Source organism: Streptacidiphilus sp. PB12-B1b, assembly GCF_014084125.1.
Lineage (GTDB): Bacteria > Actinomycetota > Actinomycetes > Streptomycetales > Streptomycetaceae > Streptacidiphilus.
Genome location: NZ_CP048405.1, coordinates 1,821,586 through 1,934,810, shown reverse-complemented (window position 1 = coordinate 1,934,810; position 113,225 = coordinate 1,821,586). Strand labels below are relative to the sequence as shown.

Annotated in this window: 98 protein-coding genes and 3 pseudogenes (2 of these 101 only partly in view); 45 read left to right on the top strand and 56 right to left on the bottom strand. The window is 71.3% G+C overall.

The features are described 5' to 3' along the window. The 3 genes from GXW83_RS08770 to GXW83_RS08760 form a co-directional block, all read right to left on the bottom strand. Positions 1–403: the 5' portion of an NADPH:quinone reductase gene (locus GXW83_RS08770; protein WP_182442516.1), read on the bottom strand. The gene continues 605 nt to the left of window position 1, outside the view; 403 of the gene's 1,008 nt are visible here — the first part of the coding sequence; the start codon lies at positions 401–403; its stop codon lies beyond the left edge, outside the window. Positions 404–475: 72 nt separating this feature from the next. Then, on the bottom strand, positions 476–1,516 hold the full coding sequence (locus GXW83_RS08765; protein ID WP_182442515.1) for a cytochrome P450: 1,041 nt from the start codon (positions 1,514–1,516) through the stop codon (positions 476–478). Beyond that, the gene (locus GXW83_RS08760) at positions 1,486–1,692 is read right to left on the bottom strand and encodes a hypothetical protein (protein ID WP_182442514.1); all 207 of its coding nucleotides are present in this window, start codon (positions 1,690–1,692) and stop codon (positions 1,486–1,488) included. Before GXW83_RS08760 ends, GXW83_RS08765 begins: the two co-directional genes overlap by 31 nt. A 245-nt stretch (positions 1,693–1,937) precedes the next feature. Between GXW83_RS08760 and GXW83_RS08755 the strand changes: the two genes are divergently transcribed. Together GXW83_RS08755 and GXW83_RS08750 are read left to right on the top strand one after the other, a co-directional pair. After that, entirely contained in the window at positions 1,938–2,564 is a 627-nt protein-coding gene (locus GXW83_RS08755; protein WP_182442513.1) for an acetate uptake transporter, read from the top strand. 425 nt (positions 2,565–2,989) lie between these two features. Beyond that, entirely contained in the window at positions 2,990–4,078 is a 1,089-nt protein-coding gene (locus GXW83_RS08750) for a phosphatase PAP2 family protein (protein WP_370466605.1), read from the top strand. Here GXW83_RS08750 and GXW83_RS08745 read toward each other — a convergent pair. Next, positions 4,069–7,104 (bottom strand): bifunctional [glutamine synthetase] adenylyltransferase/[glutamine synthetase]-adenylyl-L-tyrosine phosphorylase, encoded by a 3,036-nt coding sequence (locus tag GXW83_RS08745; protein ID WP_225447454.1) that lies wholly within the window; start codon positions 7,102–7,104, stop codon positions 4,069–4,071. The two genes, GXW83_RS08750 and GXW83_RS08745, sit on opposite strands and share 10 nt — an antisense overlap. A gap of 356 nt (positions 7,105–7,460) precedes the next feature. On the opposite strand from GXW83_RS08745, the gene GXW83_RS08740 reads away from it, so the two are divergent. Together GXW83_RS08740 and GXW83_RS33900 are read left to right on the top strand one after the other, a co-directional pair. Continuing rightward, positions 7,461–8,306 (top strand): hypothetical protein, encoded by an 846-nt coding sequence (locus tag GXW83_RS08740; protein WP_182442510.1) that lies wholly within the window; start codon positions 7,461–7,463, stop codon positions 8,304–8,306. A 130-nt stretch (positions 8,307–8,436) separates the two neighbouring features. Further along, positions 8,437–9,777, top strand: coding sequence for a DUF4157 domain-containing protein (locus tag GXW83_RS33900; protein ID WP_225446851.1), 1,341 nt, complete (start codon positions 8,437–8,439; stop codon positions 9,775–9,777). 85 nt (positions 9,778–9,862) lie between these two features. On the opposite strand, the gene GXW83_RS08730 is transcribed toward GXW83_RS33900, so the two are convergent. Then, a complete protein-coding gene (locus GXW83_RS08730; RefSeq protein ID WP_182442509.1) occupies positions 9,863–11,224 on the bottom strand; it encodes a glutamine synthetase family protein in 1,362 nt (453 codons plus the stop codon). 179 nt (positions 11,225–11,403) lie between these two features. Here GXW83_RS08730 and GXW83_RS08725 point away from each other — a divergent pair, with 179 nt between their 5' ends. Then, the gene (locus GXW83_RS08725) at positions 11,404–13,173 is read left to right on the top strand and encodes an NAD+ synthase (RefSeq protein WP_182442508.1); all 1,770 of its coding nucleotides are present in this window, start codon (positions 11,404–11,406) and stop codon (positions 13,171–13,173) included. A 112-nt stretch (positions 13,174–13,285) separates the two neighbouring features. On the opposite strand, the gene GXW83_RS08720 is transcribed toward GXW83_RS08725, so the two are convergent. Beyond that, entirely contained in the window at positions 13,286–14,302 is a 1,017-nt protein-coding gene (locus GXW83_RS08720; protein WP_182442507.1) for an endonuclease/exonuclease/phosphatase family protein, read from the bottom strand. Between the two features lie 303 nt (positions 14,303–14,605). On the opposite strand from GXW83_RS08720, the gene panB reads away from it, so the two are divergent. From panB to GXW83_RS08700, 4 genes are all read left to right on the top strand, one after another. Continuing rightward, positions 14,606–15,517, top strand: a complete 912-nt coding sequence (gene panB / locus GXW83_RS08715; RefSeq protein WP_182442506.1) for a 3-methyl-2-oxobutanoate hydroxymethyltransferase — start codon at positions 14,606–14,608, stop codon at positions 15,515–15,517. A gap of 164 nt (positions 15,518–15,681) precedes the next feature. Further along, positions 15,682–17,874, top strand: coding sequence for a transglycosylase domain-containing protein (locus GXW83_RS08710; RefSeq protein WP_225446850.1), 2,193 nt, complete (start codon positions 15,682–15,684; stop codon positions 17,872–17,874). Between the two features lie 88 nt (positions 17,875–17,962). Continuing rightward, complete coding sequence (locus tag GXW83_RS08705; protein WP_182442504.1) at positions 17,963–18,997, top strand: ATP-binding cassette domain-containing protein; 1,035 nt, start codon at positions 17,963–17,965, stop codon at positions 18,995–18,997. Further along, entirely contained in the window at positions 18,994–19,821 is an 828-nt protein-coding gene (locus GXW83_RS08700; RefSeq protein WP_370466604.1) for an ABC transporter permease, read from the top strand. Before GXW83_RS08705 ends, GXW83_RS08700 begins: the two co-directional genes overlap by 4 nt. Here GXW83_RS08700 and GXW83_RS08695 read toward each other — a convergent pair. Next, positions 19,805–23,179 carry a BTAD domain-containing putative transcriptional regulator gene (locus GXW83_RS08695; protein ID WP_225446849.1) on the bottom strand — a complete coding sequence of 1,125 codons (3,375 nt, stop codon included), beginning with the start codon at positions 23,177–23,179 and terminating at the stop codon, positions 19,805–19,807. The genes GXW83_RS08700 and GXW83_RS08695 overlap by 17 nt on opposite strands. 195 nt (positions 23,180–23,374) lie before the next feature. Here GXW83_RS08695 and GXW83_RS08690 point away from each other — a divergent pair, with 195 nt between their 5' ends. After that, positions 23,375–23,920: a histidine phosphatase family protein gene (locus GXW83_RS08690; protein ID WP_182442502.1), complete on the top strand. Its 546-nt coding sequence runs from the start codon at positions 23,375–23,377 to the stop codon at positions 23,918–23,920. Positions 23,921–23,955: 35 nt separating this feature from the next. Here the strand turns inward: GXW83_RS08690 and GXW83_RS08685 are convergent, their stop codons facing one another. From GXW83_RS08685 to GXW83_RS08675, 3 genes are all read right to left on the bottom strand, one after another. After that, positions 23,956–24,285, bottom strand: a complete 330-nt coding sequence (locus GXW83_RS08685) for a hypothetical protein (RefSeq protein ID WP_370466602.1) — start codon at positions 24,283–24,285, stop codon at positions 23,956–23,958. Between the two features lie 58 nt (positions 24,286–24,343). Further along, entirely contained in the window at positions 24,344–24,877 is a 534-nt protein-coding gene (locus GXW83_RS08680; protein WP_182442500.1) for a hypothetical protein, read from the bottom strand. A 228-nt stretch (positions 24,878–25,105) separates the two neighbouring features. After that, positions 25,106–26,722: a DUF4157 domain-containing protein gene (locus tag GXW83_RS08675; RefSeq protein ID WP_182442499.1), complete on the bottom strand. Its 1,617-nt coding sequence runs from the start codon at positions 26,720–26,722 to the stop codon at positions 25,106–25,108. Positions 26,723–27,081: 359 nt separating this feature from the next. On the opposite strand from GXW83_RS08675, the gene GXW83_RS08670 reads away from it, so the two are divergent. Together GXW83_RS08670 and GXW83_RS08665 are read left to right on the top strand one after the other, a co-directional pair. Next, on the top strand, positions 27,082–27,276 hold the full coding sequence (locus GXW83_RS08670; protein WP_182442498.1) for a DUF1059 domain-containing protein: 195 nt from the start codon (positions 27,082–27,084) through the stop codon (positions 27,274–27,276). Between the two features lie 46 nt (positions 27,277–27,322). Continuing rightward, positions 27,323–28,375 (top strand): methyltransferase domain-containing protein, encoded by a 1,053-nt coding sequence (locus tag GXW83_RS08665; RefSeq protein ID WP_225446848.1) that lies wholly within the window; start codon positions 27,323–27,325, stop codon positions 28,373–28,375. Between the two features lie 47 nt (positions 28,376–28,422). On the opposite strand, the gene GXW83_RS08660 is transcribed toward GXW83_RS08665, so the two are convergent. The 4 genes from GXW83_RS08660 to GXW83_RS08645 are packed head-to-tail and all read right to left on the bottom strand — an operon-like array spanning position 28,423 to position 29,920. Continuing rightward, positions 28,423–28,635, bottom strand: a complete 213-nt coding sequence (locus GXW83_RS08660; protein ID WP_182442496.1) for a DUF397 domain-containing protein — start codon at positions 28,633–28,635, stop codon at positions 28,423–28,425. A gap of 22 nt (positions 28,636–28,657) precedes the next feature. After that, positions 28,658–28,870 carry a DUF397 domain-containing protein gene (locus GXW83_RS08655; protein WP_182442495.1) on the bottom strand — a complete coding sequence of 71 codons (213 nt, stop codon included), beginning with the start codon at positions 28,868–28,870 and terminating at the stop codon, positions 28,658–28,660. A gap of 22 nt (positions 28,871–28,892) precedes the next feature. After that, positions 28,893–29,105 carry a DUF397 domain-containing protein gene (locus GXW83_RS08650; protein ID WP_182442494.1) on the bottom strand — a complete coding sequence of 71 codons (213 nt, stop codon included), beginning with the start codon at positions 29,103–29,105 and terminating at the stop codon, positions 28,893–28,895. Continuing rightward, the gene (locus GXW83_RS08645) at positions 29,105–29,920 is read right to left on the bottom strand and encodes a helix-turn-helix transcriptional regulator (protein WP_182442493.1); all 816 of its coding nucleotides are present in this window, start codon (positions 29,918–29,920) and stop codon (positions 29,105–29,107) included. Before GXW83_RS08645 ends, GXW83_RS08650 begins: the two co-directional genes overlap by 1 nt. A gap of 278 nt (positions 29,921–30,198) precedes the next feature. Between GXW83_RS08645 and GXW83_RS08640 the strand changes: the two genes are divergently transcribed. From GXW83_RS08640 to GXW83_RS08630, 3 genes are read left to right on the top strand one after another with little or no spacing between them, the layout of a single operon-like run. Continuing rightward, positions 30,199–30,429 carry a hypothetical protein gene (locus tag GXW83_RS08640; RefSeq protein ID WP_182442492.1) on the top strand — a complete coding sequence of 77 codons (231 nt, stop codon included), beginning with the start codon at positions 30,199–30,201 and terminating at the stop codon, positions 30,427–30,429. A 35-nt stretch (positions 30,430–30,464) separates the two neighbouring features. Further along, positions 30,465–30,656: a hypothetical protein gene (locus tag GXW83_RS08635; RefSeq protein WP_182442491.1), complete on the top strand. Its 192-nt coding sequence runs from the start codon at positions 30,465–30,467 to the stop codon at positions 30,654–30,656. After that, entirely contained in the window at positions 30,653–30,853 is a 201-nt protein-coding gene (locus GXW83_RS08630) for a hypothetical protein (protein WP_225446847.1), read from the top strand. Before GXW83_RS08635 ends, GXW83_RS08630 begins: the two co-directional genes overlap by 4 nt. A 120-nt stretch (positions 30,854–30,973) precedes the next feature. On the opposite strand, the gene GXW83_RS08625 is transcribed toward GXW83_RS08630, so the two are convergent. Then, positions 30,974–31,366, bottom strand: a complete 393-nt coding sequence (locus GXW83_RS08625) for a hypothetical protein (protein WP_182442490.1) — start codon at positions 31,364–31,366, stop codon at positions 30,974–30,976. A gap of 223 nt (positions 31,367–31,589) precedes the next feature. Between GXW83_RS08625 and GXW83_RS08620 the strand changes: the two genes are divergently transcribed. Next, positions 31,590–32,396 carry a site-2 protease family protein gene (locus tag GXW83_RS08620; RefSeq protein ID WP_182442489.1) on the top strand — a complete coding sequence of 269 codons (807 nt, stop codon included), beginning with the start codon at positions 31,590–31,592 and terminating at the stop codon, positions 32,394–32,396. Positions 32,397–32,453: 57 nt separating this feature from the next. On the opposite strand, the gene GXW83_RS08615 is transcribed toward GXW83_RS08620, so the two are convergent. From GXW83_RS08615 to GXW83_RS08575, 9 genes are all read right to left on the bottom strand, one after another. Then, positions 32,454–33,002 carry a hypothetical protein gene (locus tag GXW83_RS08615; RefSeq protein ID WP_182442488.1) on the bottom strand — a complete coding sequence of 183 codons (549 nt, stop codon included), beginning with the start codon at positions 33,000–33,002 and terminating at the stop codon, positions 32,454–32,456. 135 nt (positions 33,003–33,137) lie between these two features. Beyond that, positions 33,138–33,311 (bottom strand): hypothetical protein, encoded by a 174-nt coding sequence (locus tag GXW83_RS08610; protein WP_182442487.1) that lies wholly within the window; start codon positions 33,309–33,311, stop codon positions 33,138–33,140. A 96-nt stretch (positions 33,312–33,407) separates the two neighbouring features. Continuing rightward, positions 33,408–34,124 (bottom strand): NADPH-dependent F420 reductase, encoded by a 717-nt coding sequence (gene npdG, locus GXW83_RS08605; protein ID WP_182442486.1) that lies wholly within the window; start codon positions 34,122–34,124, stop codon positions 33,408–33,410. Positions 34,125–34,224: 100 nt separating this feature from the next. Beyond that, positions 34,225–34,932: a hypothetical protein gene (locus tag GXW83_RS08600; protein WP_182442485.1), complete on the bottom strand. Its 708-nt coding sequence runs from the start codon at positions 34,930–34,932 to the stop codon at positions 34,225–34,227. Further along, positions 34,929–36,281 carry a DUF58 domain-containing protein gene (locus GXW83_RS08595; protein WP_182442484.1) on the bottom strand — a complete coding sequence of 451 codons (1,353 nt, stop codon included), beginning with the start codon at positions 36,279–36,281 and terminating at the stop codon, positions 34,929–34,931. The genes GXW83_RS08600 and GXW83_RS08595 overlap by 4 nt, the downstream gene beginning before the upstream one ends. Beyond that, the gene (locus GXW83_RS08590) at positions 36,278–37,276 is read right to left on the bottom strand and encodes a MoxR family ATPase (RefSeq protein WP_182442483.1); all 999 of its coding nucleotides are present in this window, start codon (positions 37,274–37,276) and stop codon (positions 36,278–36,280) included. Before GXW83_RS08590 ends, GXW83_RS08595 begins: the two co-directional genes overlap by 4 nt. Positions 37,277–37,345: 69 nt before the next feature. Beyond that, positions 37,346–37,894 carry a hypothetical protein gene (locus GXW83_RS08585; RefSeq protein WP_182442482.1) on the bottom strand — a complete coding sequence of 183 codons (549 nt, stop codon included), beginning with the start codon at positions 37,892–37,894 and terminating at the stop codon, positions 37,346–37,348. Then, the gene (locus tag GXW83_RS08580) at positions 37,891–38,907 is read right to left on the bottom strand and encodes a DUF4129 domain-containing protein (RefSeq protein ID WP_225446846.1); all 1,017 of its coding nucleotides are present in this window, start codon (positions 38,905–38,907) and stop codon (positions 37,891–37,893) included. The genes GXW83_RS08585 and GXW83_RS08580 overlap by 4 nt, the downstream gene beginning before the upstream one ends. 175 nt (positions 38,908–39,082) lie before the next feature. Further along, positions 39,083–39,277 (bottom strand): hypothetical protein, encoded by a 195-nt coding sequence (locus GXW83_RS08575; protein ID WP_182442481.1) that lies wholly within the window; start codon positions 39,275–39,277, stop codon positions 39,083–39,085. 129 nt (positions 39,278–39,406) lie between these two features. On the opposite strand from GXW83_RS08575, the gene map reads away from it, so the two are divergent. Continuing rightward, positions 39,407–40,255 (top strand): type I methionyl aminopeptidase, encoded by an 849-nt coding sequence (gene map, locus GXW83_RS08570; RefSeq protein ID WP_182442480.1) that lies wholly within the window; start codon positions 39,407–39,409, stop codon positions 40,253–40,255. Positions 40,256–40,285: 30 nt separating this feature from the next. Here the strand turns inward: map and GXW83_RS08565 are convergent, their stop codons facing one another. Continuing rightward, a complete protein-coding gene (locus GXW83_RS08565) occupies positions 40,286–40,999 on the bottom strand; it encodes a bifunctional DNA primase/polymerase (protein ID WP_182442479.1) in 714 nt (237 codons plus the stop codon). Positions 41,000–41,113: 114 nt separating this feature from the next. Between GXW83_RS08565 and GXW83_RS08560 the strand changes: the two genes are divergently transcribed. Continuing rightward, positions 41,114–41,326, top strand: coding sequence for a hypothetical protein (locus GXW83_RS08560; RefSeq protein WP_182442478.1), 213 nt, complete (start codon positions 41,114–41,116; stop codon positions 41,324–41,326). Between the two features lie 36 nt (positions 41,327–41,362). Here GXW83_RS08560 and GXW83_RS08555 read toward each other — a convergent pair whose 3' ends face one another. Beyond that, on the bottom strand, positions 41,363–41,950 hold the full coding sequence (locus GXW83_RS08555; protein WP_225446845.1) for a hypothetical protein: 588 nt from the start codon (positions 41,948–41,950) through the stop codon (positions 41,363–41,365). 100 nt (positions 41,951–42,050) lie between these two features. Further along, positions 42,051–42,821, bottom strand: a complete 771-nt coding sequence (locus tag GXW83_RS08550) for a TetR/AcrR family transcriptional regulator (RefSeq protein ID WP_225446844.1) — start codon at positions 42,819–42,821, stop codon at positions 42,051–42,053. Between the two features lie 110 nt (positions 42,822–42,931). Here GXW83_RS08550 and GXW83_RS08545 point away from each other — a divergent pair. The 4 genes and pseudogenes from GXW83_RS08545 to GXW83_RS08530 all read left to right on the top strand — a co-directional run bounded on the left by GXW83_RS08545 (position 42,932) and on the right by GXW83_RS08530 (position 47,903). Then, a pseudogene (locus tag GXW83_RS08545) lies at positions 42,932–44,376 on the top strand (aldehyde dehydrogenase family protein). A 99-nt stretch (positions 44,377–44,475) separates the two neighbouring features. Then, on the top strand, positions 44,476–45,555 hold the full coding sequence (locus tag GXW83_RS08540) for a Zn-dependent alcohol dehydrogenase (protein WP_182447169.1): 1,080 nt from the start codon (positions 44,476–44,478) through the stop codon (positions 45,553–45,555). A gap of 119 nt (positions 45,556–45,674) precedes the next feature. Next, entirely contained in the window at positions 45,675–47,288 is a 1,614-nt protein-coding gene (locus tag GXW83_RS08535) for a peptide chain release factor 3 (protein ID WP_182442477.1), read from the top strand. 120 nt (positions 47,289–47,408) lie between these two features. Beyond that, positions 47,409–47,903, top strand: coding sequence for a lipopolysaccharide assembly LapA domain-containing protein (locus tag GXW83_RS08530; protein ID WP_182442476.1), 495 nt, complete (start codon positions 47,409–47,411; stop codon positions 47,901–47,903). A gap of 105 nt (positions 47,904–48,008) precedes the next feature. Here the strand turns inward: GXW83_RS08530 and GXW83_RS08525 are convergent, their stop codons facing one another. From GXW83_RS08525 to GXW83_RS08515, 3 genes are all read right to left on the bottom strand, one after another. Beyond that, entirely contained in the window at positions 48,009–50,696 is a 2,688-nt protein-coding gene (locus tag GXW83_RS08525) for a right-handed parallel beta-helix repeat-containing protein (protein ID WP_182442475.1), read from the bottom strand. Between the two features lie 189 nt (positions 50,697–50,885). Beyond that, positions 50,886–51,443: a DUF3291 domain-containing protein gene (locus GXW83_RS08520; protein ID WP_182442474.1), complete on the bottom strand. Its 558-nt coding sequence runs from the start codon at positions 51,441–51,443 to the stop codon at positions 50,886–50,888. Positions 51,444–51,586: 143 nt separating this feature from the next. After that, on the bottom strand, positions 51,587–52,636 hold the full coding sequence (locus GXW83_RS08515; RefSeq protein ID WP_182442473.1) for a LacI family DNA-binding transcriptional regulator: 1,050 nt from the start codon (positions 52,634–52,636) through the stop codon (positions 51,587–51,589). Between the two features lie 254 nt (positions 52,637–52,890). On the opposite strand from GXW83_RS08515, the gene GXW83_RS08510 reads away from it, so the two are divergent. Together GXW83_RS08510 and GXW83_RS08505 are read left to right on the top strand one after the other, a co-directional pair. Continuing rightward, entirely contained in the window at positions 52,891–54,246 is a 1,356-nt protein-coding gene (locus GXW83_RS08510) for a ricin-type beta-trefoil lectin domain protein (RefSeq protein WP_182442472.1), read from the top strand. A 31-nt stretch (positions 54,247–54,277) separates the two neighbouring features. After that, positions 54,278–56,536 carry a ricin-type beta-trefoil lectin domain protein gene (locus tag GXW83_RS08505; RefSeq protein ID WP_182442471.1) on the top strand — a complete coding sequence of 753 codons (2,259 nt, stop codon included), beginning with the start codon at positions 54,278–54,280 and terminating at the stop codon, positions 56,534–56,536. Positions 56,537–56,614: 78 nt separating this feature from the next. On the opposite strand, the gene GXW83_RS08500 is transcribed toward GXW83_RS08505, so the two are convergent. Together GXW83_RS08500 and GXW83_RS08495 are read right to left on the bottom strand one after the other, a co-directional pair. After that, on the bottom strand, positions 56,615–57,154 hold the full coding sequence (locus GXW83_RS08500) for a YceI family protein (RefSeq protein WP_182442470.1): 540 nt from the start codon (positions 57,152–57,154) through the stop codon (positions 56,615–56,617). 32 nt (positions 57,155–57,186) lie between these two features. Continuing rightward, entirely contained in the window at positions 57,187–57,834 is a 648-nt protein-coding gene (locus GXW83_RS08495; protein ID WP_182442469.1) for an FMN-dependent NADH-azoreductase, read from the bottom strand. 101 nt (positions 57,835–57,935) lie between these two features. Here GXW83_RS08495 and GXW83_RS08490 point away from each other — a divergent pair, with 101 nt between their 5' ends. Beyond that, positions 57,936–58,325: a helix-turn-helix domain-containing protein gene (locus GXW83_RS08490; RefSeq protein WP_182442468.1), complete on the top strand. Its 390-nt coding sequence runs from the start codon at positions 57,936–57,938 to the stop codon at positions 58,323–58,325. Positions 58,326–58,486: 161 nt separating this feature from the next. On the opposite strand, the gene GXW83_RS08485 is transcribed toward GXW83_RS08490, so the two are convergent. The 9 genes from GXW83_RS08485 to GXW83_RS08445 all read right to left on the bottom strand — a co-directional run bounded on the left by GXW83_RS08485 (position 58,487) and on the right by GXW83_RS08445 (position 69,824). Beyond that, a complete protein-coding gene (locus tag GXW83_RS08485) occupies positions 58,487–59,899 on the bottom strand; it encodes a DHA2 family efflux MFS transporter permease subunit (RefSeq protein WP_182442467.1) in 1,413 nt (470 codons plus the stop codon). A gap of 95 nt (positions 59,900–59,994) precedes the next feature. Next, positions 59,995–61,416, bottom strand: coding sequence for a 3-carboxy-cis,cis-muconate cycloisomerase (gene pcaB, locus GXW83_RS08480; RefSeq protein WP_182442466.1), 1,422 nt, complete (start codon positions 61,414–61,416; stop codon positions 59,995–59,997). After that, the gene (locus tag GXW83_RS08475; RefSeq protein ID WP_182447168.1) at positions 61,413–63,404 is read right to left on the bottom strand and encodes an FAD/NAD(P)-binding domain-containing protein; all 1,992 of its coding nucleotides are present in this window, start codon (positions 63,402–63,404) and stop codon (positions 61,413–61,415) included. Before GXW83_RS08475 ends, pcaB begins: the two co-directional genes overlap by 4 nt. 58 nt (positions 63,405–63,462) lie before the next feature. Next, positions 63,463–64,440, bottom strand: a complete 978-nt coding sequence (locus GXW83_RS08470) for a prephenate dehydrogenase (RefSeq protein WP_225446843.1) — start codon at positions 64,438–64,440, stop codon at positions 63,463–63,465. Continuing rightward, positions 64,425–65,342 (bottom strand): phytanoyl-CoA dioxygenase family protein, encoded by a 918-nt coding sequence (locus tag GXW83_RS08465; protein ID WP_225446842.1) that lies wholly within the window; start codon positions 65,340–65,342, stop codon positions 64,425–64,427. Before GXW83_RS08465 ends, GXW83_RS08470 begins: the two co-directional genes overlap by 16 nt. Positions 65,343–65,377: 35 nt before the next feature. Beyond that, on the bottom strand, positions 65,378–66,442 hold the full coding sequence (hppD, locus tag GXW83_RS08460) for a 4-hydroxyphenylpyruvate dioxygenase (protein WP_182442465.1): 1,065 nt from the start codon (positions 66,440–66,442) through the stop codon (positions 65,378–65,380). Continuing rightward, positions 66,439–67,737 carry a beta-ketoacyl synthase gene (locus GXW83_RS08455; protein ID WP_182442464.1) on the bottom strand — a complete coding sequence of 433 codons (1,299 nt, stop codon included), beginning with the start codon at positions 67,735–67,737 and terminating at the stop codon, positions 66,439–66,441. Before GXW83_RS08455 ends, hppD begins: the two co-directional genes overlap by 4 nt. After that, the gene (locus GXW83_RS08450) at positions 67,734–69,383 is read right to left on the bottom strand and encodes a class I adenylate-forming enzyme family protein (protein ID WP_182442463.1); all 1,650 of its coding nucleotides are present in this window, start codon (positions 69,381–69,383) and stop codon (positions 67,734–67,736) included. The genes GXW83_RS08455 and GXW83_RS08450 overlap by 4 nt, the downstream gene beginning before the upstream one ends. A 177-nt stretch (positions 69,384–69,560) precedes the next feature. Then, on the bottom strand, positions 69,561–69,824 hold the full coding sequence (locus GXW83_RS08445) for an acyl carrier protein (RefSeq protein WP_182442462.1): 264 nt from the start codon (positions 69,822–69,824) through the stop codon (positions 69,561–69,563). Positions 69,825–69,841: 17 nt separating this feature from the next. Here GXW83_RS08445 and GXW83_RS08440 point away from each other — a divergent pair, with 17 nt between their 5' ends. Continuing rightward, complete coding sequence (locus GXW83_RS08440; RefSeq protein ID WP_182442461.1) at positions 69,842–70,582, top strand: 4'-phosphopantetheinyl transferase superfamily protein; 741 nt, start codon at positions 69,842–69,844, stop codon at positions 70,580–70,582. 10 nt (positions 70,583–70,592) lie between these two features. On the opposite strand, the gene GXW83_RS08435 is transcribed toward GXW83_RS08440, so the two are convergent. Then, positions 70,593–71,996: a class I adenylate-forming enzyme family protein gene (locus GXW83_RS08435; protein ID WP_182442460.1), complete on the bottom strand. Its 1,404-nt coding sequence runs from the start codon at positions 71,994–71,996 to the stop codon at positions 70,593–70,595. Positions 71,997–72,257: 261 nt separating this feature from the next. Further along, on the bottom strand, positions 72,258–73,337 hold the full coding sequence (locus GXW83_RS08430; RefSeq protein WP_182442459.1) for an alpha-hydroxy acid oxidase: 1,080 nt from the start codon (positions 73,335–73,337) through the stop codon (positions 72,258–72,260). Positions 73,338–73,516: 179 nt separating this feature from the next. On the opposite strand from GXW83_RS08430, the gene GXW83_RS08425 reads away from it, so the two are divergent. From GXW83_RS08425 to GXW83_RS08415, 3 genes are read left to right on the top strand one after another with little or no spacing between them, the layout of a single operon-like run. Continuing rightward, positions 73,517–74,161: a TetR/AcrR family transcriptional regulator gene (locus GXW83_RS08425; protein ID WP_182442458.1), complete on the top strand. Its 645-nt coding sequence runs from the start codon at positions 73,517–73,519 to the stop codon at positions 74,159–74,161. A 46-nt stretch (positions 74,162–74,207) separates the two neighbouring features. Next, positions 74,208–75,248, top strand: a complete 1,041-nt coding sequence (locus GXW83_RS08420; protein WP_182442457.1) for an alpha/beta hydrolase — start codon at positions 74,208–74,210, stop codon at positions 75,246–75,248. 5 nt (positions 75,249–75,253) lie between these two features. Then, positions 75,254–76,582 carry a PLP-dependent aminotransferase family protein gene (locus tag GXW83_RS08415; RefSeq protein WP_225446841.1) on the top strand — a complete coding sequence of 443 codons (1,329 nt, stop codon included), beginning with the start codon at positions 75,254–75,256 and terminating at the stop codon, positions 76,580–76,582. Positions 76,583–76,649: 67 nt separating this feature from the next. On the opposite strand, the gene fabI is transcribed toward GXW83_RS08415, so the two are convergent. Further along, complete coding sequence (gene fabI, locus GXW83_RS08410) at positions 76,650–77,432, bottom strand: enoyl-ACP reductase FabI (RefSeq protein WP_182442456.1); 783 nt, start codon at positions 77,430–77,432, stop codon at positions 76,650–76,652. Then, the gene (locus GXW83_RS08405) at positions 77,429–78,346 is read right to left on the bottom strand and encodes an alpha/beta fold hydrolase (RefSeq protein ID WP_182442455.1); all 918 of its coding nucleotides are present in this window, start codon (positions 78,344–78,346) and stop codon (positions 77,429–77,431) included. The genes fabI and GXW83_RS08405 overlap by 4 nt, the downstream gene beginning before the upstream one ends. A 118-nt stretch (positions 78,347–78,464) precedes the next feature. On the opposite strand from GXW83_RS08405, the gene GXW83_RS08400 reads away from it, so the two are divergent. The 11 genes from GXW83_RS08400 (at position 78,465) to aspS (ending at position 87,012) form a co-directional block, all read left to right on the top strand. Next, positions 78,465–78,947, top strand: a complete 483-nt coding sequence (locus tag GXW83_RS08400; RefSeq protein ID WP_182442454.1) for a hypothetical protein — start codon at positions 78,465–78,467, stop codon at positions 78,945–78,947. Between the two features lie 114 nt (positions 78,948–79,061). After that, positions 79,062–79,223: a hypothetical protein gene (locus GXW83_RS08395; protein WP_182442453.1), complete on the top strand. Its 162-nt coding sequence runs from the start codon at positions 79,062–79,064 to the stop codon at positions 79,221–79,223. Between the two features lie 3 nt (positions 79,224–79,226). Continuing rightward, entirely contained in the window at positions 79,227–79,862 is a 636-nt protein-coding gene (locus GXW83_RS08390) for a TIGR03086 family metal-binding protein (RefSeq protein ID WP_182442452.1), read from the top strand. After that, entirely contained in the window at positions 79,852–80,109 is a 258-nt protein-coding gene (locus GXW83_RS08385; RefSeq protein WP_182442451.1) for a hypothetical protein, read from the top strand. Before GXW83_RS08390 ends, GXW83_RS08385 begins: the two co-directional genes overlap by 11 nt. A gap of 76 nt (positions 80,110–80,185) precedes the next feature. Beyond that, positions 80,186–81,169, top strand: a complete 984-nt coding sequence (locus GXW83_RS08380; protein ID WP_182442450.1) for a ferritin-like domain-containing protein — start codon at positions 80,186–80,188, stop codon at positions 81,167–81,169. Then, entirely contained in the window at positions 81,159–81,965 is an 807-nt protein-coding gene (locus tag GXW83_RS08375; RefSeq protein WP_182442449.1) for a thioesterase family protein, read from the top strand. The genes GXW83_RS08380 and GXW83_RS08375 overlap by 11 nt, the downstream gene beginning before the upstream one ends. After that, complete coding sequence (locus tag GXW83_RS08370; protein WP_182442448.1) at positions 81,962–83,533, top strand: AMP-binding protein; 1,572 nt, start codon at positions 81,962–81,964, stop codon at positions 83,531–83,533. The genes GXW83_RS08375 and GXW83_RS08370 overlap by 4 nt, the downstream gene beginning before the upstream one ends. Next, positions 83,530–84,462 carry a hypothetical protein gene (locus tag GXW83_RS08365; protein WP_182442447.1) on the top strand — a complete coding sequence of 311 codons (933 nt, stop codon included), beginning with the start codon at positions 83,530–83,532 and terminating at the stop codon, positions 84,460–84,462. The genes GXW83_RS08370 and GXW83_RS08365 overlap by 4 nt, the downstream gene beginning before the upstream one ends. After that, positions 84,459–84,812 carry a 4Fe-4S dicluster domain-containing protein gene (locus GXW83_RS08360; RefSeq protein ID WP_182442446.1) on the top strand — a complete coding sequence of 118 codons (354 nt, stop codon included), beginning with the start codon at positions 84,459–84,461 and terminating at the stop codon, positions 84,810–84,812. Before GXW83_RS08365 ends, GXW83_RS08360 begins: the two co-directional genes overlap by 4 nt. Positions 84,813–84,993: 181 nt before the next feature. Continuing rightward, positions 84,994–85,362, top strand: a complete 369-nt coding sequence (locus GXW83_RS08355; protein WP_182442445.1) for a VOC family protein — start codon at positions 84,994–84,996, stop codon at positions 85,360–85,362. Positions 85,363–85,692: 330 nt separating this feature from the next. Beyond that, positions 85,693–87,012: an aspartate--tRNA(Asn) ligase gene (gene aspS, locus GXW83_RS08350; RefSeq protein ID WP_182442444.1), complete on the top strand. Its 1,320-nt coding sequence runs from the start codon at positions 85,693–85,695 to the stop codon at positions 87,010–87,012. 240 nt (positions 87,013–87,252) lie between these two features. Here aspS and GXW83_RS08345 read toward each other — a convergent pair whose 3' ends face one another. The 7 genes and pseudogenes from GXW83_RS08345 to GXW83_RS08315 all read right to left on the bottom strand — a co-directional run bounded on the left by GXW83_RS08345 (position 87,253) and on the right by GXW83_RS08315 (position 91,610). Beyond that, on the bottom strand, positions 87,253–87,846 hold the full coding sequence (locus GXW83_RS08345; RefSeq protein ID WP_182442443.1) for an MFS transporter: 594 nt from the start codon (positions 87,844–87,846) through the stop codon (positions 87,253–87,255). Between the two features lie 199 nt (positions 87,847–88,045). Continuing rightward, a pseudogene (locus GXW83_RS08340) lies at positions 88,046–88,333 on the bottom strand (DUF4343 domain-containing protein); the annotation flags it as partial. A gap of 128 nt (positions 88,334–88,461) precedes the next feature. After that, positions 88,462–88,821, bottom strand: a complete 360-nt coding sequence (locus GXW83_RS08335; protein ID WP_182442442.1) for a hypothetical protein — start codon at positions 88,819–88,821, stop codon at positions 88,462–88,464. Between the two features lie 109 nt (positions 88,822–88,930). Next, positions 88,931–89,563 (bottom strand): hypothetical protein, encoded by a 633-nt coding sequence (locus tag GXW83_RS08330; RefSeq protein WP_182442441.1) that lies wholly within the window; start codon positions 89,561–89,563, stop codon positions 88,931–88,933. A gap of 35 nt (positions 89,564–89,598) precedes the next feature. After that, entirely contained in the window at positions 89,599–90,822 is a 1,224-nt protein-coding gene (locus GXW83_RS08325; protein WP_182442440.1) for a hypothetical protein, read from the bottom strand. Between the two features lie 11 nt (positions 90,823–90,833). Continuing rightward, the gene (locus GXW83_RS08320; protein WP_182442438.1) at positions 90,834–91,136 is read right to left on the bottom strand and encodes a DUF6317 family protein; all 303 of its coding nucleotides are present in this window, start codon (positions 91,134–91,136) and stop codon (positions 90,834–90,836) included. Continuing rightward, a complete protein-coding gene (locus GXW83_RS08315) occupies positions 91,137–91,610 on the bottom strand; it encodes an SAV_915 family protein (protein ID WP_182442436.1) in 474 nt (157 codons plus the stop codon). It abuts the gene before it with no gap. Between the two features lie 401 nt (positions 91,611–92,011). Here GXW83_RS08315 and GXW83_RS08310 point away from each other — a divergent pair. Beyond that, positions 92,012–92,757, top strand: a pseudogene (locus GXW83_RS08310) (site-specific integrase); the annotation flags it as partial. A gap of 139 nt (positions 92,758–92,896) precedes the next feature. On the opposite strand, the gene GXW83_RS08305 reads toward GXW83_RS08310, so the two are convergent. Next, positions 92,897–93,175, bottom strand: a complete 279-nt coding sequence (locus GXW83_RS08305) for a S1 RNA-binding domain-containing protein (RefSeq protein WP_182442434.1) — start codon at positions 93,173–93,175, stop codon at positions 92,897–92,899. Then, entirely contained in the window at positions 93,172–101,133 is a 7,962-nt protein-coding gene (locus GXW83_RS08300; RefSeq protein ID WP_182442432.1) for a polymorphic toxin-type HINT domain-containing protein, read from the bottom strand. Before GXW83_RS08300 ends, GXW83_RS08305 begins: the two co-directional genes overlap by 4 nt. Before the next feature lie 567 nt (positions 101,134–101,700). Between GXW83_RS08300 and GXW83_RS08295 the strand changes: the two genes are divergently transcribed. Beyond that, entirely contained in the window at positions 101,701–106,254 is a 4,554-nt protein-coding gene (locus GXW83_RS08295; RefSeq protein ID WP_182442430.1) for a LamG domain-containing protein, read from the top strand. A 90-nt stretch (positions 106,255–106,344) separates the two neighbouring features. After that, positions 106,345–106,875: a hypothetical protein gene (locus GXW83_RS08290; protein WP_182442428.1), complete on the top strand. Its 531-nt coding sequence runs from the start codon at positions 106,345–106,347 to the stop codon at positions 106,873–106,875. A gap of 717 nt (positions 106,876–107,592) precedes the next feature. On the opposite strand, the gene GXW83_RS08285 is transcribed toward GXW83_RS08290, so the two are convergent. Beyond that, positions 107,593–108,846: a site-specific integrase gene (locus GXW83_RS08285; RefSeq protein ID WP_182442426.1), complete on the bottom strand. Its 1,254-nt coding sequence runs from the start codon at positions 108,844–108,846 to the stop codon at positions 107,593–107,595. Between the two features lie 160 nt (positions 108,847–109,006). Further along, complete coding sequence (locus GXW83_RS08280) at positions 109,007–109,291, bottom strand: helix-turn-helix domain-containing protein (protein WP_182442424.1); 285 nt, start codon at positions 109,289–109,291, stop codon at positions 109,007–109,009. 543 nt (positions 109,292–109,834) lie between these two features. Here GXW83_RS08280 and GXW83_RS08275 point away from each other — a divergent pair. Beyond that, positions 109,835–111,943, top strand: coding sequence for an AIPR family protein (locus GXW83_RS08275; protein ID WP_182442422.1), 2,109 nt, complete (start codon positions 109,835–109,837; stop codon positions 111,941–111,943). Positions 111,944–112,064: 121 nt separating this feature from the next. Further along, a protein-coding gene (locus GXW83_RS08270) for an N-6 DNA methylase (RefSeq protein ID WP_182442420.1) crosses the window boundary here: on the top strand, positions 112,065–113,225 show its 5' portion. It continues 1,017 nt past the right edge of the window; the window shows 1,161 of its 2,178 coding nt (coding positions 1–1,161); the start codon lies at positions 112,065–112,067; the stop codon falls past the right edge of the window.

The following is a 113,225-nucleotide window of genomic DNA, read 5'->3' as shown; positions in this document are numbered from 1 at the left end:
GGGTCAGCGCCCGGTGGGCGGTCATGGCGGGGATGCCGAGGCCGGCGCCCAGCTCGAAGGAGGCGTGCTCGGGCAGCGGCACGGCCTGCTGCTCCGGCAGGGTCAGGTACTCCTGCGCGGTGCCGTCCGCGCGCTGGTAGGCGGCCTCCCACAGCCACACCCGCTGGCCGACGCGGGCCGGGTCCACGCCCGCGCCGACGGCGTCGACCACGCCGGAGCCGTCCTGGTTGGGGACCTGCTCCGGCTCGGCCCGGCCGGCGCTGCGGCTCTTCCAGTCGGTCGGGTTGACGCCGGACAGGCGGACCGCGACCCGCACCTCGCCGGGGCCGGGCTCGGGTACGGGGCGCTCCCGGAGCTCCAGGACGTCGGACCCGCCGCTCTGCGTGTACACAATTGCCTTCATGCCAGGAGCAAGCCGGGTGCTGCGGCATTTGTTCCCTCCCGGGGTGACGCCCGGCGGCCCGGCACCCGCCGGTCAGCAGGTGCGGACGGGCAGCTCGGCGTAGCCGCGCAGCAGCAGCCGGTCGTGCCGGCGTGGCGACAGCTCCGCCGCCGGTGCCAGCGCCGGGAAGCGGGCGAGCAGGGCCGGGAAGGCGACGGCCGCCTCCAGCCGGGCCAGCATGGCGCCCAGGCAGTAGTGGATGCCGGCGCCGAAGCTCAGCGGGGCGTTGTCGGCGCGCCAGGGGTCGAACCGCTCCGGTTGGTGGAAGCGCGCCGGATCGCGGTTGGCCGCGCCGAGCAGCAGCAGGACCTCCCCGTACAGCGGCACCGCTATGCCCTCCACGCTCGCCCCCTCGCGCAGCGCCATCCGCGAGGTCAGCTGCACCGGGGAGTCGTAGCGCAGCACCTCGTCCACGAAGGCGGACGCCTCCAGCCCGCCGGAGGCCAGGGCCCGGCGTACGCCGGGGTGCTGGAAGAGCAGTGCCAGGCCGTTGCCCAGCAGGTTGGTGGTGGTCTCGAAGCCGGCGACCAGCAGCAGCACCAGGTTGCTGATCAGCTCGGCGTCGTCCATCCGGGCGGCGGCCTCCCCCGCCTCCCCCGCCTGGGCGTCGACCAGCTGGACCAGGGCGCTGACCAGGTCGTCGCGCGGGCGGGCGCGGCGCTCGGCGGCCAGTGCGCGGAAGTACGCCTCCAGCTCGCGGGCGGCGCGGTCGGCCGGACTGAGGTCGCTGATAGTGGAGGCGAACTCGAAGGCGATGGTCAGGTCGTGGGACAGGCTGCGGAAGCGGTGGCGGTCGCCCTCCGGCACCCCGAGGAGCTCGCTGATCACCCCGACCGGCAGCCCGTAGGCGAACTGCTCCATGAAGTCCACCGGACGGCCGGACTCCCCCGCGTGCTCCAGGGCGTCCAGGAGCCGGTGCACGCTGCGTTCCACGGCGGGGCGGAGCGCGGCGACCCGGCGCGGGGTGAACACCGCCGCGATCGGCGCCCGCATCACGGCGTGCCGGGGCGGGTTGACCTGGAGTATCGACCGCCCCAGCAGGGTCAGCGAGTCGGCTTCGGGCTGCTCGCCCAAGACCGAGGCCCGGATCTCGTTGCCGAGGACCCGAAGTCGGGGCTGCGGAGCACCCGGTTGACCGCGCTGTGGCCGGTGACCAGGACCATCGAGTCGGTCACCGGGGTGGCCGCGCCGAGGCCGTGCGCGCGGGCGTAGAGCGGGTACGGGTCCGCCCGGCCCGCCGGAGTGTTCATGTGTTCGATAATTGCTAATGCATCCATGTGTACCTCCTCCAGGACAACCCCGGGAGGCGGGGGCTCAGTTCCCGCAGTTTCACCCGATTGCCCTCATCCGAACGGTGCCCGATCCGTGGAACGGACACATACTTGTCGTGTCAGCTTCTTGTGCCTGCCTTCGGGTCTGCTCGTCCGGCGGAGCGCACCACGCCCCTCGGCGAGCGCTGCCTGTCGGCGCGCACTCATCGGAAGGGGCACGTTCGATGTCCACCGTTCAGCAGCAGTCGCCACGCACTCCCGCACCGGCTCCGGCCGCCTCGACGATCGCCGACCCCGCCCCGCTCGGGCTGGCCGGTTTCGCCATGACCACCCTGGTCCTCAGCACCTTCAACGCGGGCTTCCTCGACAAGTCCGCCAGCGCCGTGGTGCTGCCGCTCGCCTTGTTCTACGGCGGCCTGGTGCAGCTCCTCGCCGGGATGTGGGAGTTCCGCAGGGGCAACACCTTCGGGGCCACCGCTTTCGCCTCCTTCGGGGCGTTCTGGCTGGCCTACTACGCACTGGTCAAGGACGCCCTGCCGAGCATGGCCGCCTCCAGCGCGGCCAACACCGGCAATGCGGTCGGCCTGTTCCTGCTCGTCTGGGCCGTCTTCACGCTGTACATGACGGTCGCGGCGCTGCGGGTGAGCCTGGCGGTGCTCGGCGTCTTCGTCACCCTGACCATCACCTTCGTGGTGCTGGCCATCGGGTCGTTCGCGGCCAACGAGAACATCACCAAGGCCGGCGGCTGGCTCGGCCTGCTGACCGGTCTGATCGCCTGGTACACCTCCTTCGCCGGTGTGACGGCGTCCACCTTCGGCAGGCCCATCCTGCCCACCTGGCCCGCCGAGTAGCCGACAGACGCCGCGAAAGCCGCGCAAGGCCCCGAAGCCCCGCTTCGGGGCCTTTTCCCTGCCCCCGCAGCGCCCCTGTCATCCGTACTGACGGGCCGGAGGGCCGCCGTGCTGCACCGGGCCGCGAAGGTCACCCGAACGGAGCACAGGGCGCCTCCCCCGGAGCGCCCGGCGCCGGGCCGTCCGGGGGCTGCCCGGGGCCGCTCCGGGGCCGTCCCGGGAGCCCCAGCGGTACCGGCGTACCCGCAGACACCTGGCAGTAGGATCGACAGAACGTTAGGAAAAGCTGTCCGTCCGGACAGTGGCTCCACGGGTTCGGCCCTGCGGCGACATACGCCCGTAGGACTTCAGAGGGATATCAGGCGGCGAATCCCCAACCAGAGGGTGATCAGGTCGCGGGAGGCTGCATGGCAGACTACTGCCCCATGGGGGAACCTGAGCGGGACCACAGCGGCAGTACGGCTGTCGCGGCGGTGCGCCCTGGTTCCGTCGCCCCCGACGGAGCCACACGTGCCGCTGTCAGCCGTCCGCTCCGGGTCCGCGTCCTGCGCGGTTGCCTGCGCCCGCTGATCGGGCACTTCCGCGATCCCGGGCGGCCCCGGGTCTGGTTCGAGCTGCTGCTGATCGGCATCAGCTACTGGATCTACTCGCTGGTCCGCAACGCCGTCCCGGAGATGGAGGCCCGCGCCCAGCGCAACGCGCACTCCGTCTGGAGCCTGGAACAGCACCTGGGCATCGCCTACGAGGACCGGATCAACCACGCCTTCAACTCGGTGACCTGGCTGATCACCGGCATCAACTACGACTACGCGACGCTGCACTTCATCATGACCATCGGCGTGCTGGTGTGGCTGTTCCGCAGCCATCCCGGCCGCTACGCCGCCGCCCGGCTGGCGCTGTTCGTGACCACGGCGATCGCACTGTTCGGCTACTACTTCTACCCGCTGGCGCCGCCCCGGCTGATGACCGGCGGGAACTTCATCGACACCGTCGAGCTGCACCACACCTGGGGGTCCATGGCCTCCGGCGACATGTCGCAGGTGTCCAACCAGTTCGCGGCGATGCCGTCGATGCACATCGGCTGGTCGCTGTGGTGCGGGCTGACCATCGCCTTCCTGGCCCGCAGGCGCTGGGTGAAGCTGCTCGGCCTGCTGTACCCGCTCAGCACGCTGATGGTGATCATCGCCAGCGCCAACCACTTCTTCATGGACGCGCTCGCCGGGGCCATGTGCACCCTCGTCGGCCTGGCCGTCTCCCGGCTGGCGTACGGCCGCTGGGCGTACGCCTTCCCGCAGCGCCGCGAGACCGCCGAGGCCGCGGAGGCAGCCGCCGCAGGCCCGGCCGACGGCCCGAACCCGGCCGAGGCTCCGCAGACCGCGGGGGCCTCGCAGGCCCCGGACGCCCCGACCGGGGAGCCGGTCGGGGACGCCGGGGCGCAGCCGAAGGCCGCCGGGGCGCCGCCGTCAGCCGGTACCGCGACCGACGACCGCCCCAAGGTGTCGGTTCACCCGTAGAACACCTCTTCCACCACCACCCGGGCGCGGCGCGCGCAGCGGCGGTAGTCGTCGACCATCTGCCCCGCGTGGCCGGTGCCGTAGCCGAGGTAGCGGGCCACGCCCGCCAGCTCCCGGGAGTCGCCGGGGAAGCTGTCGCCCGCGCGTCCCCGGACCAGCATCACCGCGTTGCGCACCCGCCCGGCCTGGAGCCAGGAGGCGTCCAGGTCGGCGGCGGCGTCCGGGTCGATCAGCCCGTGGGCGACGGCTGCCGCCAGCGCCGCCCTGGTCCGGGTGGTGCGCAGCCCCTCGATCCGGTGGCCGTGCCGGAGCTGGAGCAGCTGGACGGTCCACTCCACGTCGGCGAGGCCGCCCGGGCCGAGCTTGGTGTGGGTGGTGGGGTCGGCGCCGCGCGGCATCCGCTCGGTCTCGACCCTGGCCTTGAGCCGCCGTATCTCGCGCAGCTCGGCCTCGTCCAGGCCGTCGGCGGGGTAGCGCAGCGGGTCGATCAGGTCCACGAACGCCTGCCCGAGCGCGGCGTCCCCGGCGACCGGCCGGGCGCGCAGCAGCGCCTGGCTCTCCCAGGGCTTGGACCAGCGCCGGTAGTACGCGGCGTAGGACGCCAGGCTGCGCACCAGCGGGCCCTGCCGCCCCTCCGGGCGCAGGTCGGCGTCGATCAGCAGCGGGGGCTCGGTGGAGGGCAGCTGGAGCAGCCTGCGGACCTCCTCGAAGACGTGCCGGGCGGCGTTGCCGGCCTTGGTCTCGTCGGCGCCGGGCAGCGGGTCGTGGACGAACATGACGTCGGCGTCGCTGCCGTAGCCCAGTTCGCCGCCGCCGAAACGGCCCATGCCGATGACGGCCAGGCGGGTCGGCAGGGGCTCGCCCGCGGCCCGCTCGGTGGCGGCGGTGCAGGCGCTCAGCGCCCCGGCGAGAGTGGCGGTGTTGAGGCCGGTGAGGGCGTCGGCGGCGGCCTCGGGGCCGTCCTGGAGGCGTCCGAGGACGTCGGCGGCGGCGGTGCGGAACAGCTCCCGGCGGCGGACCGAGCGGGCCACGGCCACCGCCGACGGGGCCCCGGCCGCGCGGCCCACGGCGGACTGTATCTCCCGGTCGAGGGCGGCGTGGGTGCGCGGCTGGAGGCCGTCGCTGTCGCCGAGCAGGGCCACCGCCTCGGGGGCGCGCAGCAGCAGGTCGGGGGCGAGCCGGCCGGAGGAGAGGATCCGGGCGAGGTTCTCGGCGGTGGCGCCCTCGTCCCGGAGCAGCCGCAGGTACCAGGGGGTGGAGCCGAGGCTGTCGGAGACCTTGCGGAAGTTCAGCAGCCCGGCGTCGGGGTCGGCGGAGTCGGCGAACCAGCCGAGCATCACCGGCAGCAGGGTGCGCTGCAGGGCGGCGCGACGGCTGACGCCGGAGGCGAGGGCGGCCAGGTGGCGCAGGGCGTCGGCGGGGTCGCGGTAGCCGAGGGCGGCCAGCCGGGTGCGGGCGGCCTCGGCGCTGAGGCCGCTGCGCCGGTCGCCGTCCTCGCCGCCCGTGGTCAGGCCGCCGGTGAGCGCAGCCTCCTCGCCGCCGAGTCGGGCGACGGCCTCCAGCAGCGGGCGGTAGAACAGCTTCTCGTGCAGTCGGCGCACCTCGCGGGCGTGCCGCCGCCACTCCTTGACCAGCTCGTTCACCGGATCGGCGCGCATGCCCAGCGAGCGGCCGAGGCGGCGCAGGTCCTCCTGCGCGGTGGGGACGAGGTGGGTGCGGCGCAGCTGGAACAGCTGGATGCGGTGCTCCATGGAGCGCAGGAACCGGTACGCCTCGTCCAGGGAGGCGGCGTCGGCGCGGCCGACGTAGCCCCCGGCGGAGAGGTCGGCCAGGGCGGTCAGCGTGGTGGAGCTGCGCAGGCCCTGGTCGGCGCGGCCGTGGACGAGCTGCAGCAGCTGCACCGAGAACTCGACGTCGCGCAGCCCGCCCGGGCCGAGCTTCAGCTCCCGGTCGACCTCGGCGGCGGGGATGGCGTCCACCACCCGGCGGCGCATCTGCTGGACGTCCTGGACGAAGTTGTCGCGGTCGGCGGCGCTCCACACCAGCGGGGTGACCGCGTCCAGGTACGCCTGGCCGAGGTCGGCGTCGCCGGCCACCGGGCGGGCCTTGAGCAGGGCCTGGAACTCCCAGGTCTTGGCCCAGCGCTGGTAGTAGGCGAGGTGGCTGGCGAGGGTGCGCACCAGCGGGCCGTTCTTGCCCTCGGGGCGCAGGTTGGCGTCGACCGGCCAGATGGTGCCCTCGCGGGTGCTGTCGGAGCACAGCCGCATCAGTCGGGCGGCGAGCCGGGTGGCGGCCTGGACGGCGGTGGCGTCGTCGGCGGCGTGCTCGGGGGTCTCGTCGCCGTGGCGCGGCTCGGCGACGAAGACGACGTCCACGTCGGAGACGTAGTTGAGCTCCCGGCCGCCGCACTTGCCCATGGCGATGACGGCCAGCCGGCAGGCCGAGGCGGCGGCCGGGTCCTCCTCGCAGGCGATGGCGAGGGCCGCCTGCAGGGTGGCTCCGGCGAGGTCGGCCAGCTCGGCGGCGGTCTGGCCGAGCCGGGTGGTGCCGGAGAGGTCGCGGGCGGCGATGCCCAGCAGGCAGCGGCGGTAGCCGGTGCGCAGGGCGTCGGCGCGCTCTCCCGAGGACGGGTCGTCCCAGATGTGGGCGCGCAGGGTGCGCAGGAACTCGTCCGGGCCGGGGTGGATGTCGCGGACCTCGAAGGTGACCAGGGCGTGCCAGTCGTGCGGGTGCCGGGCGAGGTGGTCGCCGAGGGCGGCGCTGGCGCCGAGGACGCTGAGCAGCCGGTCGCGCAGCGGCTTGCTGGTGGTGAGCGTGTCCAGCAGGGTGTGCCGGTCGGCGGGGGCGCAGGCCTCGGCCAGCCGGGCGAGGCCGAGCAGGGCCAGGTCGGGGTCGGCGGTGGCGCCGAGGGCGTCGATCAGCACGGTGTCGGCGGCGTGCGTGGCCAGGGCGGGCTCGGCCAGGCGCCGGACGGCGGCCTCGGGGTCGGTGAAGCCGCGCCGGGCCAGCCGGGTGGCGGGGTTGATCCGCCGGGCGCCGCTGCCGGGCGCGGAGACCGGGCCGGGAGCCGGGCCGGGAGCCGGGCCGGAGGCCGCGGCGCGGGCTGCGGCGGGGCTGGTGGCGGCGGCCGTCGGCGCGGCCGGATCCGGTGCAGCTGTCACTCGGTCACTCCCTGCTGCGTCCAAGGCCATACCCCTCCGATGCGGGTTCGACTGTCGAACAAGATCCGAGACTACGTGCCCAGGACCGTTCTTCCCTCGTGGGCTGTGCTGACCCCTCCGCAGGCCGAACCGTTGCACCGGACCCGCCGGGCAAGGGGATCGCCCGGCAGCCCGCCCGGCCCGGAGTGCGCGGCGCCGGGGCGTGTGCCACCGTGGGCTGCATGCGTCCCGCGCTGCTGTCCCTGGCCCTGGCGGTGACCGCCCTGGTCTGGGGCACGGGCGCCGACCCGGCCGTCCACCACCGGGGCCGGTCACCGGCCGCCGCGGCGCCCACGACCGCGCAACCGCTGCCCGCCGTGCTGGCCGGGCGTCCGGTGGTCTTCCGCGAGGAGTTCGACACGCTGCGGCTGGGCCCGGTCTGGGGCTGGCAGACCGCCGCCTACGCGCGCTGCACCAGCAACCCGGGCCAGCACAAGCTGGACCTGCTGACCCGTTCGGCCCTCAGCGTCGCCCAGGGCGTGCTGACCATCACCGCCCGGCCCGGGCCGCGCGGGCAGTGGACGACCGGGCTGCTCTCCACCGGCGACACCTGCTCCTCCGGCGGCGACGGCGTCCGGGAGCGCACCGGGGACGTGGTGCTGGCCCACGTCCGGCTGCCGTCGCTGCCGACGCCGGGCGCGTGGCCGGCCATCTGGTCCTGGCGCTCGGGCGGGCGCGAGGTGGACCTCTTCGAGTGGCACGCCGACCGTCCGCACACCCTGGAGCTGGTCAACCACGTGCGCACGGCCTACACCTACTGGGACTCCCCGCAGGTCGCCGCCGGCGCCTGGCTGTACGTGGCAGTCCAGCTCGGCGCGACCGACACCACCTGGTACGTCGGGACGAGCCTGGCGGAGCTGCGGACGGCCTGGTCCGACCACCGGGGCGTGGGCACGGGCTTCTCCGCCTACCCGGTGGTCAGCCTCTCGGTGGACGACGGCAGCAACCACGCGGTGCCCGCCGACGGCACCCCGATCACCTTCGAGGTCGGCTCCTTCGCCGTCTACGGCCCCGCCGCCGGTCGCTGACTCCGGCACACCCGTCCCCGGGCGGCTGCGTCTATGCTGACGCGCAAGGAAGGTGCCGGGAATGCGTTGACGCACCGTGTCACTGCCGCACCGGCGCCTCTCAGTCCGCCGCCCCCCAGAAAGGGACCTCGTGCGCGCGCAAGACTCCGAGAAGTCCACCGCCCTACCAGCACAGCGCTTATCCCCCACCCGCCCCGACACCGCCGCCGCGCCTGCCGCAGGCGGCCTGTCGCCCCAGGCGGTGCTCGCCCTCCAGCGCAGCATCGGCAACGCCGCCGCCTCCCGCCTGATCGAGCAGTCCCGCCACCAGCACGGCGCGGGCTGCGGCCACCCGCAGGACTCCGCCCCGGTGCAGCGCGCCACGGCCCACGACGTCCTGCGCGGCGGCGGGCAGCCGCTCGACCCGGCCACCCGCACCGACATGGAGGCCCGGCTCGGCGCGGACTTCTCCGACGTCCGGCTGCACACCGGCACCACCGCGCAGCGCTCCGCCGCCGAGGTCGGCGCCCGCGCGTACACCTCCGGCAACCACGTCGTCATCGGCGACGGCGGAGCCGACAAGCACACCCTCGCCCACGAACTCACCCACGTCATCCAGCAGCGCCAGGGCCCGGTGGCGGGCACCGACAACGGCAACGGCCTGCGCGTGTCGGACCCCTCGGACCGGTTCGAGCGGGCAGCGGAGGCCAACGCGGCCAAGGTCATGGCGGCGCCGGCGCCCGGGCGCGCGGCCGAGGCGCTGTCCGGGCCGGTGGGCGCCCAGGCCCACGGCCACGGCCACGCCGACGCGGCACCGGTGCAGCGGATGCCGCAGGGCGACCAGGGCGGGGGGCGGTTCGCGCTGCAGGACCACTCCGAGCTCAGCGCCGAGGCCCACATCGCGTCCCTGCCCGAGGACAGCGAACAGGAGGTCATCCTGAAGCGCGGGGTGACGCCCACGCAGAAGAAGTACCTCCAGAAGGAGGTCATCCGCGGTTCCTTCGTCAGCCTCCCGAAGATCCTCCAGGCGCCCGACGAGAACGCCACCAAGCCCGAGGCCGATCACGTCCACGGATATCTGAGCCAGCACCGCAACGACGAGACCGCCAAGCTGATCGAGTTCTCCGCGGACGCCCAGATCGCCGCCAAGTTCGCCTCGGAGGCCCGGTTCGGGTACGTGCTCACCATCCGGATCAAGCGGAAGTACCTGGCGAAGGGCGCCACCGGCTCCGAGCAGGGCTGGATCGCCAAGCAGGGCGCGCCCTACGAGATCGTCGCCATCGAGCGCAGCGACTCGACGCAGCCGGGGATGGTCCGGCTGACCGAGCCGGAGTTGCGCGAAGCGGCCGCGAAGGAGGAGATGGCCGAGTTCCTGCTCAGCGTCCAGGACCCGGCCGCCATGGCGGCCCACCTCAGCCGTTTCGAGGGCCCGGCGAAGGCCGAGGAGATCAGGAAGATCCTCGGCTACAAGGCCGCGGTGTACGCCGAATAGGGCACCGGCCCCTGCCGTCGGCGAACGCCCCGGCCCGCGCGGACGCTGACGTCCGCCCGGGCCGGGGCGTTCGGCGCCGGACCGGCTACAGCACCGGGAGGTTCTTGCGGAGCTCGAAGGCGGTGACCTCGGAGCGGTACTCCTCCCACTCCTGGCGCTTGTTGCGCAGGAAGAAGTCGAAGACGTGCTCGCCGAGGGTCTCCTGGACGAGTTCGCTGTGCTGCATGAGGTCGATGGCCTCGCCGAGGTTCTGCGGCAGGGGCTGGATGCCCATGGCGCGGCGCTCCATGCTGCTGAGCGCCCAGACGTCGTCGTCGGCGCCGGGGGGCAGCTCGTAGCCCTCGGCGATGCCCTTGAGGCCGGCGGCGAGGATCACCGAGTACGCCAGGTACGGGTTGCAGCCGGTGTCCAGGGAGCGGATCTCGACCCGGGTCGAGCCCTGCTTGCTGGGCTTGTACATGGGCACCCGGACCAGCGCGGAGCGGTTGTTGTGGCCCCAGCAGATGTACGAGGGGGCCTCGCCGCCGGCGCCGGCGGAGCGCTGCGAGCCGCCCCAGATGCGCTTGTAGGAGTTGACCCACTGGTTGGTGATGGCGGCCGTCTCGGCGGCGTGGCGCAGCAGTCCGGCGATGAAGGAGCGGCCGACCTTGGACAGCTGGTACTCGGCGCCGGCCTCGTGGAAGGCGTTGCGGTCGCCCTCGAACAGCGACAGGTGGGTGTGCATGCCCGAGCCGGGGTACTGCGAGAAGGGCTTGGGCATGAAGCTGGCGTGCACGCCCTGCTCCAGCGCGACCTCCTTCATGACCGTGCGGAAGGTCATGATGTTGTCGGCGGTGGAGAGCGCGTCGGCGTAGCGCAGGTCGATCTCCTGCTGGCCGGGGGCGCCCTCGTGGTGGCTGAACTCCACCGAGATGCCCATCGACTCCAGCATGGTGATGGCCTGGCGGCGGAAGTCGTGGCCGACGCCGCGCGGGGTGTGGTCGAAGTAGCCGGAGTGGTCGGCCGGGGTCGGGACGGTGCCGTCCGTGGGCAGGTCGTTGAGGAGGAAGAACTCGATCTCGGGGTGGGTGTAGAAGGTGAACCCGAGGTTGGAGCACTTCTCCAGGGTGCGCTTGAGGACGTAGCGCGGGTCGGCGTAGGAGGGCGAGCCGTCCGGCATGAGGATGTCGCAGAACATCCGGGCGGTGCCGGGGGACTCGGAGCGCCAGGGCAGTATCTGGAAGGTGGACGGGTCGGGCTGCGCCAGCATGTCCGACTCGTACACCCGGGCGAACCCCTCGATGGCGGAGCCGTCGAAGCCGATGCCCTCCTCGAATGCCTGGTCCAGCTCTGCCGGTGCGACCGCTACGGACTTCAGAAAGCCGAGGACGTCCGTGAACCACAGTCGGACGAACCGGATGTCGCGCTCTTCGAGTGTGCGGAGAACAAACTCCTGCTGCTTGCCCATGGCGACAGTCTCACCTCTGCTCTTTTCGTCCGCGTTAACGGGGCGCGGCCTCCGGTGTCGGCGCGCCCGCGCCGAACTTGTCCGCTGGTCGCATCATCGCAGATCCGGCCCGGGATGCGGCAGGCCGGAGCGGGCGGCCCCGCTACCCATAGCGTCGCTCCGACGATTAGGGTGGGCGTGTGCCTTCCCTACGCCTTGCACTGAACCAGATCGACTCCACCGTCGGGGACATCGCCGGCAACGGCGACCTCGTGCTGCGGTGGACCCGCCACGCCGCCGAGCAGGGCGCCCACCTGGTCGCCTTCCCGGAGATGGCGCTCACCGGCTACCCGGTCGAGGACCTCGCCCTGCGGCCGTCCTTCGTGGACGCCTCGCGTGCCGCGCTGGTGGCGCTGGCCGAACGGCTGGACGCCGAGGGCCTCGGCTCGGTGGCCGTGGCCGTGGGCTACCTCGGCAGGTCGACCACCTCCTCGCCCCGGCTGGGGCTGCCGGTGGGCTCGCCGCAGAACTGCGCGGCGGTGCTGTACGGCGGCCGGGTGGTGACCCGGCTGGCCAAGCACCACCTGCCCAACTACGGGGTGTTCGACGAGTTCCGCTACTTCGTGCCCGGCGACACGCTGCCGGTGGTGCGGCTGCACGGTGTGGACGTGGCGCTGGCGGTCTGCGAGGACATCTGGCAGGACGGCGGCCGGGTGCAGGCTGCCCGGCAGGCCGGGGCCGGGCTGCTGCTGGTGCTGAACGCCTCGCCGTACGAGGCTGAGAAGGACGACGCCCGGCTGGAGCTGGTGCGGCGGCGCGCCGCCGAGGCGGACTGCACGCTGGCCTACGTGAACATGGTCGGCGGCCAGGACGAGCTGGTCTTCGACGGGGACTCGCTGGTGGTGGCGGCCGGCGGAGAGGTGCTGGCCCGGGCGCCGCAGTTCGAGGAGGGCTGCCTGCTGCTGGACCTGGAGCTGCCGCAGGCCGCCGCCGAGCCGGCCGAGGCCGCCGAGGGCAGCAGCCGCTTCGTCGCCGACGGGCTGGAGATCCTGCGCACCGTCCTGTCCGAGGAGCCCGCGGCCGAACCGGCCGAACCGGTGACGGCCGACCGGGCTCCGCGGCTGGGCGAGGAGGAGGAGGTCTACGGGGCGCTGGTGACCGGCCTGCGCGCGTACGTCCGCAAGAACGGCTTCCGCTCGGTGCTGATCGGCCTGTCCGGCGGCATCGACTCGGCGCTGGTGGCGGCGCTGGCGGTGGACGCGATCGGCGCGGAGAACGTGCACTGCGTCTCCATGCCCAGCGCGTACTCCTCGCAGCACTCCCGGGACGACGCGGCCGAGCTGGCCCGGCGCACCGGGCTGCACTTCCGGACCGTGTCGATCGAGCCCATGTTCGACGCCTACATGGGCGCGCTGAAGCTGACCGGGCTGGCCGAGGAGAACCTCCAGTCGCGGCTGCGCGGCACGCTGCTGATGGCCATCTCCAACCAGGAGAACCACCTGGTGCTCGCCCCCGGCAACAAGAGCGAGCTGGCGGTGGGCTACTCCACGCTCTACGGCGACTCGGTCGGGGCGTACGGGCCGATCAAGGACGTCTACAAGTCGCTGATCTTCCGGCTGGCGGCCTGGCGCAACCGGGCGGCGGCCGAGCGTGGCGAGACACCGCCGATCCCGGAGAACACCATCAGCAAGCCGCCGAGCGCGGAGCTGCGCCCGGGGCAGGTGGACACCGACTCGCTGCCGGACTACGACCTGCTGGACGCGGTGCTGACCGCCTACATCGAGCAGGACAAGGGGCGGGCGGAGATCCTGGCGCTGGGGTACGACCCGGCGGTGGTGGACCGGGTGGTCCGGCTGGTGGACACGGCCGAGTACAAGCGGCGGCAGTACCCGCCGGGCACCAAGATCTCGTCGAAGAACTTCGGGCGGGACCGGCGGCAGCCGATCACCAACCGGTGGCGCGAGAGCTGAGTTCTCGCCGGTGAGCGGTGCTCTCGTGAGCAGCGCTCCTGATTGTGAGCGGTGCTCTCGGTTGTGGCCTGCGGGCTGCGGCGAGAGCACCGCTCTCGTCCGCGGCCGCTGCTCACAGCTCGATGTGGGCGCCGATCGGCAGGTGGTCGCTGCCGGTCCGCGGCAGCGTCCAGGCGTCCGTCGGGGTGACCCCGCGGGTGAGGATCTGGTCGATCCTGGTCATCGGGAACTCGGCCGGATAGCTGAATCCGAAGCCGGACCCGGCCGAGCCCTGGGCCGACCGCATCTGCGAGGTGACCGGGGCCAGGCTGCCGTCGTTCATGGTGCCGTTGAGGTCGCCCAGCAGGATCACCCGGGACAGCGGCTCGGACGCCAGCGCCTGCCCCAGCGCCTCGGCGCTGGCGTCCCGCTGGTTGGCGGTGAATCCGCCGTCGAAGTGCACCCGCACCGAGGGCAGGTGCGCGACGTACACCGCGACGTGCCCCTGCGGGGTCTCCACGGTGGTGCGCAGCGCCCGGACCCAGCCGATCTTGATGTCCACCGGCTCGGTGTCGGTCAGCGGGTCCTTGGACCACAGCCCGACGGTGCCCTCGACGGCGCGGTAGGGGTACTTGGCCGCCAGGTCCTTCTCGAACACCGGCAGCTGGCTGCCGCTGACCTCGACCAGCGAGATGACGTCGGCGTTGGAGGCCTCCAGCACCGACACGGTCTGCGGGATGTTCTTGTTGTAGGCCCAGACGTTGTGCTGGACCACGGTGAAGTCCCACGCACCACCGCTCTTGTCGGTGAGCAGTGCTCCGAACAGGTTCACCCACAGCAGCGTCGGCACCAGCAGCGCCACCAGGGCCGTCGCCGAGCGGCGCAGCAGCGCGGGCACCAGCAGCACCGGGACGGCCAGCCCCACCCACGGCAGGAAGGTCTCCAGCAGGCTGCCGAAGTTGCCGAAGCTGTTCGGCACCTCGGTGTGGAAGGCCAGCAGGCAGGCGTCGAGCAGGGCCAGCACGGCGATGATCCAGCCGCGCCGCCAGGTGCTGCGGCCCTTGGCGTCGCGCCCCCAGCGCGCGGTGCCCGGCAGCCGCGCCCAGCGGCTGCGGCTTCCGGGCGCCGGCCTCGTGTCTACGTCTGCCATCGTGAACCCCATATGCCGTGCTCGTCCCTGTTGTCAGCGTATGAGGAGAAGGACGCCAGGCAGGGTGATCAGGTTCCGGATGTTACCGGTGCGATGCCCTGCGGAAGGGTGTCCACGGTGGCCGCCGGTGGAATGGGGGCCGTCTGGACGTCCAACGTTGCGCATACGTCCCGTCTCGTACCCCCTTCTGCCGCGGATCATCGTGCGCGACCCTTTGCGCACGGCGGGCGGCGTGTCAGCATGGAGGGGAATCCGGGGACGCCCTTGCGGCGCCACGAGACGACCCCTTACAGGAGACCTGTCATGCAGAACGGTTCGCTTTCGCCTGCCGTCGCACCTTCCGCTCCGTCCGCAGCAGCCCAGACGCCCGCCGTCGCCGAGAAGCCCCCGGCGAGCCTGTACGGCGGCGTCACCTCCCGCCGGGTGACCGTGCGGGATCTCGCCTCGGCCAAGCAGCGCGGCGAGCGCTGGCCGATGCTCACCGCCTACGACGCGCTGACCGCATCGGTCTTCGACGAGGCCGGGATCCCGGTGCTGCTGGTCGGGGACTCGGCGGGCAACTGTCACCTCGGCTACGAGACCACCGTCCCGGTGACCATGGACCAGATGGTGATGCTCTCCGCAGCCGTCGTCCGGGGCACCAAGCGCGCGCTGATCGTCGCCGACCTGCCGTTCGGCTCGTACCAGGAGTCCCCGGGTCAGGCGCTGCACAACGCCGCCCGGCTGATGAAGGAGGCGGGTGTCGGCGCGGTCAAGCTGGAGGGCGGCGAGCGCTCGGCGCCCGCCATCGAGCTGCTGGTGCAGGCCGGGGTGCCGGTGATGGCGCACCTGGGGCTGACCCCGCAGTCGGTGCACGCCCTGGGCGGCTACCCGGTGCAGGGCCGCGGCGACGAGGCGGCGCACCAGCTGCTGCGGGACGCCAAGACGGTCGCGGCGGCGGGTGCGTTCGCGGTGGTGCTGGAGGCGGTGCCGGCCGAGCTGGCGGCGCAGGTGACGGCCTCGCTGCAGATCCCGACCGTCGGCATCGGCGCGGGCGCGGACTGCGACGCGCAGGTCCTGGTGTGGACGGACATGGCGGGCATGACCGCCGGGCGGGTGCCGAAGTTCGTGAAGCAGTACGCGGACCTGCGGGCCGCCCTCGGCGACGCGGCCCGGGCGTACGCGGCCGACGTCATCGGCGGGGAGTTCCCGGCGGCGGAGCACACCTTCCACTGACGTATCGTCAGTTCTCGCGGGGCGTCCGGATTTCGGACGCCCCGCACCGCTCTCCGGCGCTGTCCGGACACCTGGATTCCGCACAGGGATTTGTCGCAAGCTTGTGACAGGGGACGGCCGGTTTGTCGCGCGGGCAGCGCGGACCAGGCACCTATCGTTCTGCCATGGCAGCTAAGCGCTTCGGTGTTCACAATCCCAAGGTCGGTTTCGGAGTTCGCATGCTGGGCGCCAGCGTGCTCGCGGGCGCGCTCGTCGCGGGCCTGGGCATACCCGCGGTGGGGGCCATCGGCCTGGGCGCCAAGTCCGCTGCCAACGACTTCAACGACATACCGAACGACCTGGCCATCCCGACCCTCGCGCAGTCGAGCACCATCTACGACGCGGACGGCGGGGTCATCGCCAAGGTCTTCCCGCAGGACGAGGACCGGACGTCGGTCCCGCTGGACCGGATCGCGCCGATCATGCAGAACGCGCTGATCGACATCGAGGACCACCGCTTCTACCAGCACGGCGCGATCGACCTGGAGGGCACCCTGCGGGCCCTGACGAAGAACGCCAGCGCCGGCGCCACCACCCAGGGCGGTTCGACCCTGACGCAGCAGTACGTGAAGAACGTGTTCATCTACGAGGCGGGCAACGACCCCTCCAAGCTGGCCGAGGCGACCCGGCAGACCACCGGCCGCAAGATCCAGGAGCTGCGCTACGCCATCAAGTTGGAGGAGACGCTGTCCAAGCAGCAGATCCTGGACGACTACCTGAACATCACCTACTTCGGCGAGCACACCTACGGCGTGGAGGAGGCCGCCGAGCTGTACTTCAGCGTCCACGCAAGCCAGTTGACGCTCACTCAGGCAGCCCTGCTGGCAGGTCTGGAGCAGTCGCCGTCGGCGTACGACCCGATGGTCTACCCCGCCACGGCGTTGCAGCGGCGCAATGTGGTGCTGGCCGCGATGGCCACCTACGGCACCATCACCCAGGCCCAGGCGGCCAAGGCGGAGGCCGCCCCGCTGGGCCTGAAGCCGACGCTGCCCCAGACCGGCTGCATCACCGCCGGGCAGGACGAGGGCTTCTTCTGCACCTACGTCGAGGACGTGATCCTCCAGGACCCGGCCTTCGGCAGGACGGCGGCGGCCCGGCAGGCGCTGTGGAACACCGGCGGCCTGCAGATCCACACCACGCTCAACCCCCGGGACCAGGCCGCCGAGAACAAGGCCGTCAGCGACAACGTCCGTGCCAGCAACCGGAAGGCGGCCGCCGCGACGACCATGGTCCAGCCCGGCACCGGCGACATCCTGGCCATGGCGCAGAGCCGCCCGTACGGCAACGGCCCCGACCAGACCGAGATCAACTACAACGCCGACGCGAACGACAACGGCGGCGAGGGCTTCCCGACCGGATCGGTGTTCAAGGCGATCACCGCCGCGACCGCGCTGGAGCAGGGCATCCCGCTCAGCTACACCATCGACGCGCCCGCCGTCGCCGACTACCCGGAGATGACGGACTGCTCGGGGACGGTCCACCCGGCCGTGAGCGGCGACATGAACGACACCTCCAAGGCCCCCGGCGAGATCAACATGGTGCAGGCCATGGCCGCCTCGGTGAACACCTACTTCGTGCCGCTGGAGCAGAAGGTGGGCCTGTGCAACGTCGTCCACATGGCGCAGAGCCTGGGCCTGAGCTACGCGGGCAGCCCCAACGGGCTGGTGCCGCTGGCCCAGGTGCAGGCGCTGACGCTGGGCGTGAACGCGCTCACCCCGCTGCAGATCGCCGACGCCTACGCGGCCTTCGCCAACAACGGGGTGTTCTGCAACGCGGTCGCGCTCACCAAGGTCGTCGACAGCACGGGCAGGAGCCTGCCGGTGCCGCAGGCCGACTGCCACCGGGTGATGCAGAAGAGCACCGCGGCCGGCGTGAACACCCTGCTGGCCTCGGTGGTCTCGGACGAGGGCACCGGCGCCACGGTCGGCATCCCGTGGTCGGACGCCGGTAAGACCGGTACCACCAACGACGACGACCAGGCGTGGTTCGCCGGCTACACCAAGCAGATCTCCGACGCGACGGTGATGTCCAACCCGGACAACCCGAACCACTCGCTGGACCCGTGGGAGACCATCGACGGCGTCTACTACCCCAACGCCTTCGGCTACCTCACCTCGGGCCCGATCTGGAAGCAGGCGATGTCCGCCTCCATGGCCGGCATGCCCGACATCCGCCTGGACTTCGCGCCGAAGCCCGGCGACGCGGCGAGCGGGCCCTCGGACGGCGGCACCGACGGCGGCACCGACAAGGGCAGCCCGGGCAAGGGCGGCGGCAGCAAGGGCGGCAAGCACCACGGCGGCGGCAAGGGCGGCCACTGACACCGCGCTGACACCGCCCTGACGGGCCCCCGCACGGGTGACGGACGCGTGACGGGGGCCTGACGGACCGGGCCGACACAGTGGTGGCATGACATGGAGCGCAGGAACTGCCCCGGCCGTCGAGGTACGGGGGCTGGCGAAGTACTACGGCGAGACCAAGGCGCTGGACGGCGTCGACCTGACGGTGCGGGAGGGCACCGTCCGGGGGGTCCTGGGACCGAACGGGGCGGGCAAGACCACGCTGGTCCGCATCCTCTCCACGCTGGTGGCGGCGGACGCGGGCAGCGCCACCGTGACCGGGTGGGACGTCGCCCGGCAGCCCCGGCAGCTGCGCCGGGCGATCGGGCTGACCGGGCAGTACGCCTCGGTGGACGAGTTCCTCTCGGGCTACGAGAACCTCTACCTCATCGGCCGGCTGCTGGACCTCTCGGCCAAGGGCGCCAAGGCCCGGGCGTGGGAGCTGCTGGAGCGGTTCTCGCTGACGGACGCCGCCAAGCGGCCCGCGAAGACGTACTCCGGCGGTATGCGCCGCCGGCTGGACCTGGCCGCCTCGATGATCGGGCAGCCGCGGGTGCTGTTCCTGGACGAGCCCACCACCGGCCTGGACCCGCGCACCCGTAACGAGGTGTGGCAGGAGGTCCAGCGGATGGTCGCGGAGGGCTCGACCGTGCTGCTGACCACCCAGTACATGGAGGAGGCCGAGCAGCTGGCGCACGACCTGACCGTGATCGACCACGGCAAGGTCATCGCCGACGGCAGCGTGGACCAGCTGAAGCGGCAGGTCGGCGGGCAGACGCTGACGGTGCGCCCGGCGCGGCCCGAGGAGCTGGAGCGCATGGTGCGCTGCCTGGCCGACCAGGGCGCGACGGCCGATCCGGTGGCGGGCGTGCTGCGGCTGGCCGTCACCGACGAGGAGCAGCTGACCGCCGTGGTGGCGGCGCTGGGCGGCGGCGGCTTCGGCATCGCCGCGATCGAGACCCGGATGCCCAGCCTGGACGAGGTGTTCCTGTCGATCACCGGCGCCCCGGCCGCGGTGCCGGAGCAGCGGGCCGAACAGCAGCGGCCCGAACAGCAGCAGGACCGGCAGCAGCAGGCCGAGCAGCGGATGGAGCATGTGGCATGAGCGTGATGACGGCGGAGGCGACGGCCGCGAACCCGGCGCACACCTTCGAGGACCAGCGGATCGGCCTGCGGGCGTCGCTGCACCACATCGCCGCGCTGACCCGGCGCAACCTGATGCGGATCAAGGCCGATCCGGAGTCGATGGTCGACGCCCTGCTGATGCCGATCCTGTTCACGCTGATCTTCGTGTACGTCTTCGGCGGCGCGGTGTCGGGCAGCCAGAGCCACTACATCCAGTACATGGTGCCCGGGATGCTCGGCCAGATCGGGCTCAACCTGGCCATGGGCGTCGGTACCGGCCTGAACACCGACTTCACCACCGGCGTGATGGACCGGTTCCGCTCGCTGCCGATCGGCCGCAGCTCGGTGCTGATCGGCAAGCTGCTGTCGGAGAGCTGCCGTTCGCTGGTGTCGCTGGTGATCCTGCTGGGCTTCTCGATGACGCTGGGGCTGCGCATCCACACCGGGCCGGTGCAGCTGCTGGCGGCGCTGGGCCTGGCGATGGCGTTCGGCTCGGCGATGGTGTGGGTGTCGATGCTGCTGGGGATGTCGCTCAAGAGCGCGCAGGCGGTGCAGGGCGTCGGCATGCTGGTGATCATGCCGCTGCAGTTCGGCAGCTCGACCTTCGCGCCGACCAGCACCATGCCGGGCTGGCTGCAGGCGTTCGCCAAGGTCAACCCGCTGACGTCGCTGGCCAACGCCAGCCGGGCGCTGATCAACGGCGGCCCGGCGCTGCACCCGGCGCTGGAGGTGATGGCCTGGTCGGTCGGGCTGACCGTGGTCTTCGCGCCGCTGGCGGTGGCGAAGTTCAGGAAGAAGACCTGACCGCAGGCTCACCGGGGTCATCGGGGTCGTCGCCGCGCACCTGGGCGACGACCCCGACCGCGTCCAGGGCGGTGCCCTCGGCATGGGCGGCCTCGTACGCGGCATCGCCGAGCAGCGCGCGCAGACCGGCGGTGTTCGCCTCCAGGGCCAGCTGCTCCAGGTGGTGGTGGGCGCGGCGCTGGACGGTGTCGTAGGTGCCGATCAGGCGGGCCGCGAGCCGGGCGAGCTCCTGGTCGCCGCGGAGCCGGGCGCACTCCAGCAGGACGTAGCTGATGGACGGCGTCATCATGATCGCCAGCTGCTGCCCGGCCCAGGGCGCGGGCAGCGGGTTCCTGTTCATCCGGACCAGGCCCTGGCGCAGCCGCAGCAGCCCGCGCTCGGGGTCGCCCTCCTTGGCGTCCATCCAGGCGATCATGCCGTCGACCATGCCGCCGAGCTGGTTGGCCATGCCGAAGTCGGCCCCCTGCGGGATCAGCGGCTCCAGCAGCTCCCGGGCCTCCTGGTAGCGGCCCGCGTAGCCGTAGCGCATGGCCAGCATGCAGGTGCCGAAGAAGCCCGCGCCCTGGCCCCGGGGGCCGTGCACGCGGGCGTCGGAGATGCCGGTGATCAGGTGCTGCTCGCCCTCGTCGGTGTGGCCCAGGGAGATCAGGGCGTCGCCGAGGCGGACTTCGAGCAGGGGGATGTCCTGCTCGGCGCCGATGCTGCGGGCCAGCTCCAGGGCGCGCCGGCAGGCTTCGACGGCCAGTTGGAAGTCGCCGACGAAGCCGGCGTTCTCGGCCTGCCCGGAGAGCGCCTCGGCCATGCCCCAGCTGTCGCCCAGGCGGGTGAAGACGTCCAGGCTCTCCTGGGCGTCCTGGCGGGCCTGGTCCAGGCCGCCCGGCTGGTCGTTGGCCATCTTGCAGCGCATCTGCAGGACGAAGCCCAGCTCCCACTCCAGGCCCTGCTCCCGGCAGCCGTCGACCATGGCCTCGACGGTGTCGGTCAGCCGCTGGTAGTCGCCGGTGAACATCAGCGCGTACACCCGCAGCAGGGCCGGGAGCCGGCAGGACTGCGGCAGGTCCGGGCGGTACGAGTCGAGCAGCTTGCGGGCGGTGGCGACCGCCTCGGGGGTGGCCGGGCGGGTGAAGTCCTCCTGGGAGCTGATGAACAGCCACAGCGCGAGGCAGCGGCGGGCCTCGGCGAGGACCTCGGGCGACCAGGGCGGGGCGAGGTCGAGCGGGCCCAGCGGCAACGGGGCGTCCGACGGCTCGGCGAAGGGGTCCTGCGGGCGGATCGCGGCGACGGCGGCGACCCAGGAGGACCCTTCGGGCTCGTAGTTCCGCAGCTGCCAGAACCAGCACAGGGCCAGGCACAGGCACAGGGCCTCCTGCTCGGCGCCGGTGGCGACGGCCCGGCGCAGGGCGGCGCGCAGGTTGTCGTGCTCGGTCTCCAGCAGGGTGAGCGCGGCGAGCTGCCCGGAGCCGCGCAGCAGCGGGTCGGTGGTGCGGGCCAGCTCGCGGTAGTGACAGATATGGCGATCTGTCATCTGTGAACTGTCGGCTGATTCCTGAAAGCGCTCAGCCGCGTACTCGTGGATGGTCTCCAGCATCCGGTAGCGCGGCACGGCGGCGTCCAGCGACGCCTGCACCAGCGACTTGTCCACCAGCGAGGCCAGCAGCGCGGCGATGTCGGCGTACGGCAGCTGCTCGTCCGCGCAGATCTGCTCGGCGGCGTCCAGCGTCCAGCCGCCGGCGAACACCGACAGCCGGGCCAGCAGCAGCCGCTCCGGCTTGTCCAGCAGCTCCCAGCTCCAGTCCACGACCGCCCGCAGGGTCTGCTGCCGCGGCAGGTGGGTGCGGCTGCCGCCGGTCAGCAGCTGGAACCGGCTGTCGAGCCGATCGGCGAGCTGGCGCGGGGTCAGCGCCCGCAGCCGGGCCGCCGCCAGCTCGATCGCCAGCGGCAGCCCGTCCAGCCGGCGGCAGATCTCGGCGCACGCCTCCGGGTCGCGGGCCGGATCGACCGCGCCGCGCTCGGCCAGCAGCTGCAGCGCGGCCGGATCGGGCAGCGGCTCCACCGGCAGGACGGCCTCGCCGGGCACCCCCAGCGGCTCGCGGCTCGTCGCCAGCACGCTCACCCCCGGGCAGGCGGAGATGATCTGCTCGGTGAACTCGGCCGCCGCCTGGATCAGGTGCTCGCAGTTGTCCAGGACGATCAGCAGCCGCCGGCCCGCGCAGTGGTCCAGCAGCCGCGCCATCGGGGTCTCGGCCTCGCCGGGCCCGGCCAGCGGCTCGGTCTTGGAGGCGACGTGCAGCAGGGTCGCCCGCAGGCCGAGCGCGCTGAGCACCGCGCCCGTGACGGCCCGGGCGTCGTTCAGCGGCGCCAGCTCCACCAGCCAGACGCCGTCCGGGAAGCTCCGGGCCGACTGGGCCTCGGCGGCCTGCTGCGCCAGCCTGGTCTTGCCGCTGCCGCCGGGCCCGGTGAGCGTCAGCAGCCGCTGACCGGCCAGCGCCGACCGCAGCGCGGCCAGGTCGGCCGCCCGGCCGACGAAGCTGGTGAGCCGTGGCCGCAGGTTGGTGGCGAACCCGCCCTCCGGCTCCGGCACGGACGCGGGCACGGGGGTCGGCGGGGACGCGGGCGCGGACGGCTCGCGTTCGGGCCCGGGCCCGGTTTCGGGCTCCGGAGCCAGCAGCAGTTCGGCGTGGACGGCGCGCAGCTCCGGGCCCGGGTCGGTGCCGAGCTCGTCGGCCAGTCGCAGCCGGAACCCCTCGTACGCGAGCAGGGCCTCCGGGGCGCGCCCGGCCGCCCGCAGCGCGCGCAGCCGCAGCGCCTGAAGCGGCTCGTCCAGCGGGCGGCGCTCGACCAGCTCGGCGAGGTCCTGCAGCACGGCCTCCGCCCGGCCGAGGGCCAGCTCGGCGGCGAGCAGCCGCCGCTGGACGGCGTCGCGCTGCGCCTCGTAGCGAGCGGCAGCGTCGGCTCTGGCCGGGAGGTCGGCGAGGGCGGGCCCGCGCCACAGGGCGAGCGCGGCGCGCAGCGCGTCGGCGTCGTCGGCGGCCTCGCCGCCCGGGGCTTCGGCGGCGAGCGCCTGGAACCGCGACAGGTCGGTGTCGCGCGAGGTCAGCCGGTAGCCGTCGGGGGCGGAGACCACCTCGTCCGGGCCGAGCGCGCGGCGCAGCCGGGCGACCAGCGTCTGCAGGGCGTCCTGCGGGTCGGCGGGCGGCTCCTCCGCCCAGACGTCTTCGATCAGCGCCCACGCCGGGACGGCCCGGCCCGCGCGCAGCGCGAGCGCGGCCAGCAGCGCGCGCAGCCGCGGCCCCCCGACCGACACGGCCGTGCCGTCGTCGTGAAGCGCCTGCGTGGTCCCGAGGATGCCGTACTGCACCCGGCCATTCTCATGCATCCGCCCGCCCGCCCCGAACCGGACGCCGACACCCGCATGCCGGGGCTGCCGTCACCCGGGTCGCCTGCGGCGCGGAACGGGACGCAGAGCACACTGGCGGGCGGTGATCCGGGGTGGGCGGGTGGGTACCTGTGCTGTCGAGCCCCGTCTGACCGTCCGACGTCCCAGGGAGCCTTCTTGCCGGTCCACATCGTGTACGAGACGCACTCCACCACCACCGACAACGAGGCCGGGATCGCCACCGGCTGGCTGCCCGGGCGGCTATCGGCGCGCGGGCGGCTCCAGGCCCGCGAGCTCGGCGACCGCCGCTGCGACGACGACATCGACGCGGTGTTCAGCTCGGATCTGGAGCGCGCCGTGCAGACCGTCTCCATCGCCTTCGCCGGGCGGACGGACATCCCACTGCGCCAGGACCCGCGCCTGCGGGAGTGCAACTACGGTGATCTCAACGGCAGTTCGCAGGCCGAGCTGGACCGCGTCCGGGCGCTGCACGTCGACCGGCCGTTCCCCGGCGGCCAGAGCTACCGCGAGGTGGTGCACGCCACCGAGGCGTTCCTCGCCGACCTGGCGGCGGAGTGGGACGGCGGGCGGGTGCTGCTCGTCGCCCACTCCGCCAACCGCTGGGCCCTGGAGTGCCTGCTCAACGGCGCGCCCCTGGACGACGTCGTCCAGGCCCGCACCCCGTGGCAACCCGGCTGGCACTACACCCTGCCCGCCCGCTGACCCGTCCCGCCGGGCCCGCAGGCGGGCAGGACCGGTCAGGCCGGGTTCTCGGCGGCGTCCTTGACCAGCTGGTACGCGGCGGTGAGGCTGAGGCCGGGGGCGACGGTCCGCAGCGCCTTGACCGCCTGGGCGTCGTCGGCGACGGGGTCCGCGCCCGCGCGGTCCAGGATGTCCCGCACCCAGCTTCGCCGCACCTGGGCGTCGGACAGGGCGGAGGTCTGCTCCGCGATGCGCAACGCCCTTTCCAGGCCCGCTCGTTCACCCGCGTCGGCAGTCTCCAGCGCCGACCGCAGCGCGGCCGTCACCTGCGCGGTGTCACGGATGACGACGACGGGCTCTTCCTGACTGGCACTTCGGCCGAACAAGGACATCAACTCCAGCTCTGTACGGGCGGATTGGGGTCGTGCTGCCTGCGCACCGCGATCAGAAGCAGTTCGACTGGATGGCCGAGACCCCGAGGATGTTGAGCGCGGCGTTGCCCGCCGCCTGCTTGAACTCGGCCACGCCGCCTGCCTTGATCAGCAGCTCGGCGGCCTTGGTCACCCCGCCCAGGCCCTTGATCGCCTTGTACGCCTTTCCGGCGGGGATGAACGCCGCACCGACCGCGGCCACGCACTTGGTGTACTTCCAGGCGGTCCCCCAGAAGCTCATCGGCCGCACCATGTGCTGGCCGGTGACGGCTGCCGGGGCGATGTTGGCCAGCACCAGTTGCTGCGCGGCCGTGTCGCCCGGATACATCGCCGCGACCACCTGGGCGGTGGTGCGGTCGGCGGGCAGCGCCGCCAGCCGGTCGTCCAGCCCCGCTTCCACGATCTGCGGGACGGAGACGGAGACGGCGGCGGCGCGGGTACTGCGGGCGTGGGCGGCCTCGGTGGCGGACGCCATCGGCGCGGCGACCCCGAGCGCCATGGCGGCGACGGCGACGGTGGCGGCCATGCGTATGCCCGGACGGTTCATGTACGTGTCTCCCCTTACAGGGGGCCGTCAGAGGTCGCCCGTTCGGCGCCCCCCGCCCCGTTCACCGGTCGGGGCGCGTTGTGCCTGGTCGGCGCGCCGCAGAGCCGGTGGGGCCATTCTGTTCGTGGCCGACCGGTCTGCGGCACCCGCCCATCGGCGGTTGATCATCCGCCGATGGTCGGGCAGCGGATCATCCCTGCCCGCCCGCTGAGCCGCCTCGCCGGGCGGTCAGCCGTCGATGTGCATCATGCCGGTGTCCACCGCGCCCACGTCCATGCCTTCCAGCGCGTTGGCCAGGGGGCCGGAGGCTTCGCTGGAGGGGTCGTCCGAGTCGGAGTCGGTGTCCACGTCCCACGCCTTGCGGTGGGTGCTGCAGGCGTTGATGTACGTTCCGCCTGCCGACGTCACCGCGGCGTTGATGGTCGTGGCCAGCGCGGCGGCCTTCCCCGGCTCCTTGTCGAAGTTGGGGATGTCCGTGTTCGCGGCCGCGCTGCTCCAGTAGGGGCCCGGACGCGCGCCCGTGGTGCTGTAGAGACTGATGTAGCAGGCCACGCAGGGGCGCTTGGTTCCCGCCGTCGTCTCCGGCGTGACGACGGGCGCGGAGTCGCCCGTGCCCCGCTGCTTCCTCAGGTGTTCGTCGATCCGGCGCTCCGCGTGGAAGCCGTCGCGCTCGGCCTCGACCGCCGCCGGAACGTGGACTGCGGCGGACCGGAAGGCGGAGAAGTCGAATTCGAACTCCTTGTCCTCTTTGACGATGCGCTCGCGCGCCTTGCTCTCGTGCCGGACGTTGCGGGCGTGCCGACTGCTGTCCGGCAGTTCCTCCAGCATCTTCTGCACGAAGGGGCCGACGGTGCGCTCGCTCGTGGCCAGGGCCCTGAGTTCTTCGTTGGTGTTGTTCTTGTTCGACGAAATGTAGAACGCCCCCTGGTGGAAGCAGCCCTGTACCTCCTCACCTGCGCCCAGGTACTGCAGAGCGATGGTGGAGATCCAGCGGATGGCCTGCTTGTGGCGCTCGTCGGCGTAGGACCTGGCCGCGATGACGTTGTTGCTCTTCCCGTAGACCTCCCTGGTCTTCGGCTGCCTGACCTCCTCGGCGGACAGCTCCCGGTCGGCTGCCTGCGGCTTGTGGAGCGTCAGGTCCCGTGCGCCGCCGATCATCTTCCAGCCGTGGTTCGAAACCAGCTGTGACACGACGGCGCGGGCTGCGTCGTTGGAGATCAGGGCGGCCGTGACCTGCCGGTCCAGCGGGCCCGCGGTCGATGCCCGCTTGCGGGCCTTGGGGGTCTTGGCCCGCTGGACCGGCAGCTCACCGGCGGAGTGCGGGGCAGCGGCCGTACGCAGCGCGGCTCTCTGGACCGGGGCCGGACCGGCCATCACGCGGGTCGCGTTGGCCTCCGCGGCGCGCTCGAAGCGGTCGCCGGGGTCGGAGATCTTCAGTCCCCCGCCGTTGTCGGTGCCCGCCACCGCCCCTTGGCGCTGCTGGATGACGTGGGTCAACTCGTGCGCGAGGGTGTGCTTGTCGGCTCCGCCGTCGCCGATGACGACGTGGCTGCCGGAGGTGTAGGCGCGGGCCCCGATCTCGGCGGCCGAGGCGCGGGCGGCGCCGCCGGTGTGCAGGCGGACGTCCGAGAAGTCCGCGCCCAGGCGGGACTCCATGTCGGTACGGGTGGTGTCGTCCAGCGGCTGCCCGCCGCCGCGCAGCACGTCGTGCACGGCCGAGCGCTGGACCGGTGCCTGTTCCTGGTGGCCGCAGCCCGCACCGTGCTGGTGCGGCTCCGCCGCCCAGGGGTGTCCGGACTGGCGCAGTAGCTGGACGACGGCGGCATTGCCCGCGCTGCCCTGCATGGCCAGAAGGCGCTGGAGCGGCGTAGCGTCTGCACTCGCGGGCTGGCGCCCCGGCGTCCGAGCGTTCTGTACGTCGCTCTGCCTGGCGTTGTCGTGATCGTGCAAGGTGACTTCTCCTCCGCGCAGCTGTGGAACTCCCCCGTCCTACACGCCCCCCGACCGTGCGACCAGAAGCCCCGGGGCACAGTTGTCCGACCGAACGGGCAGGCCATTTCCTTTACCCATGCACGTATCAACGCATTTCCTGCCAATAAGGGGATAATGGCCGGGGAACGCGCCTGCTGTTGTGCGCCCCGGTCGTCCGGCCAGAGCCTGGCCCGCCGGAGGCTGCGGCGCGGCGCAGGACCGGGAGGTCCGCCATGCGCAAGATCGCCGACTGCCGGGACTACCCGAGCGTGAGCGGGTGCACCCTCACCATCTCGGGCGAGGAGGACGAGGTCGTCCGGGCCGCCACCGAGCACGCCGTCTCGGTGCACGAGCACACGGACTCGCCGGAGCTGCGCGAGCAGATCCGCGGAATGCTCAAGAACGAGGAAGTACCGCAGCACGCCTGAGCGGGGCGCGGCAGCGGGCGAGGAGGTGATTGCCATGGCTGCGGCCATGGACGAGGACAGAGTGATGGAGTTCCTGGGGCGGGTGGTGACGGACGCCGGGGCCGCGGTCGCCGGGCTGTCCACCTCGCTCGGCGACCGGCTCGGGCTGTACCAGGCGATGGCGGGCGCCGGCCCGCTCACCTCGGAGCAGCTGGCCGAGAGGACCGGCCTGGTCGAGCGGTACGTCCGGGAGTGGCTGGCCGGGCAGGTGGCCGGCGAGTACGTGCGCTACGACGCCGAGCACGACAGCTACCTCCTGCCGGACGAGCACGCGGCCGTGCTGGCGGACCCGACCGCGCCCACGTACGCGGCCGGATTCCTCACCATGCTGCAGGCGATGTACAGCAGCGAGGACGCGCTGATGTCGGCCTTCCGCACGGGCGAGGGCGTGGGCTGGGAGGAGCACAGCGCCGCGCTGTTCTCGGGCGTCGCCAAGTTCTTCCGCCCGGGCTACGGCGGCTCCCTGGTCTCCGAGTGGCTGCCCGCGATGGACGGCACCGTCGGCAAGTTGGAGCGCGGCGCGGACGTCGCCGACATCGGCTGCGGGTACGGCTACTCCACCATGCTGATGGCGAGCGCCTACCCGAACTCGACCTTCCACGGCTTCGACTTCCACCAGCCGTCGATCGAGGCGGCGCGGCAGATCGCCGAGGACCAGGGCATGAGCAAGCAGGTGAGCTTCGAGGTGGCGACCGCGCAGGACTTCCCCGGCGACGGCTACGACCTCATCACCTTCTTCGACTGCCTGCACGACATGGGCGACCCCGGCAGCGCACTCGCGCACGCGCAGGAAACCCTGAACGAGGACGGCAGTTGCATGATCGTCGAGCCCAACGTCTCGGCGGACATCCTGGAGAACGCCAACCCCATCGGCCGGACGCTGGCCGCCACCTCCGTGGCCGTGTGCCTGCCCTCGGCCGTGGCCCAGCACGGCCCGCTCACCATGGGCAACCACGCCGGCGAGGACGCCATGCGCCACCTCGCGGACGTCGCGGGCCTGCACCACTGGCGGCTTGCCGCCGAAACCCCGATCAACCGGGTCTACGCCGCCAGCCGCTGACCACCGGCGGCGCGCGATGGCTGCGCGCCGCCGACGGGCCTGCCGGGTCAGAGCGTCGGGAACTCCCCCGACTTGACGGCCGCCACGAACGCGGCGACCGCCTCCGCCGTGAACAGGAGCGCGGGGCCGTGCGGGTCCTTGCTGTCACGGACCGGCGCCACATCCCTGAGACCTTCACCGATCTCAATGCAGTCGCCACCGTTGGTGCTGCTGTAGCTGGCCTTGCGCCAGGTCACCGGCAGAGCACTCGCAACGTGCATGGAACCGGTCCTCCTTGTGGAGTCAGACGGTCGGGAACTCACCGGACTTGACGGCAGCCACGAACGCGGCGACTGCTTCAGGCGTGAAGAGAAGCGCAGGACCGTGCGGGTCCTTGCTGTCACGGACGGGGGCCACATTCGTGAGGCCCTCACCGATCTCGACGCACTCGCCACCATTGGGGCCGCTGTAGCTGGCCTTGCGCCACGTCACGGGCAGAGCACTGGCAACGTCCATGGAACCGGTCCTCCTTCAGGAGTCAGATGGTCGGGAACTCACCAGACTTGACGGCAGCCACGAACGCAGCAACCGCCTCAGGCGTGAACAGCAGCGCAGGACCGTGCGGGTCCTTACTGTCACGGACAGGGGCCACGCCCGCAAGCCCCACGCCAAACTCGATGCACTCTCCGCCATTGGTGCTGCTGTAACTGGCCTTGCGCCACGTGACAGGCAGAGCGCTAGCGACGATCATTACCTCAGTCCTTCCAGGTATCCGCCGATCAACTCGGCGGACTCATCAGGCGACAGGGAGACGGCCCGCAACAGATCATATGCGTGTACGGCCACCGCGACCTCCGCCGGATCCAACCCCATCCGCCCCTGCGAGAACCCGTCCACGTACAGCGCGTCGGGCACCTCCGGAGTAGTCAGAATGGTGAACGGGCCAGCTAGTCCAGGATGCGCCGCAACCCGCTCCGGAAGCACCTGAATTACCGTCCTGGGATCCATTCCAGCGGTCAGCAGTCGTTGCAACTGATCCCGCATGACCTCTGGGCCACCGATCCTGCGGCGAAGGACCTGCTCGTCGATCACGAACCACGCACGCGGAGGATCGTCTCTGTCGAAGATGGCCTGCCTGGACATACGTGCAGCGATCAGGTCCTCAAGGTTGTCCGGCCGAACAGCGGTCAGCATCGCCCGCGCGTAGCTTTCGGTCTGCAACAAGCCATGGATGACCTGAGTCTGGAATGAGCGAATGCCCGATGCGTCCCCCTCAATCTGGATGAACGGCAGGAACCATGGCGGGTAGGCGTACCGCAGAACCAGCGGGTGCAGGCGCTGGAAGTGGCCGCCGGTGTGGAACACCCGGTCCAAGTCGGCGGCCAGTTGGGCGGTCGGGACGCGTCTGGCCAGTTCGACGTAACTGATCATGGCCTGGGTGGAGTGGGCCTCCTTGGCCACCTGGCCCTGCGACATCCCCGCCTCCGCGCGCACGCGTCGCAGCTCGGAGCCGAAGAAGGCCAGCAGGGATGACTCAGGGTCAGGTACATCGGTCTCTTCAGCCATGACGATGACGCTCCCTCATGCATAACTCGCGGGCTTTTATGCGCTTCCCTCTGTCGAGCCTAGACGCGCATGGCAATCCTTGGAGTACATACACAGATACACACCGTAACGACGGACAGGACCGTGATGGATGAGGTAAAGGAGCGGCCGGGCGGCCCGGGGGCGGGGGCCGCTCCCGCAGGACAACCCGTTTGGCCCGGCCTGGGGCGGTGCGCCATGGCAAGCGGAGCGGTAGATGTGGGCAGAGACCGGAGCAGCGGCGAGAGCGAGCACAGCAGATGAGCCACCCACTCGTGGACGCGGCCTACGCGGCGTCCGTGCGATTCATCGAGGCGATGGAGTCGATCGACCTGTCGGTCACCACCGCCAAGGTCGTGACACCGGAGGGGAGGGAGCCGGGCGTGCGGGTCGGCACGATCAGCTCCGAGGACCTGGAGGAGCTGACGCGGCTGATCGTGGCCGAGGCCGCCCGGAGGTCCGGGGTGGCCGAGGAGGTACGGGCGTCGTGAGCACGGGCACGGAGCCTCCCTGCGTGGGAGCACTGATGCGGGACACCAGGCGGGACCGGGTGGGCGTGGTGATGGGCGCGTTCGGGGCCCGCGTCTACCTGCGTCCGGCCGGGGGCGGTGTGGAGTGGGATGCGGCCCCGGCGGATCTGGAGCCCGCCGACGGGCGCGCCGAGTTGCGGGCCCGGGTGGCGGAGCTGAACGCGGAGAGCAGCAGGGGGCTGGGGTGACCGGTGCCATGTCGTGGCAGCCGCCGCCGGACTTCTCGTACGGCCTGCCGATGCCCGTCCCGACCCCGGTGCCCGGCTGCGCGGACTGCGCCGACTTCGTCGCCCGGCACCGGGCCGCCCGGTACGTCCGCGACGGCAGCGCGGCGGCGGACGCCCGCGTCCTGATGCGCCGCCACCTGGACGAACGCCACAGGTGACACCCCAGCCCGAGCGGCCCGCAGCAGGGAACGCCTGACCGTGCACCCGACGCCGGCGCGGGGGCGGATGCCCGCAGCTGTCCGAACCGGCTCCTGGGAGCCGGTCGGCAGCGTCAGGCGTCAGGCGGCGCGGTGGACGGTGAGCATGCGGTTGAGGTTGCCGGTCGTGATGCCGTCGAAGTTGACCACCTGGATCGGCACGGTGCCCGAGCCGGCCTTGGCGGTGTACGCCACCAGCCGGATCCGCAGCTTGACGGTGTCGGTGGCGTTGACGCCGATCCCGTTGACCGTGAGGTTGCCCGCGTTGTAGCCGCTCAGGGCCTGCCAGTGGCCCTTGGCGGCCGAGCCGACCCACTCGTCGTAGGCGAGCCGGACCTGTCCGGCGAAACCCTGGCCGTCGTCGTCGATCACCGCTTCCCACGGCTCGTTGATCGCGGCACCGGTGTGGTTGGCGATGGTCAGGGTCTCCAGCGCGGGGCGGCCGGGGGCGACGCTGGGGGGCCGTGCAGCCAAGTCCGCTCGAGGGCCCGGTGGTTGATCGGCCCTTGCTCGGTGCGACCGGGAACAAGCTATCCAGCCCGGGTCGGGGACTTGTCCGGGCAGCGTCACAGCCGTGCAACAGGCACCCGGGCCGGAACGGGCGCGGGCGGCCGGACGTTCACCCGGTGTCGCTTGTCCGCAGGGAGCCGCAGGCGGGATGATCGGCACTCACCGAACCGACCGGAGCCCACCCGCCATGAGCATCACCAGCAACCGCCCCCACTCCGACCGGAGGGTCAGCACGATCTTCCTGGTGCTGCTCGCCGTCATGGGCGCCTCAGCCGGAGCGCTGTGGACCGACTGGGGCAATGCCCGCTTCGGCGTGTTCATGTTCGTGGTGGCGGGCTGGCTGGTCTCCCTCTGCCTGCACGAGTACGCGCACGCCCGCACCGCGCTGCACGGCGGCGACATCTCGGTGGGCACCAAGGGCTACCTCACGCTCAACCCGCTGAAGTACACCCACCCCGTGTACAGCTTCATCATGCCGCTGGTCTTCATCATCCTCGGCGGCATCGCGCTGCCCGGCGGCGCGGTCTTCATCGAGCGCGGGCGCATCCAGGGCAAGTGGAAGCACAGCGCGATCTCGGCCGCCGGACCGGCCGTGAACGCGGCCAGCGCCCTGGTGCTGCTGGTCGTGCTGGCCCTGGTGCCGACACCGACCGCCGTCGGCCCGGCGAACTTCTACAGCGCGCTGGGCTACCTGGCGCTGCTCCAGCTGATGGCGGCCATCCTGAACCTGCTGCCGGTGCCCGGCCTGGACGGCTACGGCATCATCGAGCCCTGGCTGTCGTACGACAACCGCCGGGCGTTCGCGGGCATCGCGCCCTACGGCATGATCATCGTGTTCCTGCTGCTGTGGAACAGCACCATCAACAGCTGGTTCTTCAACACCGTGATCTTCAACCTGATGCGGTGGTTCGGGCAGTCCTGGACGTACGCCCAGTTCGGCAACTACCTCTTCCACTTCTTCAACCTGAACCTCGGCGGCATCTTCGGGCACTGACGGCCGCTGCCCGGCCGGGGGCGCTCCCCGGCCGGGCAGGCGGACGCTGCGGCGTCCCTAGCCGCGGGTGATGAGCACGGTGTTCTCGCCGCGCAGGCCCGCCACGCAGACGAGCTGCGGCGCGCCCTCGGACCGGCAGGCGACGGTGGTCCGCCCGCCCGCGTCGATGCCCAGCTCGATGTGGAACGTCCCGCCGCTCGGGTAGCGGTAGTCGGCGAAGGACTCCCCGCTGACCAGGATGGTCGCCCGGATGTTCGGCATCAGCAGCACGTACGGGTATTCGGCGCCCTCGCTGCGGACCAGCTCCGCAGGCGGGTAGGGCAGGCTGGCGTCCGTCTCCAACGTCACCACGCGGGGTGCGGCCGCGCCCGCGCCCGCACCCACACCTACGCCGGAGTCCAGGCCGGGGGCGGTGCCGTCGCCCGAGCCGACGATGTTGGAGTGCCCGGCGCCGAAGACGTCACCGCTGACGATGGAGGTCGTGGCGTTGTTGAAGCTGATCGGCGCGGCGGCCGAGCGAGGGGTGTCCGCCAGCGCGGTCGCCGGCAGGCAGGCGACGGCGAGGGCGGTGGCGACGACGGCGGTGGTCCGGGCGAGACGGTTCACGCGGGGTTCCTTCCCAGGGGGTGTTTCCCGGGACGCTAGAGGCCGTGCGGCGCTCGCCCCGGGACCGTCGCCCGAAGGAGGTGTGTCGTTGCGCTGACCGCCGCCGGGGTCAGGTCTGCGACGCGCGCTCGGCGCTCAGGCGCCGGCTGCGGTGCGGGCGCGCCGCCACTGGACCCAGCCGATGTTGCTGGTGATGCCCGCGAGCAGGATCCAGCCCAGGCCGATCCAGAAGCCCGCCAGCACCGACACCACGGCGGCGACCAGGGCGAGCGCGGACAGGGCGAACAACAGGATCGAGAAGCGGGGCATCTTCGGACTCCACGGACGGGACGGGCCGGACACCGTCCATTGTGTCCGACGCCCGGCCCGAGCCGCGTCCAGGGGTGCCCCGGGACGGAACGTGTTTCAGATGTCGGTGATCCGCAGGCCGGCGTGCGCCTTGTAGCGGCGGTTCACCGAGATCAGGTTCGCCACCAGCGACTCCACCTGGTGCGCGTTGCGCAGCCGCCCGGCGAAGACGCCGCGCATGCCCGGCACCCGCTCGGCCAGCGCCTGGACGGCGTCGGTCGCGGCCCGCTCGTCGCCCAGCACCAGCACATCGATCTCCACCTCGTCCACGCTCTCGTCCAGCAGCAGGACCGCCGAGAGGTGGTGGAAGGCGGCGGTGACCCGCGACTCCGGCAGCAGCGCGGCGGCCTGCTGCGCGGCACTGCCCTCCTCCGGCAGCAGCGCGTAGGCGCCCTGCTTGTCGAAGCCCAGCGGGTTGACGCAGTCCACGACGATCTTCCCGGCCAGCTCGGTGCGGAGCGAGGCCAGCAGCTCGCCGTGGCCCTCCCAGGGCACGGCGACGATGACGATGTCGCTCTGCGCGGCGGTCGTCGCGTTGTCCGCGCCACGGACGCCGAAGCCCAGCTCCGCGGCCTTCTCCTCGGCACGCTCGGCGCTGCGCGAGCCGATCACCACCTGCTGACCGGCCTTGGCCAGCCGGTAGGCCAGACCGCGACCCTGCGGGCCGGTGCCCCCCAGCACCCCGACGACCAGGCCGGACACGTCCGGCCGATCGTGCGGGCTACGGGCGGGAGCAGGGGCGGAGGCGGCGGCGTTGTCTTCGGTTGCACTCATGGCCGCATCCTCGCACCCACCCCGCCCCGCCAGCCACGACACAACGCCGATGCGTCGAGCGTCACAACCTGCCTGCCACGCGGGGCGCGGGGCGCGGGGGTCAGCGGTGGGCGGTGGATTGGCGGAGCCAGAGGGCGGCGGCTACGGAGGCGGTGGAGGCGGCGATGGCCAGGGCGGCCAGCAGGCGGGCCCACGGGCCCGCCGTACCGACCGGCAGCAGGGCTGCCGCCAGCACCAGCGCGCTGCTGCCGAAGAACGCGACCAGCACCAGCGGTCGCCGCAGCAGCCGCAGCGCGGATGGGCCGCCGACGACGGCGTCCAGGCTGAGCAGGTAGCAGAGCAGCAGCGCGGTATCGCAGGCGGCGAGCCACCCCGGCGGCGGGATCAGGGCGGCCAGCACCACGCAGCCGACCACGAACAGGGTGTTCCGGTGCCGGGGTATCTGCGCCCGCAGGCGGGAGTCCCGGACGACCGGGCGGGCCGTCATCGGCCCGGCGGCGGCCACCGCGCCCGCGATGGCGAACACCGGCAGCAGGAGCCGGCCCAGGGAGCCGGAGAACCACCCGGCCGGGTCGGTGACGGCCAGGGCGAGGACGCAGCCGAGGAGCCGCAGCGGCCACTCGGGCCCGCCGAAGGGCCCGCCGGGGGCGGACGGCGCGGCCCACGCCTCCGCCTCCGGCGCGGGCCCGCCCGGCGCCACCGGCGGCCCCGGCACAGCCGAGCTGTTCGCGGTGCGCGCGGCGGGGCTCGCGGCGGCGGAAGCCACGTCCTCGGCGGGGGACGTGCCGGGGGTGGGGGGCGGGGTCATCCGGCTCGTCCTTGGATGCGGGTGCGGAGGAGGGGGGCGAGGGAGAGGTCGAGGGTCTCGCCCTGCCAGGGGACGACCGGGATGCCGCGTTCGACCAGGCTGTAGCGCAGCGCCTCGCGGTCCAGCCGCCACAGCCGCAGGGCGAGCTGCCCCACGGCGTCGTCCTCCTCGACGCGCGGGTCACCGACCGGCACCTCGACCACCACCACCGGGTTGCCGCGCTCGGCCAGGCCGCCCAGGACGTCCATGACCCGGCCGTCGGCCAGCGGGGTGACCGCGTACACCAGCGCGCTGTTCGGGATCGCGGGGGGCGGCAGCCGGTTCAGGTCCGGCGTGTGGAACGCCAGATCGCGGCGGACGTCCAGGACGGTCTGCACCAGCCGGTAGAAGTGCGCGTCGCCGCTGCCCGGCTGGAGCCAGTTGAGCTTGCCGCCGACCGAGACGATGCCGACCCGGTCGTGGCTGCGCAGATAGGTGCGGATCAGCCCGGCGGCGACCCGCAGCGACTCGTCCAGGCTGGAACGCCCCGTCGCCGGGTCGGCGATGTCGGCGAAGGAGTCCAGCAGGACGACGGCGTCGGCGGCGCGCTCGGCGGCGAACTGGTTGATCTGGATGCTGCCGCGCCGGGTGGTCGCCGCCCAGTGGATGCGGCGCTGCCGCTCGCCCCACACGTGCGGGCGCACCCCGATCACCTCGATGCCCTCGCCGGTCTGCCGGGCGGTGTGCTCGCCGAGGCGGTCCGGCAGCCGGACCGGGATGGGCGTGAAGGCGCCGTCGACCGGCAGTGGGAAGACCTCGACCTCGCCGAGGTCCACCCGGACGGTGCGGCGGCTGAGGCCGCCCTCGTCGTACAGGTCCAGATCGACCACGCCGAGCGACCAGCGGCCCCAACGGGCGGCGGTGAAGCCGAGGGTGACGACGGCTCCGGCGGTCCGCAGCGAGACCAGCTCGCAGCCGGGGCCCGGCGAGACGCCCGGGTCGATCCAGCCGACCGCGCCGTCGAAGGCGGCGGTGACGGTCACGTCGATCTGCTCGCCGACGAAGCAGCGGCGCGCCGGGACGTCCGCGACCGCCTGCACCTCCTCGGGCCGGGGGCCGCCGGAGGCGGAGAGCACCAGCAGGCACAGCGGCCCGGCGGCGAGCGCCAGCAGCCACGGGCGTCCGGTGGCGACGGCCAACAGCGCGGCCACGCCCACCAGGGTGGCCAGCCGCAGCGTGCGCGGGCCGGCCCGCCAACCGGTCGGGCGCGGGCTCGGAGCCTCGGCGGCGCTCAGGCCGCCGGCGTCGTTGCCCAGCGCCCGCAGCACCTCCGGCGGCGGCGGGACGCCGGGCTCGGCGGGGCGGGTCATGCGGGGCGGGGGGTGGTGCGCGGGGTGGGCACGGTGTCGACCAGGGCGGCGACCACGTCGTCCGCGCTGACCCGGCGCACCCACAACTCCGGCCGCAGGCTGATGCGGTGGGCCAGCGCGGGCACCGCCACCGCCTTGACGTCCTCGGGGACGACGTAGTCGCGCCCGGCCATGACCGCGCGGGCGCGGGCCAGCTGCACCAGCGCCAGCCCGCCGCGCGGGGAGGCCCCGACCTGGATCTGGGCGTGCTTCCGGGTGGCGTCGATCAGCGCCACGATGTAGTCGATCAGGTCGTCGTCCACCTCGACCCGCTCCAGGCCGGCGCGCATCGCCAGCACCTCGGCCGGGCCGGTGTGCGGCGCCAGCACCGCCTCCGGCGCGGCCCGGTCCAGGCGGCGGCGCAGCATCGCGGCCTCGTCGGCGACCGGCAGGTAGCCCATCCGCACCCGCAGCAGGAACCGGTCGAGCTGCGCCTCGGGCAGGGTGTAGGTGCCCTCGTACTCGATCGGGTTGTCGGTGGCGATGACCACGAACGGCGACGGCAGCGGACGCGTCACGCCGTCCACGCTGACCTGCGCCTCGGCCATCGCCTCCAGCAGCGCGGCCTGGGTCTTCGGCGGGGTGCGGTTGATCTCGTCCGCCAGCAGCAGGTGCGTGAAGACCGGACCGGGGCGGAACACCATCTCGCCGCTGCGCTGGTCGTAGATGGGCGCGCCGGACACGTCCGAGGGCAGCAGGTCCGGGGTGAACTGGATGCGGCTGAAGTCCAGGCCGAGGACGGTCGCAAAGGAACGCGCGAGCAGGGTCTTGCCGAGGCCCGGCAGGTCCTCGATCAGGACGTGGCCGCCCGCGAGGATGCCGAGCATGACCAGCTCCAGCGCGGCGCGCTTGCCGACGACGGCACGCTCGACCTCGTCGAGGACGGCGTGGGCGCGGTCGCCCGCCTGCTGGGGCGTCAGGACGGCGGTGGCGTCCTGCTGGCTCACGGTGGACACGGTGCTCCTTGGCGGATGCGGATCGGATGCGGAGGGGATGCGGAAGGGAGGACGGCGGGCCGCCGCGGGTCACAGCTGCTCCAGGCGCTCGACCAGGGCGGTGATCAGCGGATCGGGCACGGCCGGGCCGAGCTTGGGATCGCGGGAGAGCGGTCGGCCGGTCGCGTCGACCGTCAGCCGTGGCCGGGAGGGGTCGATCCAGGGCCACAGCTCCGGGCCGATCAGCGCGGCGGCGCGGTCGGGCTGGGTCGCCAGGGAGACGCCGTGCCGCTCGGCCAGCCGCACCGCGTACAGGCGTTGCAGCAGCGGGCGCAGGTGCAGTTCGTAGCCGGAGAGGGACTCGCGGGCGTCCTCGATCGCGGCGTCCCAGTAGCGCAGGGTGGGTTCGCGGCTGCCGACCAGCCGCACCTGGCGGCGGTAGTCGCTGTCCAGGGCCTCGGCCCCGGCGATGTAGCGGGCGCCGAGGAGTGCCCCCACGGCCAGGACGACGGCGCCGCAGGCGACGGCGGTCAGACCGCCGACGACGGCCAGCAGCACCTCGGCGCCGACGGCGGCGCCGCCGAGGACGGCCAGCGCCTCGGGGACGATCGGCAGCCGGGGAGCTCGACGCGGGTTCACGGGGCCACCGCCTCCTGCCGGGACTCATGCGCGGCCTGCGCGGGCCGGTCCGAGGCGGCCGGGTCGGTCGGGTCGGTCGGGTCGGCCGGGTCGGCCGGGTGGGGTTGGGCGGGGGCGCTGCGTTGGTGGGCGGCGAGGGCGCGGTCGATGCCGTCGAGGGCTGCGCGGGCCTGCCGGAGCTGCTCGGGGCCCATCGGGTGCCGGGAGAAGCGGGCCTCGCGGAACAGGTCGGCGAGGAGTTCCGGCTCGGGGCCGGTGAGCACGCCCGCTCCGGACGCGCGGTGCAGCAGGTCGGCCGGGCTGTCCGAGGCCCGGCGGCCGACGCCCCCGGCCGCCAGCGACTCCTCCATGGCGGCGTAGCAGGCGATGACGGCGGCCCGGGTGTCCTCACCGCGCAGGGCCAGGCGTCCGGCGCTGACCGCGTCGGCGAGCCGGTCCTCCTCCGCCGCCCTGGCCAGCGGGGCGGACGGCACCAGGCCGGGGCGCCCGCGTCCGCGCAGCCACCCGGCCAACCGGTACCCCAGGAAGCCCAGGACCGCGGCGAGGGCCACGCAGACCACGGTGAGCAGCAGCGGCCGCAGGTCCGTCGGGTGGGTGTTGCTGTGCACCAGCTTGGACGGCGGCATGGTGTGCGCCGGCGGGGTGGCCGGCGGCTGGGACTGGGCGCGTCCGCCGCCCGGCAGGGTCGGCGCCAGGCTGGGCTGGCCGGTGCCGATCACCGACAGGTAGACCACGCTGCACGCCGCGACGGCGAAGACGCCGGTGAAGGCCGCCCGGGTGAAGCGCTGCTCGCGCTCGGACATCTCCGGGCGCTCCTCCTGCCGGAGCCGGTACTTGACGGCCAGTGTCGAGCCGCCGACACCGGCGACCAGGACCGCCGCGAACCACCAGTGGACCAGCGGCCCGGCGCCCACCACCCCGGCGGAGCCGCCCGCGTGCAGGCATATCGCGGCCAGCGCCAGGCCGACTGTGGCGGTCAGGCCCAGCAGCGGGGCCGCGGGCCACACCCGCACCCGACCGGACCGCCTGCCGTCCGTCCCGTCCGCCACGCCGCGCGCCCCCGTGCCTGTCCGCCCTCGCCTGCCCGGACACCATCTGTGCACGAGTCAGTTCCCTGGGCCACCCTGGCACGCGCGGCACCCCGCCGCCAAGGGCCTGCCGGGTTTGTCCGCTCCTGCCGGATTCGGGTCACTGCCAGCGCGGATCCTCGTCCCACGCCTCGTTGCGCTCGCGGGAGATCTCCAGCGCCCGGGCGGCGTCCGCCTCGGACGGGTACGGGCCCAGGCGGCTGCTCGAGGGACAGACCATGCCCTCCTCCACCCGCTTGTGCTTGAGGCAGTAGTACCACTCGCCGCTGCCCTTGTCGGTGTCGCTGCCTGCCATGGAGCTCCCCATTCGCTGATCGTTCGCCGGTCGGTCCCCGGTCGGTCGCCGGTCGTGGTCCCGCTGCATCCAGGATGCTGCCCCGGAAGGGTCGGCGCACGCTTCCGCCGCCGTCGATAGACTGCCGCCATGGCACCCTTGGTCCCCGGAACCCTCTCCCCCACCCGCAGCGTCCCGGCCCGCATCCCGCGGCCCGAGTACGTCGGCCGCAAGGCGCCCCAGCCGTACACCGGGCCCGAGGTGCAGACCGCGGAGACGATCGAGAAGATGCGGATCGCCGGGCGGATCGCCGCGCAGGCGATGGACGCGGCAGCCGCAGCCATCGCGCCGGGCGTGACCACCGACGAGCTGGACCGGATCGCGCACGAGTACATGTGCGACCACGACGCGTACCCCTCGGACCTGGGCTACCGGGGCTTCCCCAAGTCCATCTGCACCTCGGTCAACGAGGTGATCTGCCACGGCATCCCGGACTCGACCGTGCTGCAGGACGGCGACATCGTGAACCTGGACGTGACCGCGTTCATCCACGGCGTGCACGGCGACCTCAACGCGACCTACCTGGTCGGCAACGTCGACGAGGAGTCCAAGCTGCTGGTGGAGCGGACGCGGGAGGCCACCCGGCGCGGCATCGCGGCGGTCAGGCCGGGGCGGCAGATCAACGTCATCGGGCGGGTCATCGAGTCCTACGCCAAGCGCTTCGGCTACGGCGTGGTGCGGGACTTCACCGGGCACGGCATCAACACGTCCTTCCACTCCGGGCTGATCGTGCCGCACTACGACAGCCCGCGCGCCACCACGGTGATCCGCCCCGGGATGACCTTCACCATCGAGCCGATGCTGACCCTGGGCACCTACGAGCACGACATCTGGGCGGACGGCTGGACGGTGGTCACCAAGGACCGCAAGCGCACCGCACAGTTCGAGCACACGCTGCTGGTGACCGAGGACGGCGCGGAGATCCTGACGCTGCCGTGAGGCCCGCGCGGGCAGTGCCTCGGGGAGCTGTCAGCCGATGAACCAGCGCTCGCCGGCGGCGGCCGCGCCCACCGCGGTGCAGGCGTCGGCGAGCAGGTCCAGCACCCGCAGCGGATCCGGCAGCGGCAGCTCCGGCGGGCGCACCCAGGTGACGGCCGAGCCGTCGGTGAGCCGGGAGGGCGGCAGCAGCACGTAGCTGCCGCGGGTGTGCCAGCGGATGCCGGGGTGCTCGGCGAGGTCCTCGGGGTGGGTGTCCAGCTCGGAGGTCCACCACTCGTCCTCGTCCAGGGTGGAACGGGTCGTGGTGAAGAAGAGGAAACGATCCTCCCCGACTGCGGCGACCGGGCCGACCGGGATGCCCAGCTCGCCCATCCGCTGCAGGGCCAGCCGCCCGGCCTCGGCCGGGACGTCCAGCACGTCGTGCGCGCGGCCGGTGGCGGTGACCGCATTGGCCTGCGGATCGCGGGCCAGCCAGCGGGTGACCTGCTCGGCGTCGACGGTCGCCATGGACTGCCAGGCGAAGGAGAGCGGGTGCTGCGCCGGGGCCGGACAGCCCATGCGGTCGCAGGAACATCGGTAGTCGACGGCATGGGCGGCGGGCACCACCGGGAACCCGGCCCGGGCGGCGGCCAGGAGCTCGGCCAGCCGCGAGGCGCGCTGGTCCGCGTCGGCCGGACCTGCTGGATCGGCGTCCGTGCCGGACCGCCTGCGCCACCAGTTGCTCAGCCTGCCCGCGGATTCCATCGAGCCCCTCTCGCCTCTGTACGCACCCCAGGGTTACCGGAGTGTGTACTGAGCAGGATACGGGTGTGCAGGGCATGCGGTGAGCGCGGGTCGCGGAAGTGCGAAACTGACCGCATGCGACAGGCAAGGACCGAGTTCGTCGGCGGGCCGCTGGACGGCCGCAGGCGCCCGGTGACGGTCAACCTCGCCGAGCGGATCCCCGCGGAGTACCTGGTGGAGCTGCCCGCGCGCGGGGGCGCCCCGGCGCGGGTGGTGGTCTACCGCAGCCAGGCGGTGCACGGCCCGGACGGGCGGCGGCGCTGGCGCTACGTCTTCGTCAGCGAGTGACGGGCGGCGCCGCCGGGCCCGGGGGGTCGTCGTCGGCTAGCTGCTGACCTTCTGGGTGAGCTGGCCGGCCGAGGGCACCTGGTCGGTGACGTTGAGCCCGTTCTCCGACCCGGCCTTCTTGACGCTGTTGACCACGTTGTCGACCTGATTGAAGTCGGCGTCGGTGGCCTTGCCGCCCTTGATCTTGCTGGGCAGGTCCTTGAGGCTCGCCACCGCCGCCGTCAGCGCGCCGGTCGCCTTGGACAGCGTCGGGTCGCCCTTGGCATCGGTCAGCGCGGCCGACAGCCGGTTGTAGGTGAACGCCCCGGCCAGGCCGCCCTTGATCAGCGCCAGCGTCCGGCCCTTGGCGCCCTTCTTGAACGTCCCGGCCTTGAACGGCTTGTAGATCCACTGGTAGGCCGCGCCGGCGGCCAGGCTCGCGTTCAGCACGAACTTGGTCTTGGCCAGCTTGACCCGCTCCGCGCTGGTGCTCGGCGACGGCGAGTCGGCGACGGCGGCGACGCCCACCGCGTTGGTGGTGCCGGCGGCGTGGGTGGAGCCCGAGCCGGAGCAGGCGGGCAGCGCGAACAGGGAGACAGCGAGCGTCCCGGCGGCGACTGAGGTGCGCAGCGACGTGGTCGACACGGTGGGTCCTCCAGGGGTGTGCGGACGGTGACCCCACGCTCACACGGCGGCAGAGGCGCGGCGAGCCCCTGCCGTCCGAACGGGTGAGCGACCGCGCGTGCTAACCCTGCGGATCGGGCGCCTGGTCGGCCGCTGGGTCGGGCGCCGGGTCGGCTACGTAGCGGGCGCCGTGCAGCCGGGGCTCCAGGCCGATCCAGATGACCGACATCAGCCGCCGGGCGGTCTCCTCCGGCGGCTCCGGGCCGGTGTCCAGCACCCAGCCGGCCAGGGCGTCGGCCGCGCCGACGATGGCCTGGGCCACGGCGGCGGCCTCGCCCCGGTCCGGCCGGGGCGCGGCGGCGGGCGCGCCGCCGCCCGCGTGGGCGCCGTCGCGCTGCGGCGGCACCGAGGCCCGGGCGGCCCGGCGGACCAGCGCGGTGACCGCGTTGACGACCTGGCGGCGGGAGGCCGCCACCTCCTCCACGATCGGCTCGCCCTGGGCCCGGGCCTGCTGGTAGAGCACGATCCAGCTGTCCCGGTGCTCGGCGACGAAGGCGAAGAACGCGGTGAGCCCGCGGCGCAGCTGCTCCCCGGTCTCCAGGCCCGGCTCGGCGGCCTGGGCGACGGCGGCGATCAGCCGGTCGGCCTCGCGCCGGATGCAGGCGACGAACAGCGCCTCCTTGGAGCCCAGGTAGAGGTAGAGCATGGGTTTGGAGACGTTCGACGCCTCGGCGATCTCGTCCATGGACGCGGCGTGGTAGCCGCAGCGGGAGAAGACCCGCACGGCGGCGTCCAGCATCTGCTGCTCGCGCTGGGCCCGCGGCATCCGCTTGGTCTTGGGCGCTGCGGCGACACCGTCGTCCGCGGCGCCGGGTCGTACGTCCGATCGCATTGGCCGAGTCTATGGCTCCGGCAGCTCCGGCCGGGGCAGGCTACTTGCGCCCGCCGTCCTTGACGACATTAACTAGCGTCGCTAGTTAATCGCCGGCCGCCGGCCGACAGATGCAGCCGCGACGGAAGGACCATCTGGTGCAGGAGTACGGAGACCAGTACATCGGCGGTGCGTGGCGGCCCTCGATCGGTCGCGGCGCCATCCCGGTGCTGAACCCGGCCACCGAGGAGGCCATCGCGTCCGTCCCGGCCGGAACCGCCGAGGACGTGGACGCCGCCGTCGCCGCCGCCCGCGCGGCCGCCCGCGCCTGGGGCGCGACCACCGCCGCCCAGCGGCTGATCCCGCTGACCCGGCTGCGCGACGGGCTGGCCGCGCACCAGGCCGAGATCGCCGAGACCGTCACCGCCGAGCTGGGCGCGCCGATCGGCTTCTCCACCAGCGTCCAGGCCGGGCTGCCGCTCCGGGTCGCCGACTCCTACCTGGAGATCCTGGCCGACTACGAGTTCACCGAGCAGGTCGGCAGCTCGATCGTGCACGCCGAGCCCGCCGGGGTGGTCGCGGCCATCACGCCGTGGAACTACCCGCTGCACCAGATCGTCGCCAAGGTCGTCCCGGCGCTGGCGGCCGGCTGCACGGTCGTCCTCAAGCCCGCCGAGGACACCCCGCTGGTCGCCCGGCTGTTCGCCGGGCTGGTGGACCAGGCGGGCTTCCCGGCCGGAGTGTTCAACCTGGTCACCGGCGTCGGCGCGGTGGCCGGAGCGGCGCTGGCCGAGCACCCGGGGTGGACCTGGTCTCCTTCACCGGCTCCACCGCCGTCGGCCGCCGGATCGCCGAGGCGGCCGGCAGCGGCATCAAGCGGGTCGCGCTGGAGCTCGGCGGCAAGTCCGCCAACGTCGTCCTGCCCGGCGCCGACCTGCACCGCGCGGTCACCGCCAACGTCGGCAACGTGATGTCCAACTCCGGCCAGACCTGCACCGCCTGGACCAGGCTGCTGGTCCACCAGGACCAGTACGAGGAGGCCGTGGCCATCGCCGCCAAGGCCGCCGCCGGGTACGTCCCCGGCGACCCGACCGACGCCGGGACCAGGCTCGGGCCGGTCGTCAACGCCAAGCAGCGCGCGCGGGTGCGCGGCTACATCGAGACCGCCGTCCGCGAGGGCGCGCGGATCGCCGCGGGCGGCACGGAGGCCCCCGACGGCCTGGACACCGGCTACTACGTGCGGCCGACCGTCCTGGCCGACGTCACGCCGCAGATGACCGTGGCCCAGGAGGAGATCTTCGGCCCGGTGCTGTCGATCCTCGCCTACCGCGACGAGGCCGACGCCCTGGAGATCGCCAACAACACCGAGTACGGCCTGGCCGGCGCGGTCTGGGCGGCCGACAACGAGACCGCGGCGGCCTTCGCCCGGGGCATGGACGCCGGGCAGATCCACATCAACGGCGGCCGGTTCAACCCGCTGGCGCCCTTCGGCGGCTACAAGCGCTCCGGGGTCGGCCGCGAGCTGGGCCGGCACGGGCTGGAGGAGTTCCTCCAGCCGAAGGCGCTGCAGTTCTGACGCCCCACAGTTCTGACGCCCGGCAGTCCGACGCCCCGCAGTCCGACGTTCTCCAGCTCTGACGTTCCGTCCGTATCGACCGACAGGATGAGGTACACCATGGTCCGCGCCGCCCTGCTCCCCGCCGTCGGGGAGCCGCTCCGCCTCACCGAGATCGTCCTGCCCGAGCCCGGCCCGGGGAAGGTCCGGGTGAAGCTGGCCGCCGCCGGGGTCTGCCACTCGGACCTGTCGCTCACCACCGGCGTGCTGCGGCCCACCACCCCGGTGATCCTCGGCCACGAGGGCGCGGGCACCGTCGTCTCCGTCGGCGAGGGCGTCACCGGCGTCCGCCCGGGCGATCCGGTCGTCCTCAACTGGGCACCCGCCTGCGGCCGTTGCCACCTGTGCGGGCTGGGCGAGCCGTGGCTGTGCGAGAACCAGTACGCCGCCTCGGTGGAGACCTACGCCGCACTGCCGGACGGCACCGGCCTCTACCCGGGGCTGGGCGCGGCGGCCTTCGCCGAGGAGACCGTCGTCAACGAGAACGCGGTCATCCCGCTGCCCGAGGGCGTCCCGCTGACCTCGGCGGCGGTGCTGGGCTGCGCGGTGCTCACCGGCTACGGCGCGGTCCACAACGCGGCGCGGGTCCGGGCGGGCGAATCGGTGGTGGTGTTCGGCCTCGGCGGGGTCGGCCTGGCCGTGCTGCAGGCGGCGCGGATCGCCGGGGCCGCCCCGATCATCGCGGTGGACGTCAGCCCGGAGAAGGAGGAGCTGGCGCTGCGGCACGGCGCGACCGCGTTCGTGGTCGCCGACGAGCAGACCCCGAAGGCCGTGCGCCGGCTCACCGACGGCAACGGCGCTGACCACGCGTTCGAGTGCGTGGGGCGCGGCAGCACCATCCGCGCGGCCTGGTCCTCGACCCGGCGCGGCGGGAGGACGACGGTGGTCGGCATCGGCGGCAAGGACGACCTGGTGTCGTTCTCGGCGCTGGAGGTCTTCCACTTCGCCCGGACCCTCACCGCGTGCTGCTACGGCAACAGCGACCCGGTCAAGGACATCCCGGTCCTGGCCGAGCATGTCCGTGCCGGACGGCTGGACCTGGAGGCGCTGATCACCGACCGGATCACGCTGGACGGCATCCCGGACGCCTTCCTGCGGATGGCCTCCGGCCAGGGCGGCCGGTCGCTGGTGGTGTTCTAGGTCTGTGGGGACGGTGCGGGCTGTGGGGGGCTGGTCGCGCCGTTCCCCGCGCCCCTGAATGTGCGGGGGCGCGGTAAGGTGGTTTGTTCGTTCGCATCAGTCCAGGACCGAGGAATCACGTGAGCTACGACCAGCCCGCCACCGCGACCCAGGTCCTGCAGGAGGCGGACCGGCGTCGTACCTTCGCTGTGATCAGCCACCCGGACGCCGGCAAGTCCACGCTGACCGAGGCCCTGGCGCTGCACGCGCAGGCCATCACCTCGGCCGGAGCCGTGCACGGCAAGGGCGGGCGGCGCGGCGTCACCTCCGACTGGATGGAGCTGGAGAAGGAGCGCGGCATCTCGGTGACCTCCGCCGCGCTCCAGTTCGGCCACCGGGGCCATGTGATGAACCTGGTGGACACCCCCGGGCACGCCGACTTCTCCGAGGACACCTACCGGGTGCTCTCCGCCGTCGACTGCGCGATCATGCTGGTGGACGCCGCCAAGGGCCTGGAGGAGCAGACCCGCAAGCTGTTCTCGGTCTGCCGCCACCGCGGCGTCCCGGTGATCACCTTCATCAACAAGTGGGACCGCCGCGGCCGGGAGTCGCTGGACCTGCTGGACGACATCGAGAACGTGCTCGGGATCACCCCCGTCCCGATGGTGTGGCCGGTCGGCAACGCCGGGAACCTGCGCGGGCTGGTGCAGGCCGGGAACACCGAGCAGATGCTCCGCTTCACCCGCGTGCCCGGCGGCACCCACAAGGCGGTCGAGGAGCAGCTCACCGCCGAGCAGGCAGCCGCCGAGGAGGGCGAGCTGTGGCAGAACGCCCTGGAGGAGCTGGAGCTGGTGCTCTCCTCCGGCCCCGGCTGGGACGCCGAGGCGTTCCGGGCCGGGAAGATCAGCCCGGTCTTCTTCGGCGCGGCGCTCACCAACATCGGCGTCGGGCTGCTGCTGGACGCGGTGGTGGACCTCGCCCCCGAGCCCGGGCCGCGTCCGCTGGCCAAGGGCGACACCCGGCCGGTCGAGGCGGACTTCTCCGGCCTGGTGTTCAAGATCCAGGCCAACATGGACCCGGCGCACCGCGACCGGATCGCCTTCGTCCGGGTGTGCTCGGGCGTGTTCGAGCGCGGCATGACGGTGACCCGGGCCGCCAGCGGGCGCTCCTTCGCCACCAAGTACGCGCACACCGTCTTCGGCGCCGAGCGCACGGTCGTGGACACCTCCTACCCGGGCGACGTGGTCGGCCTGATCAACGCGACCGCGCTGCGCGTCGGCGACACCCTGTACGCGGGCAAGAAGGCCGAGTTCCCGGCGCTGCCCGCGTTCGCGCCCGAGCACTTCGCGGTGGCCCGGCCCAAGGACATCAGCCGCTCCAAGCAGTTCCGCAAGGGCATCTCGCAGCTGGACGAAGAGGGCGTGGTGCAGGTGCTGGTCTCCGACCGGCGCGGCGACCAGGCCCCGGTGCTGGCGGCGGTCGGCCCGATGCAGTTCGACGTGGTGCTGCACCGCATGGAGCACGAGTTCTCGTCCCCGATCGCGCTGGACTACCTGCCGTACACCATCGCCCGGGTCACCGACCCCGAGGGCGCGGCCACGCTGCACCGCTCCCGGCTGGTCAACGGCGAGGCGCTGACCCGGCGTTCGGACGACGTGCTGCTGGCGCTGTTCGCGGACAAGTGGCAGATGAACGGCTTCGTCCGGAGCAACCCGGACGTCAAGCTGGAGACGCTGATCGCCACGGCGGACTGACGCCGGGGGCGTAGTCGGGTCGTCACCGGGTAGGTGCGGACGGGGTGGTGGTAGCAAGCCCCGTGCCGCGCGGCTCCGAATGCCGGGGGTCGACGGCATAGCGCGCTCGGAAGGACACCCGTGACTCCCGAATTCAGGAAACCAGCGAACGACGCATCCGAGAGCGGGCCCGCCCGGCCGGAGCCGGTGGCCGCGCCGACCACGGTGCCGACGGCGCCACCGGTCACCCCGCCGGTGACGGAACCGGAGCCGTCCGGGCCCGAGCAGTGGCCGGAGCCTCTGGAGCCGATCCGGCGCACCCGGACCGGGGTGCTGTGGATGTCCATGGTCCTGGCGGCGGTGGTGCTCATCCTGCTGCTGGTCTTCATCATCCAGAACAGCGCCAAGGTGGACATCTCGTTCATGGGCGCGCACGGGCACCTGCCGCTCGGGGTGGCGCTGCTGCTGGCGGCGGTGAGCGGGCTGCTGCTGGTCGCCATCCCCGGCACCGGCCGGATCGTCCAACTGCGCCGCCAGGTCCGCCGCGGCCAGCGCACGCTTCGCGCCGGGGCCCGCCCCTCCGAGGAGCAGCTGCCGGAGCCGCGCCACCCGGCCGACCCGCACCAGGCGGGCTAGAAGGCCGACGAAGAGCTCAGGGGCTGTCTGTCCTTCGTGACTGTCAGGCTTCCCTGACTCCAGGGCGGGGACTGGTGCCCCCGCCCTGGTGCGTTCGTGGCCGGGTCAGGGCTGGATGTAGTAGCCCTCTTCGTCGACGACGATCTGGACGGAGCCGGAGCTGTTGTTGTAGATCTCGGCTCCGGTCTCGTCATCGGCTGCGTCGTGCAGGAGGGGGACGGTGACCAGGTTGGGGACGGTCTGGCCGGACGTGAAGTTGATGTTGGAGGAGGTCGGCCGCTTCTGGCCGTTGGCGTACAGGGTGAGGTCGCCGCCGGCCTTGGGCTGGGTTGCGGTGACGTTGAGCACCGCGCCGGTGGGCGTGGGGCAGCTGTCGAGGCAGGTGTTGATGTACTGGTAGGGCCAGATGGTGACGGTGGCGTGCGCGGGGACGGGGGCGCCGTTGCTGTAGGGCGAGTTCAGCCCGCTGCGGGTGTCCAGGTCACGGGTGGGGCCGTAGGGGACGTATGCCTGGGTGGCGCCGGAGGCGGCGGTGCCGAAGTAGCCCTCAAGATCAGCGATCAGGTGGGTGGTGCCGCCGCTGGCGTTGTGCAGGTCGACCTTGCCGTCGGTGACGGGGACGGTGACCAGGTTGGGGACGGTCTGGCCGCCGCTGAAGTTGAGGTCGGAGACGTTGGGCAGGGCCTGGCCGTCGGGGTAGGCGGTGAGGTGTCCCGCGGCGGAGGGCTGGGTGACGGTGAGGTTCAGGACCGCCGCTGTGGCACCGCTGGGGAGTTGCTTGGACAGGTCCAGCACCTGGGTGCCATCGGCGGGTATCGGCTTGGCCGCTGTGGCGCCCAGGCCGGCGCGGGTGTCCAGGACACGGGTGGGCGCCAGGGGCTTGAAGCCGTAGCCGCCCTGCCCGTAGAAGCCCTGGAGGTCCATCAGGATGTGGACGGTGCCGGAGCTGCTGTTGTGGAAGACCAGGCTGCCGTCGGTGACGGGGACGGTGACCAGGTTCGGGACGGTCTCGCCCTTGGTGAAGTTCAGGTTCGAGGCCGTGGGCAGGCTCTCGCCGTGCGGGTAGACGGTGAGGAAGCCGGTCGCGGTGGGCTGGGTGACGGTGACGTTGGCGACGACGGCGCTGATGTGGGCGGCCGGGACGCCGTCGATGGCGGGGATCGGCAGGACGACGTCGGCGCCGGGCGCGACCGGGGTCGTGGTGGCCACGCCGGTGGCGTTGCGGGTGTCCAGCAGTCGGGTCGGGGCGACGGGTGTGTAGTCGGCGCCCACGACGACGTGGGCGGTGCTGCCGCCGCTGGTGGTGATGGCGTGCTGTCCGGCTCGCGCGAACGCGTGGGTGATGCTGGGTGTGGTGCTGGTGACCGGGAAGGGGTCGTCGTCGAACAGGTAGCCGTAGGTGGGGGTGAGCGGTGCGTTGGTGGTCCAGGTCGGCGTCGGCTCGGTGGTGGTGACGGTGACCGCGAGTGGGTCGGCGGGTCCGACCGGCTGTACGGACATCTGGCCGCCGCCGTTCTGGGGGCCCTGGAGTTCCACGGCTCCGCGGTCGAAGTATCTGGTTCCTCCGGTGCCGGTGTTGGCGACCGCGGGGTCGTCCTGGCGCGGGTTGCCCAAGGTGTCGGTGGGCAGTTCTCCCGGTGCGTTCGCGTCGGCGGAGTCGATGGCGGGCGAGGTGGCGGCGGGGCTGAACCGGAAAACGTGCCCGCTCTGATCCCCGCCGCTGTCGCTGCCCGTCAGCTGGGGCGCGGCTGACAGGTCGGCCGCGCCCTGGGCGGTGGCGGAGGCGAAGGAGGCGGAGTCGGGGTAGCCGGTCCCGGCCCACGCGTAGAGGGAACTGCTGCCGCTGGCGGGGTCGACCAGGTTGTAGTCGACCGTGGTCCCGCTGGTGGAACCCGCTGCCACGTTGATCGCCGTCGCGTCTGCGGTCGCCTTGCACGCACCGGGGGTGCGGGCGGTGGAGGTACCGGTCTCGATGATGTTGTTCTCGACGCTCGCCCCGGACGAGGCACCGGCCAGGACCACGCCCGGGGAGCAGTTGGTGATCATCGTGTTGCTGGTGACTACTGTGCCCGGAGCATCGCTCACCAGCACAGCGCCGCCCTTGACGCCATCCGGGCGCAGAATGGTGTCGGTACTCACCACGGCACCGGTCACACCCGCATCGATCTGGACGCCCGCGCCGTCGGCGTCGCCGAAGTCCTGGACCGACAGACGGCTCACCGTCACCCCACTGGAGGTCCCGGTCACGTGCACGGCCGACGCGTTCGACCCGAACGCCGAGCCCTGGTCCAGCGTGACATCCGAAGAGTTCTCCACCAGGAAGCCACTGGCACTCTGGCCGCCATAGGCCTGGAAACCCCGCACCACCACATGCTGCGCACCGGAGAGGGTGAAGGCGGCACCCGAAACCCGTGTCGTATCGAAGTCGCCCACCTCGACATCGGCCTGGGACCAGTTCGCATCAGCTGCCAGCCAGTTGTCGGCCAGGAACGTGATCGGAGCCGAGGCGGTCCCCGACCCGGTGATGTCCACGCTCTCGTTGTACGCGCCCGGCGCCACCAGGACCGTCTGACCCGCCTGCACGACCGCGGCGGCAGCCGAGATCGTGCAGTACGGCTGCGTCTGCGTGCCGCTGCCGGAGTTCGAGCAACCGGAGATCCCGCTGACATACAGGGTGCTGGGCAGGGCGGGGCTGTCCGCCAGGGCGGTCGTGGACCCCGACACAGCGGGTATCACCGCGCTCAGCAGCAGGACGACGGTCGCCGCGCCGACGGCGTTGTTCGCACTTCTCAACGTGTGTTCCTTTGAAACGACAGAATGGCGCGGCCAGAGTTCCTTAGGCCTGCGTCAGCTGCAGTGTCGATGTGCCCCGTCGGAGGACAGGCTGCGCCAGGACCCTACCCTGCCCCCAGACCGTGGGCTGCGTCGGGGGCGCGGCCGGTCGAGGGGTTGGCGGCGAGGGCAGTCGTGCAGGTTGGCTGGTCAGCGCGCCTGGTCGGTGTTCGGGGCGGTGGCTTTGGTCGTGGTCGGCGTTGCGTCCGGGGCGAACGAGTGGTGGAAGGTGAAGGCGTGCGGCGCGGAGCCGTGGTCGTGGAGGTGTTCCAGCCGGGAGACCCCGTCCTGCCAGGTGGGCGTTACGCCGTCGGAGACCCACCAGAGCACGTGGCCCGGGTGTCCTGTCCTCTCGAACCAGTCGTAGCGCCTGTTCAGCGCCTCACGGTGGAGACCGGTGTAGACGGCGTCGAAGGCGGGGCGCTGGTCGGTCCACAGCGAGAGGGTCGCGGCCAGGGCGGTGGTCTCCGGCGTACGGCCCTTGCCGTACCAGGACGGTACCGCGAACGCTCCCCACCCACCCCAGTCCGAGTCGAAGAGTGCGCCCCGGCCGGGGTCTGCCGCTTCCGCGTGAGCGAGGTATCCGGGGTGATGGCTGATCTTCCGGTAGACGGCCTCGCCGGTGTCGTAGAACTCGCGTGTGAGAAGTGCGGGATCGGCGAGAGGCGACTTCAGGACGCCGAAGGTGTACAGCGCAAGATGGGGCATGCATCTCTCCCTGGTTGAGGAACTCCCGTGCGGCCGTGGGCGATCGCCGAAGACCAGGTGAAGGTAGCTGCTCCTGCGGACCATGTCGACGTTGCGTTTTCCCCGTCCCCGTGGCCCCTTGCACCGGTTCTGCGGGGGGCGGGTCAGGCGGATTCGCGGATGACCAGGGTGGGGTGGAAGACGGCGGACTGGAGGGCCTCGGCGGGGTCGCTGATCTGCTGGAGCAGCAGCTGCGCCATGCGTGCGGCCATCTCCTCCAACGGCTGGCGGACGGTGGTCAGTTGCGGGTCGCAGGCCAGGGCGGCGCTGCTGTCGTCGAAGCCGACCAGGGCGACGTCCTGCGGGACGCTGCGCCCCTCGCGTCCGAGCACCGGCAGGGCGCCCAGCGCCATCAGGTCGGAGGCGACGAACACGGCGTCGAAGTCCGGTGATTCGGCGAGCAGTCGGCGCATCGCGGCCGCGCCGCCGGCCTGGGTGAAGTCGCCCTCGGCCACCCCGGCTTCGGCGAGGCCGTGCGCGGCCAGCGCCTCGCGGAAGCCGGTGAGCCGCTCCTGGCTGGCGGGCATGTCCATGGGCCCGGCGATGGTGGCGATCCGCCGCCGCCCGGCCGAGACCAGGTGCTCGACGGCCAGCGCCGCGCCGGCCCGGTGGTCGGCCTCGACGAAGCTGATCGGGGTGGTCTGGCCCGGGCGTCCGGACAGCACCGCCGGAACCCGCGCCTCGGCGAGCATCCGGGGCAGCGGATCGGCGACATGGCCGCAGATCAACACCACGCCGTCGACGTGGCCCTGGCGCAGGTAGCTGACCAGGTTGGCGCGCGAGGCGGCGTCGTCCACCAGCATCAGCACCAGTTGCACGCCGCGCGGGCGGATGACCTCCATGACGCCGGTGACGACGCGTCCGAAGAAGGGGTCGGTGAACATCCGGCCGAGGAAGGGGTCGGCGACCGGGCGCTGTTCGGCCTCGGAGACGACCAGGGCGATGGAGTCGGTGCGGCGGGTGACCAGGGAGCGCGCCGCGCGGTTGGGCACGTAGTCGGTCTCCGCGACCGCGCGTTCCACGAGTTCGCGCATGGCCGGGTCCACCGTGGTGTTCCCGTTGATGACGCGGGAGACGGTGGCCCTGGACACTCCGGCTACCCGGGCGACGTCCTCCAGCGTGACCGACCCGGTGGACGGCGGCTTTCTGTTCATAGCGCAGTTATACCCAAAGAGTCCGTCATCGAGGGGGCGGCCGGGACAGCGGGGGCGTGCGCACCCGGATGGTAATGATCCTTACCCATAATTGGTCCAGACCCTTGACGCGAGCATGGCCCCCTAGTTCAATCACACCTTGAACAAAGAGCCATACAAAGATCCCGGCAGGTTCCACCTCTTGAACGCACGCGGCTCTCCCCCCACGCCGGTGCGCACCCTCCCCCACGCCTCGTCCCCGCAGGAGGACAGCCATGTTCCGGCCCCGTGCCAAGAGAACCGCCACCGCCGCCGCACTCCCGCTGGCCGCGCTGGGTCTGCTGCTCGGCAGCACCCCCGCCGCACACGCCGCCAGCAGCGCCTTCCCCGCCCACTACGCCGCGCCCTACCTGCAGATATCGAGCAGCGACGCGGGCGACATGGCCGCCGACATGAACGCCACCGGACTGAAGGACTACACCCTGGCGTTCCTGATCCCGCAGTCCGGCTGTACCCCGGAGTGGGAGGACGACGGCTCCGGGGTCGGCGCCTTCACCTCGCAGATCAACGCGCTGAAGGCGGCGGGCGGCAACGTCATCATCTCCTTCGGCGGGGCCGACGGCGGTGAGCTGGCGCAGACCTGCACCTCGGTGACCTCGCTCACCGCCGCGTACGCCAACGTGGTCAACACCTACGGGGTCACCCGGCTCGACTTCGACATCGAGGGCGGTGTGCTGGACGACTCCTCCGCCAACACCCTGCGCAACAAGGCACTGGCGGCGTTGCAGGCGGAGAACCCGGCCGTGCAGATCGACTACACGCTCGCGGTCGCGCCCAACGGCCTGCCCTCCGAGGAGCTGGGCGTGCTGCAGGGTGCCAAGAGCGCGGGCGTCAACGTCAGCACCGTCAACCTGATGACGATGGACTTCGGCGACGGCCAGAACGCGCTGGCCGACGCGGAGTCGGCCGCCACCGACACCGCCTCGCAGCTGGCCAGTCTGTACGGGATCTCCACCGCCGCCGGCTACGCCAAGGAGGGGCTGACCCCGATCGCCGGGCAGAACGACGACAACGAGGTCTTCTCCCAGTCCAACGCCTCCACCCTGGAGAGCTTCGCCGCCGCCAACGGCGTTCAGGAGCTGTCCTTCTGGGAGGTCGACGGCTACGACAAGCCGGTCGGCTACGCCTACTCGAAGATCTTCAACAAGATCACCGGCGGCAGCAGCGGCGGTGGCGGCGGCTCCACCGCGACCGGCCAGATCACCGGTTACGGCGGCCTGTGCGTGGACGACCGCTCGGCCTCGACCGCCGACTACAACCCGGTCCAGGTCTACACCTGCAACGGAACCGCCGCCCAGCAGTGGACGGTTGCCTCCGGCAACACCCTCCAGGTGCTGGGCAAGTGCCTGGACGTGGACGCGGCCGGTACCGCCAACGGCACCGCCGTGGACCTGTACGACTGCAACGGCACCGGCGCGCAGGTCTGGCAGCCGCAGTCGGACGGAGCCCTGTTGAACCCGGAGTCCGGCAAGTGCCTGGACGACACCGGCTGGTCCACCACCCCCGGCACCCAGCTGCAGATCTGGTCCTGCACCGGAGCCGCCAACCAGCAGTGGAACCTGCCCAGTTGATCCCGGACGCGGGCTTGTGAAGGAGGAACGGATGCACCACCCGACACCACGGACGGGCCGACTGCGGCCGGGCACCACCGGCGGCATCGCCCTGGCGGCGTTCGCGCTCGCCCTGGCCGGACCCGGCACGGTCACCGCCGCCCACGCCGCCGCGCCCGGCACCACCCACGCCGCCGCCCACGCCAAGGCACCGACCGCAGCTGCCAGGACCGCCACGGTCAAGGCCGCCGCCACCGGCGCCACCGGGCCGATCACCGGTTACGGCGGCCTGTGCGTGGACGACCGCTCGGCCTCGACCGCCGACTACAACCCGGTCCAGGTCTACACCTGCAATGGAACCACCGCCCAGCAGTGGACCGTGGCCTCCGGCAACACCCTCCAAGTCCTGGGCAAGTGCCTGGACGTGGACGCGGCCGGTACCGCCAACGGCACCGCCGTGGACCTCTACGACTGCAACGGCACCGGCGCCCAGGTCTGGCAGCCCCAGTCCGACGGAGCCCTGTTGAACCCGGCCTCCGGCAAGTGCCTGGACGACACCGGCTGGTCCACCACCCCCGGCACCCAGCTGCAGATCTGGTCCTGCACCGGAGCCGCCAACCAGCAATGGAACCTGCCCAGTTCGGGCGGCGGCGGTGGCGGCAGCGCCCCGAACCTCGGGCCGAACGTGCTGACGTTCACCCCGTCGATGTCCAGCGCCACCATCCAGAGCGAGATCAACAGCGTCTACAGCCAGCAGCAGTCCAACCAGTTCGGCACCAGCCGCTACGCGCTGCTGTTCGCGCCCGGCAGCTACAACGTCAGTGTGCCGGTGGGCTTCTACACCCAGGTGGCCGGGCTCGGACTGTCGCCGACGCAGACCACCATCACCGGCGGCGGCGTCAGCGCCGACGCCAGTTGGAACAGCGGCAACGCCACCGAGAACTTCTGGCGCTCGGCCGAGAACCTGACGCTGGACCCCTCCTCCGGCACCACCGAGTGGGCGGTGTCGCAGGCGTCCCCGCTGCGCCGGGTGAACGTCGAGGGCAATCTCGTCCTGGACGACAACGGCGGCTGGTCCAGCGGCGGCTTCCTCGGCGACTCGGTCGTCACCGGCCAGGTGAACTCCGGCAGCCAGCAGCAGTGGCTGTCCCGGAACGACCAGGTCGGCAGCTGGACCGGCTCCAACTGGAACATGGTCTTCGTCGGCGACAGCGGCACGCCCTCGACCAGCTTCCCCAACCCGCCCTACACCAGCGTGGCGCAGACGCCCACCAGCGCGGAGGCGCCGTTCCTGTACGTCGACGGCACCGGCGCCTACCACGTCTTCGTCCCGGCCGACCGGAGCAACTCGGTGGGCACCGACTGGTCCGGCGGCAACCCGGCCGGGACCTCGCTGCCGATCAGCGACTTCTACATCGCCACCCCGTCCGACACCGCCGCCACCATCAACGCGGCGCTTTCGGCCGGGAAGGACCTGATCTTCACCCCGGGCGTGTACCAGCTGAACGGCACCATCAACGTGAACAACCCGGACACGGTCGTCCTCGGCCTGGGCCTGGCCACGCTGGTGGCGAACGGCGGGACCACCGCCCTCTCGGTGGCCGACGTCAACGGCGTGAAGGTCACCGGCCTGATCATCGACGCGGGCAGCACCAACTCGCCGGTGCTGATGCAGGTCGGCCCGAGCGGCTCCAGCGCCGGCCACGCCGCCGACCCGACCGTCCTGTCCGACGTGTACTTCCGCATCGGCGGGGCGACCGTGGGCAAGGCCAGTGAGACGCTGCAGATCAACAGCAGCAACGTGATCGGCGACAACATGTGGCTGTGGCGGGCCGACCACGGCAATAGCGGAACCGTCGGCTGGACCACCAACACCGCCGCCAACGGCCTGGTCGTCAACGGCGCGAACGTCACGCTGTACGGGCTGGCGGTCGAGCACTACCAGCAGTACCAGGTGCAGTGGAACGGCAACGGCGGCAGCACGTACTTCTACCAGAGCGAGATGCCGTACGACCCGCCGAACCAGGCGGCGTGGATGAACGGCAGCAGTGACGGGTACGCGTCCTACAAGGTCGGCGCCGGCGTCACCAGCCACCAGGCGTACGGCCTCGGCGTGTACTGCTACTTCGACGTCAACCCGGCCGTGACGGCCGACCATGCCATCGAGGCCCCCGACACCTCCGGGGTCAAACTGCACGACATGGTCACCGTCTCGCTGGGCGGCACCGGGACGATCGACCACATCGTCAACGGGACCGGCGCCGCAGTGGACTCCGGCAGCACGGTGGCGGACCTGGTCAGCTACCCCTAGCCGGTGGAACGCGGATGCCCGGACGGGGAGTCACGACTCCGTCCGGGCATCCACGTGCGCGCTCGGCGCAGGCCGCGCTCAGCGGCGGCTGAAGCGGAGCGCCAGGACGACCGTGGTCAGGCCCTTCAGCATGCCGGCGCGGTTCCAGTCCATGCCGAAGTCGGCGCGGTCCACCGTCACCTCGCCGCTCAGCGTGACGTCGTCCGGCCCGGCGGCGGCCGTGCGGACGGTGAAGGCGAACGGCTTGGTGGTGCCCAGGATCGTCAGCCTGCCGGTGACCTCGGCGGTCCCGGCCGAGGCGCCGCTGCCGGGGACGACCCGGTCGGCGGTGAAGACGAAGGCCGGGTGCTGCTCGACCGCGAAGAAGTCCGCGGAGCGCAGGTGGGTGTCGAGCTTGGACTTGCCGGAGGCGACGGAGGCGGCGGCCACGGTCAGCGTGCCGTGCGCGGAGCCGTCGGCGGCCGTCTCCCCCTCCCCGCTGACCTCGGTGAACGAGGCGGCAACGGTGACCAGGCCCCACATCGACTTGTGCCGGATGCCGACCGTGGACGCGGGTGCGTCCAGGAGCCAGTGGCCGACGTCGAGCCGGGCGCCGGTACGGTCGGAGGAGTCGGACATGATGGTTCCCTTCGCAGCGGTGGTGCGGTCCGTCAGGCGGCGAGCTGGATCGCCAGCTCCTTCGCCTTGGCCTTGGCGTCCTCGTGGGCCTGGGCACGCGAGGCGTCGGCCTTGTCGACCAGCTCGGCCATGGCCGGGTTGGACCGGGCCATGGTCAGCTCCGGCACGATGAATTCGACCTTAAGCCCCAGCAGGCCGCTCAGCAGCTTCTCCAGGTAGTTCTGGACGAACTCGAAGCCCTCGCGCGGGGTGCCCGGGGCGTAGGAGCCGCCGCGCGAGGCCACCACCACGGTCGGGGTGCCCGCGGCGGAGGGGTTCTCCCCGGCGGTGCGGCCCATCAGGACGACCTGGTCCAGCCACGCCTTGAGGGTGGAGGGAACCCCGAGGTTGTACATGGGGGCGCCGATGACGATGGCGTCCGCCTGCTCCAGCTCGCTGATCAGCTCCTCGCGCACGGCGGCCGCGGCGCGCTGCGCCTCGGTGTGGGTGGCGGGGTCGGCGAAACCGGCGGTGATCCCGGCGGCGTCCAGGTGCGGCGGAAGGGTGGCGGCCAGGTCGCGGTAGACGACCGTGCCCTCCGGGTGCTGCTCCTGCCAGGCCGCCCGGAACGAGGCGGTGACCTCACGCGAGGCGGAGCCCTCGAAGAGGGCGGAGGAGTCGATGTGCAGCAGCGTGGCCATGAAAAGCTCCCAAAAGCGTCGTTCTTTTTCGTACGGAACTATGGGTTACACACTAGCTTACTTTTTCGCAGCGGCAAGGGGCGGTCGCGTAAGCTGTCCCCATGACGACGGAACAGGTACTGCCGGGCTCCGACCAGGGTGAGGCGTTCTGCACCGAGGCAGGCAGTGCCGTGGAGCGCGTCTTCAGGCTGCTCGGCAAGCGCTGGACCGGCCTGATCGTCGCCTCGATGATGGGCGGGCCGGTGCACTTCGCCGAGTTCCGCCGGGCCGTCCCCGGCATCAGCGAACGCGTGCTCTCCGACCGGCTGACCGAGCTGGCCGCCGCCGGGCTGGTGCTGCGCCAGGTCGATCCCGGGCCACCGCTGCGGGTCAGCTACCGGCTGACCGAGGTCGGGGCGGGGCTGCGCCCGGCCCTGGCCGAGTTGGGGCGCTGGGCCGAGGAGTGCCTGCCCTCGGACGCCGGCTGCCCGGGACAGCGCCCCACCTGCTGAACCGGCCCCCGGGCACGGGAACGGCGCCGCGCCCCGCGAAGGACTCGCGGGGCGCGGCGCCGTCGACGTACGGGCGCCGTCTGCGTACGGGCGGGTGCCGTCTGCGTACGGGCGGGTGCCGTCTGCGTACGGGCGGGTGCCGTCTGCGTACGGGTGCCGGTTTACTCCGGGCCGCGGCGGCGGATGGTGAGGGCCGAGACCGCGGCCACCGCCGAGCACCCGGCGCAGGCCAGGAACGTGTCCAGGTAGCCCTTGTCGCCGAGCATGCCGCTGTGCTGCAGGATGGCCGCCAGCGCGGCGATGCCGAGCGCGCCGCCCGCCTGCCTGGCCGTCATCAGCAGCCCGGTGCCGGAGGCGAAGCGCTCGGGCGGCAGCGAGCGGGCGGCGGCGGTGGAGAGCCCGGTGAGCGCCGCGCCGATGCCGACCCCGGCCACGACGCCGATCGGCAGCCACAGCGCCAGGTAGCGCTTCTCGGTGCCGAGCAGCAGGTACATCAGCGCGCAGGAGCCGGCGAAGAGGGCCGAGCCGGTCAGCACCGCCAGCCACTGCTTGGCCGGGCCGATCCGGCGGCCGACCACCATCGCCCCGGCCGCCGCGCTGAACGCGCCGGGGGTGACCGCCAGCCCGGCCTTCAGCTCGGAGTAGCCCCAGACGGTGTTCAGGAACAGCAGGGTGCTGAGCAGGTAGGCGTACATGGCCGCGCCGAACAGCAGCGAGGTGAGGTTGGTCCCGGCGAAGGTGCGGCTCTGCCAGAGGTCCCACTCGATGGCGGGCGAGACGTGGCGGCGCGACAGCGCCAGGGCCAGGGCGGTCAGCAGCGCGCCGCCGATCAGCAGGGTCAGCACCGAGCCGGAGCCCCAGCCCCAGGCGCTGCCCTGGGTGACGCCGAAGACCAGGCCGCTCATGCCGAGCGCCAGCGCGACGACGCCGACCGGGTCGGGCATCCGCCGCCCGCTGGGGGCGTCGGCGCTGACGCCGCGCACGGCCAGGCCGACGAAGACCACGCCCAGCGGCAGGTTGATCAGGAAGACCGCGCGCCAGCCCCAGACGTTGACCAGCAGCCCGCCGAGGCTGGGGCCGACGGCGGCGGCCATGCTGCCGACCGCGCCCCAGACGCCGATCGCGGCGGCGCGGCGGGCGGGCGCGGTGTGCGCCAGCACCAGGCCGAGCGCGGCCGGGATCATGCCCGCCGCGGCGATGCCCTGCAGGGTGCGGGCGGCGACCAGCGTCGGCAGGTTCGGCGAGACGCCGCTGAGCAGCGAGGCGACGGTGAACAGCGAGGTGGAGATGAGGAACAGCCGCCGCCGTCCGAGGATGTCGGCGACCCGCCCGGCGACCGCCAGCAGCGCCGCGAAGACCACGGTGTAGGCGGTGATGACCCAGGTCAGGTGGGAGAGCGGCTCGGTGCGGAAGTCGGAGCGCAGGCTGGGGAAGGCGACGTTGACGACCGTGGTGTCGAGCACGGCGAGGAAGGTGGCCCCGGAGGCGACCACGAGGGCCAGCCGGGAGGCGGCGGACGCCGGTGCGCCGGCCGTGCTGTCGCCGGTCTCCGGCCGGGGTGAGGTGGTCGTCATGCCGGGGGTTCCCTCCGTCGTCGGGCTGCGGATCGTCGGGTGTGCGCGGGCGAACGAACAGCACGAGGGTACTATGAAAACGAACGATCGTGCATCTATTCGTCCAGTGCCTTTTCGCGGCCCGGGCGGTCCAGCGCCCGATCGGTCAGCAGCAGCGCCGCGCCCAGGTAGCCGGACGGGTCCAGCAGGGCGTCCAGCTCCTCCGGGGTGAAGCGGCCCTTGACCTCCGGGGCCTGCGCCAGCACCTCCGCCAGCGGCCGGCCGTCGGCCGCGGCCTCGGCCGAGACCCGGCTCAGCACCTCCTTGGCGGTGACCTTGCCCAGCACCGGTGCGAGCACCGCGGCCGCCCGCTCGGAGACCACCAGGCCACCGGTCAGCCCCAGATTGGCCCGCATCCGCTCCGGGAAGACGCTCAGGCCGGACGCCAGCTCCCGCGCGGTGTACGCCGCTCCCCCGGCCAGCCGCAGGCACTCGCGCAGCGGCAGCCACTCCGCGTGCCAGCCGCCCGCCGAGCGCTCGTCCTCGGACATCAGGCACTGGCCCAACACGCTCGCGTAGGCCGGGACTTGGATGGCGGCCGAGCGGATCAGCGTGGCCAGGGCCGGATTGCGCTTGTGCGGCATGGCCGAGGACACCCCGCGCCCGTCGGCGGCCGGCTCCGCCAGCTCGCCGGTCTCGGTCCGCGCCAGCGACTGCACATCCACCGCGATCTTGCCCAACACCCCGGTGGCCAGAACCAGTTCGGCCGCCAGCGCGGCCACCGGGGTGCGGCTGGAGTGCCACGGCAGCTCCGGCGCGGCCAGACCCACCTCGGCGGCGTAGGCGTCCACCAGCCGCAGCGCGTACTCCTCCGGGGCGGCGCCGAAGCCGGGCTCCAGCCGGGCGTACTCCACGTACCCGGCCAAGGTGCCTGCCGCGCCGCCCAGTTGCACCGGCAGCCGCTCGGCGCGCAGCGCCCGCAGCCGGTCCGCGGCGTCGGCGACCGAGGCCCGCCAGCCCGCCGCCTTCAGGCCGAAGGTGGTCGGCACCGCGTGCAGCGCCAGCGTCCGGCCGGGCATGGGCGTGTCGCGGTGGGCCAGCGCCAGTCCGCGCAGCGCCTCGGCGGTGGCGTCCAGATCGGCCACCAGCAGGCCCAGCGTGCGCCGGGCCACCAGCATCAGCCCGGTGTCGAAGATGTCCTGGCTGGTCGAGCCGCGGTGGACGAACTCGGCTGCCTGCGGCGAGTGTTCGGCGACCAGCGCGGTGAACGCCCGTACCAGCGCCACCACCGGGTTGGCCGCGCCCCGGCTCGCCCGGGCGATCGCGGTCAGGTCCAGCAGTTCGGCGCGGGCCAGTCCGCTGATCGTCCGGGCCGCCTCCGGCGGCACCGTGCCCAGCCGTGCCTGCGCCCGGACCAGCCCGGCCTCGGCGTCCAGCATCGCCTGCAGCCATGCCTCGTCGGCGGTGGCCGCCTCGGCCGGGGTTCCGGCCCGCACCGGGCTCAGCAGTCCGGAGTCGGCGCCTGCGGGAAAGGTCATCGGGTCAGCTCCTCGATCGGGCGGCTCTCGCTGCTGCCGCTGCTCACGCGGCTCTCGCCGCCCCCGCCGCCGGACGGCTGCGGGGCGAGCGAGAGTACCGCCCGGGCGATGGCGTCGGAGTCCTGCAGGATCACCGAGTTGACCCCGGGCCGGATGCCGGCGGCGGTCGCCCAGTGCACCGACTCGGTCGGCACCCCGAAGGCGAAGCGGCGCGGGTGCGCCCGGCCCGCCGCGTCCACCAGCCGGTACGGCGAGGGGGTGACCGCCAGGCCGCCGGTCTCGTACCCGCCGCCCGCGGCGTCGCCGATCTCGTACGGGCGGCACTGGCCCTCGGCGAGCAGCCACAGCAGCAGCGGATCGGCGGTCTCGCGCAGCTCGATGCCCGGCAGCCGGGCCTCGACCAGCGCGGTGGCAGTGGTGCGCGAGCCGGGAACGGCGGCCGACTCCACCGTGAACACCCCTGCCGCGTCGTCCAGTTCGGCGCGCACCTCGGGGCCCAGCACCCGCAGCACCCCGGCCTCGATCAGCGCGATGGCCTGGGCGATGCGCTGCGCCGGCGGCCCGATCGACAGGAAGGCGTTCAGCGGGGTGTACCAGCCGTCCAGATCCCGGCGGTGCGAGTCGCCGGTCAGGCCGCCGTGGTCGACCACCTGCCGGACCTCGTTGCGCAGATCCCGCAGCACGTCCAGGGCGGCCTTGAGCGGGCCGTCGACATTGCCCGCGCGGGCCTCGTCCAGATCGCCGCGCAGATGGTCCAGCAGCCAGCCGTGGAAGTCCTCCGGGGAGCCGAACTTCCGCCCCAGGTAAGGCCGGGAGATCCGGGACCAGTCCCAACGCTGATCGGCGTCGACACCGAAGGCGTCCAGCAGCTGCGCCTCCGCGCCGCCCGCCTCGGCGGCCAGGTACCGCGCCCGCAGCTCCTCGGCCTCGGCCGCCCGGCCCTGCCGGGTCAGCAGCGCGGTGTAGTACACCGCCTCGACCTCCTTGGCGATCAGCGGCCACAGCTGGGTGCGGAAGTCCAGCCCGCCCTGCCGCCGGGCGCTGCGGCGCAGCAGCTCCACCGCCTCCGGGGTGAGCAGCGCCGGCAGGTGCCGCCCGTGCGGACCCTTCTGGTTCTCGCCGCGCGAGTGGAACGGCAGCCCGCGCCGGGAGCCGGCCACCATCAACGGCTCCAGCCCGGACGGCCGGTAGACCAGCCGCTCGCCGCGGTACTCGAACCGCCCGCCCCGGCCGAGCGTCAACAGGGCCGTGTAGTCGAAGAAGTTGAGGCCCAGGCCGAGCAGCGCCACGGTCTCGCCCGGGCGGACGGCGGCGAGGTCCACGTCGGCCGGGTTGGAGGGGGCGATGTAGGTCAGGGCGTGCCGCTTGGCGAAGTCCGCCCGCTCGGCCTCGGACGCCGAGCCGCGCGCGGGCAGGTGGCCCTGGGCCAGCACCACCGCGTGCAGCCCGGACAGCCGGACGCCGTCCTCCAGCAGGACGCGCTGGGTGCCGTCCGCCTCCTCCTCCAGCGCCACCGCCCGGCTGCGGTGCGCCAGCACCCGCACCCGGCCCGGGGCGGTCCTGGTCACCCGCTGGAACACCCACTCCAGGTAGCGGCCGTAGAACGCCCGGGTGGGGTAGGAGTCCGGGCCCAGGGTGCGGGCCTCGGCCAGCACCTGCTCGCTGTAGCTGCCGCCGTCGATCGGGCCCATCAGGGTGAGGAACCTGGCCCACTCGTACAGGCTCGGGCCGGGCGCCAGCGGACCGGCCAGGGTCACGCTCTCGTCGGTGAACATGGTGACCTGCCCGGCCACGGTGTTCATCAGCAGGTGCGGCGACTGGCCGGTGCGCCAGACCTGTCCGGGGCCGGGCGGGAACGGGTCCACCACGTGGACGGTGACCGGCCCCTCGCCGACGCCGGCCGCCGCGTTGGCGCAGAGCCGCTCCAGGACCGAGAGCCCTCGCGGTCCCGCGCCGACGAGGCAGATCTCGAACTGCGGACTGTTCATGGTCACGGCCTCCACGGTGTCGTCGGTCGGTACGGGGTGCGTCGGCATCGGGGCGGCCTCAGAGCTGCGCGGCGGCCGCGCCGCTGAGCTGCCGCGTCTCGGCGGCGCGGTTCGGGTCGGCGCGGTTCGGGTCGGCGCGGTTCGGGTCGGCGCGGTTCGGGTCGGCGGCGCGGGCCGGGATCCGGGCCTGGCCCTGCGCGCCGCGCAGCAGCGCCGCGCCCAGCTCGGCGGTGCCGCGGTGGCGGGCCTGCGGGTCGTCGAGGCCGAGATCCCGCAGGGCGTCCAGCACCACGTGCAGGTCCAGCGCCAGATCGCCGAGGATGTCGGCGACGGCCGCGGCGTTGGAGCCGAGGATGTCGGTCCACAGCCGGCTGTCGCCGCCGGCGATCCGGGTGGTGTCCCGCAGGCCCTGCCCGGCCACCCGCAGCTGCGCCTCGTCGCTGTGCAGCAGCCGGGCCGCGAGCAGGCTGGAGACCAGGTGCGGCGCGTGCGAGGTGAGCGCGACCGCGCGGTCGTGCTCGGTGTGCTCCATGAACTGCGCCCGGGCACCGCACGCCTCCACCAGGGCCAGCGCGCAGCTCACCGCGTCGTCGTGGGAGTGCGCCGACGGCGTCAGGATCCACGGGCGTCCGTGGAAGAGGTCGGCCCGGGCGGCCAGCGGACCGGACCGCTCGCTGCCCGCCATCGGGTGGCCGCCGACGTACCGGGCCAGATCCACCCCGCGCTCGGCGGCCTCCTGCTGCGGACCGGCCTTCACGCTGGCCACGTCGGTGAAGTACCGCGCCAGCGAAGCCTGTTGGGCCTCGCGCAGCACGGCGGCGGTGTGCCGCGGCGGTACCGCGATCACCGCCAGATCGACCGGCGCGCCCGGCCGCCCGGCGGTGCCCGCGCCCGCCGCGGCGGCGGTCAGCGCCGCCTGCGGGTCGCGGTCCACCAGGTAGGTGTCCACGCCCCGGCCGGTCAGGGCCAGGGCGACGGAGGCACCGATCAGGCCGGTGCCCACCACCACGGCGCTGCGCATCAGCTGCTGCGCCACAGCACGGGGCAGAACTCCGGGTCGCTGTAGTCCGGGGCGCCGTCGGCGGTCCGCCGAACCAGGGCGTCGTGGTTGTACGACACCTGCGAGCCGTCCGAGCGGCGGAAGTCGCGGTAGCGGTTGTCGCCGTCCTGCAGGTGGAAGGAGATGGCCCGGCGCGGCCGGTCGCTGACGTTGGCCCCGCTGCCGTGGTAGGTGCGGCAGTGGTGGAAGCTCATGTGGCCCTTGGGGATGATCATCGGGATCTTGGTGACCGTGGTGCCGTTGAACTCGGCGTTGGCCACCAGCATGGCCTCCAGCTGGCTGCGGTCGCGCTCGGCGAAGTGCAGCGAGGTCTCGTCGTTGACCGAGGTCTCCTCCCAGCGGTGGCTGCCGTCCACCATGGTGATGGTGCCCAGCTCCTCGGTGCAGTCGTGGAACGGGATGAACGCGGTCAGCATCCGCTCCGAGGTGCAGTTCGCCCAGTAGTGCCGGTCGAAGTGCCAGGGCACGATGTTGGACTGCTCGCCCGCCACCGGCGGCTTGTAGATCAGCGTGGACTGGAACGCCCGGATCTCGTCGGCCTGCGCCAGCCGCGCGGCGACGGCGCCCAGCAGCGGCTTGCGGAGGATGCCCGAGATGGTGTCGTCCTCGTAGTGGATGTAGTCGTTGTGGCGCTGGACCTGGCCCTTGGCCGGCTCCCAGTAGGCCAGCTTCGGCGGGCGGACGGGCAGCGTGCGGTCGCGGTGGCCGGCGTAGAAGCGCTCGCTCGCCGCCTCCAGCAGCTCGACCTCCTCGTCGGTGAACAGCTTCTTCGACAGGTACCAGCCGTGCTCGGCGTACGAGGCCACCTCGGCGTCGGAGGGCAGCAGTTCGCGCTCCTCCTCGGTCAGCGTGAACAGTGCGGAATCCTGGACGGTCACGAGACTTCCTTCGGTGCAGTTGAGTTGACGGTCAGTCAGGCAGTGGTGCGCTCACGGGCGACGGCCGCGTACAGGGCCTTGATGTTGCCGCTGCCGAAGGTGCGGGCCCCGTGCCGGTCGATGACCTCCCAGAAGAAGGTCCGCCGGACGTGCATGGACTGGGTGAAGATCTGGAACACCTGGCCCCAGTGGTCCTGGTCCACCAGGACGTTGGTGGAGCGCAGGTCGTCGATGGCCAGCTCCGGGCGGCCGAGCCGCTGCTCCAGCTCCGAGTAGTACGCCTCGGGCGTCTCCAGGAAGCGCACGCCGCGCTCCTCCAGGGTGCGGACCGCGCCGACGATGTCGTCCCCGAGCAGCGCCAGGTGCTGGACGCCGGCGCCGCCGTGGCGGGACAGGAAGGCGTCGATCTGGCCGGGGTTGCGGTCGGTCACCGGCTCGATCACGGTGAAGGTGACCTTGCCCGAGGGGCTCTGCACCACCTTGGAGTCCATGGCCTGCTCGCCGACCTCGATGAACTCCTCGAAGATCTGCGAGAAGCCGAACACCCGCTGGTAGAACTCGACGGTCCGGCCCAGCTCCCCGGCCGGGACGCAGATGGCCGCGTGGTCCACCAGCGTCAGCAGGTTCTCGACCTGCTCCGGGTCGGGCGCGAACATGTCCATCGCGCCCGGCAGGAACACCTCGCGGTCGCCGGAGCGCTCCACGAAGCGGTGGCTGACGTCGCCGAAGCCGAGGACGGTGGCGGTGACCACCCGGTCCTGGCCGGCCTCGTACACCGCCGGGCGCTCGACCGGGACCGCGCCCAGGGAGACGGTCCGCGCGAACGCCTCGGCGGCGTCGTCCACCTCGAAGGCGATGGAGGCGACCCCGTCGCCGTGCCGGGAGACGTACTGCGCGGCCGGGTGCTGCGGGGTCAGCGCGGAGGTCAGCAGCAGCTGGATGCCGCCCTGGCGCAGCAGCAGCGAGCGCTGGTCGGTCAGCCCGGTCTCCGGGCCGGCCTGGCCGCAGAGCCGGAAGCCGAAGGCGGTGCACAGGTAGAACGCGAACTGCTCGGCGTCGCCGACGTAGAACTCGACGTGGTCAACTCCTTCGATCCTCATGCGTGTTCCTTTCGTTCCCCGCTGCCGTGAGCGCGGGTCCGGCGGGTGGAGGGTGCACCGAGCAGCAGGCTCACGTTGTGGCCGCCGAAGGCGAAGGAGTTGGACAGCACGGCCCGGACGTCCTGTCGGCGGGCCCCGCCGACGACGTGGTCCAGCTCGCAGGCCGGGTCCGGGTCGTCCAGGTTGTGGGTGGGCGGCAGCGCGCCCTGGGCGACGGCCAGCGCGCAGATCGCGGCCTCGACCGCCCCGGAGCCGCCGAGCAGGTGCCCGGTCATGGACTTGGTGCCGCTGACCGCCGGGGAGCGCTCGGCGAAGACCGAGCGGATGGCCTTGGCCTCGGCGATGTCGCCGAGCTTGGTGGCGGTGCCGTGCGCGTTGACGTAGTCGACGTCGTCCGCGCCGAGCCCGCCGGAGGCCAGCGCGGAGCGCATGGCCTGGGCTGCCCCCTCGCCGTCCGGCCGGGGTGCGGTGGGCCGGTAGGCGTCGGTGCTGACGCCCCAGCCGAGCAGGTCGGCGTAGCCGGACGCGCCGCGGGCGTCGGCGAAGTCGGCCCGCTCGACCACCAGCACGCCCGCGCCCTCGGACAGCACGAAGCCCTTGCGCCGCCGGTCGAACGGCCGGCTGGCCGCCTCCGGGTCGTCGAAGCCGTGGGCCAGCGCCCGGGCGTGGGAGAACGCCAGCGCGGTGGTGGCGTTCAGCGGCGACTCCGCGCCGCCGCAGACCACCACGTCGGCCTCGCCGTAGCGGATCAGCCGGGCCGCCTCGGCGACCGCGTGCGCGCCCGCCGAGCAGGCCGTGGCGATCGCCGAACTCCAGCCCCGGATACCGTACTTGATGGCGATCCGGGCAGCCGCCATGTTCGGCAGCATGCCGGGCAGCAGGTACGGGCTGACCGCGGTCGGGCCGCGCTCGGCCCGCTCCAGCGCCTGTGCCTCGTACGTGGTCAGGCCGCCGGCGCCGCTGGAGACCACCACCGCCACCCGGGTCGGGTCGACGTCGGCGCCGACCACGATCCCGGCGTCGGCGATCGCGTCGTCCGCGGCGGCCAGCGCCATCAGTGCGAAGCGGTCCACCAGCCGGCCCTCGCTGGGCGGCAGCACCTCGGCCGGGGTGATGCCGGGCGCCATGCCGACCGAGTCGACCACGCCGAACAGCGGGTGGTCCTCGGGCGGGCGGCGCAGCCCGGACTTGCCGTGGCACAGGGCGTCGAAGAGGTCGGCCGCGCCCCGGCCGAGCGGGGTGAAGGCGCCCAGGCCGGTGACGACGGCCGCGGGCCCGCTGCCGGCCGGGCTCATACGGCGGCCGCCTCGGCGGTGCCGGCGAAGACCGCGGCCCCGTCCTTGAGGAAGCTCTCGCGCAGCAGGACCTTGCGGACCTTGCCGGTCGGGCCGAGCGGGATCAGCGCCGGGTCCACCACGACGACCTGGGTGACGGTGGCGGCGACGTGCTCGTCCAGCACCGCCAGCACCTCGGCGGTGCGGTCGGCCAGCTGGTCGGCGGCCGGGTCCAGGGTCAGCAGCACCGAGCTGGTGACCCTGCCCTCGTCGCTGACGGCGACGACGGTGCACTCCAGCACGTCCGGGCAGCCGGCCAGCACCTGCTCCTCGGAGAACGCGGTGTACAGGGTGCGGCCGCCGCCCAGGTCCACCGAGTCCACGGCCCGGTCCACGTGGAAGTAGAAGCCGGCCTCGTCGCGGTAGACCAGGTCTCCGGTGAGGAAGTAGCCGTCCCGGCGGGTGCGGTAGGTGGTGACCGAGTCGTTCCAGTAACCCAGGGACAGCGTCGGGGCGTTGATGCCCAACTGGCCGATCTGCCCGGCGCCGAGCTTCTCGCCGTCGTCGTCCAGGACGGCCACGTCGGAGAAGGCGTGCGGTTTGCCGATGCAGCGGCCGTAGTGCGCGGTCTCCGGGGTGTGGGTGATGAAGAACTGCGAGTGGCCCATCTCGGTGGAGCCGAGGCCGTCCACGAAGTGCGAGCCGGGGCGGCGCTGACGGCCGCCGGGGGCGAGCACCTCGCGGGTGCCGACCGCGATCAGCTTGCGGATGTGCGTCTCGTGGGCGCAGTCGCCGGTGTTCCACCAGGAGCGCACCGAGTCCAGCGCGCGGGCCGAGAGGTCGTGCCCGGCCAGCTCGGACCAGGTGGCGGAGAAGCCCAGCACGCACTCCGGCTGCCAGCGCTCGATGGCGTCCAGCACCGCCGGGCCGCCGGGGTCGGAGACCACGGCCAGCTGCACCCGGTTGGCCAGCGCCTGGTTGACCGCGATCACGGTCGCCACGTGCGCGGAGGGCAGCGCGCCGAGCATCCGGTCCAGTCCCTGCGGCTTGGGCAGGCTCAGCCGGTGCCGGACGGAGGCGAACAGGTTGTGGTGCGCGTGGGCGACGGCCTTGGGCAGGCCGGTGGTGCCCGAGGAGTGGGTGATCACCACCGGCTCGTTGGCGTAGTGCCGGTACGGGCGGGGAGCCGCCGCCGGGTCGCCCCCGCCCAGCTGCTTGACGTCCGCCAGCAGCGGGGCGCCGGGGTCGAAACCGTCGAGCACCGCCCGGTGCGCGGCGTCGGTGAGCACGCCCACGGCCCGTAGCCGCTGGATGTAGCGGGAGGCCGGATCCCCGGCGAGCCGGCCGTTGACGAGCGCCGGGATCGCGCCGAGACGGGCCAGCGCAAGGTAGTTGAGCACCTGGTCGGCGGCGTCGGTGGTGAACACCGCGACCGGGTCGCGCGGCTTGACGCCCAGGGCGTGCAGCGCCGCCGCCCGCGCGGCCACCCGCTCGCCGAGCCCGGCGAGGGTGAACGCCTGCCAGGCCGGGTGCCCGTCCACGTCGGTGTCGAAGGTGAGCGTGGGCAGGTCGAGGCCGTGGCCCCGCTCGATCAGTGCGGTGAGGATGTTCCCGACGCCGAGCGTCTGGTCTGCTGCGAGTTCCGCGCGGTCGTTTCTGGTGTTCATACCGCTGACGTCACCTTTCTTCTGTCGTGTGGACCGTGGAGCGGGCCGGCGGGCGGCGGGCGCCCCGGCCGGTCAGGTGCCGGAGTGCCCGCCCGGTGCCGTTCGGTCGTCGGCGGTCGTGGAAGTCGTGTGCGGTCGTGGAAGTCGTGTGCGGTCGGTCGGCTGCGCTGCCCGGCGTCAGGAGGAGAGCGCGGCGGGGGCGGCCCGCTCGACGATCTCCTTGACCAGGCCGTCGACGGTGAGCAGTGCGACGCTCTCCATCTCGTCCTCGTCGAACTTCACTCCGTAGGTGTCCTCGACCTGGATGGCGATCTCGGCCAGCGAGAGCGACTCCATGTCCAGGCCGGCCGGGCCGAGCGGGGTTTCGCCGGTCACGTCGGCGACGTCGTAGTTCATGTTCTTCAGGGCCTCGATGACGAACTGGTGGACCTCGGCGGACATCTGGTTCACTCCGTTTCATGAGCATGGAAAGGCGCCCGGGACATGAGGGTTCGGGCCTGGTGACGGTGTTGTGGAACACCACGGACGGGGACGAGCGCAGCAGGGCGCGCCGACTGCTGCTGCACGGCGCGGCGGCGGAACTCGGTGTCCCGGCGTCCGAGATCTGGGTGGACCATGAGCCCGGCGGGCGCCCGCTGCTCTGCGGGGCCGCCTCGGGGCTTCAGGTCAGCGTCAGCCACGCCCGGCGGGCGCTGGCGGTGGCGCTGTGCGGTGGCGCGGCGGTCGGCGTCGATGCCGAGCCGGTGCGCCGACTCTCCGGCGCGGCCCTGGCCAGGGCGTGGCTCGCCCCGGCCGAGGCACAGTGGGTCGCAGAGCTGTCCGGGCCGGAACAACAGGCCCTGGGCTTCCTGTGGTTGTGGACGCAGAAGGAGGCGGCCGGAAAGGCGTTGGGGCGGGGCCTGCGGGCGGGCGGCATGAGCAGGCAGGTCGCCCTGCCGGAGGTCTGGCCTCCGGCCGTGGACGGGACGCCGGTGCTGCGGCCGCTGCCCGGTAACGAGCGGATCGCCTCCGGCGCCGCGCTGGTGGACGGGGGACGGCTGGTGCTGGGTGTCGCGGCGGAGGGGCCCGGCCCGGTCGGCCGGGTGGCGCTGCATCGGGCAGCCCTGCCGCCGGTCCATGCGGCCGATCTGACGACCAGTGACATGACGGTCAGTGAACTACGTTTGGATAAACGACCGTTGGATGACCCAGCGGGGTGAGTGCTCCGCTTCATCGGGCGGCCAGCGATCGGGCGGCGGCGCGCAGGATCTGCGCGTTGCGTATCGGCTTGCCGGTCGCGGTGCGAGGAAGCTCGGCCAGGACGTAGAGGTTGCGTGGCCGCTTGTAGGGGGCGAGCCGGCCGGCCAGGGTGTCGGCCAGGCTGTCCGGGCTGAGCGGCCCGGAGACGGTGACGTACGCCTCGATGCCGGACTCGTGCACCACCACCGCTTCGGTGACCCCGGGCAGGGCGCAGATCGACGCCTCCACCTCGGAGAGGTCCACCTTGAGGCCGCCGATGGACACCTGGGAGTCCAGCCGTCCGTGTACGGTGAGCAGTCCGGTGGCCGGGTCCAGGCTGCCGGCGTCCTTGGTGCGCAGCCAGCCGTCCAGGTAGCGGGCGGGATCCTCCAGCCCGACGTACGGGGAGTCCGTCAGGCCGAGCAGGATCTGCCCGTCCTCGATCCGGACCCGCATGCCCTCGGCCGGGGTGAGGCCGGGGCTGGTGGCGCCGGTCAGGTCGGTGGCGATGACACCGGCCTCGGTCATCCCGTACATGGCGCCCAGCTCCGCGCCGTAGCCCTTGGTGAAGCGCTCGCGGACGTGGTCCTTGAGCACCTCGCCGCCGGTCACCATGCGGCGCAGCTGCGGCAGCCGGGGAGGGTTGCGGGCGGTGGCGAGCAGCGCCGTCTGCGACGGCACCCCGAGCAGGGTGGTGGGCTCCGGTCCGGCGGCGACCGCCTTGACCACGCCCTCCAGGGTCTGCGTGGTCGGCAGCACCACCTGCGAGCCCCCGGCCAGCCCGTACAGCAGGCCGCCGACCAGGCCGAGGACGTGGACGATGGAGGCCAGCACGACGGTGCGTTCGCCGCGCCGGGGGAAGCCCTCCAGCCGCCCGTAGCGGTCGATCTCCTCCAGCAGGCTGCCGACCCGGCGGCCGATCACCTTGGAAGGGCCGGTCGATCCGGAGCTGAGCTGCAGCAGGGCGTGGTCGGTGGCGGCGACCGCGCGGCCGCCGTGCAGCGGGGTGATCCGGGTGCCGATGTCGACGTAGCCGCGGAACTTGCCGGTGATCTCGCCGTCCGGCTCGACCACCAGGCGGGGGCTGAGCCGGGCGACGGCCCGGCCCACCTCGTGCGGGGTCAGCCGGTAGTCGAGCAGGGCGACCTGCGCCCCGGCCCGCCACCCGGCCAGCATGGCGACGATGCACGCCAGCGACGGCGGGAGGCGTAATGCGATCCCGCCTCCGGGCTGCAGGCCGGCCTCCTGGTAGCGCGCCTGCTCCTCGGCGACCAGCAGCCGCAGCTGCCCCCGGCTCACCGGCTCCCCCAGGTGCAGTACGGCGTCCCGATCGGCTCCGCGGAGCAGGACCTCGTCGACCCAGTCGCACCCGGTGCTCGCGGGCCTGCTCGGCACTGTTCCCCCCACAGCGATCCCCACCCATCTCAGAATTCGGATGATTCCTTGCGGTGTTGCCCCGTGCTGCCCCCAGCCTTCATCATTGCCAGCGCGTTGACAAGTAAAGACTGACTGAATTCCTACCGGCGGGCAGATGGCAGCACATTATGGCCGATGAATTGATCGGGGCAGGCCGGGGCGCCGTCCAGCGCCCGCGCGGACAGTGAACGGAAAACTGCTCTTTCCTGACGGAATTGTGTGCGGTCCAGCCGCGTCCCGTCAGTCCCTGATCACGCCCGAACGGTCGAAGTCTGCGACGGCGGGCCTTCCCATCAGCGCCATCACCTCGTCGAACTCGTCGATCAGCCCCCGCAGGACGCCTGCCGCGCCCTCACTTCCGGAATGGGCGAGTCCCCACAGGACCGGGCGCCCGACGAATACCGCGTCAGCGCCGAGGCAGAGTGCCCGGGCAATATCGGCACCGTGCCGGATTGATCCGTCGAGAATGATCCGACATCGGCCGGCGACGGCGTCCGCGATTTCCGGGAGCACGTCGGCGGCAGCGGCCGCGAAATCGAGCTGGCGGCCGCCGTGATTGGAGACGACAATTGCCTGGACGCCGTGCCGCACGGCCAGCTCGGCGTCCTCGGCGGTGAGCACGCCCTTGAGCACCAGCGGCAGCGCGGTGAGCTCCCGGAGCCAGGCCAGATCCGCCCAGGTGATCGAGGCGTCGAACTGCTCGCGCGAGTGGCGGGCGAGCGCCGATCCCCCGGCCAGCTCCTGGTGCGCGGAGGACATCACCTCGGGATCGACGTTGACCGCGCTGATCCCCTCGGGGACGGCGAAGCCGTTGCGGGCGTCCCGGGGCCGGTAGGCCACCCTGGGCGCGTCCACGGTCAGCACCAGCGCCTCGAAGCCCGCCGCCTCGGCCCGTTTCACCAGCTCGGCCAGGGCGTCTCGGCGCCTGAGCCAGTAGAGCTGGAGCCACAGCGGGCCGGTCGCCGCGGCGGCGATCTCCTCCAGCGTGCGGCTGGCGAAGATGCTCACGGTGAACAGGGCGCCGACCGAGCCGGCCGCCTGCGCCGTGGCCACCTCCCCCTCGGGGTGGGCCAGCCGGTGGTACGCCATCGGCGCCACGCCGATCGGCGCGCCCAGCGCGGAACCGAGCAGAGTCGTCCCGGTGTCACAGCCAGTGACGTCGACCAGGCAGCGCGGACGCAGCCGCAGCCGGTCCAGCGCCGACCGATTGGCCGTCAGCATGGACTCCGTCCCGCTTCCGCCCGCGAAGAAGTCCCAGACCGGAAGGGGTAGTCGCGCCCGTGCCGCAGCCTCGTAGTCAGCGAGCGACAGCTGTGCCATTCGATGATCCCCCGTAAGGATGCTCGACGCCCCCGCGCAACAAAAAGTAACCGCACGCCCGTGCTGGTACTACAGTCTTGCATAGTGTCCGCACGGTCGTCCACTTAAGTATCCTTGTGCCAGTGGGACGGCCACAGCACGTGAGGGCCACATCCCCTTGAGAAGAGAAGAGGCGGCGCATGACAGGCGTACGCAAGGACAACCGGATCGAACGCGGCAACCAGACCAGGCGGCTGATCCTGGGAAGGACCGTGGAGATCGCCTCCGTGGAAGGTCTGGAGGGCCTGTCGCTGGGTCGGCTCGCCACCGAACTGGAGCTGAGCAAGAGCGGGGTCTTCGCCCTCTTCGGCTCCAAGGAGGAACTCCAGCTCGCCACTGTCCGCGCCGCCATAAAGATCTACATCGAGCACGTCGTTCAGCCCGCACGGGACGTCCCGCCCGGCCTCGGCCGGATCTGGCGGATGTGCGAGAGCTGGCTCACCTACTCCGAGCAGCGGGTCTTCCCCGGCGGCTGCTTCTTCTACTCGGTCACTGCGGAGTACGACGCCCGCAAGGGCATGGTGCACGATACGGTGGTCCAGGCCCGCAACAACTGGATCTCCTTCGTGGAGCAGACCATTGAGGACGCACGCGCCGCAGGCGAGCTGCACCAGGACACCGACGTCCCCCAACTCGCCTTCGAGATCGCGGCGTTCCTCGAAGCAGCCAACGCCGAGTCCGTCCTCCACGACGACCACACCAGTTACGCCAAGGCAGCAAGGGCCATCCTGAACCGGCTGCGCGCCACCGCGACCGATCCGTCGCAGCTGCCCGACAGTCCCTGACGTCGGCCGAGGTCCGCCAGGGCCCCGGCCCTGGCCGGAGAGACCCATGGCATTCGACCCGCAGTTCCACGCCCTGTACACGGCGCGGGCGGCGCACGACGTCCGCCCGCTGTACACCATGACGCTCGACGAGGCACGCGCGGCGGACCTCGCCGCCATCCAGGCCGACGCCGGGACGCCCGAACCGGTCGGCGCCGTCGCCGACCGCACCATCCCCGGGCCGCAGGGCCCGCTGCCGATCCGCGTCTACCGGCCCAACAGCGCGGCCCCGGAACCCGATCCGGGCAGCGGCCGGCTGCCGGTGCTGGTCTACTTCTTCGGCGGCGGCTGGACCCTCGGCAGCCTGGACACCAGCGACGCCATCTGCCGCAGCCTCACCAACGCGGCCGGCTGCCTGACCGTGGCCGTCGGCTACCGGCTCGCGCCCGAGGCCAAGTTCCCCGCCGCCGTGCACGACTGCTTCGCCGCAGTGCGCTGGATCGCCGACCACGCGGACGAGTTGGGCGCCGACCCGGCCAGGATCGCCGTCGGCGGCGACAGCGCGGGCGGCAACCTCAGCGCCGCCGTCACGCTGATGGCCCGGGACGCGGGCGGCCCCGCGCTGGCCGCACAGCTGCTGGTCTACCCCAACACCGACCACCTCGCCGACACCGCCTCCCGGCGCGAGAACACCGATCCGCTGCTGTTCAACGACAAGTCGGTGCAGTGGTACTGGGACAACTACCTGACCGACCCGGCCGACGGCGCCGACCCGCTGGCCTCCCCGCTGCGCGCCGCCGACCACTCCGGGCTGCCGCCCGCGCTGGTCATCACTGCCGAGTACGACCCGCTCCGGGACGAGGGCGAGGCGTACGCCCAACGGCTGCGCGAGAGCGGGGTGTTGGTGGAGCAGACCCGCTACCAGGGCGTCCCGCACGGCTTCTTCGCCATGTCCGGCACGCTGGACGCCGGGCGCAGCGCCCTGTCCCAGGCGGCGTCCTACCTACGCAACGCCTTCGCCGCCGACGCCCCGGCGCCCGCCGCAGCAGCAGCAGCAGCACGCAACGCCGCAGCGCCCGCCGCCGACCGCACCGATCCGAGAGGCTGACCGCCGTGCCCGCGACCTCCCCCGCAGCCGCGCTCGACATAGCCGAGCTGCACGGTTCGCTCACCGACCCGCTGCTCGACGCGATGAACTTCCTCAACGAGGCCGTGGGGCGCTTCCCCGAGGCGCTCTCGTTCGGCGCCGGACGCCCCACCGAGGGCGCGTTCGAGCCGGAGCAGCTGGCCCAGCACCTCCAGTCGTACATCAACCACTTGGAGCAGCAGCCGGGTTGGGACCGCGACCGGATCCGCACACTGCTCTACCAGTACGGCCGCACCAACGGCGTGATCCACGACCTGATCGCCCGCACCCTGGAGAACGACGAGGGCATCGTGGTGCCGCCGGAGTCGGTCGTGGTGACCACCGGCTGCCAGGAGGCCATGCTGGTGGTGCTGCGGGCGCTGTTCGCCCGGCCGGAGGACACCCTGCTGGTCAGCTCGCCCTGCTACGTCGGGGTGACCGGGGCGGCCCGGCTGCTGGACATCGCCGTGCGGCCGGTGCCCGAGGGCGCGTCCGGCCCGGACACCGAGGCGGTGCTGGCGGCGGTGCGCGCGGTCCGCGCGGAGGGCGGGCGACCGCGCGCGCTGTACCTGGTGCCGGACTTCGCCAACCCCTCGGGCGCCAGCATGACCGTGCAGGCCCGCGAGCGGCTGCTGCAACTCGCCGAGCAGGAGGACCTGTTGGTCCTGGAGGACAACCCGTACGGCTTCTTCGTCCGCACCGGTTCGCCCCGGCCGACGCTGAAGTCGATGGACCGCAACCGCCGGGTGCTGTACTTCGGCTCGTTCGCCAAGACCGCGCTGCCGGGGGCCCGGGTCGGCTATGTGGTGGCCGACCAGGAGGTGGTGGGTCCGCAGGGCGAGCGGACGCTGCTGGCCGACGAACTCTCCAAGATCAAGAGCATGACGACGGTCAACACCTCGGCCATCAGCCAGGCCGTCATCGGCGGCATGCTGGTGGAGAGCGGCTGCCGGCTGCGCGAGGCCAACGCCGAGGCGACCGCCTACTACCGGGCCAACATGGACACCCTGCTGGACGAGTTGGAGCGGCACTTCCCACCGGCCCGCCGGGCCGAGCTGGGGCTGCACTGGAACCGTCCGGACGGCGGCTTCTTCCTGGTCGTGACGGTGCCGTTCGCCGCCGACGGCAAGGCGCTGGAGCGTTCGGCGCGGGATCACGGGGTGCTCTGGACGGCCATGTCCGACTTCTGCTTCGACGGTGGCGGTCGCAACCAACTCCGACTCTCCTGCAGTGCCCTGACGCATGACCAGATCGTCGAGGGCATCGGCAGGCTGGCCCGGTTCATCGAGGAGGAGGCCGCCGTGGCGGGCGGCTGACCTCGGGTACGGCTGCGGGGCCCGGCGGCACAACCGCCGGGCCCCGCAACGTCGTTGTCGTACCGGATCAAGCGCCGACGGCGTGCACCCCGCCGTCCACGTGGACGATCTCGCCGGTGGTCTTGGGGAACCAGTCCGAGAGCAGCGCGACCACGCCGCGCGCGGACGGCTCCGGATCGCCCAGATCCCAGCCGATGGGCGCGCGGGTGGTCCACACCTCGCGGAACAGGTCGAACCCGGGGATGGACTTGGCCGCCGTGGTCCGCACCGGCCCGGCCGCCACCAGGTTGCAGCGGATGTTGCGGCCGCCCAGATCGCGGGCGAGGTAGCGGGAGGTGGACTCCAGCGCGGCCTTGGCCACGCCCATCCAGTCGTAGGCGGGCCAGGCCAGCTGCGCGTCGAAGTCCAGCCCGACGATGGCCGCCCCGCGCTTCTCGTCCACCAGCGGCAGGCAGGCCACCGCCAGCGCCTTGAGCGAGTACGCGGAGACCTCGACGGCGGTGGCGACCGAGCCCCAGCCGGTGTCCAGGAAGCCGCCGCCGAGGGCGTCCTGCGGGGCGAAGGCGATGGAGTGGACGATGCCGTCCAGGGTGGAGTCCGGGCCCAGGTGCTCGCGCACCCGGTCCGCGAGCGAGTCCAGGTGCTGCTGGTTCTGCACGTCCAGCTCGATCACCGGCGCGGGCTGCGGCAGCCGCCGGGCGATCCGCTCGACCAGGCTGAGCCGGCCGTAGCCGGTCAGCAGGACCTCGGCGCCCTGCTCCTGCGCGAGGCGCGCGGTGTGGAACGCGATCGAGGACTCCATCAGCACGCCGGTCACCAGGACGCGCTTGCCCTCCAGCAGTCCGCTCACCGGGCACCCGCCTCGCTCCGCGCCGGGGCAGCTATCCCGGCCACACCATCGGCCTCGGCTTCGACCCCGGCCTCGGTCAGGAAGTCCACGACCGTGGCGACGACCGCCGGATCGGCCAGGATCCGCCGGTGGCCCAGGCGGGCGGTGCTGACCAGCCGCGCCCGGCCGGCGTAGGCGTCGGTGATCCGCAGCGCCTGCGCGGGCGCCACCATCTCGTCGTTGTCGTCGTGCACCACCAGGATCGGCACCTGTACCTGCTCCGGCTCGTGGACCACGGAGAAGCGGTTCCAGATGTCCGGCTCCTCCGGGAACAGCTCGTGCTCGATCCGGTTGCGCAGTTCGGCCTGCAACTGCTCGCGCAGTCCCAGCTTGGCGCAGAACGCCTCGACCACGTAGCGGAAGTCCACCACCCCGCCGACGGTGGCGATCCGGCCGGCGCGCACGCCCTGGCGGAGTGCGAAGAAGGTGGCGGTGACGCCCAGCGAGTGCGCCACGATCGCGTCGAAGTCGCCGTACTCGGCGTGGAGCCGGACGATGATGTCGCGGTACTCGAGGATGGTGGTGGTCTTGCCGGTGGAGTCGCCGTGGCCGGGCGCGTCGAAGGCGACCGGGCTGTAGCCGAGCTCCAGCAGCGCGGCGGCGAAGCCGGCCAGCCGCGAGCCGCGCGACTCCCAGCCGTGCACCAGCAGCACCGGGCGGCGGCCGTCGCCCCAGTGGTAGCTGAGCACGGTCTTGCCGTTGACCTCCATCCGCCGCACCTCGGCCCGGTCCATCACCGGCTGCTCGGTCGGGCGGATCCGGCTCCGACCGAAGGGGTTGCGGAACAGGTTGAAGGCGCCCTTTCCGGCCAGCCGCCCCGAGACGACGGACGTACTGTTCAGGGCCGTTCTGACGACTGCCGCAGTGGCGTCCATGCCATGACCTCCTGGGTCGGCCGGTAATCGGCGGCGAAATAGTAGCACGACCGTTCGCTCAGTTTTATACTGGAAACCGGGCCGCCGACCGGCCCGCCGACTGTGGAGGCGAGACCCCTTGCCCGGCACCATCCCGAACCCCTTCTCACGGTTCAGCGCGAGCATCAGCGCCGGCCTCGCGCCGGGCAGGATCCTGAGCACGAGCTGGCGCTCCGGCCCGGAGGCGGACCGCTGCGCCACCGGCCCGGTGCTGGTCAGCGTCACCGAGTTCACCCCGCACCGACCCTGGGACACGGTCGGCGTGGTCGCCGCCGGGCTGCGGCTCCAGCAGTCCTGGCCCCGGACGGAGGGCGCGATCGGCATCCGGCTCTGGATCGACCCGCACCCGCTCCGGATGCGCTCGGGCGCGGTCTCCGCCTGGACCGGGCAGCCCGGCCTGGACGGTTTCGTCTCCCGCCCGGACCACCTGCGGATCGTCCGGGCGTTCCGCGGACGCGGGGCGGTCCGCTCCTACAGCCAGGAGCTGGACGCCTGGGAGCCCTCAGCCGCCTGGGAGTCGGCCCTACGGGCGCTGTCCGGCGAGGCGCCCTGGCCCGGCTGACCAGCCGCGCGGCACGCGACCCGGGTCCGCCCGCCCCCGACCGCCAAGGAGAAGAAAACTGCACGTACGGTCGTGCTAATATCCTGCCCGTCAGCTCTCCCCTGGAGGAAGACCATGGCTCTCACCACCCCGCCCGCCGACCTGCCGTCGCAGACCGAGGGGCCGAATCAGGAATTCAAGGACGAGCTGGACCGGCTGATCGACGAGCAACTCCTGCCGCAGGAGCCCGCCGTCCGCCCGTCCGCCGTTCGGCGTCCGACGACCGGGGCCGCATAGTCCATGGACATCCTGCAGCTCGACCGCACCGCCGTACTGGAGTCCGTCCGCATCCTCGAGGCCGCAGGCCCGGTGGACTGGGAACTCCCCACCCCCTGCAGCCAGTGGACGCTCCGTCAGCTGGTGGAGCACATGACCGCGCAGCACCACGGCTTCGCCGCCGCCGCCCGGGGCGAGGCCGACGAGCTGGCCGCCTGGCAGAGCGTCCCGCTCGGCGACGACCCGCTGGCCGGCTACCGCGCCTCGGCCGAGGCCGTCATCGCGGCCTTCGCCGAACCCGGCGTGCTGGTACGGCACTTCACCCTGCCGGAGATCACCACCGCGATCACCTTCCCGGGCCGGGTCGCCGTCGGCTTCCACTTCCTCGACTACGTCGCGCACTCCTGGGACGTCGCCGCCGCCCTCGGCAAGGCCGTCGAACCCTCGACGGAGGCCGCCGAGGCCGCGCTGGCCATCGCCATGAGCGTGCCCGACGACGAGCGCCGCCGCACACCCGACGCACAGTTCCAGCCGAGTCTGCAAGCAGCGCCCGGGGCAACGACGTTCGAGCTCTTCCTGCGCGCCCTCGGACGCTCGCCCGACTGGCAGGCCCGCTCCCAGTCCTCACCGCCACCACAGGAAGACGGCCATGCTCGCTGAGATCAGGACGAACATCGCACGCCGGCTCCAGCTCACCGAGGAGGAGGTGTTCGACGGCCGCACCCTCTCCGCCGTCCTGGTCGCCTCCCCCACCGCGATCAACTCCATCGACCTGCTGGACGCGTTCGCCGGAGCCCTCGCCGACGTCGGCGTGGACGACGACGTGGAACTGCCGACCATGACTCTGGACCACACCGCGGACGACGTGGTCAACGCGCTGCAGAAGCAACTCGCCACCGCCAGCTGAGCGTTCGCCACCACGCGATCGCCGCAAGGGCGTTCGCCGCACCGGCGACCGCCGCCCGAGCGAAGGAGTCACGTCCATGCCCACGCTGATCATGACCGACGTCGTCAAGGAACTCCGGGACGGCGCGACCATCACCGACGTCCTGCGGGTCCAGCAGAGCTACCACGAGCAGCGCCGCTGGTCCACGGACACGCTGTTCGAGGGCCGCAAGCTGTCCGACAAGGCGGGCGACGTCGACCGCGCCGCCCTGTGGCACTCCTCCCGCGCCGAACTCACCACCCAGCCCGCCGGCATCCGGCTGGCCGTGGACGGCGTCAAACTCGCCAACGAGCTGCGGGAGACCAACCCGCTGGGCGCCGATGTGCTGCACTGCGCCGCCGCCTGGTCCGCCCGCTACTGGCTGGAGGAGGAGGCCCACCACGAGGTCGCCTTCGGCCGGCTGCTGGACATGGCCGGCATGGACGCCATCGACGTGGACGACGTCGTCGAGCACCGCGGCCCGTTCCCGACCGACAACTACGCCCGGGTGTGCATCCTCCAGGCGTGCGTGGAGATCGAAGCCTGCGTCTCCTACGGCTGGGTCTCCCGGCAGAGCCAGGACCCGCTGGTCCGGGACGTCTTCCACACCATCATGAAGGACGAGGTGCAGCACCGGCAGTACTTCGCCTCCTTCGCCAAGGCCCTGGTCGACTCCGGCGTCTACCCGATCAAGGACGTCCTGTCGATGGCGTACACCTGGATCCGCCCCGACGGCGGCGAGACCTTCGGCTCGGCCCGCGAGGCGCAGACCGAGCGCCAGGGCTACGTCAACTGGTGGGAGCAGACCCGCGCCGGCGAGGACGAGTTCGCCCTCGGCGACGACGCGCTGCACGAGGGTTCGGTCCACTCCAAGAAGCTCACCAGCGTCTTCGCGCTGGTCCGGGAGACCACCGGCATCCAGACGGAATCCTACGATGACCTCAAGCGCGCCTACTTCGCCAGCCTCCGGACGAACGATGTCGACCGGATTCGATCTGCAGTCCGTGCCGGAGCTGCGCGCGAAGCCGCACTTGCTGGATAGCGGACTGGTCTTCACCGGCAGTGAGCGCGCTCACTGCCGGTCCCGGCCCGATCCGTACGCCTCCCTGGGCGGCCTGTTCGCCGCCAAGGAGGCGTTCGTCAAGGCCGTCAGCGCCCTCGGCGGGGCACCCGCCTACACCTTCCCGGACATCCGCGTGGTGCACGGGCCCGCAGGCCAGCCCCGGATCGAGCCGGACGGCGAGATCGGCCGCTGGTGCGCGCGGCGGCGGCTGACCGTCGAGCTGTCCATCAGCCACACCGGCGACCTGGCCGGAGCCGTCGTCGTGCTGCTCGCCTGCGCGGACGAGGACTCCTTGTGCCGCAGCCCAGTTGAACCCCATCGAGCCGAGCCGCAAGGGAGCGGAGCCGTGAGCGCGGTCGACCTGCTGGAACTCGTGGAACACCGCTGCGAGGTGGCCCTGCGTCCCAATGACTTCGACTGGGCCGGACACCTCAACAACAGCGTCTACCCGCAACTGCTGGAAACCGGGCGGTGGGAGTGGGGCCTGGCCAACGGCGTCGATGTGAGGAACAGTCACCTCGTCGCTGTGGTCGTGCAGTTGCACCTGGACTACCTGCAACCGGTGCTGTGGGATCCGGTCGGCCGGGTCAACGTCCGTACCGACGTGGTGGAGCAGTCCCCGTACAGCTTCACGCTCGCGCAGGACGTCGAGCAGGTGGACGGGACGGTGGTCGCCCGGGGCCGGGTGAAGCTGAGCCTGGTCGACCGCGACACCCAGCAGATCCACCGGGCCAACCGGCGGTCGCTCTTCGGCGTCCGGGCGGGTGCCGCATGAGCACCCCCGTATCCGCGCCGATAGCCATCCGCAGACCCGCATCCGTACCCGCGCCGCTGGTGGCGACGCTGCCGCAGGCGATCGCCGCGCAGGCGCACCGGGACGACGCCGCCGTCACCTTCGGCACCTCCGCGCGGCGCGAGCGGCGCGGCTTCCCGCAGTTCGCGGAGGAGATCGCGGCCGCGGCGGCGGGCTTCGCCGAGCAGGGCGTACGCCCCGGCGAGCGGGTGATGCTGCGGGCCACCGGCAGCCACGACGGGGTGCTGGCGCTGCTCGGGCTGATGCACGCCGGCGCGGTGCCGGTGTCGGTCAAGCCCAAGGTGCCCGGGGCGATCGCCGCCCAGTACTTCGCCACCGTCGCCGAGCAGCAGAGCATCCGGTTCGCCTTCCGGATGAGCGGCACCGGCCTGCGCGACCTCGACCTGAAGCTCTCCGCCAACGCTTCTGCGCATGAAGGCAGTTGGGCGTCCGACCCGGAGCAGACCGCCTTCGTCCAGTACACCAGCGGCTCCACCGGCTTCCCCCGGCCGATCCCGCTCAGCCACCGCGCGGTGCTCGCCAACGTCCGCGCCATCGCCGACGTCGCCGGGATGGAGCCCGGCCACACCGGCATGGTCGCCCTGCCGCTGCACCACGACATGGGCCTGGTGGGCATGTTGAGCACCCTGGTCCAGGGCATCAGCCTGGTGATCGAGGAGCCGGGCACGTTCCTGCGCCGCCCGATGGCCGCGCTGCGGCTGGTCCGCGCGTACGAGGGGGTGCACAGTGCTTTCCCCGACTTCATGCTGCGCTACCTCGCCGCGCGGATCGCCGAGACCGGCGAGCAGCCCGATCCCGAGCTGCTGGCCGGCTGGCGCACCGTCTTCTGCGGCGCGGAACCGATCCGCCGCGCCTCCGTCCGCACCTTCCTGGCCGAGGCCGAGCCGTGGGGCTTCGACCCCACCGCCCTGGTCTTCTGCTACGGGCTGGCCGAGGCGTCGCTGATGGCCACCGGCCACCGCTACCAGTCCGACGCCGCCTCCTTCCGCGAGGAGGGCCGCACCGCCGTCGCCTGCCTGGGCGAACCCATCCCCGGACTCGACCTGGCCCTGGTCGACGCGGACGGAAAGCCGTGCCTGGAAGGGGAGTTGGGGACGGTCCGGCTGCGCGGCGCAACCATGTTCAGCGGCCACGACGGCGTCACCGACCACCGCCGGGAGTGGTTCGACACCGGTGACCTGGGCGTCCTGCACGCCGGACGGCTCTACCTCAACGGCCGGCGCGGCGACCGGATGACGATCAACGGCGCCAACCTCTTCGTCACCGACATCGAGCAGCAGGTGACGGCCGAACCCGGCGTCGAGGAGTGCGTGGTGCTGCCGCACGGCGAGTCCTTCACCGCGCTGGTGGTGCCGGCCCGCAACGCCGGCGTCGACACCGCGCGGATCGCCGAACGGATCACTGCAGACTTCGGCGTGGCCCCGCTCTCCGTCCTGGAGACCCGGCACAGCGACATCGTCCGCACCGCGAGCGGCAAGCCCGCCCGTACACACATGACCGCAGAGCTGGAGAAGGGAGTACGGGTGTGACCGACACCGGCACCACGACGGGTGGCGGGCAGGGCGTGGGCATCGCCATCGCCTCCGGAATGCTCAAGGGGGTCTACGGCCACGGCGTGCTCTCCGCCTTCGAGGAGCGCGGACTGCGCGCGGACGTGTACGGCACCGCCTCCTCCTCCGTCCTCTCCGGCGGCCTGGCCGCCACCGGCAGGGCCCGCAAGGTCGGCGTGCGCTACTGGAAGCGGGCGGCGGCGGGCGCCACCGAGAAGGGCATGAGCCAGGTGGTGCTGGACAGCATCGCCGAGTACGGCCCCGGCCTGCGCGACGGGCTGTTCCGCACCGACGCCCCGGACTTCCTGCTCGCCACCAGCAAGGTCACCAACGCCGAGGCCGCCGAGGCCACCCAGGGCCCGGGCGCCAAGCAGCTCGGCCGCGACCTGCTGCGCAACGTCTTCACCGGCGACCGCAGCTGGGTCGAACAGAACCTGGCCACCGCCGTCTTCGGCAACCGACCCGGCCCCGGCCCGGAGGTGCGACCGCTGACGGCAGCCAACTTCGACGCCGTCTCCTACGCCTCCACCCGGATGCTGCACGCCTGGAAGATCCCGGCCGAGATCGACGGCGAGGCGTACGTCGACGCCTCCTACACCTGCGGCTGCCCCGCCCGCGAGGTCGCGGCGCGCGGCGTCGCCACCCTGATCGCCATCGGCGCGGACCCGTTCCCGCTGTTCCGCGACATCTACGCGTCCGAGGAGATCGCCGACGGCGCGACCCTGAACGGCGCCCGCGTCCTGGTCGTCAAGCCCGCCGAGGACCTCAAGCCGCTCGGCGTGGACTACGCGACCGCCACCGACGAGGGCCTGGACCGGGCCTACGCCCTGGGCCTGGAGGCCGGCCACCGGTTCGCCGAGGCCCACGCCGCAGCACTGACCGCGACCACCACCGGGAGCACCGCATGACCCACGTCGTCACCGAAGGCTGCGTGCACTGCAAGTACGCCGAGTGCATCACCTACTGCCCGGTCGCCTGCTTCCGCGAGGGCGACACCTTCCTGGTCATCGACCCGGAGGAGTGCATCGACTGCGGCAACTGCGTCGAGGCGTGCCCCACCGACGCCATCTACCCCGAGGACGAACTCCCCCCGGAGCTGCAGCCCGCCCTGGAGTGGAACGCCCGCCTGGCGCCGCTGCTGCCGCTGGCCACCACCCGCGTCCTGCCGCTGGCCGACGCCGACCACTGGAACGGCACCCCGGACAAGTGGCTCTCGCTGCCGCCGGACCAGGCCCCCGTCCCCGCCCCGGCTGGCTGACCCGGCCTTCCCGCCGCCCGCTCCGGCTGCTCCTGGCCCCTGCTTCGGCTGCTCCTTCCTGCTGCCGCCTGCCACCTGCCCCGCCGCGCCCGCGCGCCGCCTCCCGTCCCCGTCCGGACCGGGGGCGGCGCGCGGGCCGCCCGTCCGTGGTGCTGTCAGTGGTGCGCGCTAGCGTGGAGCCGTGATCGACCATCTGTCCGTCCACGTGACCGACCTCGCGGCGAGCGCTGCCTTCTACGACGCGGTGCTGACGCCCCTGGGAGCCCGCAGGCTCAGGGACTCCGGCGACGTGATCGGGTACGGCGACGACCGTCCGGCGTTCTGGATCGGCGCCGCGCAGACCCCGGGCGCGGCCCGGGAGACGCACCTGGCCTTCGCGGCGGCGAGCCGCTCAGCCGTCCGCGCCTTCCACGACGCCGCCCTGCGCGTGGGGGCGACCGTCCTGCACCCGCCGGGGCTGCGCCCCGAGTACCACGAGCACTACTACGCCGCCTACGTCCGCGCCCCGGACGGCCACAACGTCGAAGCGGTCTGCCGCCTGCCCGGCTAAGGCCTCCGACCCCTCTCCGGCTCCCCGACCCGCCCGATAATGCGTTGCCCGGCCGCGTTCGGGCGCTCTAGCCTCGGGGCAACGCGATGAGGGAGACGAGTACCCGCAGGTCCCGCGAGCCGAGAGAGCCGCCGAACGGTGTGACGGCGGCCTCGCGCCCTGAGGGGAAGACACTCCTGAGCGCGGGGAGGAAATGCCCCGCCGGCCCGCCCCCGTCATCGGGCCCGAACGAGGCCGTCACCCCGGTGGCGGCGAAAGCGTGGTGGCACCGCGAGTCGCCCTTCTCGCCCGCGCTTCCAAGGGATCAGCCGACGTCCCCGGAGGACTGCGATGATCCGCACCACACCCCGTGTCCTGGTCAGTGACCTGCGCGAACACCTGGGAGAGACCGTCTCGGTCTGCGGCTGGGTGAACACCCTGCGGCTGCAACGAACCATGCAGTTCCTGCTGGTCCGCGACCACACCGGCACCGCCCAGGTCACCCACCGGCGCGCCGACGCCGAGCCGCTGGCGTCCGTGATCGAGGGCCTCACCGCCGAGTCGGCGATCCGCGTCACCGGCCGGGTGGTGGCCAACCCGATCGTGAAATTGGGCGGCCTGGAGATCGTCCCGGAGACGGTCGAGGTGCTCAACCGGGCCGGCGCACCCCTGCCGCTGGACGAGCACAGCGGCCCGGAACACCGGCTCGACTGGCGCTTCCTGGACGTCCGCCGGCGCCCCGCCGCGCAGCTGCTGTTCGCCGTGCAGACCACGGTCGAGCAGGCCATGCGGGAGTTCGCGTACGCCGAGGGCTGCACCGAGATGCACACGCCCAAACTGATGGGCAGCGCCTCGGAGTCGGGCGCGGAGGTGTTCCGGCTCGACTACTTCGAGCGCAGCGCCTACCTGGCCCAGTCCCCGCAGTTCTACAAGCAGATGGCGATCGCCGCCGGCATCGACCGGGTCTTCGAGATCGGTCCGGTGTTCCGTGCCGAACCCTCGTTCACCTCGCGCCACGCCACCGAGTTCACCGGCGTGGACGTCGAACTGGCCTGGATCGACGGCGTCGAGGACGTCATGGCGTTCGAGGAGCGGCTGCTCGCGCACACCCTGGCCCGGGTCGCCGCGACCCACGGCGAGGCCGTCCGCGAACACTTCGGCGTGGAGGTGAGCGTCCCGGCCCTGCCGTTCCCACGGATCACCCTGGCCGAGGCGCTGGCCGTACTGCGGGCGCAGGGCTGGGACCAGGAGGGCGCCAAGGCGGACCTGGACCCGGAGGGCGAACGCCGGCTGGCCGCCCACATCCGGGAGCAGACCGGGCACCCGTTCGTGTTCGTCACGCACTACCCGGTCGGCGTCCGGCCGTTCTACCACATGCGCTCGGCCGAACAGCCCGGACTGACGCTCAGCTTCGACCTGCTGTGGAAGGGCCTGGAGATCACCACCGGCGCGCAGCGCGAACACCGCTACGACGTCCTGACCGCCCAGGCCGCCGAGAGGGGCCTGGGCACCGAGCCCCTGCGGGACTACCTGCGCTGCTTCCGCTACGGCTGCCCACCCCACGGCGGCCTCGGCCTCGGCCTGGCCCGCCTCCTCATGGTCCTCCTCGGCCTGGACTCCATCCGCGACGCCGTCTTCCTCTTCCGCGGCCCCACCCGCCTCACCCCCTGACCCCCGTCCACGCCAACGCCCCGGGCGACCGCACCGCCCGGGGCACCGACTCGTCGCCCACCCCTCGCCCCCGCCTGATTCCAGAAGGCGATGAGAGCAGCCAGCGCCTGAAGCACCAGCAACGCAACCGTGCCGGAAGCGCCTCGGTGGACGGCTCACGCAGAGTCCACGCCCGGGAGAGGCGTCGGGCCTCGAGCTCTGCGTGCCCGGGTCGGGGCGGAGGAACTGCGCAGCACCAGGTCAGACGGCGGCATTCTCGGCGGCCACCTCCTCGGGCACCGGGGTGGACGGCACGCGGACGGTGGTCTGTGCGATCGCCGCCACGACGAAGACGGCTGCAGACAACGACAGCATGGCGGTGCGGGGCCCGAAGGCCACCAACAGGCTGGTGACGATCGGGATGCACACCAGGCTGGCGAAGGGGGAGATCCCGGCCATCGCGGCGAACACGCGGCCGCGCTGCGACTCGGGGGTGGTGGCGCGCGCCACCCGGCGCGTGGCGACTGCCTGGACGCCGAGGCAGAACCCGCCGACAAGCCACAGCACGGTCTGCAGATAGATGTTCGGCCACGCCATCGGAATCATCAGGGCCAGTCCCATGACGACGCCCGCGGCCAGCACGCTGCGGGTCGAGCGGGCCGGGGTGGACCACAGCGAGTCGGGCCGGGTGCCCAGCCAGATGCCGATCGCCCAGGTCATGCCGAGGAAGCCGAGTGCGATGGAGCCGGCGTGCAGGACTCGGACGACGAAGTAGACGTCCACGATGTTGATCGCCACCGCGGCGGCGACGCCGAGGGACTGGACCAGAACGGCCGACCGCAGCACGGGCTGCATGGTGACTACCGTCCACTGCTCGCTGCCGGTGTCGGGGGCCTGAATGAGGCGATGTCGACCGCCACGGCGCTGGGCAGCGAACCGCGCTCGGCCTCCAGCAGTCTCCACGCGAAGTCCCGCACCGCCGCCTCGTTCCGGTCGCCCGCCAACAGAGCGGTGTCGAGGTGCCCGTATCGGGCGTAACGGCCACATCCGAAACCAGGACTGCGGTGTCGGGGCCGATGCGCTCACCCTGGCGCGGCAGTCGGGAACCGTCGGCGTAGACCGCCGCAGGGAACTGCTTGTCGCTGGGCGGCTTCACGAACATCGGACGGCGCAGTGTCCACGCCTGCGAGAGCGTCGTCAGCCCAACGCGGCGACCGGTGAACTCCTGAGGCAGTCCGGCGAGCCAGTCGTCGGCCGGCTCCAAAAGCGCCGGGCCCAGTCGGCCCGCGATCCGGTAGGCCGCGAGCGGTCCGCCGTACCAATAAATCTGACGATTCGTCATAGATGCGACGGCTGGAGGGCTTTCCAACACCACGGCGTCCGGGCCGCGCCGCGTGGCCGCCTGCGCCGACAGCCGTGACGTGCTGCTCTGCTACGGCGCGAGCAGCAGTGCCGGCCGGGTCGGCCCGGTCACGGCTGCGGGCGGAACTCGTGGACGACCTCGATCAGGCCGACGATGTGCCGGTTGAACTCCGGCAATTCCTCGGCAGGAACCCACAGCTCCAGGATCGTCGCCCCACCGGCCTGGCGGACCGGGTAGCGGGCGAGGAACGCGGAGTCGACCTCGAAGCGGGTCACGAAGCCGGCTCCGGACGCCGGGACGTTCCAGTCCCGTGCGATGCGGATCGCGTAGTCCTCGTTCATCACCGGGTAGAAGATCGGCTGCTCCGGCAGCCGTGGCGGCCAAGCACGCCAGCCCGACGCCTCGACCAGGGAGATCTCCTCCGGACCGGCCGGACGCCACAGCGTCGTCGTCACTGCCCCGCTCATCGCACCCCGTCCGCTCTCCGCCTGGTCGGCTGCCCACCGTAGTCAGCGCCCCGGCTCCACGGCCAGCGAATATCGTCGCCCCCAGCGCCGGCTGCCCAGCACCGACTTTTCAGCGCCCGCTTCGCCGCTTCTTCGACGGGGTTCGCCGACCGGCCGCGCGGGACCGCTGCTCGTCCGCGTAGAGCCGGCGCGCGGCGCGGGCAGCGCTCTCACCCGGGAACTGGGCGCGCAGCGTCGCCGTGAACATCGCCACCACCAGTCCGCCGGCGATGGACAGGAATGGCACGGCCAGGAGCGGGAGCAGTCGGCCGGCCAGGAACCCGGTCGGGGCCGGTTCGTCCAGCAACCGGTCCTTGCGGTAGCCGTACAGGACCAGGGAGCGGTACATCATCAGATAGGCGGCTGCCGCAGGTGCGAACCAGACGACCAGCAGGGCGATCTTGGCTATCAGCGGGATGTGCGCGTTGAAGGAGTAGCCCCTGCTGAACAGCAGGTAGGGGCCCAGGCCGAGGAACATCGAGCCGATGAAGCAGGCCAGCAGGAAGTACGCGAAGGTCAGCGCCAGGCGTCGGACCCAGTACGAGGCGCTGCGGGTCACCCAGGTGCGCCCCAGGTAGCCGATCTCGGGCTCCCCGTGCTTCGTGGCCGCGTAGGTCTGGATGAGCCACTCCCGGCGCTGCAGGTGGTCGCGCCGGGACCACTCACGCAGGAGGTTCCCCAGCCACTCGCTGTTGGAAGACATACTCGGCTTTCCTGGATCGGTGGGCACGGCCCGGATCAGAAGAGGCTATGCCACAGGCTCTTGACTGCCGCGACGGGGTGTTCCACGGATGCACCGATCTGCTCTCCGGCGCCTTTCACGTCGTTCTCCCAGAGGTCCTTGACTCCCTGCCCGACGCCCAGTCCGACACCGGCGACGACCCCATGGTTGTGGACGTCCAGATCCCACGGCACATTGTGGGTGTATTCGCTGAACAACGAGGTGACCGAGTACCCGATGACCGGGGCAAACGGCCCGGTCTCCGCACTCAGGATCTCCGCGCCGATGCCCAGGAGGTTCGCGCCGCCGTCCACGGCGACCGCGTGCGGCCAGCTCCAGCCGAGTTCGTGGTCGTACTTGGCCTGGGCGTACGTCCCGACCGTCGCGGCGAGCACGTCCAGGACGGGTATCTGGTCACCGATCTTGATGAGCCGGCTGTCGACCTTCTCCTCGTCCAGCAGGTCGGAGATGGTGGTGTTGAACCACTTGCCTTTGAGCCTCTCGGCCTCCAGCGTCTCCACAGCCGCTTGATCAGCTTTGAGTGACTTGACCACCTGACGGACGTCCGCGCGCGCCAGTTGCGCCTCACGCCGGGTCAGCGGGGTCTGCCCCGTCTTGAGGTCGTGGTAGTAACTCTGCAGCGACCCGATGTCCTTGGCCAGAGTGGCCTGCTTGCGGCCGGTGGGCAGGTAGAAGTAGTCGTGCATGAGGGCCGCGATCGACGACCCCTCCGCCGACCCCAGCAGGTCCGGGCTCGCGGCCGGGTCGAGGATGGCGAGCATGGCGGACAGGCTGGTCTTGGCGTCCTCGCGGGCCTGCTGGGCCTGGGCCTGCGCGGAGGAAACCGCACTCTGGTAGGTGTTCCAGGCCGTCAGTGCGGCTCCGGTCAGGCTCTGCCCCGGGACCGGATCGCCGGAAGGATCGAACCTCACCCCCGCCGCAGCAGCGACGCGCGCAGCGTTGTCGCAGTGGTTCTGGGCCTCGGTCAGCGCTCCGGTGAGCGTCGCCAACGCCGCGCAGGCGCTGGCGACGTTCGACGCCAGGATGCTGGTGGCCGCAGCGTCCTGCTCCCAGGCGCCGGTGAACAGGGTGGCCGCGTCGCCGTTCCAGCCGGTGTCACTGACGAGGTGCGCCACGACGCCGTCGACGGCGTTGACCACGTCGTCCAACGGCCCCTTGGCCTGGCCGAGTTGGAACCTGATGCCGTTCAGGCCGCCGATATCCCCCGCTATCTGCGTCATCTTCGCCCCCGTTAGGTGTACGCATCCATCATGGTCTGGAACAGCCGCAGCACGTCGGCATCGCTCCCGCTGTAGTTGTCGTGGCAGGTCTTCAGGGCCGAGCCGTGCGCGGCCAACTGCTTCACGATTCCGTCGTGGATCGCGCCGATCGAGATCAGCAGGTCTCGCAGGATGGTGTCAAGGGTCGCATCGCCCGTCTCAGCGGGGGCGGGCGAAAGGAATCCCAGAAGGGACTGGACTTCGGCCGACTGCGCGGTGAAGGTGCTCGCGGCGTTGGCGAGGTCGTGGAGGACGACCTGGTAGCTGGCGCCCACTCAGATCACCTGCTCGATCGCATCCCGCACATGCTGCGCGGTCCAGCGTGCGGTGCCGGGGTCCAACACGGGGTCGATCAGCACACGGTCCACCCGCAGGGCGTCGGCCAGGGCACTGAACAGCAGGGCGGGAAGGCCGATCCAGGGCTGATGCGGGCCGAGGGAGGCCACCAGGCGGCGGGGACTGCTGAAGCCGATCGCAACGACGGCCCCGGTCGAGAGACGCCGTAGTTCCACACCTGCTCCGATCGGCCCCACGGCGGGGTGGGCCGGAACGCAGAGGAGGTCGGAGTCACGCGGCAGTTCGGCGCCATCGACCGGGCCCTCCGCGGACACCCCCGACGTGGGCCCCCAGTGGCTCATACGTTCGTTCGACATCACGTGCTGCAGGATATCCCAGGGTGTTGTCAGGTGCGCGAGCAGCGGCGACAACCCCCTGAGGGCGCCGACGCGTTGGCGATAGCCCCTCGTCATGATGGCGTGCCTCGACCATGCGATCAGTGGTGGACTTCGTCGCCCCGGCGGCGCTGCCGCACTGGCGCCGTGAGCCGGTCACCGACAGGACGACAGTCGTACAAACAACCTGATCAGCCCAGCAAATCGGGATCTCACCCGGGACCGGCACGAGTGGATGTGGGCGAGCATTGGGGGCGATCCGCACGGCCGCCCCAGCGCTCGTCTCTGCGAGGGATTCTCGTCGACAACTGCCTAGAGGAACTCCAGGACATAAACAGCGAGGCCGACGATGGACATCAAGATCAGCGCTCTGCGGGCAGTCTTCTTCTGGGTAGGCGAGTCGATTTTCCCCTGCGGGTACGCCTCTCATGATGCCGAAGCAACGATTCCGTCAACGCTTAGGCAAAGCATGGCATTGCGAAGAGGAGATCCCGCGCAACGTCACCCGCAACGTCCGCATGGGCACCCCCGACCCCGCCGCTTCGAACCCCTCACCACCGAAGAGGCACGCGCGCTCCTGACCGCCACGGACGGGCACCGGCTGGGCGCGCTGTTCGAACTCGCCCTGCGCACCGGACTGCGCAAGGGCGAACTCCTCGGCCTGCGCTGGGAAGACCTCGACCTGGCCGGCGGAACCGCCAGCATCCGCCGCACCCTCCAACGCACCAACAGCGGCGGACTGACCGCCCTGCCCACCAAAACCCAGAGCTCAGAACGGCGCATCGCCCTGCCCACCGAATGCCCACACTCCCTCGAACAGCACCGCAAACGGCAAGCCCAGGAACGCGAAGCGGCAGGGACGAACTGGAAGGCGAGCGGCTACGTCTCCACCCGGCCCGACGGCAACCCGATCGAGGGAGCCACCCTCACCCGGCACTTCAACGCGCTTCTGCGCCGGGCCGCACTGCGCCGCATCCGCTTCCATGACCTCAGGCACTCGGCGGCGACCCTGCTCTTGGAGCAGGGCGTGGAGCTCGTCATCATCAAGGAGCTGCTGGGCCATGCCCACATCGGGGTGACCGCGACGGTGTACGCCCACGTCCGACTCCGCCTCCAGCGCGACGCCATCGACCTCCTCGGCAACGCCCTCCGCAACCCCGCCACACCCGCCGCCCGACCCGACGACGGCGACGAACCACCCCTTTGTGCAGCACCCGTCCGCTGACGTTGCCGTCAACTACTGCCGTCAGACACCCCCAGGGCCCCACCGGAATCAAATCCGGTGGGGCCCTGGGGGGTGTGCTGAGACTTGAGTTTTGGATTCCGATCTAGCTCCATTGAGAACGACCCGGAAGGCCAAACTACTATTCTCTTGATCGGCGAAGCCTCTCCTCAAGAGAGATTTGATTAGGCGGCCTAAGGATGAACTTATCCTTTCGCTCATCAAAGCAATCCAGGAAGCAGCTAACTCGATCTCCGACTCGATAGACATCCTCATCGTCAATGTAGAGAACATCGATTAGCCCGACCCTTGACAGACCCAGGTCCACGATGACCCCCCAGCGAAATACGGCCTCGACCTCCCCATCGACGATCTTGCCGATGAGGCTGCTTTCACCTGCGCTGAGCTGCTCGTCTGTCATTGTCCCACCAAGCTTCGAGGGTACTGATTGAGGGTGTCGAACGCGGTATTTGGAATGGCGACCTCTGTGCCGGGGACCCCATTGTGCGAGCCTACATACTGACTGAAGTGCTGATCGAAGTCCGCCTTCGGAATTCTGATCTCAATGACGCCACCGTCATACCCTCCGCGACTGGCGTAGTCGAGCGCAATCGTCTTGCCGTCGTCCGCCAGGCCGAAGTATGCCCGCCCATCCGGGTATCCATTACCAGATCCCGGGAAATCACTTTCCTTGAACCCGTCCTTAAGCAGCGTGTCCGTCATCCCCGTACCAGGAGCCTTGTATATGGAGACCGTTGGGCAGCCATCGGAATTGTGGACCAAGATCGGTGTGGTCCCGGCCAGTACATAGTACGTGTGGGTGACGGCGACAGTGAGGTCGTTGGTGCGCTGCTGCTGGTGGTAGTGGCGCACTGCGAGGATGCGGGTCGCGGTGCCGTCGGCGGTCAGCAGGGACATGCCCGGGGTAAGGTTCTTGGCTTCGACCCAGCCGTGGAAAGTCACCACCCAGAAGGGGTGGGTGTCGGTGGCGGTGAGGTGGGCGGGACCGTTCGTGGTGGCGATGGTCACGTCGGCGAAGCTCTTGTCCGTCAGCGTGGTGATGAGCTTCTGGACTGGACGTGCTTGCGTCTTCCCGGTTTCGGGGTCGGTCGCCAGAACCCGGTCGCCCGGTTTGACGTCCTTGATCGCTTCATGTTTGCCGCTTGCCAGCAGGACCTGCGTGTCGGGGAGGAAGCTGTGATTGCAGTCGCCCAGGAGCGTCTCCGCGTCATCGACCGCGGAGGCGTCGTCGACAGCCAATCCAGCTGCTTCGGCTCCCTTCAGGAAGTCCGTCCCAGGCAGCACATACGCGGCCAGTTGGAGGCAGTCGCCCACGCTCTTCCCACCGAGGCACCCCTCGACGTCGCTGACTCCCCAGGCGTCCTTGAAGAACTGCGCCGCCCCCGCCGGCAGTTCGTTCGAGTTCCACGCGTAGGTGGAGGCATAGGGGTCGTCGTTGGGATTCGTGTATTTCGGGGGGTCGCATGACGGATTCGACTTGCAGAGCAGGTATTCGTTCTGCTGTAGCAGCGTCTCGTAGTCGGACTCGGCGTTCGAGACGGCGTTGCCGCAGATGGTCTCCTTGTACAGCCTCGCGCCGAGCTGTGCCGGCATGTTCTGGCAACCGGCGATGACCTTGATGTCTTCTTGCATCTCCGGCGTGGCCATGATGGAAAAGCCCGAGCAGTTCAGGACTGTGCACTCGGATCCGTAACCGTGTGCGTTGGCCGCCTGCTGTGACACCCCGTTGTTGTTGTTCGGGTCGTATTTGGAGTTGTCGTTGCTGGGCGGCGCCGGTGCGGGTGCACTGCCACCGCCGTCCAAGCCCAGTGCGCTGCACTGAGGGCTGTCGACACCCATGGTGCACATGAGCCCGCTCGGGTCGCTGCCGGTGCTGGGGTCATCGGCGGCGTAGGTGTAGCCACCCATCTGATTGGGGTCCCCGGCCTCGAAGACAGGGTCAGGAGTGAGGAAGCGGCCTTCGGCCGGGTCGTAGTCGCGGGCGCCGAGGAGGTCCAGGCCGGTAGTGGGGTCTGCTGGTTGGCCGAGGTACCCCCGGTTCTCGCTCTTGTCCCCCCAGGTCGCCGGCTGGGTGCCGCGGGGGTTGCCGTAGGGGTCGTAGTAGCGGCGGGTGACTGCGTCCGTGCTGGCATTGACCAGTGCGGTGGCGGTGCCCTGGGCGTTGGCGAGCTGGTAGTTGACGGCCCCCGACTGGTCACGGGTGATGGTGGTTCCGTCGGGTCCGGCGTAGTTGCGCAGCGCGTTTACCGCGGTGTTGTGGTTGGCGGTGTACTCGGTGATCTGCTCCGCGCCGCCGAACAGATAGAGGATCTTGGTGCCGGGTCCGGTCTGTTCCAGCAGACCCCCGCCGGCGTCGTAGAGGTAGCTGGTGGTCTGCGGGCCGGCGCTTCCGGTCGTGGTGGTGACGCTGGCTGTGCGGCCTTCTGCGTCGTAGGTGAAGGTCTGGTTGCCCGCTGCGACCTGCGGTCCGGTGCTGGTGGTACTGCGGCTGACCGTATTGCCGCTGTTCACTCCGGCGGTGGGAGTGCTGCTGGGGTCGTTGTAGCCGGGCGTTGAGGTGGCGGTCAGCTTCTCAGCCGGGTTGCTCGTGGCGGTGGCACCGGCCTGGTCGGGATCAGTGGCGCTGGCCGTACCGTCCGTGCCCGGGTAGCTGGTGGTCTGGGTGGTGTCGTCCAGGGCATTGCCGGTGGTGTCGTGGTTGACGGTACTGGTTCGGTCACCGAGCAGGTCGTAGCTGTAGGTCTGCCAGTAGGGAGCGGGCCCGCCGATAGTGGTGGTGGCGATGGGGTTTGTCGCGGTGGTCTGCGGGGTGGCGGTGTTGCAGCCACCGACGGAACCGACCGTGGTGCTGCCGGGGTTGGTAATACCGGCGGTATCGGACCATGCCTGTGTCAGCCGTTGGAAGGCGTCGTAGGTGAAGCACTGGGTGTCGTGGACCGTTCCACCGCTCTGTGCGTCGTCGATCGCGGTGATCTGACCGGCCTGGTTGTAGCGGTAGCTGGTGCTGTCGGCGGTGGTGTTCGGCCCCTGCAGGCTGGCGGTGGTGCCGTCCAGCCGGTCAGTGGTGTCGTCGTAGGTGGCGGTGGTGGTCAGCTCCTCACCGCTGGTGCCGTAGACGGACTGGACGGTTTTCCCGAACGGGTCCTGGGAGGTGTTGTCGAGGTAAGCGGGGATGTTCCGCGCCGAGATCCATCCACCGAAGCCGGTCAGCTCGCCTGCGGTGTTGTAGGAGTAGCTGACGGTCTCGGCCGGCAGGCCGGCGTCGGCGTTGTACTGGGTGCTCGCCAGCAGGCCGGTGTTGGCGGTGTAGCTGGGGGTGACCGTGTAGGTGGTAGTGCCCGAGGGCGCGGTGGTGCCCGGGGGCTGTGGGAAACCGTCGCCCGAGGGGATGGAGACGGTCGTTCCCGTTGGCTGGTACCGGCTGTTGTAGCCAGTGACGGACTCGGTGTAGTCCTCCGTGGACGCGGCTGTCGTCTTGGTCGCCGGGACCTGCACGAACCGGGTGTTGGAGGTGGGGTAGCCCTTCTCCAAGGTGTCGTAGACGGTACCGGAGAGCTGCTTGGTCGGGTCGGGGGTGGACGACCAGGGACCGGAGTACTCGCCGATGACCCGGTTGTCCCAGTCGTAGTGGTACGACAGTGTCTGGCCGCGCGAGTCGGTGCTCTGCAGCAGGTTTCCATCGACGTCGTAGGGACCGTAGTTCGAGGTTCCGGTGTTCGGGTCGGTCTGCGAGGTCTTCTGCCCCAGCATGTTGTAGCCGTACGACCAGGTGTTCCCGGCGTTGTCCTTGATGGTCGCGATCCGGCCGGTCGGCTCGTAGGTGTAGCTGGTGGTGGAGTCGGCCACGGGGGCTTGGCCAGTGGTCTGGCTGCTCCAGACGCTGGTCCCGGCGCTGTTGTAGATGGCCAGGTCGGCGTCGTCCTGGAGTTTCAGGGTGGATCCCGTGGCCGCGGCCAGGCCGGTGGACCACAGCAGGGTGCCGGTGGTGCTGTAGACGGCGAGGTTGCCGTCGGCCCGGTACTCGGCCCATGCCCCGGCGTTGCCGGAGGTGCCGCTGGCCCAGGAGAGCGCCTTGCCGGTAGCCAGGCCGGTCAGGACCAGATTGCCGTCGGCCTGCATGGTCAGCCGTACGCTGCTGGAGGTGAGGGAGGTACCGGAGGGGATGACCTGGCCACCGGTCAGGGTGACTGCCGGGGTGGTGTTCTCGACCTCGCTGGACGTGGTCCGGCCCAGCGCGTCGGTGAAGGTCGCGGTGGTCGGACCACCAGCCGGGGCGGTGCTGGTGGTCTCGTCCGCCCCGGGATAGGCGGTGACGGTCTGCCACTGGAACACGCCCTGGTGGTACACCTCGTCGTTGGTCGGGCGTCCCATGCCGTCGTAGACGGTGACGGTCTCGGAGGGGACGGAGATTTCCTTGGCCACCGACAGGGTGGTCCCCGGGTTGGCGGAGTTGTCGTAGTAGGGACTGTAGGTGCGCACAGCCCAGCCGTGGGAGTCGAAGAAGGTGTCGGAGACCAACCGTGACCCGATGGGAGCGGGGGCTTCGCCGCTGGAGGTGGCCTGCGTCTCCCGAGCCTGGAGCATCCCGTCGTAGAGAACGATCGACGTGGAGTAACCGCCGCCCTCCTCAAGGGTGTTGGTGGTCACCGTGCTCGGCCCGCCCGGCGTGTTGACTGTGCCGTTCAGCCCGGGCTGGGCTCCCGGATTGATCGCGTAGGCAAAGGTCTCGTCGGGTGACTGGTTCGCGGCCTTGGAACGGCCCGGCATCCACACCGCGGTGATCCTGCCGAGCGCGTCGTAGGTGCTGCTGGTGATGGCGCCGTTGGCGTCGGTGCTTTGCAGGGTCAGCTGGCGCAGCGGGTCCAGGACTGCGGTCGTCTGCCACGTCTGCGAGTTGACGGTCTTCGTGCCGTTCGGCAACTCCCCGGCGGTGCCGCTGAAGGTCGTGGTCGCGACCCTCCCGTTGGCGTCCTCGGTCTTGGTGATGCGCCCGTAGCCGTCGTAGGTCGTGGCGGACATGGTGGTGGGCACCGGGGTGCTGCCGTTGTAGGAGGTGATCTCCTGAGTCGCGGTGACCTGGCCGGTGGAGCCCAATGAGCCCAGGGTGCCGGGGGTGGTGATGGTGCCGTTGCCGTCGTAGAAGGTGCGTTTGTCGGACAGTGCCGGTTTGCTGCTGGAGGGTGTGGTTCCGCAGCCGCCGGCGACGGTCACGACCTCGTCCGGGTAGTCCAGCATCATCGGGTTGCTGCTGGAGGATGCGTAGCTGGTGGTGGTGCACTGCTCCTGTGCGGGAACGCTCACGTCGCCGAGCGCGTCCACGGTCGACACCCGGCCCTGACTGTCGTAGCTGGTGACCGTCTTGGTCTCGCGCCAGGACCCAGTTGACAGCAGGGCGTACGTGCGGTTGGTCGCAGTTGCGGACCGGTAGGCGGTGAGAGGAGGCAGGGTGGACAGGGTCGACGGCGCCGGGGACTGGGAGGTCCAGGGGGTGCGCGGGTTGCTCTGGGTGGTGGTGAAGGTGTCCGGACCGGACACCGACTTGGTGGCGATACTGCCACCGGCCTCGGTGTAGGTATCGGTCTCCAGCGCGGTCCCGGCGAGTTGGTCGGCATCGGTGACGTTGTCGCCGACCGTGTCCGCGATCGTCACCGAACGCTGCTTGCCGTTCGCGAGGTAGTCGCCATCCATGCCCTGCAGGTAGGTGGTGACCTGCTGGGTGATCGGGTCGGTACCGGCGCCGGTGGTGACGGTCACGGTGCGGTACCCGCGGAACTGGTCCCAGGTGCGGTACTGGTCGTCAGTCAGGTCGGAGTCGTCACGGTGCCAGGCAGGCTGCTGATACGTGTAGTCGGTCACCTGCTGCGGTGATCCGGCGACGAGGTCGGTGGCGACCACGGAGGCCACGGTGGTCTTGTTGAAGTACTCCAGGACGGGAGTGCTTGCTCCCGGATTGGTCCAGTAGACCGGGTAGCAGGAGGAGGTGTTGCTGTCCGGTGCCGAGGGGGTGTTCGGTGCGGCGCAGGACGGCGGGGTGTAGCTCACCGCGATCGACTCACCGGTCTCGGTCTGGATGGTGGCGATACGTGGCCGGTATAGCGGCACCTCGCTGGAGGTGGTACCGGTCATGTCGTCGTTGGACCGGTTGTCGATCTCGGTACCGGTGAAGGTGACCTGGTTCAACTGGAGCGCGCCGGTGGCTCCGGCTGTGGTGTCGTGTCCAGTGTGCTGGATCGACTGCAGCCACAGCACGGCCTGCAACGCGCCCGCGTCCTTCGGGTCGATCGTTGTACCGGTCACCGGGTCGTTGCCGCCGGTGGCCGAGTACACCTGTCCGAGTTGGTAGCTGTCCACGGTCTGGGGTGTTCCGCCGACGGCGACCTTGGTGGTGATCGAGTCCAGTCGGGCCTCGGACCAGAACGTCGGGGCAGTGACGTAGCAGACCCCCGGTTGCGGGCCGGACAAGGTAATGGTCGTGCTGGTGGTGTCGGTCGAGGCACAACCCAGGTCGAAGGGGACGTCGGGCCAGTTCGGCGCGGTGGTCGCATTCAGGTTGGCGTAGGTGCACTGCGCGGCGGGGAAGGAAGCGGTGGCATTGCAGCGCGGTGCCGTGGCGAAGTCGACCTCGGCGGCGGGGACCTTTCCCGCGAGCTCGTCCGCGAGCTGGTAGCCGTAGGAGATCTTGGTGAGGTATCCGCCACGGGTGTAGGACGCCAGGGTGCCGGTGCCTCCCGAGGCCGCGAGCTGACCGCCGCCCCGGTTGTAGTAGCCGGTCTCCGCCGTGTAGTCGTAGCGCTGCAGGTTGCCGTTCAGGTCCTGCGTGAAGTCGAGGTTGAACTGGTACCCGAGGGTGGCGTTCGAGCTCGCCCCAGTGCTGCTGCTGTAGCAGGGGTCGCTGCTCTTGGGGCAGTACACAGGAACGCCCCAGGCCGAGTTGGTGGCGGCGTCTCCATGGTTTCCGACGGAGCCGTTTGCTGCCGGCACGTGGTTGACTCCGAAGTAGGAGACCTGACCGGTGGGCGTGGTGACCTTGAAGTAGGCGCCGTTGCTCAGGCCGTTCGCGGCCCCGGAGAACTCCTGGATCAGGGTCCCGTCGTCGCTCTGGAGTTTGAACGCCTGGAGTTCACCGGTCACCCCGGCCTGGACCCCGATCGGCACCAGTTGCCCGCTGTGGCCCTCGAACGACATGGTGCCGTTGAATCCGCCCCAGCATTCGTCGCCGGAGTCCGCCAATGAGCTGACGCCGTCGCTGGAGCAGGGCCGGAACGACTGCTCGATGAAGCCGGGCGAGTACGACCAGCCGTCACCGATCCAGGACGCCTGGGCATTGCGGGCCGAGGTCTCCCCGTCCTCGGACTGCGAGTCGTAGGAGAGGCTCACCGAGGGAGCAGCGCCGCCGAGGCTGGGTGGGACGTCGATCGGATAGCTGTAGCTGAACGCGCCGGTACCGGATTCGGACCAGGTCCCCGAGGGGTTGAGCGCGGTCGCGCTGTAGGAACCCTGTGATCCGGAGGTCCCCGCGACCACTCCGACCGCAGTGGTCGCGGGGGCGGCCTGCGTAGTGGCGAAAGCACCCGCCCGCGCACCGCCACGCGGAGTGGCGCTGGATGCCTGCAGAGGCAGGGTCGCTGTCAACTGCTGGGAGTCGAGGTGGTTGTCCGAGACCAGCGGGTGAGAGATACGGCAGGCGGAGACCTGCGGGTTGGTCAGGATGCAGGACGGGTAGACGACCAGGTACAGCCGTGAGGCCCAGTCGCCGCCGTATGCCTTGGCGATCGCCGCATAGTCGACGCTGAGCGCGACCTGGCCTCCGGTCGTGCGGCCGTCGGCGCGGGAGACTCCGAGCAGCATCCCGTCGACCCCCGCCTGCGCGGCCTTGGTATGCGACAGCACCTGCACCCGCACCCGGGCGGGTATGCCCGCGGCTTGGGCCTGGGCGGTGGTGGCGAACGAGCGCAGTCCCCCGCTGGCGTTCCGCGCCGCGATCGGCGCTACCGACACCGGCGACGAGCCGGCCCGCACCGGCGCGGGCACCGGCACCACGGCGGCGTCGGCTGCTGTGTGGCCGGTCGCCGGATGGGCGGTCGCGGCGGCCGTGGTCGCCGTCGTGGTCAGGGCGACGGTGTTGGTGGACGCCTCCGGCCACGCGGCGGCCCGAGGCGTGTAGACACCTACCGGCTTGTCGGCCTTGGGGAGGATCGTCCTTCCTGCGGCATGGAACGGCGTCCCGGTCAGACTCACCGCGGGCGCGACCTTCACCTTCGACCACAACGGCTGGGTGTTATGGAAGGGGCCCACTGAACCGTCAGCGACGGCGAAGGGCGTCGCCAGGGCCAGGACGCCCGCGATCGCGGTCGTCATGGTCAGCCTGCGCCCCCACACCCGCCTCGAACCTGCGAAGCCGCGCGTCTGCCAACCCATTGTCGATCCCCCCACCTGACACAGCGTCCACCGTGGTCCCCTAGACAGCTCAGGGGAGATCCACGGCATGATCACAGGGAAGGTATTGATCGCACACTGAAGGCGCAATAGCCTGCGGCGATGCCCCGGGGCGTCGCGCCTCATGGCCATTTTGGGCAGAGGCATACACAGCAGACATGACGTAATAGGTCGGCGACGTACGAAGCAGGACATAGGCTCCGCCGGCCAACCAGCCCCAGCAGCTGCAGAGCTGATCTGAAGTCATACATGACTCTTACTATCCGCGAGGCTTAATTGAGAATCCCTTTCCCGTCACGCCCAACTGCGCGCGGCATATCGCGCCGCCTGGGCGTGGCCACGGCTCTGGCGGCAATCCTGGTCGGCAGCATGGCCCTGCCCGCCGCCGCCGACACCGGAGAACCAGTCCTTCCCAGCGGTCCGATCGGGGCTCCACCTGTCAGCAGCGACCCCACCGAACAAGCCAGGCTCCAAGCGGTGTCAACCGGCGTGAGTGTCCCGATCCCCTCGCTGACCACCGCTGCCCAGACGACGACCGCCAACCCGGACGGCTCACTGACGACTCACACCGACACGATGCCTGCCCGTGTGCAGCGCAACGGCGTGTGGGTCCCCCTCGACGCCACGTTGAGCGTCGTCGGCGGCAGCGTGACTCCGGCAGCGACCACTGACGCGATCACACTTTCGAACGGCGGTTCCGGTCCGCTGGCCACCCTCACCGACCCGGCCGGGAACACGCTGGCCATGACGTTTCCGTTCGACCTCCCCGTCCCCAGCCTGGACGGGGACACCGCCCTGTACAGCTCGGTGCTGCCAGGCGTCGACCTCCAGGTCACGGTGGACGACCAGGGCGGCCTCAGCGACGTCCTGATCGTGCACTCGGCTCAGGCGGCGGCCAATCCAGATCTGGCTTCGCTGGCCATCGACACCACCACGCAGGGGCTGACCGTGCACCAGGGCGCCTCGGGGCTCACCGTGACGGCGGCCGACGGCAGCGTCTCCTACTCGGGCCCCATGCCGGTCATGTGGGACTCCACGACTCCCGCCACAACCTCGGCTGCGGACACGAAGAGCACAGCCCGGACCACCGCGAAGACTGCTCTCGTCGGGCGGTCGATGGCAGCGCGTACCGCGGACGACACTGACGGCACCACAGCGGCGGACTCCAGCGCGCAGGCCCCTGGTATCGCGGCCCAGATTGCACCGATCGCGGTATCGACCTCCAGCGGAGCAGTAACGCTGACGCCAAGTCAGAGCATGCTCACCTCGCCCACCACCCAGTGGCCGGTGTTCGTCGACCCGTCACTCGACCCGGTGACGACCACCGGCTACAAGTTCGACCAGATCTACTCGACCGGCCCGTGCAGCAGCGCTCCACAAACCGGTGTCCAGCAGGTGTACGGCGGCGAAGGCGTCGGCTACCAGCACTATCAGAGCACCTGCGGCACCACGCTTGAGCGGTCCTTCTACGAGATCAACACCTCGACCATCACCAGCGCGATGAAGGTCAGCTCTGCGATGCTGAACTTCCCCGAGACAGCTGCCTCGGCCTGCAAGAACACCACCGACATCCACCTGGTCACCACCGGATCCATCGACAACAACACCACTTGGGCGAACGCGCCCTCTCCCGTGGCCGGCTACCCGAACATCAAGCAGGCCGTCACCAGCGGCTCCGGTTCGAACTGCGGCGGAGGCAACCTCGCCATCCAGGTAGCGGACGCAGTGAACAAGTTCGCCGGAATCGTCTCCGACTGGACCCTGGAGCTGTACAACGACGACGAGACCCAGAGCGACAGCGACAACGACTTCATGCGTTTCAGCTCCGCCCCCACCATGGACGTCACGTTCGACGAGACCCCGAGCGTCTACGGTGCCCCGACCACCGACCCCAGCACTGGCGACACCTGCAACAACGCATCCACCGGCTGGATCGGCGCCACATCCCTGAGCGGCCATGGAAACACCGTCGACCTGCAGGCCGCGGTCACGACCCCGCTCAGCGGGGTGTCGGTCCACGCCGACTTCACCATCTGGGACAACAACACCGCGAACTCAAGCGGCGACGCCACCACCGAGAGCAACCCGGCGACCAAGCCCGCGGAGTCCAGCACCTCCCCGGTCTCGGCACCGATCGGGTTCACCCTCCAGGACGGCCACAACTACGGCTGGGCCGCAAAGGCCGACGACGGAACCCTGGTTTCGGACTGGATCTCGGAATGCCACTTCGAGGTCGACACGACCCCGCCGACCATACCCGCCATCACCGTCGACCCCGACTTCCCGCCCCTGGGCAGCCCCTCTCCCAACCCACTGGTCTACGCCGGCCCGACGACCAGCACGAGCTTCACCGTCACCGCCAGCGACCCCGAGCCCACCACCACCTGTGACCGGCTCACCTGCGACTCCAGCGGCATCGACCACTTCATCTACGCACTGGACTCCATCCCGGTGCCGGGCTCGTCGACCAGCAGCACCGGCACGCTGACGGCGGGCACGAAGAACGCCGATGGAAGCGTCAACACCAGCACCACCCTTACTGGCATAAAGATCGCCAACTGGGGCACGCACACCCTCTACGTCAAGGCCGTGGACAAGGCCGGCAACGCCTCCCAGGACGCTGCCAGCTACACCTTCTACGCCCCGTGGAACCCCGCCATGAAGGTCGCGCCGGGCGACCTCGACGGTGACGGCGTCCCCGACCTTCTGGGCACCACCAACACCGGTGATCTGGTTCTGATCCCAGGCGACAGCAACCCGTCTTCGAGTGCCGCCATCCTGTCCACCCCAGCGCAGAGCCCGGACGGAACCGCCTGGACCAACTACCAAGTCGCCCATCGGGGCAGTCTCACCGGCAACACCTGGGACGACCTGTTCGCCCTGCGCACCGGCTCCGCCAAGAGCCTGTACATCTACAAGAACGACCTCGACCCGGGAACCGGCGGAACGGGCACCGTCGGATTCACCAACCCCAAGAACGTCATCAAGGTGACCAGCAAGCCCGCCTGCCAGCCGGCCAGCGCCACTTGGTGCACTGGATACGACTCCACGGATTGGAACAGCACCCAGCAGATCGCCGCACCCGGCGACATCTACGGCAGCGGCTACGGAGACCTGATCACCGTCGAGGGTAGCCCAGGCAACGAACAACTCTGGCTCTACGAAGGCACTCCCGGAGGAGGCCTGACCAACCCCTACCTGCTCGGCACCGGCGACTGGACGAACACCACACTCATCACGCCCGGTACCGTCGGCACCACCCCCACTCTGTGGGCGCGCAACAATGCCACTGGGCAGCTCTACAGCTACCCGCTGACCCTGAACACCAGCAGCTTCCAACTCCCAGTGCTGACAGCCCCAGGAAGCAGCGCTGTTGCCGGAAGCAGCACGGAGGCCGGCACGCCCTTCGGCCCCAGCCTGCCCACCTCGACCTATCCGACCGTCGCCTCCCCAGGTGACGTCAACAGCCCGGGAGGCACCGCTGACGGCGCACCGGACCTCTATGTCACCAACGCCAATGGACAGCTGAGCGAATACACCGGCCTCCCCACCCCTGCCACCAGCACGGCCAACCAGGGGCCGGCCATCAACCTGGCCAATCACTGGTGGAACCTCAGCGACGGCGGCACGAACTCCACCCCGGTCGCCACCGCCGACAACGGCACCACTCTCACCACCGCGGCCAACCGGCCGCTGGCTCTCAGCAGCGCAGGCGCCAGCATCACCTCCGACCCGACCATCGCCTCGGCGGACACCGACCAGACGCAGATTGACACCGGCAACAAGGTCCTGACTTTCGACAGCAGTGGCACCGGATACGCGACCACCACCACAGCGGCGGTGAACACCGCCAACAGCTACACCGTTTCCGCCTGGATCAACCTGGCCACCGCCAACGGCGCCGACCAATGGGCAGTCGGCCAGGGCGACGCCAACCAACAGGCATTCCGCCTCGGATACAACGGGGCCACCAAGTCATGGGCGTTCGAGACCTCGACCAGCGACTCCACTACCCCTGCCTACGCCGGGGCGATCGCCACGACCGCAGCCAACGCCGGCGCCTGGACCCACCTCGTCGGTACCTACAACGCCGGCACCGGAACGGTTGCCCTCTACGTCAACGGACAGCTGGCGGGAAGCACGACCAACACCACCCCCCAATACGACGCGAGCGGCGGCCTGACGGTCGGCGCGCTCATGCCCGCAGGCAGCACCAGCCTGTCCGGACAGTTGACCGGCTCGGTTGCGGACATCCGCACCTACCCGACCTCGACCGGCGCCGGCGGTGGGCTGAGCGCCAATGCCACGCCACTGGGCAGCATCAACAACAACGCCACCCACTGGTGGGAGCTCAACGACAACAGCAGCACACTCACCGACAACGGCCACAACCCGATTACTGCCACGCTGACCAGCGGCGGTGCCACCTGGACCACTGACACCACCCTGACCAGCGCCAACCGCGCCCTGCTTGCCGCCAATCCCGGTAGCACCGTGCTGTCCCTTGACGGCACCACTGGCTACGCGGCCACCCCGGCGGGAGCTCCGGCCGTGAACACCACTGGAAGCTACAGCGTCTCCGCCTGGGTCAAACTCAACAACACCTCCACCTACCACACCGTCCTCTGCCAGCGCGACACGACCGGCGCCCGCTGCGCCTTCTACCTGCAGTACTCAACCGCCCTCGACGGCTGGACCTTTGTCGCACCCAGCAGCGATGACGCCACCCCCACCACCTACTACAGCGCGGGCCTCCACCAGCACGTCGCCGTCGGGGCCTGGACCCACCTGGTCGCCGTCTTCGACGCGAGCAACGGCGACATGAGCCTCTACGTGAACGGCCACCTGGCCGGCACCGGCAACAACCCCCACCCCTGGAGCGCCACCGGGCCCTTCCTCATCGGCGCGGCCGACAACGCCGGAACGGGTACAGAAGCAGCGTTCCCCGGCCAGATCAGCGACGTCCACGTCTACAGCGCCGCCCTCTCCCCCGCCGACGCAGCCGCACCAGGAGACGCCCCCGTCCTGACCCAACTCGACTGACCACCCTCAAACCCGCGGTGCCCGGGCCCCGTCCAAGGGCCCGGGCACCCATCCTGGCTCCTGATGCCTTCTCGAATATTCGATTTACACATGACCACAGGAGAGTTCATGCGCAAGTCCCTACTGACTGCCGGGGTCGCGTTCCTGCTCGTCGGATGCGGCAGCAGTGCGGTCACCGGCCATGCATCGGCCGGGCGGCCCCAGACCTCATCATCCTCGCCCCTGACAGTGACCACAGCGGCCAACCAGTTCCGCGACCTGTTCGCCGCCGCGGCCCGATCCGCCCCGAAGGGCTTCGACGCGCAGGCCGCAATCGAACGTCAACCCGCTCCCTGCCCCGCCGGTACGTCCATGGCGGACGTCACCATGACCCTCACCCCCTCTCGTACAGGGTGGACTGACCCCCGAGGCGCTGCGGAGGTCTTCCTCACGAGCCACGGATGGACCGTCGGCTCGTGGGGTCCGGTCGCGACCCCCCTTGTCAAGGCAGTACGCACCTGGGCAACGGAGGACGGCCGCACCGTCGACTTGTACTACGGGTCACTCACCGGGGTGCTGACGCTCGACGCACTCACCTCCTGCCTGCCAGGGACTCCAGCGCCGAATACCCCCATCCAGTAGTACTGCGGCCGACTGGTCGCAAGGCCGACGATATCCGTATCCCTCCGACGCCTTCGAGGTCGGCCATTCCTCAGTATTGGTCAATCGACACGGCAGCATGGAGGCGTGACGCAGCAGGGCATGCACTCGGCACGAGTGATGACGTGTTCACTTCCGGGCCTGGGCACTTCCTGTCGCCGACATTGGCTCGGGCGCGGTCGGGGCAAAGGGTGCTGCCCTTGTCGTGCCCGGGCCAGGGCATCCGCCGCCGGGACATGGTCACCGGCCGAGTGCTCTGGTGTTCCGATGGGCCACGGGCTGTCCATGCGCTCGCGGCCGCCTCACCGGCGGGCGGCCACCCGGCGGTGGCCGTGGCCACGGAGGAAGGCGTAATGCGGCTCGACGCACTGACCGGCAAGGAGCTCGACGGGTACGATGTGGCCGCTGATGACACCATCTGGGACGTGGCCACCGGGCTCACGCCGAACGGTCGCGCGCTTGTCGCCGGAGCCGGCCAAGGAGCGCAGGTACCGGCGTCCAGGTTGAGACGTCGTGCACTGCGGTGCCGAAGGGATTGTCGCGGGTCAGCGGCGCGATCCGAACTCCCAGGGGATACAGGCGGCGGACGAGTCGGCCTGTACGCCGGGTACAGACCGGATGGGTGATGATCATGCTCTGACCTGCGCCTTTGGACTTATTTTCGGCGATGACAGGCCCTCGGGGACTTCTCGGGGACTTTCAGGCCGCGCGGGCGAACCAGGCTTCGATGGCGGTCAGTCCCCGCGCTCCGGCCTGCGGCATGAAGTGAGTATAGGTGCGCAGCGTGAAGGCCGGGTCGGAGTGCCCGAGCCAGTTCGCCAGCGAGACGATGGACTCGCCGGCCTCCAGCATCACCGACGCGTAGGTGTGCCTCAGGACATGGAAGCCGTGTTCGCGGCTCGGCTCCCAGACGCGGGCGGCCTTCGCTCCTGGCTCCGGCTTGGCCAGCGGCGGAATCACTCCGGCCTGGGCCAGGGCCGGCTTCCAGGACTTGGTGTTCCAGGTGGTGCGGTTGATCGCGCCGAGCCGGGTCGTGGCGACCAGCAGCGGCACCGTGACGGTGCGCCGCTTCTCACGCGGAAGGTCGGGCTCTTCCGGATCGAGCCAGGGGAGAGTGACGAGTACCGGCTTGAACCGGTCCTGATGAGTCAGCAGCCGCTCGGCCAGTGCGGCCGTCAGCGGGACGTCCCGCTCCTTGCCGCCCTTCGGCGGCCCAAAGTACAGCTGGGAGCGGTGGCGGAGGATCTGCCGCTCGATGTGGATCGAGTCGCCCCGGACGTCGTCCGGGCTGAAGGCGAACGCCTCCCCCTGGCGCAGACCGCAGCCGATGCCGAGGTCGAGCGCGATCCGATAGCGCTCTGGAAGCTCTCGGCGCACCGCGTCGACCCGGGGCAGGTCCCAGGATCGCGCCTTCCGCTCTGGGCGCTTGGGTGGCTTGATGCTGCTGTTGCCCTTGCAGGGGTTGCGGAACAGGCGCTTGTCCTCGACTGCCGCCTGAAGGATCGCCTTGAGGTAGATCCACGCAACGTGCGCCGTCCCAGCGCCGACCCCGCGCTGCACGTCAGCGGACCACTTACGCAGCTCGGCGGTACCGATGTCGCGGAGCGAGATATGGCCGAGGTGCGGCAGCAGGTGCCCCCAGATGCGGTAGTGCATGCTCTCCAGCGTCTGCGCGGGATGGACCTGAGCCGGCCACCAGTGCTGCTCGACGTACTCCCGGAAGGTGATCTCCCCGTCGCGGACATCGACGAACTCCCCCCGACGAGAGTCCGTCTGGGCTTCCGCCAGCCACAACTTGGCGTCCGCGATCGTGTCGAACGACCGGTCCTGAACACCGGGTATCCCCTTCACCCGGTAGCGGGTCCGCTTACCCCAGGGCTCGGTGCGGTCGCGCTTCCCCGCCTCCTTGTTCGGCCGCTTCTTCAGCCACCGGTCTTCTATGTATCCCGCCATCTAGGGTCTCCTTGCTGTGGTGCAGGCGTGCGGCAGGGCGCTGTAGCGCGCGATGCTCAGCACACAGACGACTTCGTTCCGCAAGAAATTCCGCATACCGCGGAAAATCTCGGCTCGGATTCGACGGTGCAGAGCAGGTGCTTCACCGCTTCGGGCGAGCTCAGCGGCTCGCGCGTCGTGCAAGGTGCTGTGGCGCCATGGCGAGGGGGCTCAGCGCGGGGTTCGAACGTGAATCTGCTGCCTGCTGCTCCGTCAGCCACGCGTCGAGCAAGTCGCGGCGGTACATCACGCGACCGCCGGGACCCATTCGAAAGCTGGGCGGGCCTTGCCGCCGATGACGCCAGACATACAAGGTGTTCACCGAGATGCCCAGATACGTCGCAGCGTCCGCAACCGTAAGGAAGGCCGACTCGACGACGGGACGCTTGTTTCGCTGCTGGACCACTGCCGACCTCCGGAATCAACCATCACAACACCGGACCCGATCGGGACGGTGACTCGCTGGGTACACGGCGACGGACGAGACGCTGTGTCGGGCGAGTGGAATCAGGATGCGGAAGATCGCCGATTTGGAACGGCCGGAATGCAGTGATAGAGGGAACTTGCGGCCACCGCGGACAGACGCGAGCTTCGAGTATCAGGTGAAGATCCCCCGGCGCCAAATTTCTATGCTGCGGGGGCGAAGACGGGGCTGCAATGTGGTCCGCGTCCCGAGCGGGGCTGGGCACCGAGGCGCCTGCGGAGCCGGGTGCGGTCGTACTGATCTCTGTCGCCCGTGATGCCGTCAGCCAAGCCTGGAGGACGGCGCCGGCGCGAGGAAGCACGGCGCGCAGAGGAAGACTGGCCATCCTCCTCTGACGTGGGAGCCGGTGACATGAGCGATCCGCGAAGGCCGCTGCCAAGGACTACCAGTCAGTCTCCTTATGCAGCAGGGTACTTAGACGGCTACAGTGTCAACCTTCCACGCGAAGTTCGACAGGAGTGGCGCATGAGCAGTCTGCATGTCGGGTACGTCCGCAAGGCGATTGTGGACCGCTTCACGGACCTCATCGACATGTCGGACCAAGCACGTCTGCCCGACGCGCAGCGCCATCAGGCGTTCCTGAGTCGCGGCCTGGCCGCACTCGCCGTGCAGATCGAGCGCCCGTGCAGCGACCGCGCTGCCGCCGTCAGCGTGTTCGACGGCCAGGACGACCGCGGCCTTGACTCCGTCGCCGTGGAACTGCGGTCGTCGCAGCCGCGGATCTGCCTGACCCAAGCCAAGTGGAGCGACAAGGGCAACGGAGCGTTCGGCGAAACCGAGGTCCACAAGATGGTCCATGGGCTGAGCCTGCTGCTGGACCGCCAGTACACCAAGTTCAACAGTCGGTTCCAGCCGTTCGTCCCCCAAGTCGAGCAAGCCTTCGACCTGGGCACTCCGAAGATCACCCTGGTGCTTGCGCTGATGCGCACCGCACCAATCAGCTCAGACGTCCGCGACCTGCTCCAGGCGAAGGTCGATGAGCTGAACCAGGTCGAGGACATGGTCGACTTCAAGGTCCTCGATCTTCGTGACTTCCACCGCGCCATCCTCGGGGACGCGGCTGCCCCGCGCATTGATGCCAAGGTCCAGCTGCAAGGCTTCCTGCAGGAGTCGACACCTTACAAGGCCCTGTACGGCACGATGACCGTTCCCGACCTTGCAGATCTTTACGGGGAGCACCGCCGGGGCCTGTTCGCCCGGAACATCCGCGACTCCCTCGATCTGACGGACGTCAACATCAAGATCAGGAATACGTTGCTCGAACAACCAGAGCACTTCTGGTACTTCAGCAACGGAATCACCATGCTCTGCGAAACAATCAAACCGGTCGGCCGGGCCATCCCCGGTACGGTGGGTAACTTTCAGCTCACCGGCGTGAGTGTGGTCAATGGCGCGCAAACCGTGAGCGCCCTGCACAGGGCATACACGACTGACCCGGACAGCGCACAGATCGGCAGAGTAATGGTGCGCCTGATCTCCTTGGAGGACTGTCCCCCCGGATTCGGCGACCAGGTCACCACAACTACCAACACGCAGAACCCCATCGAGGATCGCGACTTCAAGTCCCTCGACAAGGGCCAGGTGCAGCTGCGCGACGACTTCGCCCTGCTGCTGCACCTCACGTACGTCATGAAGCGCGGCGAAGCCGCACCGCAGCCGGAACACGGGTGCACCATGACGGAAGCGGCGGAGGCTCTTGCGGCGACCAGCCCCAATGCCCAGCTGGCAGCTCTGGCCAAGCGGGACCAGCATCTCAGCGGCCTGTGGGTGGACGGCGTCTACGACGAGATCTTCGGCTCCTCGCCGAATGTGTACCGAGTATGGCGCTGCGTTCAGCTCCTGCGGGCGGTTCGTGCCCACCTGCTCACCCTCCGAGACGGGCTGCTTTCCCGCGCCGAGGCGGCTGCTTCCCACGGAGACCTGCTGGTCACCCACATCGTCTTCCGTCTCTTGGACACGCGCGGCATCGAGGAGCCGACCTTCGACTGGAACGCCGAACTAGCAAAGGTGCCCGATCTGGTACGCGACAGCATCGCCTGGTCGCTGGAGGCGATCGACCGCGAATACGGCAAGACCAGCCACATCATCGCCGCCGTTCGGAACACCGAGCGCATCGAGCGGGTGGTCAAGGCAGTCCTGCGCGGCCTGGACTCCGACCGCCCCGCCCCTGTTCTTGGCGCGGAGTATCAGGTCTCCGAGGGCGACAGCCCGGCACGGCAGGTCAACGCCGTGACCACACTCATCGCCGCCGGCCGGATCCCAGAGGACACGGTCCTGGAGTACCGACCCTACAGCAAGCCCGAGCGTCGCGACATGACCGAATGGCTGGCTACGGACCCGCGCCGGTCGCAGGCCACCTGGAGCAACAAGCACCGCCGGACCCCCCTGAAGTGGCACGCCGACGACCAGTGGTACTCGCCGAGCGGCCTGGCGCGGAAAATGCGAGTCGAGGCCGGCGGCGTGGACACCGCGGCGCAGGGGACGACCCGCTGGTTCGTACCGGGCGAGGGATCACTGGATGATCTCGCGCTGGCAGTCCGGTTGGACGACGGCAACGAACCCTCGGAGAGCTGACCCTGGGCGCACCACCGTGGCCCTAGGATCGCAGGTGGCAGGCGAGGCAGCGCCTGCCAAGAGCTCCCTGCCGCCTGAGCGCCACTCGCACGATCGAGCACATGGAAGAAGTCGCACGTCGATGAAGGAACTGACCTTGGACCTGGACCTCCCGCAGCAGCCCGACAACGGCGACGATCCTGCGCCGGAGGACATCCAGCCCCAGATCACGGCCCTCGAGGAGGGCCAAGTCATCGACTACATCACCGGTGAGGCCATCAAGGAGACCCCCAAGGAGAAAGTCAGGCAGCGGATCGCTCGCGCGCTTGTGCACGAGCACGGCATCGACCCGCACGACATGGCCCGTGACTTCCCGGTCACAGTGAGCGAGGAAGGCGCAGCGCGCAAGCGGACGAAGAAGGCCGATATCGCCATCTTCGAGTCCGAAACCGCGCATGTCGTAGCAAATCTACGTCGGGTCGTGGTCTGCAAGCCCGAGCCCAAGCGCGGCAAGAACGTCGTCAAGGTACGCGAGCCGGCGCAGGCCGAGAAAGACTTGGCCGAGCTCCAGGAACTCATGGGTAACGAAGACCGCCCCGGCTGCTTGGACGGCATGTGGACGGACGGAGTCGACTTCTTCTTCCTCAAGAAGATCGTCGGAGACTTCGGCGCGACCTTCGAGGACCGCAGTGACTGGGAGATCGCCGAGGGAACCCCCGGCAGCCGGACCGTGGCCTCGCACCAGCGGCTGCGCCAGGCCGACCCGGAAATGCTGAAGACTGCCTTCCGTCGCTGCCACAACTACATCCACGGCAACGAGGGGATGCCGAAGGACGCCGCCTTCTGGCAGTTCCTCTACCTACTGTTCGCCAAGATGTACGACGAACGAGTCAGCCGAGGCAGCGCGTACGGTCGATTCCGCACCGGTCTGAAGGAGATGTTCGAGGAGGACGGGCGGGCCGCCATCAGCGCCCGCGTCAAGGAGCTCTTCGAGGACGTCAAGGTTGAGTACAACGGTGTGTTCAAGCCCACCGACGAGATCAACCTGTCGGACCGGGCGCTGGCCTTCATCGTCAGCGAGCTCGCACCCTACGACCTCTCAGGCACCGACGTGGACGCCAAGGGCATCGCTTATCAGGAGCTCGTCGGCACCAACCTGCGCGGCGACAGGGGCCAGTACTTCACCCCGCGCGGCGCGGTGAACCTGATGGTGGAGATCCTCGACCCCAAGCAGGACGAGACCGTACTCGACCCGACCTGCGGCACCGGCGGCTTCCTCCAGGCAACGCTCAAGCACCTGCAC

Excerpts from the sequence above, each read along its gene's own strand:
- GXW83_RS08760 (WP_182442514.1), bottom strand. The coding sequence starts at position 1,692 with ATGAACACTCCGGCGGGCCGGGCGGACCCGTACCCGCTCTACGCCCGC.
- GXW83_RS08755 (WP_182442513.1), top strand. The coding sequence starts at position 1,938 with ATGTCCACCGTTCAGCAGCAGTCGCCACGCACTCCCGCACCGGCTCCG.
- GXW83_RS08750 (WP_370466605.1), top strand. The coding sequence starts at position 2,990 with ATGGGGGAACCTGAGCGGGACCACAGCGGCAGTACGGCTGTCGCGGCG.
- GXW83_RS08740 (WP_182442510.1), top strand. The coding sequence starts at position 7,461 with ATGCGTCCCGCGCTGCTGTCCCTGGCCCTGGCGGTGACCGCCCTGGTC.
- GXW83_RS08730 (WP_182442509.1), bottom strand. The coding sequence starts at position 11,224 with ATGGGCAAGCAGCAGGAGTTTGTTCTCCGCACACTCGAAGAGCGCGAC.
- GXW83_RS08720 (WP_182442507.1), bottom strand. The coding sequence starts at position 14,302 with ATGGCAGACGTAGACACGAGGCCGGCGCCCGGAAGCCGCAGCCGCTGG.
- panB (WP_182442506.1), top strand. The coding sequence starts at position 14,606 with ATGCAGAACGGTTCGCTTTCGCCTGCCGTCGCACCTTCCGCTCCGTCC.
- GXW83_RS08710 (WP_225446850.1), top strand. The coding sequence starts at position 15,682 with ATGGCAGCTAAGCGCTTCGGTGTTCACAATCCCAAGGTCGGTTTCGGA.
- GXW83_RS08705 (WP_182442504.1), top strand. The coding sequence starts at position 17,963 with ATGACATGGAGCGCAGGAACTGCCCCGGCCGTCGAGGTACGGGGGCTG.
- GXW83_RS08700 (WP_370466604.1), top strand. The coding sequence starts at position 18,994 with ATGAGCGTGATGACGGCGGAGGCGACGGCCGCGAACCCGGCGCACACC.
- GXW83_RS08680 (WP_182442500.1), bottom strand. The coding sequence starts at position 24,877 with ATGAACCGTCCGGGCATACGCATGGCCGCCACCGTCGCCGTCGCCGCC.
- GXW83_RS08675 (WP_182442499.1), bottom strand. The coding sequence starts at position 26,722 with ATGCAGGGCAGCGCGGGCAATGCCGCCGTCGTCCAGCTACTGCGCCAG.
- GXW83_RS08670 (WP_182442498.1), top strand. The coding sequence starts at position 27,082 with ATGCGCAAGATCGCCGACTGCCGGGACTACCCGAGCGTGAGCGGGTGC.
- GXW83_RS08665 (WP_225446848.1), top strand. The coding sequence starts at position 27,323 with ATGGACGAGGACAGAGTGATGGAGTTCCTGGGGCGGGTGGTGACGGAC.
- GXW83_RS08660 (WP_182442496.1), bottom strand. The coding sequence starts at position 28,635 with ATGCACGTTGCGAGTGCTCTGCCGGTGACCTGGCGCAAGGCCAGCTAC.
- GXW83_RS08655 (WP_182442495.1), bottom strand. The coding sequence starts at position 28,870 with ATGGACGTTGCCAGTGCTCTGCCCGTGACGTGGCGCAAGGCCAGCTAC.
- GXW83_RS08650 (WP_182442494.1), bottom strand. The coding sequence starts at position 29,105 with ATGATCGTCGCTAGCGCTCTGCCTGTCACGTGGCGCAAGGCCAGTTAC.
- GXW83_RS08645 (WP_182442493.1), bottom strand. The coding sequence starts at position 29,920 with ATGGCTGAAGAGACCGATGTACCTGACCCTGAGTCATCCCTGCTGGCC.
- GXW83_RS08640 (WP_182442492.1), top strand. The coding sequence starts at position 30,199 with ATGAGCCACCCACTCGTGGACGCGGCCTACGCGGCGTCCGTGCGATTC.
- GXW83_RS08635 (WP_182442491.1), top strand. The coding sequence starts at position 30,465 with ATGCGGGACACCAGGCGGGACCGGGTGGGCGTGGTGATGGGCGCGTTC.
- GXW83_RS08620 (WP_182442489.1), top strand. The coding sequence starts at position 31,590 with ATGAGCATCACCAGCAACCGCCCCCACTCCGACCGGAGGGTCAGCACG.
- GXW83_RS08610 (WP_182442487.1), bottom strand. The coding sequence starts at position 33,311 with ATGCCCCGCTTCTCGATCCTGTTGTTCGCCCTGTCCGCGCTCGCCCTG.
- npdG (WP_182442486.1), bottom strand. The coding sequence starts at position 34,124 with ATGAGTGCAACCGAAGACAACGCCGCCGCCTCCGCCCCTGCTCCCGCC.
- GXW83_RS08600 (WP_182442485.1), bottom strand. The coding sequence starts at position 34,932 with ATGACCCCGCCCCCCACCCCCGGCACGTCCCCCGCCGAGGACGTGGCT.
- GXW83_RS08595 (WP_182442484.1), bottom strand. The coding sequence starts at position 36,281 with ATGACCCGCCCCGCCGAGCCCGGCGTCCCGCCGCCGCCGGAGGTGCTG.
- GXW83_RS08575 (WP_182442481.1), bottom strand. The coding sequence starts at position 39,277 with ATGGCAGGCAGCGACACCGACAAGGGCAGCGGCGAGTGGTACTACTGC.
- map (WP_182442480.1), top strand. The coding sequence starts at position 39,407 with ATGGCACCCTTGGTCCCCGGAACCCTCTCCCCCACCCGCAGCGTCCCG.
- GXW83_RS08565 (WP_182442479.1), bottom strand. The coding sequence starts at position 40,999 with ATGGAATCCGCGGGCAGGCTGAGCAACTGGTGGCGCAGGCGGTCCGGC.
- GXW83_RS08560 (WP_182442478.1), top strand. The coding sequence starts at position 41,114 with ATGCGACAGGCAAGGACCGAGTTCGTCGGCGGGCCGCTGGACGGCCGC.
- GXW83_RS08550 (WP_225446844.1), bottom strand. The coding sequence starts at position 42,821 with ATGCGATCGGACGTACGACCCGGCGCCGCGGACGACGGTGTCGCCGCA.
- GXW83_RS08540 (WP_182447169.1), top strand. The coding sequence starts at position 44,476 with ATGGTCCGCGCCGCCCTGCTCCCCGCCGTCGGGGAGCCGCTCCGCCTC.
- GXW83_RS08520 (WP_182442474.1), bottom strand. The coding sequence starts at position 51,443 with ATGCCCCATCTTGCGCTGTACACCTTCGGCGTCCTGAAGTCGCCTCTC.
- GXW83_RS08515 (WP_182442473.1), bottom strand. The coding sequence starts at position 52,636 with ATGAACAGAAAGCCGCCGTCCACCGGGTCGGTCACGCTGGAGGACGTC.
- GXW83_RS08510 (WP_182442472.1), top strand. The coding sequence starts at position 52,891 with ATGTTCCGGCCCCGTGCCAAGAGAACCGCCACCGCCGCCGCACTCCCG.
- GXW83_RS08505 (WP_182442471.1), top strand. The coding sequence starts at position 54,278 with ATGCACCACCCGACACCACGGACGGGCCGACTGCGGCCGGGCACCACC.
- GXW83_RS08500 (WP_182442470.1), bottom strand. The coding sequence starts at position 57,154 with ATGTCCGACTCCTCCGACCGTACCGGCGCCCGGCTCGACGTCGGCCAC.
- GXW83_RS08495 (WP_182442469.1), bottom strand. The coding sequence starts at position 57,834 with ATGGCCACGCTGCTGCACATCGACTCCTCCGCCCTCTTCGAGGGCTCC.
- GXW83_RS08490 (WP_182442468.1), top strand. The coding sequence starts at position 57,936 with ATGACGACGGAACAGGTACTGCCGGGCTCCGACCAGGGTGAGGCGTTC.
- GXW83_RS08485 (WP_182442467.1), bottom strand. The coding sequence starts at position 59,899 with ATGACGACCACCTCACCCCGGCCGGAGACCGGCGACAGCACGGCCGGC.
- pcaB (WP_182442466.1), bottom strand. The coding sequence starts at position 61,416 with ATGACCTTTCCCGCAGGCGCCGACTCCGGACTGCTGAGCCCGGTGCGG.
- GXW83_RS08475 (WP_182447168.1), bottom strand. The coding sequence starts at position 63,404 with ATGAACAGTCCGCAGTTCGAGATCTGCCTCGTCGGCGCGGGACCGCGA.
- hppD (WP_182442465.1), bottom strand. The coding sequence starts at position 66,442 with ATGAGGATCGAAGGAGTTGACCACGTCGAGTTCTACGTCGGCGACGCC.
- GXW83_RS08455 (WP_182442464.1), bottom strand. The coding sequence starts at position 67,737 with ATGAGCCCGGCCGGCAGCGGGCCCGCGGCCGTCGTCACCGGCCTGGGC.
- GXW83_RS08450 (WP_182442463.1), bottom strand. The coding sequence starts at position 69,383 with ATGAACACCAGAAACGACCGCGCGGAACTCGCAGCAGACCAGACGCTC.
- GXW83_RS08445 (WP_182442462.1), bottom strand. The coding sequence starts at position 69,824 with ATGTCCGCCGAGGTCCACCAGTTCGTCATCGAGGCCCTGAAGAACATG.
- GXW83_RS08440 (WP_182442461.1), top strand. The coding sequence starts at position 69,842 with ATGAGCATGGAAAGGCGCCCGGGACATGAGGGTTCGGGCCTGGTGACG.
- GXW83_RS08430 (WP_182442459.1), bottom strand. The coding sequence starts at position 73,337 with ATGGCACAGCTGTCGCTCGCTGACTACGAGGCTGCGGCACGGGCGCGA.
- GXW83_RS08425 (WP_182442458.1), top strand. The coding sequence starts at position 73,517 with ATGACAGGCGTACGCAAGGACAACCGGATCGAACGCGGCAACCAGACC.
- GXW83_RS08420 (WP_182442457.1), top strand. The coding sequence starts at position 74,208 with ATGGCATTCGACCCGCAGTTCCACGCCCTGTACACGGCGCGGGCGGCG.
- GXW83_RS08405 (WP_182442455.1), bottom strand. The coding sequence starts at position 78,346 with ATGGACGCCACTGCGGCAGTCGTCAGAACGGCCCTGAACAGTACGTCC.
- GXW83_RS08395 (WP_182442453.1), top strand. The coding sequence starts at position 79,062 with ATGGCTCTCACCACCCCGCCCGCCGACCTGCCGTCGCAGACCGAGGGG.
- GXW83_RS08390 (WP_182442452.1), top strand. The coding sequence starts at position 79,227 with ATGGACATCCTGCAGCTCGACCGCACCGCCGTACTGGAGTCCGTCCGC.
- GXW83_RS08385 (WP_182442451.1), top strand. The coding sequence starts at position 79,852 with ATGCTCGCTGAGATCAGGACGAACATCGCACGCCGGCTCCAGCTCACC.
- GXW83_RS08380 (WP_182442450.1), top strand. The coding sequence starts at position 80,186 with ATGCCCACGCTGATCATGACCGACGTCGTCAAGGAACTCCGGGACGGC.
- GXW83_RS08370 (WP_182442448.1), top strand. The coding sequence starts at position 81,962 with ATGAGCACCCCCGTATCCGCGCCGATAGCCATCCGCAGACCCGCATCC.
- GXW83_RS08360 (WP_182442446.1), top strand. The coding sequence starts at position 84,459 with ATGACCCACGTCGTCACCGAAGGCTGCGTGCACTGCAAGTACGCCGAG.
- aspS (WP_182442444.1), top strand. The coding sequence starts at position 85,693 with ATGATCCGCACCACACCCCGTGTCCTGGTCAGTGACCTGCGCGAACAC.
- GXW83_RS08345 (WP_182442443.1), bottom strand. The coding sequence starts at position 87,846 with ATGCAGCCCGTGCTGCGGTCGGCCGTTCTGGTCCAGTCCCTCGGCGTC.
- GXW83_RS08335 (WP_182442442.1), bottom strand. The coding sequence starts at position 88,821 with ATGAGCGGGGCAGTGACGACGACGCTGTGGCGTCCGGCCGGTCCGGAG.
- GXW83_RS08330 (WP_182442441.1), bottom strand. The coding sequence starts at position 89,563 with ATGTCTTCCAACAGCGAGTGGCTGGGGAACCTCCTGCGTGAGTGGTCC.
- GXW83_RS08325 (WP_182442440.1), bottom strand. The coding sequence starts at position 90,822 with ATGACGCAGATAGCGGGGGATATCGGCGGCCTGAACGGCATCAGGTTC.
- GXW83_RS08315 (WP_182442436.1), bottom strand. The coding sequence starts at position 91,610 with ATGACGAGGGGCTATCGCCAACGCGTCGGCGCCCTCAGGGGGTTGTCG.
- GXW83_RS08305 (WP_182442434.1), bottom strand. The coding sequence starts at position 93,175 with ATGACAGACGAGCAGCTCAGCGCAGGTGAAAGCAGCCTCATCGGCAAG.
- GXW83_RS08300 (WP_182442432.1), bottom strand. The coding sequence starts at position 101,133 with ATGACGACCGCGATCGCGGGCGTCCTGGCCCTGGCGACGCCCTTCGCC.
- GXW83_RS08290 (WP_182442428.1), top strand. The coding sequence starts at position 106,345 with ATGACCACAGGAGAGTTCATGCGCAAGTCCCTACTGACTGCCGGGGTC.
- GXW83_RS08285 (WP_182442426.1), bottom strand. The coding sequence starts at position 108,846 with ATGGCGGGATACATAGAAGACCGGTGGCTGAAGAAGCGGCCGAACAAG.
- GXW83_RS08275 (WP_182442422.1), top strand. The coding sequence starts at position 109,835 with ATGAGCAGTCTGCATGTCGGGTACGTCCGCAAGGCGATTGTGGACCGC.